Source organism: Frankia alni ACN14a, assembly GCF_000058485.1.
Classification (GTDB): domain Bacteria; phylum Actinomycetota; class Actinomycetes; order Frankiales; family Frankiaceae; genus Frankia; species Frankia alni.
On record NC_008278.1, the window covers coordinates 4,243,410 to 4,358,752 of the forward strand.

94 protein-coding genes are annotated in these 115,343 nt (G+C 72.9%); 52 read left to right on the forward strand and 42 right to left on the reverse strand.

Annotated elements, in window-relative coordinates:
• The first annotated feature begins 2 nt into the window (after positions 1-2).
• From FRAAL_RS17290 to FRAAL_RS17325, 8 genes are all read left to right on the forward strand, one after another.
• Positions 3-575 (forward strand): SRPBCC family protein, encoded by a 573-nt coding sequence (locus tag FRAAL_RS17290; protein WP_011605080.1) that lies wholly within the window; start codon positions 3-5, stop codon positions 573-575.
• 252 nt (positions 576-827) lie between these two features.
• Positions 828-1,646, forward strand: a complete 819-nt coding sequence (locus FRAAL_RS17295; RefSeq protein ID WP_231861057.1) for a phosphotransferase — start codon at positions 828-830, stop codon at positions 1,644-1,646.
• 216 nt (positions 1,647-1,862) lie between these two features.
• Positions 1,863-2,252, forward strand: coding sequence for a hypothetical protein (locus tag FRAAL_RS33560; protein ID WP_041939421.1), 390 nt, complete (start codon positions 1,863-1,865; stop codon positions 2,250-2,252).
• A 1-nt stretch (position 2,253) separates the two neighbouring features.
• Entirely contained in the window at positions 2,254-3,366 is a 1,113-nt protein-coding gene (locus FRAAL_RS17305; protein WP_011605083.1) for an FAD:protein FMN transferase, read from the forward strand.
• Positions 3,363-4,052 carry a ferric reductase-like transmembrane domain-containing protein gene (locus FRAAL_RS17310; protein ID WP_011605084.1) on the forward strand — a complete coding sequence of 230 codons (690 nt, stop codon included), beginning with the start codon at positions 3,363-3,365 and terminating at the stop codon, positions 4,050-4,052. Before FRAAL_RS17305 ends, FRAAL_RS17310 begins: the two co-directional genes overlap by 4 nt.
• Positions 4,049-5,467: an NADH-ubiquinone oxidoreductase-F iron-sulfur binding region domain-containing protein gene (locus tag FRAAL_RS17315; protein WP_041939422.1), complete on the forward strand. Its 1,419-nt coding sequence runs from the start codon at positions 4,049-4,051 to the stop codon at positions 5,465-5,467. The genes FRAAL_RS17310 and FRAAL_RS17315 overlap by 4 nt, the downstream gene beginning before the upstream one ends.
• Before the next feature lie 39 nt (positions 5,468-5,506).
• A complete protein-coding gene (locus FRAAL_RS17320) occupies positions 5,507-5,827 on the forward strand; it encodes a ferredoxin (RefSeq protein ID WP_011605086.1) in 321 nt (106 codons plus the stop codon).
• A gap of 134 nt (positions 5,828-5,961) precedes the next feature.
• A complete protein-coding gene (locus FRAAL_RS17325) occupies positions 5,962-6,402 on the forward strand; it encodes a DUF4190 domain-containing protein (RefSeq protein ID WP_011605087.1) in 441 nt (146 codons plus the stop codon).
• Positions 6,403-6,514: 112 nt separating this feature from the next.
• On the opposite strand, the gene FRAAL_RS30510 is transcribed toward FRAAL_RS17325, so the two are convergent.
• Both FRAAL_RS30510 and FRAAL_RS17335 read right to left on the reverse strand, forming a co-directional pair.
• Positions 6,515-11,560, reverse strand: a complete 5,046-nt coding sequence (locus tag FRAAL_RS30510; protein ID WP_162137478.1) for a TIR domain-containing protein — start codon at positions 11,558-11,560, stop codon at positions 6,515-6,517.
• A 54-nt stretch (positions 11,561-11,614) separates the two neighbouring features.
• Complete coding sequence (locus FRAAL_RS17335) at positions 11,615-12,379, reverse strand: SDR family NAD(P)-dependent oxidoreductase (RefSeq protein WP_050997152.1); 765 nt, start codon at positions 12,377-12,379, stop codon at positions 11,615-11,617.
• Positions 12,380-12,489: 110 nt separating this feature from the next.
• On the opposite strand from FRAAL_RS17335, the gene FRAAL_RS17340 reads away from it, so the two are divergent.
• Positions 12,490-13,161 carry a TetR/AcrR family transcriptional regulator gene (locus FRAAL_RS17340; RefSeq protein ID WP_011605090.1) on the forward strand — a complete coding sequence of 224 codons (672 nt, stop codon included), beginning with the start codon at positions 12,490-12,492 and terminating at the stop codon, positions 13,159-13,161.
• Between the two features lie 61 nt (positions 13,162-13,222).
• On the opposite strand, the gene FRAAL_RS17345 is transcribed toward FRAAL_RS17340, so the two are convergent.
• The 4 genes from FRAAL_RS17345 to FRAAL_RS17360 form a co-directional block, all read right to left on the reverse strand.
• A complete protein-coding gene (locus FRAAL_RS17345) occupies positions 13,223-15,109 on the reverse strand; it encodes a DUF6461 domain-containing protein (protein WP_157892128.1) in 1,887 nt (628 codons plus the stop codon).
• A gap of 90 nt (positions 15,110-15,199) precedes the next feature.
• Positions 15,200-15,382, reverse strand: a complete 183-nt coding sequence (locus FRAAL_RS17350) for a hypothetical protein (protein ID WP_041939423.1) — start codon at positions 15,380-15,382, stop codon at positions 15,200-15,202.
• Positions 15,383-15,571: 189 nt separating this feature from the next.
• The gene (locus FRAAL_RS17355; RefSeq protein WP_041939424.1) at positions 15,572-17,278 is read right to left on the reverse strand and encodes a metallophosphoesterase; all 1,707 of its coding nucleotides are present in this window, start codon (positions 17,276-17,278) and stop codon (positions 15,572-15,574) included.
• A 243-nt stretch (positions 17,279-17,521) separates the two neighbouring features.
• Entirely contained in the window at positions 17,522-18,610 is a 1,089-nt protein-coding gene (locus FRAAL_RS17360; RefSeq protein WP_231861059.1) for a S1C family serine protease, read from the reverse strand.
• A 212-nt stretch (positions 18,611-18,822) separates the two neighbouring features.
• Here FRAAL_RS17360 and FRAAL_RS17365 point away from each other — a divergent pair, with 212 nt between their 5' ends.
• The 3 genes from FRAAL_RS17365 (at position 18,823) to FRAAL_RS17375 (ending at position 22,430) form a co-directional block, all read left to right on the forward strand.
• On the forward strand, positions 18,823-19,851 hold the full coding sequence (locus FRAAL_RS17365) for a ribokinase (RefSeq protein WP_083866827.1): 1,029 nt from the start codon (positions 18,823-18,825) through the stop codon (positions 19,849-19,851).
• A 333-nt stretch (positions 19,852-20,184) separates the two neighbouring features.
• Positions 20,185-21,114 (forward strand): LLM class F420-dependent oxidoreductase, encoded by a 930-nt coding sequence (locus tag FRAAL_RS17370; protein ID WP_041939426.1) that lies wholly within the window; start codon positions 20,185-20,187, stop codon positions 21,112-21,114.
• Between the two features lie 359 nt (positions 21,115-21,473).
• Complete coding sequence (locus tag FRAAL_RS17375; protein WP_011605099.1) at positions 21,474-22,430, forward strand: FkbM family methyltransferase; 957 nt, start codon at positions 21,474-21,476, stop codon at positions 22,428-22,430.
• A gap of 76 nt (positions 22,431-22,506) precedes the next feature.
• Here FRAAL_RS17375 and FRAAL_RS17380 read toward each other — a convergent pair whose 3' ends face one another.
• The 3 genes from FRAAL_RS17380 to FRAAL_RS17390 all read right to left on the reverse strand — a co-directional run bounded on the left by FRAAL_RS17380 (position 22,507) and on the right by FRAAL_RS17390 (position 25,365).
• Positions 22,507-23,307 carry an enoyl-CoA hydratase/isomerase family protein gene (locus FRAAL_RS17380; protein WP_011605100.1) on the reverse strand — a complete coding sequence of 267 codons (801 nt, stop codon included), beginning with the start codon at positions 23,305-23,307 and terminating at the stop codon, positions 22,507-22,509.
• Between the two features lie 80 nt (positions 23,308-23,387).
• Positions 23,388-24,434: an LLM class F420-dependent oxidoreductase gene (locus FRAAL_RS17385; RefSeq protein ID WP_011605101.1), complete on the reverse strand. Its 1,047-nt coding sequence runs from the start codon at positions 24,432-24,434 to the stop codon at positions 23,388-23,390.
• A gap of 94 nt (positions 24,435-24,528) precedes the next feature.
• Complete coding sequence (locus tag FRAAL_RS17390) at positions 24,529-25,365, reverse strand: DNA-binding transcriptional regulator (protein WP_041939427.1); 837 nt, start codon at positions 25,363-25,365, stop codon at positions 24,529-24,531.
• 158 nt (positions 25,366-25,523) lie between these two features.
• Here FRAAL_RS17390 and FRAAL_RS17395 point away from each other — a divergent pair, with 158 nt between their 5' ends.
• On the forward strand, positions 25,524-26,591 hold the full coding sequence (locus tag FRAAL_RS17395; RefSeq protein ID WP_011605103.1) for an SDR family NAD(P)-dependent oxidoreductase: 1,068 nt from the start codon (positions 25,524-25,526) through the stop codon (positions 26,589-26,591).
• Positions 26,592-26,849: 258 nt separating this feature from the next.
• On the opposite strand, the gene FRAAL_RS17400 is transcribed toward FRAAL_RS17395, so the two are convergent.
• Positions 26,850-27,821: an aldo/keto reductase gene (locus tag FRAAL_RS17400; RefSeq protein WP_011605104.1), complete on the reverse strand. Its 972-nt coding sequence runs from the start codon at positions 27,819-27,821 to the stop codon at positions 26,850-26,852.
• A 125-nt stretch (positions 27,822-27,946) separates the two neighbouring features.
• Complete coding sequence (locus FRAAL_RS17405; RefSeq protein WP_011605105.1) at positions 27,947-29,119, reverse strand: thiolase family protein; 1,173 nt, start codon at positions 29,117-29,119, stop codon at positions 27,947-27,949.
• A gap of 205 nt (positions 29,120-29,324) precedes the next feature.
• On the opposite strand from FRAAL_RS17405, the gene FRAAL_RS17410 reads away from it, so the two are divergent.
• The gene (locus FRAAL_RS17410) at positions 29,325-30,092 is read left to right on the forward strand and encodes an SDR family NAD(P)-dependent oxidoreductase (RefSeq protein ID WP_041939428.1); all 768 of its coding nucleotides are present in this window, start codon (positions 29,325-29,327) and stop codon (positions 30,090-30,092) included.
• A gap of 80 nt (positions 30,093-30,172) precedes the next feature.
• Here the strand turns inward: FRAAL_RS17410 and FRAAL_RS17415 are convergent, their stop codons facing one another.
• The 3 genes from FRAAL_RS17415 to FRAAL_RS17425 form a co-directional block, all read right to left on the reverse strand.
• Entirely contained in the window at positions 30,173-31,279 is a 1,107-nt protein-coding gene (locus tag FRAAL_RS17415) for an MBL fold metallo-hydrolase (RefSeq protein WP_011605107.1), read from the reverse strand.
• Between the two features lie 174 nt (positions 31,280-31,453).
• On the reverse strand, positions 31,454-33,613 hold the full coding sequence (locus tag FRAAL_RS17420; protein ID WP_041939429.1) for an acyl-CoA dehydrogenase family protein: 2,160 nt from the start codon (positions 33,611-33,613) through the stop codon (positions 31,454-31,456).
• Between the two features lie 336 nt (positions 33,614-33,949).
• On the reverse strand, positions 33,950-34,723 hold the full coding sequence (locus FRAAL_RS17425) for a TetR family transcriptional regulator (protein ID WP_041939430.1): 774 nt from the start codon (positions 34,721-34,723) through the stop codon (positions 33,950-33,952).
• 635 nt (positions 34,724-35,358) lie between these two features.
• Here FRAAL_RS17425 and FRAAL_RS30515 point away from each other — a divergent pair.
• The 3 genes from FRAAL_RS30515 to FRAAL_RS31775 all read left to right on the forward strand — a co-directional run bounded on the left by FRAAL_RS30515 (position 35,359) and on the right by FRAAL_RS31775 (position 38,960).
• The gene (locus tag FRAAL_RS30515; protein WP_050997155.1) at positions 35,359-35,949 is read left to right on the forward strand and encodes a metallophosphoesterase family protein; all 591 of its coding nucleotides are present in this window, start codon (positions 35,359-35,361) and stop codon (positions 35,947-35,949) included.
• Between the two features lie 551 nt (positions 35,950-36,500).
• Positions 36,501-37,622 (forward strand): ABC transporter substrate-binding protein, encoded by a 1,122-nt coding sequence (locus tag FRAAL_RS17435; RefSeq protein WP_011605112.1) that lies wholly within the window; start codon positions 36,501-36,503, stop codon positions 37,620-37,622.
• A gap of 93 nt (positions 37,623-37,715) precedes the next feature.
• The gene (locus FRAAL_RS31775) at positions 37,716-38,960 is read left to right on the forward strand and encodes an excalibur calcium-binding domain-containing protein (protein ID WP_197537203.1); all 1,245 of its coding nucleotides are present in this window, start codon (positions 37,716-37,718) and stop codon (positions 38,958-38,960) included.
• A gap of 524 nt (positions 38,961-39,484) precedes the next feature.
• Here the strand turns inward: FRAAL_RS31775 and FRAAL_RS17450 are convergent.
• Positions 39,485-40,030 (reverse strand): YbhB/YbcL family Raf kinase inhibitor-like protein, encoded by a 546-nt coding sequence (locus FRAAL_RS17450; RefSeq protein ID WP_011605114.1) that lies wholly within the window; start codon positions 40,028-40,030, stop codon positions 39,485-39,487.
• A gap of 97 nt (positions 40,031-40,127) precedes the next feature.
• Here FRAAL_RS17450 and FRAAL_RS17455 point away from each other — a divergent pair, with 97 nt between their 5' ends.
• The 4 genes from FRAAL_RS17455 to fxsT all read left to right on the forward strand — a co-directional run bounded on the left by FRAAL_RS17455 (position 40,128) and on the right by fxsT (position 46,001).
• Positions 40,128-40,892 (forward strand): GntR family transcriptional regulator, encoded by a 765-nt coding sequence (locus FRAAL_RS17455; protein WP_011605115.1) that lies wholly within the window; start codon positions 40,128-40,130, stop codon positions 40,890-40,892.
• A gap of 9 nt (positions 40,893-40,901) precedes the next feature.
• Entirely contained in the window at positions 40,902-41,735 is an 834-nt protein-coding gene (locus tag FRAAL_RS17460) for an SCO6745 family protein (RefSeq protein WP_050997399.1), read from the forward strand.
• A 182-nt stretch (positions 41,736-41,917) separates the two neighbouring features.
• Complete coding sequence (gene htpG, locus FRAAL_RS17465; protein WP_083867013.1) at positions 41,918-43,849, forward strand: molecular chaperone HtpG; 1,932 nt, start codon at positions 41,918-41,920, stop codon at positions 43,847-43,849.
• Between the two features lie 121 nt (positions 43,850-43,970).
• Positions 43,971-46,001, forward strand: coding sequence for an FxSxx-COOH system tetratricopeptide repeat protein (fxsT, locus tag FRAAL_RS17470; RefSeq protein ID WP_050997157.1), 2,031 nt, complete (start codon positions 43,971-43,973; stop codon positions 45,999-46,001).
• 422 nt (positions 46,002-46,423) lie between these two features.
• Here the strand turns inward: fxsT and FRAAL_RS17475 are convergent, their stop codons facing one another.
• Entirely contained in the window at positions 46,424-47,827 is a 1,404-nt protein-coding gene (locus FRAAL_RS17475) for a Vps62-related protein (protein ID WP_011605119.1), read from the reverse strand.
• 379 nt (positions 47,828-48,206) lie between these two features.
• Between FRAAL_RS17475 and FRAAL_RS17480 the strand changes: the two genes are divergently transcribed.
• A complete protein-coding gene (locus FRAAL_RS17480) occupies positions 48,207-49,316 on the forward strand; it encodes a dolichyl-phosphate beta-glucosyltransferase (RefSeq protein ID WP_011605120.1) in 1,110 nt (369 codons plus the stop codon).
• Positions 49,317-49,469: 153 nt separating this feature from the next.
• Positions 49,470-51,632 (forward strand): ArnT family glycosyltransferase, encoded by a 2,163-nt coding sequence (locus FRAAL_RS17485; protein WP_011605121.1) that lies wholly within the window; start codon positions 49,470-49,472, stop codon positions 51,630-51,632.
• Positions 51,633-51,765: 133 nt separating this feature from the next.
• Here the strand turns inward: FRAAL_RS17485 and FRAAL_RS17490 are convergent, their stop codons facing one another.
• The 3 genes from FRAAL_RS17490 to FRAAL_RS17500 all read right to left on the reverse strand — a co-directional run bounded on the left by FRAAL_RS17490 (position 51,766) and on the right by FRAAL_RS17500 (position 55,040).
• Positions 51,766-52,458, reverse strand: coding sequence for a TetR/AcrR family transcriptional regulator (locus tag FRAAL_RS17490; protein WP_157892129.1), 693 nt, complete (start codon positions 52,456-52,458; stop codon positions 51,766-51,768).
• Between the two features lie 298 nt (positions 52,459-52,756).
• Complete coding sequence (locus FRAAL_RS17495; RefSeq protein WP_063822643.1) at positions 52,757-53,827, reverse strand: DUF2889 domain-containing protein; 1,071 nt, start codon at positions 53,825-53,827, stop codon at positions 52,757-52,759.
• Between the two features lie 268 nt (positions 53,828-54,095).
• Positions 54,096-55,040 (reverse strand): alpha/beta fold hydrolase, encoded by a 945-nt coding sequence (locus tag FRAAL_RS17500; RefSeq protein ID WP_011605125.1) that lies wholly within the window; start codon positions 55,038-55,040, stop codon positions 54,096-54,098.
• A 548-nt stretch (positions 55,041-55,588) separates the two neighbouring features.
• On the opposite strand from FRAAL_RS17500, the gene FRAAL_RS17505 reads away from it, so the two are divergent.
• Positions 55,589-57,547, forward strand: a complete 1,959-nt coding sequence (locus tag FRAAL_RS17505; protein WP_011605126.1) for an MFS transporter — start codon at positions 55,589-55,591, stop codon at positions 57,545-57,547.
• Between the two features lie 236 nt (positions 57,548-57,783).
• A complete protein-coding gene (locus FRAAL_RS17510; RefSeq protein WP_041939432.1) occupies positions 57,784-59,187 on the forward strand; it encodes an HNH endonuclease signature motif containing protein in 1,404 nt (467 codons plus the stop codon).
• A 139-nt stretch (positions 59,188-59,326) separates the two neighbouring features.
• On the opposite strand, the gene FRAAL_RS17515 is transcribed toward FRAAL_RS17510, so the two are convergent.
• Positions 59,327-60,502, reverse strand: a complete 1,176-nt coding sequence (locus FRAAL_RS17515; protein WP_083867014.1) for an MDR family NADP-dependent oxidoreductase — start codon at positions 60,500-60,502, stop codon at positions 59,327-59,329.
• Between the two features lie 175 nt (positions 60,503-60,677).
• Here FRAAL_RS17515 and FRAAL_RS17520 point away from each other — a divergent pair, with 175 nt between their 5' ends.
• A complete protein-coding gene (locus tag FRAAL_RS17520) occupies positions 60,678-61,289 on the forward strand; it encodes a pyridoxamine 5'-phosphate oxidase family protein (RefSeq protein WP_011605129.1) in 612 nt (203 codons plus the stop codon).
• Positions 61,279-61,668 carry a hypothetical protein gene (locus tag FRAAL_RS17525; RefSeq protein ID WP_157734455.1) on the forward strand — a complete coding sequence of 130 codons (390 nt, stop codon included), beginning with the start codon at positions 61,279-61,281 and terminating at the stop codon, positions 61,666-61,668. The genes FRAAL_RS17520 and FRAAL_RS17525 overlap by 11 nt, the downstream gene beginning before the upstream one ends.
• Positions 61,669-61,717: 49 nt before the next feature.
• On the opposite strand, the gene FRAAL_RS17530 is transcribed toward FRAAL_RS17525, so the two are convergent.
• The 3 genes from FRAAL_RS17530 to FRAAL_RS17545 all read right to left on the reverse strand — a co-directional run bounded on the left by FRAAL_RS17530 (position 61,718) and on the right by FRAAL_RS17545 (position 64,219).
• Entirely contained in the window at positions 61,718-62,248 is a 531-nt protein-coding gene (locus FRAAL_RS17530; protein WP_011605131.1) for a DinB family protein, read from the reverse strand.
• Between the two features lie 83 nt (positions 62,249-62,331).
• Complete coding sequence (locus FRAAL_RS17535) at positions 62,332-63,141, reverse strand: nucleoside phosphorylase (protein WP_197537204.1); 810 nt, start codon at positions 63,139-63,141, stop codon at positions 62,332-62,334.
• A gap of 589 nt (positions 63,142-63,730) precedes the next feature.
• The gene (locus FRAAL_RS17545) at positions 63,731-64,219 is read right to left on the reverse strand and encodes a MarR family winged helix-turn-helix transcriptional regulator (RefSeq protein ID WP_011605133.1); all 489 of its coding nucleotides are present in this window, start codon (positions 64,217-64,219) and stop codon (positions 63,731-63,733) included.
• Between the two features lie 146 nt (positions 64,220-64,365).
• Between FRAAL_RS17545 and FRAAL_RS17550 the strand changes: the two genes are divergently transcribed.
• The 8 genes from FRAAL_RS17550 to FRAAL_RS17590 all read left to right on the forward strand — a co-directional run bounded on the left by FRAAL_RS17550 (position 64,366) and on the right by FRAAL_RS17590 (position 74,166).
• Positions 64,366-64,977, forward strand: a complete 612-nt coding sequence (locus tag FRAAL_RS17550; RefSeq protein WP_011605134.1) for an NAD(P)-dependent oxidoreductase — start codon at positions 64,366-64,368, stop codon at positions 64,975-64,977.
• Between the two features lie 140 nt (positions 64,978-65,117).
• Complete coding sequence (locus FRAAL_RS17555) at positions 65,118-65,918, forward strand: TetR/AcrR family transcriptional regulator (protein ID WP_197537205.1); 801 nt, start codon at positions 65,118-65,120, stop codon at positions 65,916-65,918.
• Positions 65,919-67,420: 1,502 nt separating this feature from the next.
• The gene (locus tag FRAAL_RS17565) at positions 67,421-67,690 is read left to right on the forward strand and encodes a ferredoxin (RefSeq protein ID WP_085949676.1); all 270 of its coding nucleotides are present in this window, start codon (positions 67,421-67,423) and stop codon (positions 67,688-67,690) included.
• Complete coding sequence (locus FRAAL_RS17570; protein ID WP_011605140.1) at positions 67,687-69,153, forward strand: NAD(P)/FAD-dependent oxidoreductase; 1,467 nt, start codon at positions 67,687-67,689, stop codon at positions 69,151-69,153. The genes FRAAL_RS17565 and FRAAL_RS17570 overlap by 4 nt, the downstream gene beginning before the upstream one ends.
• Complete coding sequence (locus tag FRAAL_RS35065; protein WP_083866830.1) at positions 69,153-70,631, forward strand: NAD(P)-binding domain-containing protein; 1,479 nt, start codon at positions 69,153-69,155, stop codon at positions 70,629-70,631. The genes FRAAL_RS17570 and FRAAL_RS35065 overlap by 1 nt, the downstream gene beginning before the upstream one ends.
• A complete protein-coding gene (locus FRAAL_RS17580; protein WP_011605142.1) occupies positions 70,628-71,845 on the forward strand; it encodes a cytochrome P450 in 1,218 nt (405 codons plus the stop codon). The genes FRAAL_RS35065 and FRAAL_RS17580 overlap by 4 nt, the downstream gene beginning before the upstream one ends.
• 97 nt (positions 71,846-71,942) lie before the next feature.
• Positions 71,943-72,320 (forward strand): hypothetical protein, encoded by a 378-nt coding sequence (locus FRAAL_RS17585; protein WP_011605143.1) that lies wholly within the window; start codon positions 71,943-71,945, stop codon positions 72,318-72,320.
• Positions 72,321-72,609: 289 nt separating this feature from the next.
• Positions 72,610-74,166 carry a glycoside hydrolase family 27 protein gene (locus tag FRAAL_RS17590; RefSeq protein WP_011605144.1) on the forward strand — a complete coding sequence of 519 codons (1,557 nt, stop codon included), beginning with the start codon at positions 72,610-72,612 and terminating at the stop codon, positions 74,164-74,166.
• A gap of 19 nt (positions 74,167-74,185) precedes the next feature.
• Here the strand turns inward: FRAAL_RS17590 and FRAAL_RS17595 are convergent, their stop codons facing one another.
• Entirely contained in the window at positions 74,186-74,551 is a 366-nt protein-coding gene (locus FRAAL_RS17595; RefSeq protein ID WP_011605145.1) for a hypothetical protein, read from the reverse strand.
• Positions 74,552-74,875: 324 nt separating this feature from the next.
• On the opposite strand from FRAAL_RS17595, the gene hrpB reads away from it, so the two are divergent.
• The 7 genes from hrpB to FRAAL_RS31790 all read left to right on the forward strand — a co-directional run bounded on the left by hrpB (position 74,876) and on the right by FRAAL_RS31790 (position 89,211).
• Positions 74,876-77,584, forward strand: coding sequence for an ATP-dependent helicase HrpB (gene hrpB / locus FRAAL_RS17600; protein ID WP_011605146.1), 2,709 nt, complete (start codon positions 74,876-74,878; stop codon positions 77,582-77,584).
• 445 nt (positions 77,585-78,029) lie between these two features.
• Positions 78,030-78,473, forward strand: coding sequence for a carboxymuconolactone decarboxylase family protein (locus tag FRAAL_RS17605; RefSeq protein ID WP_011605148.1), 444 nt, complete (start codon positions 78,030-78,032; stop codon positions 78,471-78,473).
• A gap of 137 nt (positions 78,474-78,610) precedes the next feature.
• Positions 78,611-79,582, forward strand: coding sequence for a sigma-70 family RNA polymerase sigma factor (locus tag FRAAL_RS17610; protein WP_011605150.1), 972 nt, complete (start codon positions 78,611-78,613; stop codon positions 79,580-79,582).
• 24 nt (positions 79,583-79,606) lie between these two features.
• A complete protein-coding gene (locus FRAAL_RS30530; protein ID WP_011605151.1) occupies positions 79,607-81,670 on the forward strand; it encodes a protein kinase domain-containing protein in 2,064 nt (687 codons plus the stop codon).
• A gap of 325 nt (positions 81,671-81,995) precedes the next feature.
• Positions 81,996-83,198, forward strand: coding sequence for a PP2C family protein-serine/threonine phosphatase (locus FRAAL_RS17620; protein WP_231861063.1), 1,203 nt, complete (start codon positions 81,996-81,998; stop codon positions 83,196-83,198).
• 188 nt (positions 83,199-83,386) lie between these two features.
• Positions 83,387-88,867 carry a diguanylate cyclase gene (locus FRAAL_RS17625; RefSeq protein ID WP_011605153.1) on the forward strand — a complete coding sequence of 1,827 codons (5,481 nt, stop codon included), beginning with the start codon at positions 83,387-83,389 and terminating at the stop codon, positions 88,865-88,867.
• 164 nt (positions 88,868-89,031) lie between these two features.
• Positions 89,032-89,211: a hypothetical protein gene (locus tag FRAAL_RS31790; protein WP_011605154.1), complete on the forward strand. Its 180-nt coding sequence runs from the start codon at positions 89,032-89,034 to the stop codon at positions 89,209-89,211.
• Between the two features lie 72 nt (positions 89,212-89,283).
• On the opposite strand, the gene FRAAL_RS17630 is transcribed toward FRAAL_RS31790, so the two are convergent.
• Positions 89,284-90,303: an LLM class flavin-dependent oxidoreductase gene (locus FRAAL_RS17630; RefSeq protein WP_011605155.1), complete on the reverse strand. Its 1,020-nt coding sequence runs from the start codon at positions 90,301-90,303 to the stop codon at positions 89,284-89,286.
• A 412-nt stretch (positions 90,304-90,715) separates the two neighbouring features.
• On the opposite strand from FRAAL_RS17630, the gene FRAAL_RS17635 reads away from it, so the two are divergent.
• Positions 90,716-91,153, forward strand: coding sequence for a nitroreductase/quinone reductase family protein (locus FRAAL_RS17635; RefSeq protein ID WP_011605156.1), 438 nt, complete (start codon positions 90,716-90,718; stop codon positions 91,151-91,153).
• Between the two features lie 66 nt (positions 91,154-91,219).
• Here FRAAL_RS17635 and FRAAL_RS17640 read toward each other — a convergent pair whose 3' ends face one another.
• Together FRAAL_RS17640 and FRAAL_RS17645 are read right to left on the reverse strand one after the other, a co-directional pair.
• Complete coding sequence (locus FRAAL_RS17640) at positions 91,220-92,047, reverse strand: SDR family NAD(P)-dependent oxidoreductase (RefSeq protein ID WP_011605157.1); 828 nt, start codon at positions 92,045-92,047, stop codon at positions 91,220-91,222.
• Positions 92,044-93,111, reverse strand: coding sequence for a dihydrodipicolinate reductase (locus FRAAL_RS17645; RefSeq protein WP_011605158.1), 1,068 nt, complete (start codon positions 93,109-93,111; stop codon positions 92,044-92,046). Before FRAAL_RS17645 ends, FRAAL_RS17640 begins: the two co-directional genes overlap by 4 nt.
• 259 nt (positions 93,112-93,370) lie before the next feature.
• On the opposite strand from FRAAL_RS17645, the gene FRAAL_RS17650 reads away from it, so the two are divergent.
• Positions 93,371-94,015, forward strand: coding sequence for a DsbA family oxidoreductase (locus FRAAL_RS17650; protein ID WP_041939436.1), 645 nt, complete (start codon positions 93,371-93,373; stop codon positions 94,013-94,015).
• A gap of 433 nt (positions 94,016-94,448) precedes the next feature.
• Here FRAAL_RS17650 and FRAAL_RS17655 read toward each other — a convergent pair whose 3' ends face one another.
• On the reverse strand, positions 94,449-94,880 hold the full coding sequence (locus FRAAL_RS17655) for an Hsp20/alpha crystallin family protein (protein ID WP_011605162.1): 432 nt from the start codon (positions 94,878-94,880) through the stop codon (positions 94,449-94,451).
• Between the two features lie 151 nt (positions 94,881-95,031).
• Between FRAAL_RS17655 and FRAAL_RS17660 the strand changes: the two genes are divergently transcribed.
• Positions 95,032-95,370, forward strand: a complete 339-nt coding sequence (locus FRAAL_RS17660; RefSeq protein WP_011605163.1) for a MerR family transcriptional regulator — start codon at positions 95,032-95,034, stop codon at positions 95,368-95,370.
• Positions 95,371-95,494: 124 nt separating this feature from the next.
• Here the strand turns inward: FRAAL_RS17660 and FRAAL_RS17665 are convergent, their stop codons facing one another.
• The 5 genes from FRAAL_RS17665 to FRAAL_RS33565 all read right to left on the reverse strand — a co-directional run bounded on the left by FRAAL_RS17665 (position 95,495) and on the right by FRAAL_RS33565 (position 99,305).
• Positions 95,495-96,430, reverse strand: coding sequence for an alcohol dehydrogenase catalytic domain-containing protein (locus FRAAL_RS17665; RefSeq protein ID WP_041939437.1), 936 nt, complete (start codon positions 96,428-96,430; stop codon positions 95,495-95,497).
• Between the two features lie 154 nt (positions 96,431-96,584).
• The gene (locus FRAAL_RS17670) at positions 96,585-97,370 is read right to left on the reverse strand and encodes an SDR family NAD(P)-dependent oxidoreductase (RefSeq protein ID WP_011605165.1); all 786 of its coding nucleotides are present in this window, start codon (positions 97,368-97,370) and stop codon (positions 96,585-96,587) included.
• Positions 97,371-97,393: 23 nt separating this feature from the next.
• Positions 97,394-98,251: an SAM-dependent methyltransferase gene (locus FRAAL_RS17675; RefSeq protein WP_011605166.1), complete on the reverse strand. Its 858-nt coding sequence runs from the start codon at positions 98,249-98,251 to the stop codon at positions 97,394-97,396.
• A 263-nt stretch (positions 98,252-98,514) separates the two neighbouring features.
• Positions 98,515-99,048 carry a type I pantothenate kinase gene (locus FRAAL_RS30535; protein ID WP_011605167.1) on the reverse strand — a complete coding sequence of 178 codons (534 nt, stop codon included), beginning with the start codon at positions 99,046-99,048 and terminating at the stop codon, positions 98,515-98,517.
• The gene (locus FRAAL_RS33565; RefSeq protein ID WP_011605168.1) at positions 99,003-99,305 is read right to left on the reverse strand and encodes a type I pantothenate kinase; all 303 of its coding nucleotides are present in this window, start codon (positions 99,303-99,305) and stop codon (positions 99,003-99,005) included. The genes FRAAL_RS30535 and FRAAL_RS33565 overlap by 46 nt, the downstream gene beginning before the upstream one ends.
• 235 nt (positions 99,306-99,540) lie before the next feature.
• Here FRAAL_RS33565 and FRAAL_RS17685 point away from each other — a divergent pair, with 235 nt between their 5' ends.
• On the forward strand, positions 99,541-100,428 hold the full coding sequence (locus tag FRAAL_RS17685; RefSeq protein ID WP_041939438.1) for a LysR family transcriptional regulator: 888 nt from the start codon (positions 99,541-99,543) through the stop codon (positions 100,426-100,428).
• Between the two features lie 10 nt (positions 100,429-100,438).
• Positions 100,439-101,032, forward strand: a complete 594-nt coding sequence (locus FRAAL_RS17690) for an AAA family ATPase (protein WP_011605170.1) — start codon at positions 100,439-100,441, stop codon at positions 101,030-101,032.
• Between the two features lie 36 nt (positions 101,033-101,068).
• Here FRAAL_RS17690 and FRAAL_RS17695 read toward each other — a convergent pair whose 3' ends face one another.
• Both FRAAL_RS17695 and FRAAL_RS17700 read right to left on the reverse strand, forming a co-directional pair.
• Positions 101,069-101,728, reverse strand: coding sequence for an NAD(P)H-binding protein (locus FRAAL_RS17695; RefSeq protein ID WP_011605171.1), 660 nt, complete (start codon positions 101,726-101,728; stop codon positions 101,069-101,071).
• Positions 101,729-101,867: 139 nt separating this feature from the next.
• Entirely contained in the window at positions 101,868-102,797 is a 930-nt protein-coding gene (locus FRAAL_RS17700) for a Rieske (2Fe-2S) protein (RefSeq protein ID WP_011605172.1), read from the reverse strand.
• A 236-nt stretch (positions 102,798-103,033) separates the two neighbouring features.
• Between FRAAL_RS17700 and FRAAL_RS17705 the strand changes: the two genes are divergently transcribed.
• The 3 genes from FRAAL_RS17705 to FRAAL_RS17715 all read left to right on the forward strand — a co-directional run bounded on the left by FRAAL_RS17705 (position 103,034) and on the right by FRAAL_RS17715 (position 105,437).
• Positions 103,034-103,756, forward strand: a complete 723-nt coding sequence (locus FRAAL_RS17705) for a DNA alkylation repair protein (protein WP_011605173.1) — start codon at positions 103,034-103,036, stop codon at positions 103,754-103,756.
• A gap of 93 nt (positions 103,757-103,849) precedes the next feature.
• Positions 103,850-104,338: an SRPBCC family protein gene (locus FRAAL_RS17710; protein WP_011605174.1), complete on the forward strand. Its 489-nt coding sequence runs from the start codon at positions 103,850-103,852 to the stop codon at positions 104,336-104,338.
• A gap of 118 nt (positions 104,339-104,456) precedes the next feature.
• On the forward strand, positions 104,457-105,437 hold the full coding sequence (locus FRAAL_RS17715) for a slipin family protein (RefSeq protein WP_011605175.1): 981 nt from the start codon (positions 104,457-104,459) through the stop codon (positions 105,435-105,437).
• Here FRAAL_RS17715 and FRAAL_RS30545 read toward each other — a convergent pair.
• From FRAAL_RS30545 to FRAAL_RS17730, 4 genes are all read right to left on the reverse strand, one after another.
• Positions 105,425-105,841: a hypothetical protein gene (locus tag FRAAL_RS30545; RefSeq protein ID WP_050997162.1), complete on the reverse strand. Its 417-nt coding sequence runs from the start codon at positions 105,839-105,841 to the stop codon at positions 105,425-105,427. The genes FRAAL_RS17715 and FRAAL_RS30545 overlap by 13 nt on opposite strands.
• A gap of 158 nt (positions 105,842-105,999) precedes the next feature.
• Positions 106,000-106,113: a hypothetical protein gene (locus tag FRAAL_RS36150; RefSeq protein WP_372665467.1), complete on the reverse strand. Its 114-nt coding sequence runs from the start codon at positions 106,111-106,113 to the stop codon at positions 106,000-106,002.
• The gene (locus tag FRAAL_RS17725; RefSeq protein WP_157892130.1) at positions 106,110-107,372 is read right to left on the reverse strand and encodes a sensor histidine kinase; all 1,263 of its coding nucleotides are present in this window, start codon (positions 107,370-107,372) and stop codon (positions 106,110-106,112) included. Before FRAAL_RS17725 ends, FRAAL_RS36150 begins: the two co-directional genes overlap by 4 nt.
• Positions 107,365-108,348: a response regulator transcription factor gene (locus FRAAL_RS17730; protein ID WP_193790315.1), complete on the reverse strand. Its 984-nt coding sequence runs from the start codon at positions 108,346-108,348 to the stop codon at positions 107,365-107,367. Before FRAAL_RS17730 ends, FRAAL_RS17725 begins: the two co-directional genes overlap by 8 nt.
• On the opposite strand from FRAAL_RS17730, the gene FRAAL_RS17735 reads away from it, so the two are divergent.
• Entirely contained in the window at positions 108,338-109,843 is a 1,506-nt protein-coding gene (locus FRAAL_RS17735) for an MFS transporter (RefSeq protein ID WP_011605179.1), read from the forward strand. The genes FRAAL_RS17730 and FRAAL_RS17735 overlap by 11 nt on opposite strands.
• 331 nt (positions 109,844-110,174) lie before the next feature.
• Positions 110,175-111,455 (forward strand): EAL domain-containing protein, encoded by a 1,281-nt coding sequence (locus tag FRAAL_RS17745; protein ID WP_011605181.1) that lies wholly within the window; start codon positions 110,175-110,177, stop codon positions 111,453-111,455.
• Here FRAAL_RS17745 and FRAAL_RS17750 read toward each other — a convergent pair.
• The 3 genes from FRAAL_RS17750 to FRAAL_RS17760 form a co-directional block, all read right to left on the reverse strand.
• The gene (locus FRAAL_RS17750; RefSeq protein ID WP_231861064.1) at positions 111,385-112,056 is read right to left on the reverse strand and encodes a VC0807 family protein; all 672 of its coding nucleotides are present in this window, start codon (positions 112,054-112,056) and stop codon (positions 111,385-111,387) included. The genes FRAAL_RS17745 and FRAAL_RS17750 overlap by 71 nt on opposite strands.
• Positions 112,057-112,522: 466 nt before the next feature.
• Complete coding sequence (locus tag FRAAL_RS17755; RefSeq protein ID WP_011605183.1) at positions 112,523-113,146, reverse strand: hypothetical protein; 624 nt, start codon at positions 113,144-113,146, stop codon at positions 112,523-112,525.
• A gap of 112 nt (positions 113,147-113,258) precedes the next feature.
• Positions 113,259-115,163, reverse strand: coding sequence for a hypothetical protein (locus FRAAL_RS17760; RefSeq protein WP_231861066.1), 1,905 nt, complete (start codon positions 115,161-115,163; stop codon positions 113,259-113,261).
• Between the last annotated feature and the right edge of the window lie 180 nt (positions 115,164-115,343).

The window sequence follows — 115,343 nt, forward strand, 5'->3', positions numbered from 1 at the left end:
CGATGAGCAGCACCGAGTTCGTGTACACCACCTACATCCGCACCACTCCACCGGGCCTGTGGCAGGCACTGACCGATCCCGCCATCACGCTGCGCTACTGGGGGGCGACCCTGGAGTCGGACTGGCAGGTCGGCTCACCGGTCGTCTGGCGCCAGAGCGGGGTGACGATCGCCGATCCGGAGCAGGTCGTCCTCGCGGCCGATCCTCCACGGCGGCTCGCCTACACCTGGCACACCTTCACCCCCGAGCTCGCCGCCGCGTTCGGGTTCGCGGACGAGTTCCTGGCCACCGTGCGCGCCGAGCGCCGCTCCAGGGTCGTGTTCGACCTCGAGCCGGTCGGCGGGACGGTGAGGCTCACCGTCGTCCACACCGACTTCGACCCCGGCAGCACGGTCCTGGAGGCGATCAGCGGCGGGTGGCCGGCGATCCTGTCGAACCTCAAGACGCTGCTGGAGACCGGGCAGACCCTGCCCATCGAGGACCAAGCGGCCCAGGACCAACTCGCCCAGGACCGGGCGACCCAGGAGCAGACGGCTCAGCAGCAACCGGCCGGGGAGCCGCCCGCCGCGCACTGACACCACCACTCCAGCCTGCGACCGTGCGGATCACCGGTCGCGCAGCGTGCGGCAGTACTCGAACCCGGCACGCAGCGCCTCGTGACCCGCGTCGTCGGCGGTGACTGCTCCATCTCGTCCTGGCGGGTGACCTGGACCGCCCTGGCCATGATCGACGACCTGGAGTATGCCGTTTGACCTGCGCCGCCGCGCGGATCGGGCCGGCGGAAAACGGGTTGCGGTCCCGGGACGTCGCGCCTAGAACTCCGAATCATGAGCGAGCAGCACGTGACCGAGCAGCACGTGACCGAGCAGCACGTGACCGAGCAGCACGTGGCCGAGCAGCGCCTGCCCGGGGGCCGGCATGTCGGGGGCGTCCGCATCGGCGACACCGTGCACCGCCCCGCCAGCCCCTGGACCCCGGCGGTGCACGAGCTGCTGCGCCACCTCGACGCGGTCGGATTCACCGGTGCGCCGCGGGTGCTCGGCTTCGACGAGCGGGGCCGCGAGGTGCTGTCCTGGCTGGACGGCGACACGATCGGCGAACGGCGGCCGTGGCCCTCGTGGGCGTTCTCCGACGAGGCGTTGGAGCAGGTCGGGGCGTGGCTGCGCCGGCTGCACGACGTCACCGCCGGCTGGGAGCCGCCGCCCGGCGCCGTCTGGCTGTCCGGGCGGCCGTGGCAGCCGGGGCTGGTCGTCGGCCACCACGACGCCTCGCCGTTCAACGCGGTGTGGGACGCGGGCGTCGGCCGGCTCGTCGGGTTCGTCGACTGGGACACGGCCGGGCCGTCGTCCCGCGAACTCGACCTCGCCTTCACCGCGTTGACCTGGGTGCCGCTGCACGCCCGCGCCGTCGTCGAAGCACAGGGCTTCACCGCCTTCGACGACCGGCCCCGCCGGCTGCGCCTGCTGCTGGACGCCTACGGCTACGAGGGTGACCGCGCCGCCTTCGGCCCCGCCGTCGCCGCCCGGGCCCGGCTCAACGCCGCGGTCATCGCCCGGCTGGGCATCGACGCGCTGCGGCCCATCGCCGCCGACTTCGAGCAGGCCGCCCGCGAGATCGAGGCCCTGCCGTCCACCTTCTGGACCTGACCGCTGCCCGGCCCGAGCCTGACGGCTGCGCGAGCTGAGGCCTGACGGCTGCGCGAGCTGAGGCCTGACGGCTGCGCGAGTTGAGGCCTGACGGCTGCGCGACAGCGGACCCTGGGCCTGCGCTCAGGCGGCGCACAGCCACCCCACAGCCTCGGCTCGCACTCTCATCACCAATCGGCGTTCCGCCCACGGAGCGCGGCCGGTGAGAGGGAGACGATGGCCACACGCGAACAGGGGATCCGACGGGTGGGTCCGGTCACGACCGGACTGGTCGCCGTTGCGGCCGCCGGCGTCATCGGGTTCGGCGTCCTCGCCCACGAGCACACCGCCGCCGCGGACGACGACACCCCCACCGCCGCAACCGGCGGAACCACCACCTCGGGCAGCACCGGCACCACCTCGGGAACCGCCGGTGCCACCTCGGGCAGCACCGGCGCCACTTCGGGAAGCGCTGGCAGCACCGGCAGCACCGACTCATCGGGAAGCACGAGTTCGTCGGGCAGCACCAGCTCGTCGGGCAGCACCAGCCTGGGATCCTCGTCGTCGAGCGGGTCGTCGCTCTGGAGCGCCGACGGCCAGGCGCACGCCACCACCGGCGGTTCCTGACATGACCGCGACCACGAGATCCCGCCGCGGCGCGGCACAGAGCCCCACCCAGTCCGAGCCGGCCTCGGCCGCGTGGCCGGTCTGGAGCACCACCGCGCAGGTCGTGGTGACCGACCCGGACCACCTCGACGACGCCCGGCGGCTCGTCACCGACCAGCTCACGGCCGTCGACGCCGTGGCCAGCCGCTTCCGCGCCGACGCGGAGATCGTCCGGCTCGACGCCGCCGACGGAGCGCCGCAGCAGGTCAGTCCCCTGCTCGCCGAGCTGATCGGCGTGGCGCTGGACGCCGCCCGCCAGACCGGCGGGGCCGTCGACCCCACCGTGGGCGGCCCACTGGCCGACCTCGGCTACGACCGGGACATCGCCCTTCTCGCGGCCGGCGGACCGCCCGTGCGGGTGGTGCGCCGAGCGGCGCCTGGCTGGCAGCGGGTCCGCCTGACCGGGCGGCTGCTGACCCTGCCCGCCGACGTCCAGCTCGACCTCGGCGCGACGGCGAAGGCGCACACCGCCGACCGCTGCGCCGCGCTGGTCGCCGAGCGGCTGGGCACGGGCGTCCTGGTCAGCCTGGGCGGGGACATCGCCACCGCGGGACCGCCGCCGGCGGGCGGCTGGCGGGTCCGGGTGCTGGACCAGCCGGGCGAGCCAACGTGCACGGTCGGCCTGCCGCCCGGGACCGCGCTCGCGACGTCGAGCACGCTCGGGCGGCGCTGGCAGCGCGGGCACCGGCTGCTGCACCACGTGCTGGACCCGCGTACCTGCCAACCGGCGCCGGCGGTGTGGCGAACCGTCACCGTGGCCGCCGCGAGCTGCCTGGCGGCGAACACGGCGAGCACGGCGGCGATCGTGCGCGGTGCGGCGGCGCTCGAGGCGCTGCGCCGCGACGGGCTTGCCAGCCGGCTGGTCGACGCGGCCGGCACGGTGGTCACCGTGGCCGGCTGGCCGTCCCCGCCGGAACACGGCTGGCCGTCCCTGCCGGAACACGGCTGGCCGTCCCTGCGGGAACAGTCGACGCGGCCCGCGGTCGTTTCCGGGCTGGCGACGGCCGCCGACCGAGGCTCGGCGGTGACGCGATCGGCGACGCCCGGACCGCGGGACGCCGGGACCGCCCGATGACCACCGACACGCTCTGGTACACCGCCCGGGGCAGCGGCACCGTGGCGCTGCTGCTGCTCACGCTGACGGTCGTCCTCGGCGTGGTGGCCCGCTCGGGCCGGGGTCTGGCGGGCCTGCCGGGCTTCGCCGTCGCCGCCGTGCACCGCAGCGCGGGCCTGCTCGCGGTCGTGTTCGTCACCCTCCACGTCGTGACCCTGCTGCTCGACCCGTACGCGCGACTCGCCCTGCCCGACGTGGTCCTCCCCTTCGGCCCGGGATACCGCCCGCTGTGGGTCGGCCTGGGGACGGTGGCCCTCGACCTGCTGGCAGCCGTGATGCTGACCAGCGCGCTGCGCCGGCGCGTCGGCGCCCGGATCTGGCGCACGGTGCACTGGGCCGCGTACGGCGCGTGGCCGGTGGCCGTGGCGCACGGCCTCGGCGCCGGCAGCGACACCGGCACGCCGTGGTTGTGGGCGGTGGCCGTCGGCTGCGTGCTCGCCGTCGCCGGCGCGGCGAGCTGGCGCCTGTCGGCCGGGTTCGCCACGCGCGGCCGGCCCCGGCCGCCGTCACCGCCCCGGCCCCGGCCGGGCGGGGTCGATGCCTCCCCCCTGCGGGCCATGCGCACCGTTCCCGCCGTCGTCCCCGCCGTCGTCCCCGCCGCCGGGGACAGCCCCACCGCAGCCGCCGACCGATCGGACCCGCGATGACCGTCGAACACACTGTTGAGCCCTGGCCCGCCGGCGCCCACCCGGTCCGCGGTGTCGGCGGGCAGGCCGCCGAGCGACTGCTGGCCCTCGCCGCCCCCGACCTGCTCGGTCACCACCGCCGCTGCGGACCGCTGCCCTGGCGCGGCCCCGGCGGACGCCTGCTGGGCGAGATCCACGACGCGGGGCTGACCGGACGGGGCGGCGCGGCGTTCCCGACCTGGCAGAAGCTCGCCGCCGCCGCGCAGGCCGCATGCCCGCCCGGCGCGGACCGCCGCGGGCGGCGCCGCACAGGCACAGGCACAGACGCGGGCACGGGCGCGGGCGCCGGCGCCGGCGGGGGCGGGGGCGGCGGTCGACCGCGGCCGGGCGGCATGCCCGTCGTCGTCGCGAACGCCGCCGAGGGTGAACCCGAGAGCGCGAAGGACGCGACCCTGCTCGCCGTCGCCCCGCACCTCGTCCTCGACGGCGTGCAGCTCGCCGCCGAGGCGGTCGGCGCCGCGGACGCCTTCGTCTACGTCAAGGCCGGCAGCGCCGCCGCGGCGGCCGTGCGGCAGGCGGTGGCCGAACGGCGGGCCGCCGGCTGGGACCGCTGCGGCATCGAGGTTCGCGAGGCCCCCGCGACGTTCCTCGCCGGAGAGGCGTCCGCGGTCGTCGCCGCGCTCGACGGGGCCGCGGCCCGACCTCGCGCGCACTGGCGACCGCTGGCCGACGCCGGCCTGCGCGGGCGCCCGACGCTGGTGCACAACGTCGAGACCCTCGCCCACCTGGCGACGATCGCCCGCTGGGGCGCTCCCTGGTTCCGCTCCGTCGGGACCGCCGACGAGCCCGGCACGCTGCTGGTCACGGTGACGGGAGCGGTCGCCGGGCCGGGGGTCGTCGAGGTGCCCTGCGGAACCCCTCTCGGCGCTCTCGTCGGGTCCCGCGGCGGCGCGGTCGAGCCGGTGGGTGCCGTGCGGGTCGGCGGGTACGCCGGCACCTGGCTGCCCGGTGCCGTGGCTGCGGCGGTGCCGATGTCGCGGGAGGGCCTGGCGTCCTGGGGCGCCACGCCGGGTCCGGGGATCGTCTCCGTCCTGCCCGCCCACGCCTGCGGGCTGGCCGAGACCGCCCGCATCGTCGCCTACCTGGCCGGGCAGAACGCCGGCCAGTGCGGCCCGTGCGTCAGCGGGCTGCCGCAGCTCGCCCGGTCGGTGGCCGGCGTGGCCGGGATCGCCGGCCGGGACACGGCGCCGGACGGGGAGAACCCGACCCAGGCGGCGAGCCGGGCGTTACGCCTGGCTGCCCTGGTCGCCGGCCGCGGCGCCTGTCACCACCCCGACGGCGTGGCGCGCCTCGTGCACAGCGCGCTGCGAACGTTCGCCGCCGACATCCGCGCGCACGCCCAGGGCCACTGCCTCGGCTCGGCCCACCCGAGCTGACCGGCGACCGACCCGCGACCGAGCACAGGAGGACCCATCATGCCCGGCCTACCGCAACGGCGACGGACCAACCCGACCGGCGCCCCGAACGCTCACCCGGACTCCCCTGCGACCGGCGGCGGGCCCGCGGTCGGCCCGGCGCGGCTGTGGATCGACTGGACGGCCTGCGACGCCCGCGGCTGGTGCGCCGAGCTGCTCCCGGAACTGCTCACCCGCGATCCCGACGGCTACCCCCTGGCCCACGCCCCCGGCGCCGAGACCACCCGGACCATCACGGTCCCCGCGCCGCTCGCCGGCCACGCCCGCCGCGCCGCCGACGCCTGCCCCCGCCTCGCCCTGCGCCTGCTGCCCGACGGATGAACGCGAGCGCGCGGGCGAGCACGCCGTCGCATCAGGGATAATTCTCGAGAATCTCCGTGTGAGAGAACGGGATTGCGGGGTACAGCAACGTCACGACAGTACCGGCCGACGACCGAAGGAGAAGAGGAGTTCCCATGACGAGGCCCAACACGGTGCACGATGCCGGTACCGAGCAGATTCCCGCCAACCCGCCTGCCGACCGGCCCTACGGCCAGCCCTACCGCGAGCCGTACCCGCCCCAGAACTCGCCGCAGTACGGCGGCTACGGCACCCGGGATAACGACCAGACCGGCTATCTTCCGTACCCGGACAATGGCCAGGCGCAGATGCAGTACGGCTACCAGTCGCAGCCCGTCGGGCCGCGCCCGGAATCGTCGGGGACACGGGCGCTGTGGATTCTCGCCTTCGTTTTCTCGGCGGTGGCGCTGTTCGTGCCGTTCGTCGGTTTCGCCGCCATCGCCTGCGGCGCCGTGGCCTGGGGCAAGGGCAGCCGGCGAGGTAAGCTCGCGACCTTTGTCGCCATCGCGGCCACCGTCGTCGGCTGGGTCCTCAGCATCCTTATCTACACCTCCTGACCGACGCCGCGCCGTCCAGAGCACTGCCGGACGGCTGAAGCAGGGTCTCGCTGCACCCGCGGCGGGCCCTGCTCGGTTGCGACGTCGCACACATCAACCGCCGGCAGTCGGCTCAGGGATGCCGCCGGCCGAGCAGACGACGGCGGGGACGGTGAACCGACGGCTCCGGGTCCGGGTCCGCCGCGAGAGCGGGAAAGTCGGCCAGAATGGGGATCGGCCGGTCCGGGTCGAGCCTTGCGGCGGCCGGGATGAGCCCGTCGAGCTCGTCCGGGCCGAAACGGCGCCGCTTCGCCGTCCACCACAGTGCCCCCTGGGCCCATCCGGCCACCAGATACTGGCCGTTCGGCAACAGCACTGCATGGCCGCCGTTGCCGAACAGGACAGCGGTGGCCGCCAGTGCCCGCTCCGCCACATCCCAGTAGCGAATGGTGTGATCGGCGCCAGCGACGGCGAGTGTCCGACCGCCGGGGGCGAAGACGAGGTCGACGACCGGGCCGGATTCGCTGACGAGCTCTGCAGCGAGGCGCCCCGAGGACACCTCCCACAGCCAAACTCGGCCCTGGCCGTGGCGCTGGCCCCCGACGGCCAGCAACCGTTCATCGGGCGAGAAGGCGAGGGCCGACACCGAGCCATTCGTCAACGCGGGAGATGCGTTCGCTACGAGTCGGAAGCCGGTCTCGGACATCCAGACGCCAATCCCGGAGCCGCCTGCGGCCACCATCCGCCCTGTCGGTGAGAAGGTCACCGCGACCGGTTCGATCGCCGCGGCACGCTCGAACAGCGGAAGTCTCTGCGTCGGCCGCCAGAGGCTCAGGCCCGCTTCCCCGACGACGGCAACATCGGGGCCCGAGGGTGAGAACACCAACGACCGTATCGGCGTGGAGGGTCCCTGCGAGCCGTAGGCTGCGAGCACCGCCTCGGTCCAGGGCGCCGCAGCCCAGGCCAGGTGGGCCCGGGGACCGGTCGCGTGTGCGGCGGACCGTCGCAATCCCGCGCGTGCCACCGGCAGGTCCACGCCGAAGAACCTGACATGTCCCTGGTCATCGCCGACCGCGAGGACTCGTCCATCCGGCGAGAGCGCGGCTGCGGTCACGCCACCCGGTGGCCGGACCGTCGTCAGCACCGTCGGGGGCGGCAGATAGCGTGCCCATGGTCGAGCGGCCCAGTTCGGCGGTAGGAGTCGTACCACGCTGATCTGGTTGGCATCGTGGTGGTCGAGGCCGCCGAGCGCGCTTACCGAGCCATCCGCAGAGAGGGCGGCAAGCCAGGTGTCGGCGCTGATGTGCAGGCCGGTATCCGGGTCGAGAGCACGCGCCACGCCGTGGCCGGAGATCCGTCGACCCGAGGCGACCTGGTGCACCGCGAGCGTGCCCTCCGCAGCCCGGCCGGCGCAAGTTACCAGCACCCGAGTGTCCGAGGCGAACAGGGCACTCCGGCCTGCTGCCGCAGCCGGGTGATCCTTCGAGACCGCGAGCAGCCTTCCCGAAGAGACGTCGCGGGCCTCCAGATGCCCATCACGGTCGACTGTCGCCAGCAGAGCGCCCGACGGAGAGAACGCGGGCCGGGTTGCCACTGCGGCGAGGGTCGGCACGCCTCTGGGGATCACAGCGCCGGCCATCGAGACAGGCCAGACCCGTAGGAGACCGTGGGTGTCGACCGCAGCCATGAACGCGCCGTCCGCGGAGAAGGCCACCTCGGCGAAGCCGGCAGGTTCGACGACCTGTTCGGCGAGGAACCGGCCGGTGGCCGTGTCCCACACCCGCAGGTAGCCGTCGAGGCCGGCGGTAGCCACCCGGCTCCCGCCGTCGAGGAAGGCGTTGATGTGCGGCTCGGTGCCGTCATGCGCGGTCCATGCGGCCACCGGCCGGCCGCTGACCGCGTCCCACACCCTCGTGCACCCACCGGCGTCGCGGGAGGCGAGCAGAGCCGCATCGTCGGAGAACACCAGGTCGTGACCCGTGCCGGGTTCGACCGGCCAGCCCGCCGTCCGACGGGCCGCCGTGACGTCCCAGATCCGCAGGAAGCCGTCGACCCCGACGGCGGCCAGGCGGCTCCCGTCTGCGCAGAAGGCCACCGCCCGCCCCACACCCGGCGTGACCCGCCAGCGGACGGTGACCTCGCCGGATTCCACCGTCCAGACCCGCACCTCGTCGTCCCCGTCGACGGTGGCGAGCCGATCCTCGGCGAGGAAGGCCATCGCCCGCACGGCGGCCGGGTGCTGCAGGACGTCGAGCTCCACGAGATCGGTTGCGGCCACTATCAGCACCGCGGAGCCGCTGGCCACGGCGAGCAGGCCGGCGTCCGGGGAGAACACGGAACCCACGCCGGGAGTGGCCGCCGGACGCAGGACGGGCCGTAGGAGGTCACGGCCGGAGAGGACGGCGCCGGACAGTTCGGCGCCGTCGCGGGCGTCGTCGTCAAGGAGGGGATCGATCAGGACGGCCTGGTCCCAGTGGCTGCCGGCCAGGTGTGCCCCGGTCAGCACCGGCCGGACGAACCACGCCCCGCGCAGGTCGGCGTCGGTGAGGTCCGCACCGGTCAGGTCGACGTCGTGCAGGCGCAGCCCGGCCAGGTTCGCCCCGGCGAGCCCGGCGTACCGCAGATTCTGCCCGGACAGGTCGCGGCGGCGCAGGTCCTGCCCGGCGAGCTGGAGGGGGCCGAGCTGGAAGCCGAGGCGGCGGCTGAGCGCGAGGGCGTTGTCTCTGGCCACCTGGAGGTCAGTCAGCGCCCTGGCCGGAACCGGCAGCTCCCGGTCGACCCCCAGCTGCGCGCCCTCCTCCGTCCACTCCTCATAGCGGGTCAACGCGGCACCGGCCCAGGTGCGCAGCGAGACGAAGTCGGCCGTGCCGGCGAGGAAGTCGACCATCAGCTCCGACATCTCCCGGCGTTCCAACAGCTCGCCGGCCTCGTCGCCGCCGGCGGCGAGCTGCGCGGCCGCCGCCACGGCGACCAGGTACTCCATCACGGAGCGGTGCGCGAAGGAGAACCGGTCGTCGTCGCCGCGGCGCAGCAGGCTGCCCGAACCGACCGCGAACGCCGCCTCCGCGGCGCTGAGGTAGGCCGCGCTCAGATCGGTCAGCGCGGCTCCAACGGTGGCGGTGAGTTCGCTCAGCGCGATGGCCTCCCCGCCGCTGTCCCACAACGCGACGGCGAGGGCATCGACGGCGGTGCGTAGCTGTTTCCTGTCGAGGCTCTGGTGCGATCCGCGGGTGGGACGGCGGCGGTCGGCCTCGAAGCGCAACCACCGCTCGATCAGCGTGGCGTAGAGGTCCGCGGAGCTGATCGTCCCGTCGTCAGAGCGGGCGGCGAGCAGATCGCCCTCGGGCAGCTCGGCGATGAAGGACAACATCCGGGGATTCGCCGAGAGTCCGAGCAGGTCGCGGATGTCGTGGATGAGGCGAAGCCGCGCGTCGGCGCGCCACTCGGCCCGCTGCCGCCGCTCGGCCGCGTCGAACCCGTCGCTCGGCCAAGCCCCGCCGGGGTCGGCGCCGGTCCGCTCGGCGCGGGTGGACAGGCGGACGAGGTACTCGCGGATCTGACTCTCGTCGAAGTCGGCGAGCCGGATCAGCTTGCTGCCGGCGAGCTGGCGCACCCGCTCGCCGAACGCGGTCCGCCACTGGTCGTCCGAGGCGAAGTGCTGGGTGCGGCTGGTCAGCACGATCTTGGCCCGGCCGGACACCGCGTCGAGGATCATCCCCAGGTGCTCGGCGGCCCGGTCGAAGGTCACCCGCTGGGCCAGCTCGTCGAAGCCGTCGAACAGCAGCACCACCCGGCCGCGGTCCAGCATGCGCCGCACCGCGGACACGTTCGCGTCCGGCTCGCCGACCTTCGCCAGATGCAGTGCGAGCAGATGGTCCACGTGGTGGCTCTTCTCCAGGGCCCGCAGCTCGACCAACATCGGGACGACTTTGGGTAGTTCCAACGGCAGCACCCGGGCCAGTTCGTGCAGCAGGAACGACTTGCCGTGCCCGAACTCGCCGAGCACGAGCAGCATCCGCGCCGACTCCACGTCCAACCAGTCGACCATCGCGGTGAACACGTCGTCGGTGGGCCGGGTGCCCGGCGGATCGTCGAGCAGGACGTAGCGCTGCGGCACGTACAGCTCGGGCGGGTAACTCGGGTCCGCCGTCAGCCGTCGCGTCTGGCGCAGGACGTAGCCCTGCGGATCCCAGCGCCCTTCGAACTCGGCGAGGCTGCTCAGCCGGATGCCCTGCCGGCGGGCCCAGCGCCGCACCTCGGGTTCGGCGAACCCGGCGCCGTAGACGAGGTCCGACTCGACATAGCGGTCCCGCGCCTCGTACCGGGCATGGATCAGCCGGTGGAAGGCGCTGACCAGGGCCCGATCCGGGCGGCCGGGGCACAGCCCGACCGGCCAGACGCCGCGTTCGCCATCCCGTTCCCCGGTGACCTCCAGATGCAGCAGTGACACGGCCCGCTCACCGACCCGCGTCTCGACGGCGGGCTGCAGGACGACCGACGCGCCGGGGTACCGATCGGCGCAGGCGTCACGCACCCAGCCCACGAAGGACTCCGGCCGCTCCAGCCCCGGGAACTCCGGCCCCGGCGTTCCAGCGGCCTCGCCCAGGGTGCCGGGCTCGGCGCCAGCGCGCGGCTGGCCGGGCTGCGCCAGCTGGCTCCCCTCATTCAGATCTTTCCCCTCGCCCAGATCGCTCCCCTCGCCCGGCAGGCCGCCACCCGGCGGAAAGGGCGGCTGCCCGGCGGGGACGAGATGGCCGTCGAGGGCGCCGCGGAGTCCCCGCAGCAGCGCCCGGCGGGCATCGAGCTCATCGACGTCGAACAGGTCGATCCGGACGAGCGGGCTCAGCAGCCCCGGCGGTGCGCACAGCTCGACCCGGATCGGGATGAGGGTGCGCTCCCCGGGGTCGAAGCGCGCCTGCCACTCGGCGCCCGCCCCGGCGGAGCGCAGGAACGCCGCCGAGAGGACGAGCAGCACATGGTCGGCCCGGGCCAGGCAGCGGTCCAGCCACGCGACGACGTTCGTCCCTGGCACGGAATGCCAGGCCTGCACGTCCACCTGCCAGCCGGCCTCGCGAAGCTGCCAGGCGATCCATTCCGCCCACGCCTCGTTCTCGCGCACATAACTGACGAAGAATGTTCGCGTCGCCCTGCCTGGCCCATCGTCGTCCCCCGAAGCCACCCACAAAGGATCTCACCCCGACCTCGCGCGTGGGAGCGGGGTCGCTACGCCGGGTCAGTCTGCCGATGCGGAGGCACCGGTCAGTCGGGCGATCGCGGCGCGGACGGTGTCGACGTCGCCGAGGGCGATCTCGTGGCGGTCGCGGTCGGCGTGCAGGCGCCAGTGCGCGTCGGCGACGGCCTCGGGTGCGGCCGGGGAGCCGGGGGCGACGGGCGCGCCGATGGGGACGTGGCCGACCTGCACCCCACTGCGCTCGAGGGCCTCGGCGAGCGCGAGCACGTAGTTGCGCAGCCCGGCCGCGGCAAGACCGACGTTACCCAGGAAGGGAAAGGGGTGGATGGCCGAGATGCCCGAGGTGAACAGCAGGGTGCCGGCGCCACGGTCGAGCATCCCCGGCAGGACCGCCCGCACAGCCGAGACGGCACCGAGCACGCTGACGTCCAGGGCGTCACGGGCGCTGTCGACGGTGACGTCCAGGACGGCCGTGACCCCGCGCCCGGCTCCCACGGCGTTGTAGACGAGCACGTCGACGGGCCCGTGGACCCGCTCGACACCGGCGAGCGCGCCGGCGAGGGCTGCCGGATTCGCGGCGTCGGCCGGGTGGGCCGAGGCGGTGACGCCACGCTCGGCAAGTTCAGCGACGTGGCCGGTGAGGCGATCGGCATCGCGTGCGATCAGCGCCGGGTGGAACCCCTCCCGACCGAACCTCCGGGCGACCGCCAGGCCGATCCTCGGCCCCACGCCGACGATCACGATCGTGCCGGGTGAGGTGCGGGCCGACGAGGCGTCCGGCGGGTGTCCGTTCGCGGTGGTACTCATGCTGCTCCCTGGGTCGAGGCGGTCAAGATGAGGAATGGCCTCATCTTTCGGCGGTGACCCTAACACGAAGGTGAGGTCACTCCTCAGGTTATGGGCCTTACCATCGCCGCATGCCCACCGAGACCCGCGGGTCGTCCCGGCCGCTGCGCAGCGACGCGCGGCGCAACCGTGAGGCGCTGCTGGCCGCGGCGCGCACGGTGTTCGCGGCGCGAGGCGTCGACGCACCCCTGGAGGCGGTGGCGCAGCACGCCGGGTTCGCCATCGGCACCCTGTATCGGCACTTCCCCACCCGCGACGCGCTCCTCGACGTCATCGTCGACGAGAAGCTGCGGGCCTGGGTCGAGTTCGGTGAGCAGGCCGTGGCCCGCGACGACGCCTGGGAGGGGCTGGTCGCCTATCTGGAGGGGATCTGCGCGCTGCAGGCGGTGGACCGGGCGTTCAACGACGTCGCCTGCGGAGCCGTGCTGGCCGCCGACGGCTCGGCGCCGCAGCGGCGGCGGGTCGCCGACCTCGTCGACCAGATGCTCGCCCGCGCCCGGCAGGCGGGGGTGCTGCGCGCCGACTTCACGGTCACCGATCTCGCGCTGCTCGTGCTCGCCAACGCCGGCGTCGCCGAGTCCACGAGATCACTGCGCCCGACCCTGTGGCGGCGCCACCTCGCACTCGCCCTCGACGCGCTGCGCCCCGCCGCCGCCCACCCGCTCACGGAGCCGCCGGCCACCCCCACCGAACTGCAACGGGCGCTGGTCGATCCCGCGACCGCGGGCCCACGGCGGCGCTGACCCTCTCGACCGCCCCCTCCTCCGCTCTCCGGGCGACCACCCGCCGTCGCGAAGGGGGCCGTCACCTGTCGCCGATGCGATGGGCGAGATCGCCGGTCCAGAGCCGGTCCAGATCGTCGGGCCGCAGCCCGTATCCGGTGAACCGCTCGACGACGAGCAGACCCTTGGCGACCCGGTGCCGCCCGCTCGTCAGATCGATGCCGGCCAGGTAGGGTGCCGCCTCGGGGCCGGCCGCATAGTCCTGGGACAGCTCGCCCGCCGCGAGGATGTCCCCATCACGAGCCAGGGTCAGCCGGGTGACCGCGTTGACGTTCCAGAACATGCTCGCCGCGGGGCCAAGCCGGGACAGCGTGCGCATGATCGCCGGGTCGCTTCCCGCGAACCCGTTGTCCTCGGCCACCACGACCACGCCGGCCTCGGGCAGGGCGAGCGCCGCCACCCAGCCGTCGCGGTCCGGCAGGTCGATCAGGGAGACCAGCGATCGCCGGTGGCCGGGATCGGCGCCGAAGGCTCGCACCACGTCGGCCCGGTCGGCGCCGGCCACGATGGTGATGGTGGCCGCCTCCCGCAGCACGCTGGCGTAGATCCACCGCAGGTGGCCCTCGGTCGGCGCCGGCGGCTCCGGCTCGCCGCGCAGCCGGTGACCGAGCCGGTCGGTGCGGCGGCGGACGAGTGGGGGCGCGGGCGGCGCGGGCCACACCCACACCTCGTAGGACTCGGTGCGGTTGGCGTCGTCGCGGCCGCGCGCGACGACCCGCAGCCGATGGTCGCCGGACCATGGCGGCGTCTGCTCCCGCAGGGCCGCGGCGGCGGGGGTACCGTCCGGGCTGACCACCGACGCGGACCCGACGTCGGCATGCCAGCTCACCTCGACGACCTCGTCCCAGTCTCGCAGGCTCCAGCCCCCGGGGCGCGGCGACTCTGGCGGCGGCGGCGGCTCGGCCAGGACGCGTAACCGGACCCGGACGCTGCCGTCGGCCTGGCCGGTCCGGATCACCGCGCCACCGGGAACCACGGCAACCAGGCCGTTGGCCGCGAAGGCCGCGTCCGCGTCGACACCCGCCGGGAAGGGACCCTCGAACAGCCCGAAACGGTGGCCGCGCACCTGCACCGACCCGACGCAGGAACGCGGGAGCCGGTACTCCGACCTGCGCCTGGCCAGCAGGGCCTCGCCATGGCCGGGCGGCATCGGCGCACCGGACAGGTACACGGCGGCGGCGCCGAGCCCGGTACCGACGACCGCGGGGGCGCTGGCGACAGAGCGCGCCAGGGCGGCAGTCGGCAGGACCGCCGCGGCGACGGCGACTCCGAGCGCGACGTGCGCCGCACCGTGGCGCGCCGCGATCTCCGCCTCCGCCGCTCCGGGCGGCACGCCCGCGTCGGCGAGCAGGGGTTCGAGCACGGGATGCCGAGCCAGGACGGCGACCAGCGCGACGACGAGTTCCGTCGCCTCCGGCAGCGCCCGGTCGAGGCGGCGCACCGCGCGCACCGCCTCGCCGTCGGGATCGGTCGTCCCGACCCGCTCGTCGACCTCGAACCGCCGCGGCGGCCGGAGGTCGGGCAGGCCCGGCACCGGCGCGAGCCGCAGGCCGTCCACGGCGAGCTCCAACGCGCCGAGCAGTCGATCCGCGAACGGCGCGCCCAGCGCACGCAGGGCTCCCAGCACCGCGGAACTTCCGGACCCCCCGCGGCGTAGAGGTCCGGCGGGACCGGGCCTGCCGCCCGGACCGCCCCGGACGGCCGGCGCGGCCGCGCCGAGGCGGCCGACCACAGCCGCAGGCACGGCCGGTACTCGCTCGGCAAGCTGCGGCAACACCTCGGCCACGACCTCGGCGAGTACCTGCGTCACCTCGCCGCTCACGCCGCCCAGTCGCCCGGGACCCGCTCGGCCGAACTCAGTTTGCGCTCCCCGCGCCGAACGCCGCAGGCTCTGCTCCTCGTCCGTCATCCGCCCCGCTCCCACCGAATTCGTCAGCGCCTGACTCCACCTGGCGAGCAGGCTAGGCGCAGGGTCCGACAGAATTTGCGCACAGTGGGTTCACAGGTCGTCCATGCGCACGTCCGGAGCCGTGATGGGCACAGCGAAACCGTCGGTGCGCGATCTGTTGCCACGGATGAACCACTCGCAGGCAGCCGTTCGCCGGCGGAACCGGCGCGGCCGCGTCTCCACCACCACACCGACGCCGATCTCGACCGGACGCACCGGTGTCAGGGCCGCCACCGGGCAAACCGGCGGCGCCGAGGTGACTCGGCGGTGGGCTCGTCCTCCATCGAGGGAGCGCGGAAACCGCTGAGGGCCGAAGTCGGCTGACAGTACGTGGTGCACACCCGGATAGCCGGAGTCGTTGACTCAGGGACGCGGCGTGCGGCGAGGGAGACGGGTCCTCGCCGCACGCCGGGCATCCCACCGTCAGCGGTGACGGGGGACGGGGCGCTTGAGGACGACGCGGTCGAACTCGGTGCCGTGCTCGTCGACGCCGCGCACGGTCAGCGTGGACGCGCCGCCGGGCAGGCCCGGCGCCGAGTCGACGGCGACGAACGCGTAGTTGTCGAAACGGGTCCGCGACCAGGAGATGGCCTCGGGGGTCTTCGTCCCGTCCGGCGACCAGACGTAGCTGTTCGGCACGACGTTCGAACCCGCCGGGGCCGGCTTGCCGCGGTAGTTCTCCACCTCACCGGTCTGGAACTGGTAACGCGGGCGGCCGGCGCTGCCCGCGGTGATGTAGATGGTGCCGTCCTTGGCCGGTTCGATGGTCGACCCGTCGGGCGCCTCGCGGGTCGGGGCGTTGCCGCGGATCGGGTCGGAACGCTCGAAGAGGTGGTTGTGCCCCTGGAGCACCAGGTCGACCTGGTAGGTGTCGAACAGGGGCGCCCACGCGCCGCGGACCCCGCCGTCGCTGGCGTGCTGCGACGTCGTCGAGTAGGCGCAGTGGTGGAAGAAGCAGACGATGAAGTCGATGTCGGGGTCGTTGCGGTAGCCCTTGAGCGTCCGCTCCACCCAGGACGTCTGCGCGCCGCCGGAGTAGCCGGTGTTCGTCTTGATCTCGAAGCTGACGTCGTTGGCGTCCAGCGAGAGCACCGCGACGTTGCCGTAGACGAACGAGTACACGCTCGGGCAGCCCTTGGGCCCGTCGCCGGGAAGGTCGAGGCGGGCCGCGTGGCCGCCGTAGCCGTGCGGCGAGTACAGCGCCTCCATGTCGTGGTTGCCGGTGGCGAACATCCACGGGCTGCGGGCGCTGGAGAGCTCGATGTCGGCCAGGTAGACGTCCCAGACCGTCGGGTCGTAGTTGTCGAAGCCCGCCGGCGGCTGGCCAGTGGTGGTGCGCTGCGGCGGCTTGCCCGCCCCGGACGGGTCGGCGTAGCAGATGTCGCCGGCGAGCAGGTGGAACGCCGGGTCCTGGCGGGCGATCGCCGCGGTGATCGCGGAGGCGTGCGCGACGGTCGGCTCGTTGTCCGGCTTGTAGTAGTCGTCGTCGAAGACGCCCTTCGGGTCACCCGGCGGGGTGGTGTTCGACCCGTGGTCGCCCATCATCGTGAACCGGAACGGCCCGCCGTGGCGGCCCTTCGCGTGCCCGGTGCGCACCGCCTGCACCGGGGTCGCCGCGCCGCCGGGGATGCGGAACCGGTAGTAGTACTCCCGGCCCGGGGCGAGGCGGTCGAAGGCGGCGTGCACGTAGAACTGCTCGACGCTGAGGATCGATCCGTCGACCTGCGGCACCTGGGACAGCAGCGGCCGGACCTCGGCCTCGACGGTGCCGCCGAGGGCGCGGGTCGGGCCGACGTCGACGAGGATCCTGCCGCGGCCGGGGTTACGGGTCAGCTGCGCGGCCAGGCGGAGCTGACGCGCCGGGTCCGCGCCGAACGCGGTGTGCCGGCCGCCGACGAGCAGGGGGCTGTCCGCCGTGGTGGCGGCGTAGGCGGCCCGGCCGAACGGGGTGGTGCCGAGGGTCGCGGCGCCCGCGCCGGCCAGGCCGCCGAGCAGCAGCCCGCGGCGGCTCACCGGCCGGCGGCGCAGAAAGGTCTGGAGCCACTCGTGCTGCTCCGCGATGGTCATGTCCTGGGCGATGTTCGCCGGAACGCCGGAAGCGACCACTTCGTTGGGAGGACTCACTGGCATGGCGCTGAACGTTAGGCCCGCCGCATGCGGAGCGCCCCAACGGCAAGGTGGCCGCCGGTCGAAATATGCGTAAACACGCCGGCCGTTCACGCAGCTCGGTCGTACCGGCCGGCGCGCATTTCCCGGTCCTCGGTTCCCCGCCCGGGCGGATGTTCCCGGTCACCGCACGTCACGTCGGAACCTCACGTCCAAACCTCACGTCCGACGTCACGTCGGGACGTCACGTCACATCACGTCGGGACGTCACGTCGGACGGTCGGTGACGGTCACGTCGATCTTCATGTTCCTACCGTCGCGGTTGACGGTCAGGGTGACCGTTTGGCCCGGATCGACGGTCCGCAGGTCGGCCGAGAAGTCCTCGACGGAGGTGACCGCCCGGCCGTCGAACGAACGGATGACGTCGCCGGGCCGCACGCCGGCCCGCGCCGCGGGACCGCCGCCGACCACGCCGATCACCAGCGCACCGCTGCGGACGGCCAGGCCGAGCTGGTCGGCGATCTGCGAGGTGAGCGTGACGGACTGGATCCCGACGAACGCGTGCCGCACGGAACCGGTGCGCAGAAGCTGGTCGACGGCGTCGACGACGGTCGCCGACGGGATCGCGAACCCGAGCGAGACCGCGCCGCTCTGCGGGGGCACGTAGGCCTCGGTGACGCCGACGACCCGTCCCTCGGCGTCCAGCAGCGGGCCGCCGGAGTTCCCCGGCGAGATCGCCGCGTCGGTCTGGATGAGATCGACCCGCGGACCGGCCGCCGCGGCCTGCCCACCGGACCCGCCCTGCCCACCGGATCCACCCGAGCCGCCCTGACCGCCGTCCCCGCCCGGGCCGCCCTGCCCGTCGACGCCGGGCAGCGTGCGGTTGACCCCCGAGATGATCCCGGCGGTGACGCTGTTCTCCAGGCCGAGCGGGCTGCCGATGGCGATCGCGAGCTCACCGAGGCGGGGCTGCTGCTCGCGGAACTTCGCCGCCGGCAGCCCGGTGCGCTCGACCTTCACCACGGCGATGTCGCTGATCGCGTCCGCGGCCTGCACCTTGCCCGGCACGCGCCGACCGTCCGCGAAGGCGACCTCGACCGCCCCGCCTGCGGCCGAGGCCACGACGTGCTGGTTGGTGACGATGACGCCGTTGGAGCGGTAGACGATCCCGCTGCCGAGCCCGTCGCCCACGAGGATGGTGACCACGGAGGGCTCCACGTCGGCCACGACGTCCGGCACCACGGACAGCGCCCCGGCGGCGGCCGGCGGCTGGCCCTTGGCCGGCGGTACACCGGAGCGCCCACCCTGCCCGACGAAGGCGATGAGGGCGACGAGCACCACGATCACGGCCCCCACCCGCGACCACGCTCTGCGTACGACCCGATGCACAACATCCCTGTACCCGGTTTCGCCCCAGCGCAGATCCTCCGGCGGGGATGAGACTTCCCCCGCCACCGCGCGGGGCCGGCCGTCACCGGCAGGTCGGCGATCACCGTGGACGCCCCGACTGCGGGATCTGCCAGGCCCGAGAAGGAAATACCAGAGGCACACCCTGCCGCTGCTAGGATATGGCTGGACAAAATCGCGCCGATCACGTGAGGTCAGTGATCGCATCTGGCCGCCTGACTCGGCGTCGGGAGTCCGGGAGTGTCGAGAACCCTTGCACAGGATGGCGAACGGTCTTGGCGGGTAGGGTCTTCGTCTTCGGCAGCCTCAATATGGACATTGTGGCCTCCGTGCCGCTGCTGCCCGTTCTCGGCGAGACGGTTGCCAGCACCACCATGACCTTTCTTCCTGGCGGCAAGGGCGGGAACCAGGCTGTTGCCGCAGCCCGCGCGGGAGCTCCCACGTCGATGATCGGTCGAGTCGGCGAGGACGCCTTCGGTCGGACTCTGCGCAGGTTTCTGGCGGACAACGGTGTCGATGTCGCCCGGGTGGAGTCCGTCGGCGACCGACCCACCGGCACCGCTCTGGTCACGGTCGATACGGCCGGCGACAACACGGTGGTCATCTCCTCCGGGGCGAACGACACCCTTGCTCCCGCCGCGGTCGACGTTTCCGGACTAACGCCCGAGGATGTGGTCGTGGCCCAGTTCGAGTCGCCCGTCAGCGCGGTCTCGACCTTCCTGGCGGCGGCCGGCTCCCGCGGTGCGACCACAGTGCTGAATGCGGCGCCAGCCAGGGACCTGCCGCCCGATCTCGAGTCGTCCGTGGACATTCTCGTCGTGAACGAGAACGAACTCGCGACGCTTTCGGGTCGGCAGGTCGACTCGGAGTCGCCGACCTCCGCCATCCTGTCGGCGATCACTGCGGTGCCGGGGTCCCGCGCGGTCGCCACGATCGCCACGGTGGGCAGCAGGGGGGTCGTGGGCAGGCTCGGCGACCTGGACTACGCCCTGCCGGCGCGCCCGGTGCGGGCGGTCGACACCGCCGGAGCCGGCGACTGTTTCGTGGGCGTGCTCGCCGCGCGGATCGCCGCCGGCGATGATCTCGGTGTCGGGATCCGCCACGCGAACACCGCGGCCTCGCTGTGCGTGCAACGGCCCGGCGGGGCGCCCGCGATGCCGACCTGGGACGAGATCGAGCGCTCCGCATAGCGCGGCCGAAGCCAGTGCCGTGGCCGCGGCCACCGGACCCCGACACGCCGGCCGGCACGGGCACGGGCGCTGCCGCGGACGCGGACACGGTGCGTGCAGTGCGGATGGTCGCCGATCCCGTCCGAACCGCAATGTCCACCGATCGGCACGCGAACGTATGTACTTGACCACATTCGGCGGGCCGGGAAGGCTCGGTGCGGTCAACACGTCGAACGTCCGGGGCCCGGCACCGACGGGCGCGCGGCGGCGCGGCGACGCGGGGCCGGCGACGGGCCGCGCCGGAGCCCCCGCGTCGGCGCGGGGGACCAGCGAGCGCCAGCGGAGGTCAGCGCCATGAAGTACGTCGCGGAGTTAGTGCTCGACGCGGGATGCCGGCCCGGGGCCTTCTCGGCCCGCCGGCTCGCGCGGATCGCGCGGCGCATCGAGGAGGCGGGCTACGACGCCATCGCCGTCAACGATCACCTCGCCCCCTCCCGCAAGTGGTACGAGGCCGGCGGCCACGACGCCTACGAGCCGTTCGGGCTGATGGCCTATCTGGCCGCCGTCACCGAACGGGTGCGGCTGATGACGTTCGCGGTCGTCGTCCCGCACCGCAACCCGTTCGCGCTGGCCAAGTCGGTGGCGACCACCGACGCCCTGTCCGACGGCCGGCTCGACCTCGGGGTCGCCGTCGGCTACCTGCGCTCGGAGTTCCTGGCCCTCGGCGCGGACTTCGACGAGCGCAACGAGCTGTTCGACGAGGCGCTCGCCGTCCTGCGCGGGGCGTGGACGGCGAGCAGCGTCTCGGCACGGGGCCGGCACTTCGACGGCCTCGACCAGGTTCTCGCCCCCGCTCCCGTGCAGCTTCCGCACCCGCCGCTGTGGATCGCCGGCAACAGCGCCCGCGCCCGGCGCCGAGCGGCCGCCTGGGGGCAGGGGTGGGCCCCGCTGTCCATCGACGATCTCGGCGCCCGCACGATCCGGTCGGTGTCGATCCCGACCGTCGACGACCTGCGCCGGGCCGCGCGGACGCTGCGCGCCGACACGGTCGTCGCCGGGCGGGACCCGGCCGAGGTCGGCCTGTGGGCGACCACCAGCGACAGCGCCGCCGCCGGCCGCGACGAGCTCGACCCCGGCGCCCACCTGGACCACCTCGTCGAGCTCGCCGAGCTCGGCGCCAGCCACTTCACAACGACGTTCCACCTCGACGACACCGACGGCGCCGAGCGTGCCGTCGACACCTACGCCGAGCGCGTCCTCGCCGCCGCCGGTCTCCCTCGCTGACCACGGCCCCACCGAGCACAGCCCCGCCGACCACGGCGCTCCCCCGGCCGGGCTCCTCGCACCCGGGCGGGGCATTTCTGTTCTCTTCCCCGACGGTCGAATTTTGCAGAACAGCAAGCACCATCATTCACCGGAATGAGCCCTCCGCATTGACTGTGATCTGAATCACAGTTGCGATTATGCGTGACGCATCCACCTGTCCGCCCTAGTCTGCCCGTGTCATCAATTCCATCGCCCGTCCAGGTGACCGCGACGGGCATTCGCCGATTCGCACGGGTCACGTCGATTCACGTGGGTGTCGCCGATTCGGGTAGGCGGCATCGATTCGCACGGGTGGCGTCGGTTTACGGGGGTGGAAAGTGTCGGGAGCCGAGAGGGCGCAGCGCATCGCCGGGAGTGCCAGGGCGACGCTGCGGCGGAACAAGCGGCTGCGGGGCGGTGTGGTCGCGGCGAAAGACGCCTTATGGCAGGCCCGGGTCTCGCTGGACGCGGCGCGGCGCGGGGCGGTCGTCGTCGAGGACGAGTACGGCATCACCCTGCTGGTCCCCGCCGACGAACGCGCCCACCTGCGCTCGCTCATGCGCCGCCCGGGCGACCGGCCGGCGTTCGCCCTGATGGACCGGCTGCTCGGCGCCGGCGACGTGGTGTTCGACGTGGGCGCCAACATCGGCGTCTACAGCGTCCACGCCCGGCGGCGCACCGGGGCGGCCGGCCGGGTCTACGCCTTCGAGGCGGTGCCCGCCACCGCCGACCGGCTCGTCCAGACCCTCGCGCTCAACCGGTCCGCGGATGTCACGGTCGTGCGCGCCGCCGTCACCGACACCCCGGGCACGGCGACGATGAACGTGTTCCCCGACCCCGCGTCCGGGTGGAACTCGCTCGGCAGCCACCCGATGTTCACCTACGACGGCAGGGCGATCCGGCCGAGTGAGGTCGTCGAGGTCCCGGCGCTGACCCTCGACGGGTTCGCCGAGCGGGAGGGGATCGAGCGGGTGGCGCTGTGCAAGGTCGACGTCGAGGGCTTCGAGCGCCAGGTCTTCGCCGGTGCGGCCGGGCTGCTGGCGCAGCGGCGCATCGGCGTCGTCTGCTTCGAGATCAGCGAGGACCCGCTCGTCGGCGAGGGCGGCACCCCCTCGGAGGTCTTCGACGCGCTCGACCGCCACGGCTACCGGACCTTCCGCCACGACGAGGCGAGCGACACCCTCGTCGGCCCGATCGACCCGGCCGTCGAGGACAAACGCCTCGCCGCCGAGTCCGTCCGTCCCTACGTGGCGAACTACTTCTCCACCGTGGACGAGGCGCTGCTGACCACCTGACGGCCCGCCGCCAGCCCTGACCGGCCGTCACCCGGCCCGCCGGGAACCTCCCGCGCCGACGGCCCGCGGCGGACGGTCAGGAGTCGGTCCAGCGAGGCTCGCGCCGTTCGAGGAAGGCGGCCACCGCCTCCGGGTTGTCCGCGGTGGTGGAGGCGAGGACCTGGGTGCGGTTCTCCAGGTTGATCGCCGCGTCCAGACCGGGGATCTCCAGCGTCGACCACATCACCTGCTTGGTCATGTAGACGCCGAACGGCGAGTTGGCGCGAATGAGCCGCGCGGTCTCCAGCGCGCGCTCCAGCAGCGCGTCGTCGGGCACGACGTCGACGACGAGGCCGATGCGCAGCGCCTCCTCGGCGTCGATGATCCGGCCGGTGAGCAGCAGCTCGTGCGCCCGCCCGACGCCGACGACCCGGTTGAGCAGCCAGCCGGTGCCCATGTCGCAGCCGGACAGCCCGACGCGGGCGAACGCCGCGGAGAAGCGCGCCGACGCGGCGGCGAGGCGGACGTCGCAACCGAGCGTGAACGCCAGTCCGCCGCCGGTCGCCGGCCCGTTGACCGCCGCGATCACCGGCTTGGACAGCGCCCGCAGCCTGCTCGTCGTCCGCGAGTACTGCTCCTGGATCTGGAAGGTGCCGACGGGGCCTGGCCGCGGCTCGAACGGCTCGGGGATGTCCGGATCCCCGCCGCGCAGGTCGGCGCCGGCGCAGAAGCCACGGCCCGCGCCGGTCAGGATGACCACCCGGCAGGACCGGTCCGCGTCGACCTCGTCGAGGCGGCGGTGCAGCGCGTCGACGAGCGCCGGGGTGATGGCGTTGAGCCGCGCGGGCCGGTTGAGCCGCAACAGCGCCACGCCATCCTCGACGACTTCCCGCTGCACCAGATCCACCCCGGCCCCGCCGTCCACCCCAGCACCACCGTCCACCCCGGCCCCGCCGTCCACCTCGCCGCCAGGCGCGGTCACCGCGGCGCGCCGCTGGTCGCCGGGTCGGCGCCGAGGGCGGGCACGGCGCGCAGCGCACCGACCAGCTCGCGGACCTCGTCGGCGCCGAGCGACGGCGGCGGGGTGAACGACAGTCGCGTCGCCAGGCCGGCGAAGCGCTCGGCGATGCGGGCGGGGACCTCGGCGGGCGGGGCGACGACGGCGAACGCCTCGACGACGTCGTCGTCGATCAGGGTGGCCATCTCCGCCCACCGGTTCTGCTTCGACAGCACCGTGAGCTCGGCCCCGAGCTCACCCCAGCCGTGCAGGTCGAGCACCGGGCGGTAGGCGGGCGTCGAGCCGTAGAACGAGATCTGCCCGCGGATCGTCGCCAGGCCCTCGACGATCTCCTGCTCGGTTCCGGTGGCGAGGAAGGCGCCGGCGACGACGTCGAAGCCGGTCAGGTCACCCCCGGCGCGGCGGCGGCCCTCGGCCAGCGCCGGCAGGGTGTGCTCCCGGATCCAGCGCGCGGTGGTGAAGCCGTGGCAGAGGAAACCGTCGGCGACCTCGCCGGCGACCCGGGTCATCACGTCGCCGACGCCGGCCAGCAGCACCCGCGGCGGCCCGTAGGGATGCGGCGCCGGGACGAACGTCGGCGGCATCAGCGTGTGCCGGTAGTACTCGCCCTCGAACGACAGCGGCGTCCCGTCCGCCCAGCTCGACCACGCGGCCCGCATCGCCAGGATGAACTCGCGCATCTGCGGCCCCGGGCGGCCCCACGGCATCGAGAACCGCCGGGTGATGTGCGCCTTGACCTGCGACCCCAGCCCGAGCACGAACCGGCCGCCGGAGAACCGCGCCAGGTCGTGCGCGGTGTAGGCCAGCGACATCGGCGAGCGGGACAGCGCCACCGCGATCGACGTGCCCAGCTCGATCGTCGACGTGGCGTCGGCGGCGAGCGTCAGCGGCAGGAACGGATCCTGGTTGACCTCGGACGCCCACACGCCGTCGTAGCCGGCCTCCTGCGCCGCGCGGGCGTTGCGGGTCGCCTGCTCCAGCGTGCCCAGGGCTCCGTCGATCTTCATACCCAACCTCCACAGGGCGCGCCGGCGGCCACCCGGCCGCGGCCGTCCGTCGACAGGGAAGCTAACAGAACCCGTCTGCTGCGGCCATCGGTTGTTATCTGTCGATGCCGAGCGCATGGCGGACCTGTGCGCTCGCGCGCCCGTCGAGGCCGCCGTGGGCGGTGGCGTAGGTGTCGACGACCCGCTCGCGCAGGGCGCGGGCGTCGGCCGGCAGGAACTCGGGGGGCAGCTCCGGGTCCCGGTAGACGAGTTCGCGGTAGTCGTGGGTGAGCCGCATCCACCACAGCAGCGCGTCCGGCCCGGTCAGGGCGTCGCGGGAGACGGCGGTGCACAGCGGCGCGAAGCGGGCGACGAAAGCACTGTAACGCTGAGTGAGCGAACCGAGGTCCCAGCAGCGGTGCAGGATCGCGTCGACGTCGGCGAGCGCCGAGGGGCGGCCGACGAACACGTCCACCAGGCCGGCCAGGTCCAGTGACTCGACCAGGTCCTTGACCTCGTCCTCGCAGGCCCGCGCGGCGACCCAGGTCGTCTCCCGCAGCCGGCCGAAGCCGAGGTAGGCCAGCGCGCTCTTCATCCGCCGCCGGGTCGAGCGCAGCTCGTCGGGCACCGAGGCGAGCACGATCGTCCACGAGCCGTCCCAGCCCACCGACCGGCCGAAGCTCTCCACCCGGCCGCCGACCGAGGTGACCGTCTCGGCCATCTGCCGGCCGAGCCGGTAGCTGGTCTGCCGGCCGTCGCGGCGGCGTTCGAGCGAGCCGTCCGCGCACAGCCGCGACAGCCCCACCCGGGTCGCGCCCGCCGCGTAGCCGGCGGTGGCCAGCAGGTCGACGAGGCCCGCGCCGGACGCGAACGGACGCGCCGGCAGCGCGGTGCCGATCAGCAGCGGCACCCAGCTCTGCGCCGACACGCCCGGAAACTCACCGGCCGTCATCACCGGAGTGTAACGGCGCTTCGGCCAGCGCCCGCCCGGCCGCCGGGGCGGACCGATTGACGCGCGGGCCCGGGCGCGCCTAGAACACCGAACATGAACCGTATGCGACGTCACAGCCGACGAGGCCAGGAGCCCCGCCGTCCGTCCGGGGCGGCGAGGTGAGCGCCGGCACCGGCCGGCTCGCCGGTCGTACGGCGATCGTCACCGGCGCCAGCCGAGGCCTGGGCCGGGCCATCGCCCTGGCCTTCGCCCGCGAGGGCGCCGCAGTCGCCGTGGTCGCGCGCACCGAGGCGCAGTGGGACGCGCGCCTGCCCGGCACCGTGCACGAGGTCGTCGAGGAGATCGTCAAGGACGGCGGCCGGGCGCTGGCCGTCCCCGCCGACCTGTCCCGGCCCGCCGACGTCGAACGCATCGTCGAGGTGACCCGCGCCCGACTCGGCCCCGTCGACCTGCTGGTGAACAACGCCGCCCTGACCGTCCCGGGCCGCCCGCCCGCGCAGCCGCAGCCGCAGTCGCAGTCGCAGCCCGGCTTCCCCCCATCCGGCAGCGCCGCACCCGGCACGCCGGCCGCGCCGAGCACGCCGGCCGCGCCGCGGGAGGGCGCCACGCCGGCAGGGCCGGACGGTACGCCGGCGGCGGGAGCGTCGGGCCAGGCACCGCCGGCGCCGGCCGGCACGGGTGCCGGAGTCCCTGCGGCGCCGGCACCGTCCGGGGCGCCGGGGCGGATGCCGGGCTGGGCGTCGTTCCTGAACTTCCCGCTCAAGGGCCTGCGGATGCACTTCGAGATCGGGCTGTTCGCCTCCTACCGGCTCATGCAGCTCGTGCTCCCCGACATGATCGACCTGGGCCGGGGATCGATCGTGAACATCAGCTCGGTGGCCGGGTTCATCCCCGGCGAGGGGCCCTACGCCGCGCCCGGCACGCCCGGCCCGATCGCCTACGGCGGCAACAAGGCGGCGCTGCACCACCTGACCCAGGCCGTCGCGATCGAGGCGCAGGCCTACGGGATCGCGGTGAACGTGCTCTCGCCGTCGGAGCCCGTCATCACCCCCGGCAACCTGGTCGCCGCCGCCGGGGAGTCCGACTGGGCCAGCCCCGAGGAGTTCGCCGAGGCCACCGTCCTGGTCGCCCTCGCCGATCCGGCGACGACCAACGGCCAGCTGCTGTGGAGCGACGACGTGCTGCACCCCGACCTTGGCCGCCGCGGCTGGCTGCGCCCCACCTAGCCGCGCGGCGAACCGACAGCGGCCTTTCGCGGCCAGATGCCGGCCAGATCATGCCGAGGTCACAGCACGGTTCTGCCCCCGAAAACCGTGCCGGACCCTCGGCATGATTCTGTGCCTGACCGATGACGTTCGGTGTGATGGCCGGCGCGATGCCCCGCCCGGCCCCAACGCCGTCTGGTGCCGGCCTGGGTGGCGGCCCGGGCGGGGCGCACCGCAACGCCGCCCCGCGCGGCCGGCAGGTGCCGCCCACGGTGGCGGCTAGGCGAAGCCGGCGACGGGGTGGGGGGTGTAGGGCTTCTCGAGCTGGGCCCGCTCGTCCTCGGTGAGGTCCAGCTCCACGGCGGCGACGGCGTCGTCCAGGTGGGAGAGCTTCGTCGCCCCGATGATCGGCGCGGCGACCTGGGGGCGGCCGAGCAGCCAGGCGAGCGCCACCTGGGCGCGGGGCACGCCGCGGTCGGCGGCGATGCGCGCCACCTCGTCGACGACGGCCCGGTCGCCCTCGACGTAGAGCGTGCGGCCGAACTCGTCGGTCTCGGTGCGCGCGGTCGTCGCGTCCCAGTCGCGGGTCAGGCGGCCGCGGGCCAGCGGGCTCCACGGGATCACGCCGACGCCCTGGTCGGCGCACAGCGGGAGCATCTCCCGCTCCTCTTCCCGGTAGATCAGGTTGTAGTGGTTCTGCATCGCCGCGAACCGGGTCCAGCCGTGGGCGTCGGCGACGAACAACGCCTTGGCGAACTGCCACGCGTACATGGACGAGGCGCCGATGTAGCGGGCCTTGCCGGCCTTCACCACGTCGTGCAGGGCCTCCAGCGTCTCCTCGATCGGGGTGCGCGGATCCCAGCGGTGGATCTGGTAAAGGTCGACGTAGTCGGTGCCGAGCCGCTTCAGGCTCGCGTCGATCTCGCTCAGGATCGCCTTGCGGGACAGGCCGCGGCCGTTCGGGCCGCGCCGCATCGGCCCGTGGACCTTGGTGGCCAGCACGATCTCGTCCCGGTTGGCGTACTCGGCCAGCGCCCGCCCGGTGATCTCCTCGCTGCTGCCGGCGGAGTAGACGTTCGCCGTGTCGAAGAAGTTGACGCCGGCCTCGATCGCCCGGCGGAAGAACGGTCGGGCGGCGTCCTCGTCCAGCGACCACGGGTGGGCGCCCCGGCCCGGATCGCCATAGCTCATGCAGCCCAGACAGATGCGGGACACGTCCAGCCCCGTCGAGCCCAGCTTCGTGTACTTCACCGCGCCTCCTGACTTCGTCGCCGGCCCGGCATCGTCGTCGGCCCGGCATCGTCGCGCCGGTGCCCGGTCGCGCGTCCACGGGGAGCGCGACCGGGCACCGGCAGCCGGCCTACATCCTGCCGGGATCAGACCTCGATGAGGACGGCGCCGCCCTGGCCGCCGCCCGCGCACATCGCGGCCACGCCGATGCCACCGCCGCGGCGGCGCAGGTCGTGCAGCAGCGTGATGATCATGCGGGCGCCGGAGGCGGCCACCGGGTGACCGAGGCTGCAGCCGGAGCCGCTGATGTTGACGGTGTCCTCGTCGAGGCCGAACTCCTTGACGGCGGCCACCGGCACGGACGCGAACGCCTCGTTGATCTCCCAGAGAGCGACGTCCTTCGTCGTCAGCCCGGCGCGGCCGAGCACCTTGGAGATCGCCTCCAGGGCGCCGAAGCCCATCCGGCGCGGTTCGACGCCGGCCGCCGCCCACGCGCGGACCTTCGCCAGCGTCGGCAGGCCCTCGGCGGCGGCGATGTCGGCGCCGACGAGGGTGACCGCGGCGGCCGCGTCGTTGACGCCGCTGGAGTTACCCGCGGTGATGTTGAAGCCCGGGATCTCCGGGTGCAGGACCTTCAGCGACGCCAGCTTCTCCAGCGTGCTGGAGCGGCGCGGGTGCTCGTCGACGGCGAACTCGCGGAACGACCCGTCCGGCGCCTGCACCTTGATCGGCACGATCTCGTCGACGAAGCGGCCCTCGTCGATCGCGGCGACGGCGCGCTGGTGGGAGCGGAACGCCCAGGCGTCGAGCTCCTCCCGGGTCAGCCCCGCCTCCTTCGCGGTGTTCCAGCCCACCGAGATGGACATGTCCATGTTCGGGGCCTCGGGCGAGTCCGGGTGGGTCGCGGGGATCCAGTCCTCGAACTGGTCGGCGGTGCCCAGGACGCGGCGGGTCAGCTTCGGCCCGGTGGACGTCGCCTGCACGCCGCCGGCGACGATGATCTTCTCCATCCCGCTGACGATGCCGGCGGAGCCGTTGCCGATCGCGGTGAGGCTGCCGGCACAGTGCCGGTTCACGGCCTGCCCGGGGACGCTCGTCATCCCGAGGACGACCGCGGCGTACCGGGCGAGGTCGCCGCCGCCGTACATCGACTCGGCGAAGATGACGTCGTCGATGCGGGCCGGGTCGAGGCCCGAGCGGCGCACGGTCTCGCGCAGGACCACCTCCGCCAGCTCCTCGCCGGTGGTGTTGACCAGCGAGCCCTTGAAGGCCGTGCCGATCGCCGTGCGCGCCGCGCTGACGATGACGGGATCTGACATGACGGTCCACCTTTCACAGGGTGAGGGCTTCCAGCGGAACGCCCCCGGACAGGAACTATGGTAAGCATTACCGAGATACCGACAGTAATACAGCGGGATGGAGCCGTGAGTTGACGATAACGTCACCTTGCGGCCGGACGCCCCTGATGACGACCGCCTCCGCCGGCCACCCCTGCGGGACACCGGCGGCCCCGAAGGAGGAACCATGGATCTCACAGGAGCGTCCGCGCTGGTCGTAGGCGGAGCGGGAGGCTTCGGCGAGGCCACCGTGCGCCGGTTCGTGCAGGCCGGCGCCAAGGTCGTCATCGCCGACCTGGCGGCGGACAAGGGCAAGACCCTCGCCGACGAGCTCGGCGAGCAGGCCGTCTTCGTCCCCACCGACGTCACCAGCGACGAGTCCGTCGAGGCCGCGATCGCCGCCGCCGTCGAGCTCGGTCCGCTGCGCGCGGCGGTCGTCGTGCACGGCGGCCCGGCGGCCGGCAAGCGGCTGGTCAACCGGGCGGGCCAGGCCTACCCGGTGGAGACCTTCCAGCGGACCATCGACATCTTCCTCGTGGGGACGTTCCGGGTGGTCAGCAAGGTCGCCGGGGCGATGTCGCAGAACGAGCCGCTGGACTCCAACCAGCGCGGCGTCATCATCACCACGGCGAGCATCGCCGGCTTCGAGGGCCAGGTCGGCCAGACCGACTACTCGGCGGCCAAGGGCGGCGTCATCGGGTTCAACCTCACCGCGGCGCGCGACCTCGCCCCCACCGGCATCCGGGTCGTCTGCATCGCCCCGGGCACCTTCTTCACCCCCGCCTACCGGATGGAGGAGGCCGAGGCCCAGGCCAAGTGGGGCCCCGGCGTGCCGAACCCCAAGCGGATGGGCCACGCCGACGAGTACGCCAAGCTCGCCCTGTCGATCGTCGACAACGACTACATCAACGGCGAGACGATCCGCATCGACGGGGCGCAGCGCTTCAACATCTGATCCCACCCGGCTGATCCCACTCGGCGGATTCCACCCCAGCTGGTCCCACCCCAGCTGGTCCCGCCCAGCGCCGATCCCACTCAGCGCAGCAGCGCTTCGACGAGGAGGCCGGCCTCGGCCGCGGGTCGCCAGGCGTCGACCTGGCCCGGGCCGGCCTCCTCGCCACCCGCCCCGCCGGTGAGCAGGCCGCGGCGTTCGAGGTGCAGCAGGTGGGCGTAGGTCTCGCCGACCGCCGAGCGGCGCACGATCCCCTGCGACTCGCTCCACGGCCGCGACCAGGTCAGCCGCTCGGCGACCGCCATCGTCGTCGGACCGTCGAGGTCGACGACCGCCTCGACGACCTCGCGCAGCCGCGCCCGGTGATGGGCCTGAAGCTGGCGCACCCGGGCGCCGAGGCCGCGGAAGCGGTACTCGTGGGCGGGCAGCACCTCGTCGACCGGCATGTCCTCGATCGCCGCGAGCGAACCCAGGTAGTCCCCGAGGGTGTCCGCGCGCACCCGCGGCGACGGGCTGATGTTCGGGCTGATCCGCGGCAGCACGTGATCGCCGGTCAGCAGCACGTTGTGCTCCTCGTGGACGAAGCACAGGTGGCCGGGGGTGTGCCCGGGGGTCCACAGCGCCCGCACCGCGACCGCGTCGCCGAGCGGGCGGTCGCCGTCCTGGAGCAGCACGTCCGGCGGATCGCGCCACTCGGGCGGCTCGTCGCCCTCGGGGAACAGCGCGTCGATCTCCGCGGCCGGCATGCCGCGGCGGCGCAACCAGATCCGGTCGGCGGTGCGGAACTCGGCGATGCTGGCGAACTGGTGGGAGGCCGCCACCTCCAGTTCGTGGATCATGACGGGGGCGCCGGACTCCCGCCGGATCCGCCGGGCGAGACCGAAGTGGTCGGCGTGGCCGTGGGTGATCAGCACCGCGCTGACGTCGCCGATCTCGTGGCCGGTGGCGCGCACGCCCGCGACGAGGCCGTCCCAGGCGTCCTCGCTCGGCCAGCCGGTGTCGACGAGAACAGGCCCGCGCCGGGTTTCCAGCAGGTAGGCCAGCACGTACCGCAACGGGCTCTGCGGGAACGGGGTCGGCACCGACCACAGGCCCGGTCGGACCTGCTCCACCGGCGGCAGGACCCGGTCCCGCCAGGCCTGCTGCTGCACCTGCCCGGTGACGATGAACGCCTGGTCGTCGACCGTCACGCTGGCGCCTCCTAGCGCTGGGATGCCGTCGGGCCCGGCCGCGCGCCGACGACCGTCGCGTGCCCGCGACGGTCGTCGGCGCCGGCGGACGACGGCGGCGGGAAGGGATGGTGCGGCGGCAAGGGACGGCGCCAGGAAGGGACTGCGCCGGCGGGTAGGGACGGGCGGCGGGCCTCAGCGCATGTTGGGTTCCCGGGGCAGGCCCAGGATCCGCTCGGCGATGACGTTGCGGCCGACCTCGGAGGTGCCGCCGGCGATGGTGAGCGCCCGGGCGAACAGGTAGCGGTAAGCGAGGTCGGCCTCCGCTCCGGTCACCCCGGTGGCGCCGGCGATGGTCATGCCGAGCTCGGTGACGTGCTGGGCGTGCTCGGCGGACAGCAGCTTGCTGACGTTGCCCTCGGGCGACGGCTCGCTGCCGGCGACCGCACGCTCGACCTGGCGCAGGTTGATCAGCCCCATGGCGGCCTCGACGGCGACGAGCCGGCCGACGCGGCGGGCGAGCTCGACGTCCCCGGCGGCGTAGCGGGCGTGCAGGTCGACGAGGCCGACGGCGGTGCGGCCCTCGTCCGCACCGCTGCCGGCGCCGATCGTCACCCGCTCGTTGCCCAGCGTCGCGCGGGCCACGAGCCAGCCGGCGTTGACCTCCCCGACGACGTCGGCGTCGGGCACGAAGACGTCGTCGAAGAAGACCTCGTTGAACAGCGCGTCGCCGGTGATCTCGCGCAGCGGCCGGACCTCGACGCCGGGCGCGGTCAGGTCGACCGCGACCGCCGTGATGCCCTTGTGCTTGGGGGCCGTCGGGTCGGTGCGGACGGTGGCCAGGCCGCGGTTGCAGTTCTGCGCGTCCGACGTCCAGACCTTCTGCCCGTTGATCTTCCAGCCGCCCTCGACCCGCTCGGCGCGGGCCTGCACGGCGGCGGCGTCGGAGCCGGCGTTCGGCTCGCTGAACAGCTGGCACCAGCGCAGCTCGCCGCGCAGGCTCGGCAGCACCCAGCGCTCGATCTGCTCGGGCGAACCCTTCTGGGTCAGCGTGAGCAGCACCCAGCCACCGATGCCGAGGTTGGGCACCTCGACGCCGGTGAACTCCTCCTCGATGACGAGCTGTTCGGCGGCGCTCGCCTCGCGGCCCCACGGCTTCGTCCAGTGCGGCACCAGGTAGCCGCTCTGGACGAGCAGCTCGCGGCGTTCGCCCTCGGCGGCGGCGTGGTAGCGCTCCAGGAACTCCCGGGCCTCGCGCCGGTACTGCTCGGCCTCGGGCGGCAGCTCCACGGCCAGCGCGCGGCGGGCGCCGTCGCGGGTCAGCGCGTAGACGTCGTCCTCGGCGCCCTCGACCGGGCCGGCGAGCGCGGCCAGCGTCGCCGCGCGCCGCAGGTACAGGTGGGCGTCGTGCTCCCAGGTGAAGCCGATGCCGCCGTGGATCTGGATGTTCATCCGGGCGTTGTGCTGGTAGGACGACAGCGCCACCGCGGCGGCGACGGCCGCGGCGAGCTCGGCCTCCGCGCCGCCGGCGGCGACCCGGGCGGCGTCCCAGGTGGCGGCGGTGGCGAGCTCGGTGGCGACGAGCATGTTGGCCAGGTGGTGCTTGACGGCCTGGAAGCCACCGATGATGCGGCCGAACTGCTCGCGGACCTTGGCGTAGTCCAGCGCCATGTCCAGGGTGGCCCGGGCGCCGCCGACCGCCTCGGCGGCGGCGACGACCCGCAGGATGCGCACGGCCGCGGCCCGCCCGCCGCGCAGCAGGCCGGCCGGGTGCGCCGCGACGGCGGACAGGCCGAGGCCGGCCAGCCCGAGCGACGGGTCGAGCGCGCTCGTCGGGCGCAGCGTCAGACCCGCGGCGTCGGCGGCGACCACCGCGAGATCGTCGCCCACCGGCACCAGGTGGATGCCGGCCCAGACCGCGCCGAGCGCCGCCGGCGCCTCGCCGTGCAGCGCGCCCGCCGCGTCCGCGGTGACCGCGCCGATCGGGGAGAACGAGGCGATGACCGAACCGTCGGCGAGCCCGGGGAGCAGCTCCGCCTGCTGCTGCGGCGAGCCGACGGCGGCCACGACGGCGGAGGCCACGACCGTGGGCAGCAGCGGACCGGCGGCGGCACGGCCACCCAGACCCTCGGCGATGATCGCGAGCTCGGCGAGGCCGAACCCGGAGCCGCCGTGCTCCTCGGGCAGGTGCAGGCCGAGCCAGCCGAGGTCGGCGATCTGCTTCCACTGCGGGCCGACGGCGCCGGGACCGCCGTCGAGCGCCCGCCGGGCCGCCGCGCGCAGATCGTTCGCGTCGGCGAAGGTGCGGACCACCTCGGCGAGGGCCTTGTGGTCGTCGCTGATCGCCAGGGCCATCGTGTCTCCCTCCAGCGGGCTTTCGTCACCACACCGCCGAGCGGCGCGGCCGGCCCACCGACCATGATTTGTAAACCTAACCGTAAGCCTTTCGAACAGGCTCCGTCCACGGATCCCGATCGGATCCCGACGCACCGGCCATCCGCAGGGAGCCGACTCGACCTGGGCGGCCGGATGCGGGCACCCGGATCGACACCAGGCACGCTAACCGTGAGCCATGCCGCGAGTCGATCGATACCGGCCGATGGCCACCTCGGGACCAGCCACGGGACCAGTAGGCGGATCAGTCCGGGCTTGATCCGGCCGGCCCGGCTCCGGCCAGGGCTCGGGCTCGGGTCAGGCGACCTCGCGGTCGTGCGCCTCCTGGGGCAGCAGGCTCCGCAGACCAAGAATGATGTTGGTGATGCCGAACGCGAACTCCCCCGGCGGGCCGGCGACCGGCCCCGACGGTTCCGGCTCCGACGCCAACGCCGCTGCCGATACCCGGGCCGTCGCCGCCGTCGCCGCAGTCGCCGCCGTCCGCGTCGCCGCGGGAGGCGCCGCGGCCGCGGTGACGGCCGGGCGCCGGGCGGAGGCGGGCGGGGCCTCGGCCGGCTGCTCGGTGAGGAGGAACCCGCGGGTGTAGGCGGCCAGCGTGATGAAGGCGTGCCAGGCCAGCGACGGGGGGAAGCCGGCCTCGCGCAGCCCGTCGAGCAGCTCCGCGGCCCGGGGCCACGCCGCGACCGCGTCCTGGCGGGTGGCGCCGCCGATGCGCCGGACGATCAGATCGCACGTCAGGTCGTCGGCGGCGAGCGCGGCATAGCAGTCGTCGAAAAACCCGCGGAGCATGTCCTCCCAGCCGCCGGCGCGCAGCGGTGGCATGCTCTCGTAAAAGGCGGCGAGCGCCTCCTCGGTCATCGCGTCAAGAAGGTCGCGCTTGCTCTTGTAGTACCAGTAGATGCTGGTGACGCCGACGTCGAGGAATGCCGCGAGCCGCGGCATGCTGAGCTGGTCGACAGGCGTGTCCCGGCAGAATTCGAAGGCCCCCGAAAGAATCCCCGCGGCGTTGATCGACCCCCGCGCACGCCGCGATCGAGACCGCTTGGCGTTCGTGTTCGCAGTGGGGGGCACGCGCTGCCTCCGCATCGTCGGGACCAGACTGACGCAGCCCTGCCCGCCAGGACCACCCCGACTAGCCTACCGGATGGTTCACCGGATGGCCTTGAGACATCCGCCGCACCCTGCGGACGCAGGCCTTGTCCGCGGAGTCACCGCCCGCCTCGGGGCCACCCGAGGAGCCGCCCCACACCCCCCACGGCCCGCCCGAAGAGCCGCCCCGCCGGCCCCGCCCCACGGGCCACCACGCGACCCGCCGTACCCGGTCTGCCGGCCGCCACGGGCCCGGCGGCGATGCGCATCCAAGGGTCGCCTCCATTCTGGCCGACCATTCTCGACGACCGTCGCCGCGCGGGCCGGGCGAGACCCTGCCCACAGCGGGCCACCGGTTCCCACCGGGTCACTGCGCACCAATGCCATCCGCAGAACGGCGGCCGCCATCCGTGAACGGCAACCCGGTACCGGAACTGCGAACCCGCCGCGCAACCGCGACCCTGGCTCGGACGTTCTCCGAAACGCCAGAGCCGATGGGTATACCCTTTTGCGCGAGATGGATCGGGCACGGCCGAGGTTATGGCACCCATGCCGCGCATCGCGGCCGGAATGGGCGCACAGCCGGGCTCGGTGATCGGGGCTGGGAGGGGACGGCGATGAAGCTCGGGATCGTGTCCGACGTGCACTGCGAGGCGGCGCTGCTCGAGACCGCCGCGCGGGAGATGGTCGAGGCGGGCGCCGAGGAGATCCTCCTGGCCGGCGACGCGCACTTCGAGTACCGATTTTCGAACGAGGTCACCGAGGTCATCCGCGCCTTCGACATGCGCTACATCTCGGGCAACCACGAGTGGCGCCTGATGGGCCCGACCGGGCAGCGGGCCCGGGAGGCGCCGCACGTCCGCGCCGCGAACCGCGACTTCGTCGAGGCCATCCCGACCACCATCGACACCGTCGTCGACGGGCGATCCCTGCGTATGATCCACGGCTGCCCGTGGCCGCCCTACGACCGCTACCTCAATCCGGCCGACCCGGACTACGCCCGCTGCGGCGACCTCGGCGTGGACATCCTCGTCCTGGGCCACACCCATCTGCCGCACCTCCAGCGCGTCGGGGGGACTCTCGTGATCAACCCCGGCTCCCTGGCGTTCTCCCAGGATCCCGGCGGCTTCGACCTCATGACCTACGCCCTGCTCGACGCCAGCACCGACGAGGTCACGCTCGTCCGCCGCCCCAAACCGACCTCCTAGATCGCGCCTCTACCTCCCGCATCTGCAACTCGCCCACCTCCACCTGGCGCAGACCTGCTCCTGCAGTTTCGGAGAGTGATGGGGCTTGCTGCCCCCGGCCCGCGTCGGGGCCCGTTGGTGTGCCGTATATCTTGGCCAAACTAAGGACAGATTCCGAAGTAGCGGCATATCTTCACGCCTGAGTCCGCATCCGCGGAGCTCGGTGCAACGGAGCACGTCCTGTTCACGCAGGGAAGTCGGTCACTTCCCGTGCATGAGGTTTCGCTCGCCCCTTCCGGGCAGCTCGGGTCGGCGCGCGGTCACGCGCCGTGCCCGGGCCGACGGCGTTCAGGCGGTCCCAGGCCAGGACCAGCCCGCTGCGCCGTCGCCGCCCCGGGTGAGCCCGACGGCCGAGCTCCGGAGGCGGCGCGCGCGGAATGCGGTCCTGGGACAGCCGCACTCCGCCGCCACGCAGACCGCGGTCGCGAATCCCCGCACGACCCGAAACACCGGGCGCCCGCGCCCATCCGCGCCCTCCCTGTCGGACAACTGTTATGGGGACCACCGAACACATGTCAGCAACACACCCGTCACCCAGACACCCGTTCGCCGCCCTGCTCGCGGCCCTGGTCGCGGCCCTGATCGCGCTGGTCACGCTCACCGCCTGCGGCAGCGACTCCGACGGCGGCTCCGGCAAGCCCGCGGCGGCGGCGACGCCGGCCACGCCGACGACCCACGAGGTCGTCGACATGGGCGGCCGGCGCGTCACCGTGCCGACGCACCCGGAGCGGATCGTCACCAACTACCCGGCGGTCACCCAGATCATCTTCATGCTCGGCGGGATCGAACGGGTTGCCGGCGTGCCGCTGAGCAACCTCACGACGCTGCCGCTGTTCAAGAAGATCTACCCGCCGCTCGCCCAGAAGAAGGCGGTGTTCGGCGCCGACACCACCACCGTCAACACCGAGACCCTGCTCGCCCAGAAGCCGGACCTGGTGGTGCTGACCTCCGGCAACGCGGCGCTCGTGAAGAAGATCACCGATCTCGGTGTGCCCGTGGTCCAGATCGCCTCGTTCCCGAACTACTCCAAGCTCAACGACGGCGTGACGTTCCTCGCCGACGTGCTCGGCGGCGACGCTCCCAAGAAGGCCCAGCAGTACGTCGAGTACGTCGACGGCAACGTCGCCCAGATCAACAAGGGCCTCGCTGGCCTGCCGGCGACCGACCGGCCGAAGCTCTACTACACCGCCAACAACCCGCTGAACACCGAGGGCGGCGGCTCGATCATCGACAACTGGTCGACGCTCGCCGGAGGGACGAACGTCGCCACCGTCAACGGCGTCACGGGCACCATGAAGGACGTCTCGGTCGAATCGATCGTCCAGTGGGACCCGGAGTACGTCTTCTGCCGTGACGCCTCGTCCTGCACGAAGATCGAGCAGGATCCGCGCTGGTCGTCGGTCGCCGCGGTGCGCGACAAGCACCTGATCGTCAACCCGCGGGGCGTGTTCGTCTGGGCCGCACGCAGCGCCGAGGAGGCCCTGCAACCGATCTTCGTCGCCAAGACCCTGCACCCCGCGCAGTTCGCCGACGTCAGCATCGAGCAGGAGATCAAGGAGTTCTACCAGACCTTCTACTCCTACGACCTGACCGACGCCGAGGTGTCCGGCATCCTCCACCCGACGACCCCCTGACGCGCGTCGATCCATCGACCGGCTGACCCGCCGAGGCACTGGTTCGTGACCATCCGCTAAGGTCACGAACCGGTGTCTTCGGGGGGAGCACGGATGGCGGGTCGTCGGCAGCACGTCGCATTCCTGGCAGGACGGGGGGCCCGGATCGGGCTCGGTGTGCTCGGCGCCTTCGTCGCCGTGGCCATCGTGGTCGGGATCTTCGGCGGCTCGTCGTCGAAGCCCCGAAACCTGGTCGACGCCTCCACCCGAGCCGCGGACTCGGCGGCGACGCCCACAGCGGCGGCGACGCCCGGGTTCACCCCGTCACCGTCGGGGGCGCGGTCGGACGCGGGGTCGCCGTCCGGGACGACCTCGGGTACCCCGTCGTCCGACGACGGATGGCCCGGGCTGCCGTACTCGGCCGCCCCGGCACCGTCGCCCGGCACCGGCACCGGCACCGCGGACGGCAGAACGACAGGCAGCGGTACCGCGGCTGGGACCACGGCCAGCACAATCTCGACCAGCACAATCGCGGCTACCAGCGCCACGGCTACCGGAACCACAGTCACGGGCTCCGGGGATACCGATCCGGCAGGCGGCGGCCCGGCAGGCAGCGAGACCACAGGCGCCGGGCCCACAGGCGCCGGGACTTCGCGCGGGAACGCGCTGGCTCCCGCGGCGGCGGGCGGCCCGACACAGGCGTCCGGGTCGACCTACTACGCGAACTGCACGGCGGCGCGCGCCGCCGGCATCGCCCCCCTGTACCGCGGCGACCCCGGCTACCGCGCCGGACTCGACGCGGACGACGACGGCATCGCCTGCGAGACCACGTCCTCGACCACATCGTCGACCACATCGGGACCCGCCGCCGGGTCGGGAGCGACGTACTACGCGAACTGCACCGCGGCCCGCGACGCGGGTGTCGCCCCCCTGTACCGCGGCGATCCGGGTTACCGCTCCGGCCTGGACGCGGACGACGACGGCATCGCCTGCGAGACCACGTCCTCGACGTCGACGGCGCAGCGGCTGCCTGCGACGACCCCCGCGGCCCAGGCCGCCGCACCCGCCGCCGCCCAGTCCGCGGCGCCCAGCACAACTCAGAACGCCACCCCTCCCGCGACCCGGCCCGTCCCGGCCACCGAGTCCACCTCGCCGCCGCCACCCGCACCCACCTCCGCGGCACCCGCTCCCACGACCGCGCCCGTCCACACGACCGTGCCAGTGCCGACTGGCGGCCAGCCGGTCGGCTATGCCAACTGCGCGGCCGCCCGCGCCGCCGGTGTCACTCCCTTGCACAGCGGCGACGCCGGGTACAGCTCCGATCTCGACCGGGACGGCGACGGCATCGCCTGCGAGTAACGCCCGGCCGCGCCCGAGTGCCCACGCCTGCGGGACACATCCGTCGACGAGCGACCGACGGTGTGCGCCAACCGAGTAGCGCGGCACCATGACGACTCGTGCACTGCACCTTCGAAGATCGGGATTCCCGTTCGACAGGAAGCCCAGCACAGTCGGGAACGGTGGTGATCGTGGTCCATGAGCTGATCGCCCGGTTGGCGTCACCCAGTCCGGGATCAGTTGTCGTCGATGCCGGCGCCGGGTCGGGCCGGACGCTTGCGGCGATCGGCAGACGCGCTCCGGAGGCGAAGCTGATCGCGGTCGATCTCGACACGGACAAGCTGGCCTCGGCGATGTCCACCGTTCGGCGACGTCACACCTGCCGAGGTCGACCGCTGGTGGAACGAGCTGCAGGCGGCCGACGCCGCCGACGAGTTCCTCTTCAGCGAGACGGCATACATCGTCACGGCATACCGCACCCACTAGGATTCCGGCGGTCAGCAGGCGAGCATCTTCAAAACCGCCTACCGAACGTCTGCTGGTGCCTATCGGTCACCGGGGGTCTCGGCGGTTCCGGTGAGGGTGGCTCGCGCGAGGATGTGCGAGGCCATGGTGAAGCCGAGGGATGCCGGCGTGCTGTCCGCGGGAACGCCGATGTCGTCGACGTCGAGCGCGTGGACGGTGATGAGGTAGCGGTGCGGGCCGTGCCCGGCCGGCGGGGCGCCGCCGATGAACCGGGCGGCGCGGGCGTCGTTGGGAAGCTGCACGGCCGGATCGGGTAGTCCCGAGCCGGTGTCGTCGCCGGCTCCTTCCGGCAGCGAGGTCACGGTTGCGGGGATGTTGGCGACGGCCCAGTGCCAGAAGCCGGACATGGTCGGGGCGTCGGGGTCATACACGGTGACGGCGTAGCTCCTGGTGTGTTCCGGGGCGCCGGACCACGAGAGCTGCGGGCTTGCGTCTCGGCCTCCGGGGACGCCGAACAGGCCCGAAAGCTGCGCGGGCCGTAGCGCCTGCCCGTCCCGCACGCTTGCGCTGGTGACGGTGAAGCTCGGCACCTCGGGCAGGCGCGCGAACGGATCGTTGCTCGTCATCGGATGTCTCCTGTTCGTCAGGTGCAGGCGCCACCCACGCCCGCCCAGTCATCGATTAACCTAACATGAATCGATTATTTGAGCTAGAGTCGAGTGCATGGCAGAGCGCGATGACGGGGTGGCGCCGTCGGTGCGGGCGTACGAGTCGCTGCGAGCGGCGGTCATGCACGGCCAGTTCCGGCCGGGCCAGGCGTTGCGGCCGCAGGAGCTGGCCGTCGAGCGGGGGGTGAGCCTCGCGGTGGTGCGGGAGTGCCTGCTGCGGCTCGTCGGGGAGGGGTTGGCCGAGCGGCTGCCGAACCGCGGGTTCGTGGTTCCCGAGGCGGGTGACGTGCGATGGCAGGTGATCGCCGAGGCGCGGGCGGCGGTCGAGCCGACGATGCTGCGCATGTCGATCAGTCGCGGCGACCTGGAGTGGGAGACGCGGGTGCGCGCCGCCCACCACCGGCTCGCCGGCACGCCGCCGTTCGAGCACGACGGCGACGCCCATTTCTCGGATGCGTGGGCCGCTGCGCATCACGGGTTCCATCGCGCGCTGCTCGACGCGTGCGGCAACGACGTCCTGCTGGACACGTTCGAGCGGCTGTGGACCGCCAGCGAGCTGTCGCGCCGCTGGTCTGCGGCCGGCAACCCGGCTCGCAACTACCTGGCCGAGCACCGCCGGCTCGAACGGCTGGCGCTGAGCCGGCAGAGTGAGGCGGCCGCCGACGCGCTGGTCACCCATATCGCCGGCACCGCCGCCGCGCTCACCGAGGCGACGACGTCCACCGAAACGACCACGACCACCGACACGACCACCGACAGGGCCACGACCACGACCACCGACACGGCCACGCCCGCCGAACACACGCGGAAGGACGGCTGACCTGTGGACATGAATGCCGTCCGCGAGGTCAGCCTCGCCGTCAATGCGACCCATCGGTTCATCTACCTGGTCCCTGAGGCCGCGCAGGAGGCCGCCACCCTCGGCGTGACCGACCACGGACCGGCGGGGCCGGCGTACTTCGCGTTCCGCTCGGCCGCGATGGGTGCAGTCCCATGGCAGGTCACGCTCGCGGCCTTCTACAACTGGAGCCCGCGGTCGGTGCGGGCAATGACGGGCGTGTGGGACGCCGCGTCGCCCGAGCGGTGGCAGGCCGCCCGCTTCACGGCCGTTGAGCGTGCGTTGCACCGCGTCGGCGTGCGTCTCACGGCCGAGCAGATCGCGCAGGCACGGTCGTTGATCGACCCGGTCGTCGCCGGTGCCGACTATGCCGGCAGGACGCTGGCCGCCGCGAACGCGTCGGTCGCGCTCCCGTCCGATCCGCTCGTCGCGTTGTGGCAGCAGATCACGGTGCTGCGCGAGTGGCGCGGCGACGCCCATCTCGTCGTGCTCGCCGCCAACCGCCTCGGGCCGTGCGACTGCAATGTCATCCAGACCGCGACGGGTCGCTTCCCGACGGTCCTCGCGCGGGCGACCCGCCGGTGGAACGACGAGGAGTGGGCCGCGGCGACAGCCCGTCTCGTCGCGCGCGGCTGGTTCGACGCGGACGGCACCGTGACCGATGCCGGCACCGAGGCGCGCGAGCAGATCGAGATCGAGACCGACGAGCACTGCGCCGCGCTGTGGGCGCCGATCGGCGAGGCGGGCGCCCGTCGCCTCGCCTCGCTCATCACGCCGATCGACGACGCGTTCACCGCGGCCGGGACCTATGGGCGACTGCGCTGATCGCACTGGCGGGGACGTCGGGTGTAAACCGGGTCGGCTGCGCTAATATCTGACCCCACGAATGGGGGGCGCCGGTAGCGCTGTGCCGCCTCCGGGTTGGCGCGCCGCAGGAGTGCCTCCCCGGCCGCGCGGGACCCCGCGTTGATCCTGCCCGAACTGCCCGTGTCCGCATGGAGGTCTGCGTGAGCACCCGGATCGAGACGCTTGAATTTCAGGCCGAGGCCCGTCAGCTTCTGCAGTTGATGGTCCATTCGATCTACTCGGACAAGGACATCTTCCTGCGTGAGCTGATCTCGAACGCCTCCGACGCGCTCGACAAGCTCCGTCTCGCGTCACTGGTCGACAAGGACCTGCAGGTCGACACCTCCGACCTGCACATCGCCATCGAGGTCGACCGGGAAAAGCGCACTCTGACCGTGCGCGACAACGGCATCGGAATGTCCCGCGACGAGGTCGTCCAGCTCATCGGCACCATCGCGAAGTCGGGCACGGCCGAGGTACTCAGGAAGGCGAAGGAGTCGGCCGACGCCGCCGCGTCGCGGGAGCTCATCGGGCAGTTCGGTGTCGGCTTCTACTCCACGTTCATGGTGGCGGACACGGTCACGCTGCTGACCCGCCGGGCCGGTGCAAGCGGCGGCACCCGGTGGGAGTCCAGCGGCGAGGGCACCTACGTCATTGAGGACGTCGACGACGCGCCGCAGGGCACCGCGGTCACCCTGCAGCTCAAGCCGGAGGACGCCGAGGACCATCTGTTCGACTACACCGCCGAACGGAAGATCCGCGAGATCGTCAAGAAGTACTCCGATTTCATCGCGTGGCCCATCCGGATGGCCACCGAGAGCACGGACACCGGCGGCGCGGATACCGGCGACGAGGCCACGACCCAGATCGAGACGCTCAACTCGATGAAGGCGTTGTGGGCGCGCCCGCGTGACGAGGTCGACCAGGCCGAGTACCACGAGCTCTACCGCCACCTCAGCCACGACTGGACCGACCCGCTCGAGGTCGTCCACATGAAGGGCGAGGGCCTCTTCGAGTACGAGGCGCTGCTGTTCATCCCGGCCCACGCCCCGCTCGACCTGTTCGCGCAGGACGGCAGGCGCGGCGTTCAGCTTTACGTCAAGCGCGTGTTCATCATGGACGACTGCCAGGCGCTGATGCCGAACTACCTGCGCTTCGTCAAGGGCGTCGTCGACGCGCACGACCTGTCGCTGAACATCTCGCGCGAGATCCTCCAGCAGGACCGTCAGATCCAGCTCGTCCGTCGCCGGCTGGTCAAGAAGGTCCTCTCGACCGTCCGGAGTCTGCAGACCGACGACGCCGAGCGCTACCGGACCTTCTGGAAGGAGTTCGGGCCGGTCGTCAAGGAGGGGCTGCTCGACGACGGCGACAACCAGGAGGCGATCCTGGAGGTCGTCTCCGTCGCCTCGACGCGTGACCCGGAGCAGACGACCACGCTGCGGGAGTACGTCGAGCGGATGAAGGACGGCCAGGACGACATCTACTACATGACCGGCGAGTCGCGGTTGATGGTCGAGAAGTCGCCGCACATGGAGGCCTTCCAGGCCCGCGGCTACGAGGTCCTGATCCTGACGGACCCGGTCGACGAGGTGTGGGTCGAGCGGGTGGCGCAGTTCGACGGAAAGCCCTTGCGCTCGATTGCCAAGGGCCAGGTCGATCTCGACACGGCGGACGAGAAGGAGAGCGCCGAACCCGAGCGGGAACAGCAGAAGAAGGATTACGCCGAGCTGCTGTCCTGGCTGGCGCGGACGCTGCAGGACCAGGTGAAGGAGGTCCGCCTCTCCTCCCGTCTGACGACGTCGCCGGCCTGCCTCGTGGGCGACACGTTCGACATCACCCCGACCCTGGAGAAGATGTACCGCGCCATGGGGCAGAACGTCCCGCATCCCAAGCGCATCCTGGAGCTCAACCCCACCCACCCCCTGGTGTCCGGGTTGCGGAAGGCCCACGAGCAGCAGGACGCCGACGCCGACGTCCTCGGCGAGACCGCCGAGCTGCTCTACGGCATGGCCCTGCTCGCCGAGGGCGGCGAACTCCCCGACCCGTCCCGCTTCACCCGCATCCTCGCCGACCGCCTGGCAAACACCCTGTAGCGGACACGAGACCGGGAAAACCCGGTAGGGCATCCTCCGCCGTGAGATTCTGTTGGTTGTGGGGATGCGGGCGGACTCACCAGGCGCCGAAGGTACCCGCGAAGGTGGCACGGACTTCTTCGTGTCCTACACCCACGCGGATGCGAAGTGGGCGGAGTGGATCGCCTGGCAGCTCGAAGCCGCCGGCTACCGGGTGAAGATCCAGGCCTGGGACTTCGACCGCGGTTCACATTTCGTCCGGGAGATGCGCCAGGCCGCCGCCACGGCGGACCGCACGATCGCCGTGGTGTCGGCCGTCTACCTGAAGTCGGCCTATGGAGAGGCCGAGTGGCAGGCGGCCTGGGCCGCCGACCCGTCAGGTGCCGGCCGCAACCTGATTCCCATCCGGATTGAGGACTGTCCACGACCCGGTTCACTGAGCCAGCTCGTCGGCGACGATCTCTTCGACCTGGACGCCGAGACGGCGACCGCCCGGCTGCTGGCCACAGCTCGGGGTGGGCGTGGAAAGCCGGCGACGGAACCGCTCTTCCCCGGCCACCGCGCGACGGTGGGAACCACGCCCGAGCCGACATTCCCCGGTCAGCTTCCACGAATGTGGAGGGCCCCTGGGAGAAACCGGAACTTCACCGGCCGCGAGCGCCTGTTGGCCGCGATCCACCTCAGCCTTCAGCAGGGACGGCCGGTGGCCGTGACCGCGCTGCACGGACTGGCCGGGGTAGGCAAGACGCAGTTGGCCGCCGAGTATGCCCACCGGTATGCCGACGACTACTCGCTGATCTGGTGGATCGACGCCGAACAGATTCCGCTCATCGGCGAGAAGATCGCCGCACTGGCGGGCCCGCTTGGTCTGCCCGGTGACGGGCCGGCCTCGGTGATCGCGGCGACCGTCCTCGCGGCGCTGGCCCGCCGTACTGGCTGGTTGGTGGTGTTCGACAACGCGGAGGACCCCGTCGCCCTGCGGGACTGGCTGCCGGATGGGCCAGGTCATGTGCTGATCACTTCGAGGAACCCGGCCTGGGGGGCGCTCGCCGACCCCGTCGCCGTCGGAGTGTTCGAGCGGGCCGAGTCGAGTGCGCTGCTGAGCCGGCGCCTTCCCGGCCAGGACCCGGCGGCGGTGGACGCCCTTGCCGGCGAGCTGGGCGACCTGCCGCTGGCACTGGCGCAGGCGGCGGACTACATCGCCGCCACGGGCACGGACGCGGCCGGCTATCTGGCCAAGTTCCGCGCCCGCAGGACAGTGCTGCTGGCGAAGGGCGACGACCCGCCTTACACCGGCACGGTCGCGACCGCCTGGTCGGTGGCCCTGGATCGGCTGCGGGCCGAGGCCCCGGCCACGGTGCAACTGCTGCAGCTGTGCGCACTGTTGGCCCCGGAGCCCATCCCGCTCACCCTGTTCAGCGACCATCCCGAGCTGCTCGAGAGCCCGCTGGCGGACGCGTGCGCGGACGGCGCCGTCGACCTGGATCTGGACGACGTGATCGGCGCCGCGAGGAGGTACTCCTGGGTAGGGCGTACCGGGGACACTATTCAGCTGCATCGCCTGGTGCGGGACGTCATCGCCGACTCCGGGCGCCGGGCCCCCGACAGCGCCGCGACCTGCCGCACCGCCGTCACGCTCCTGGGCAGCGTGGTCGACTCCCTGAACCCCGAACTCCCGACCGACTGGCCGCGGTACTGGCTGCTCACGCCGCACCTCGCTGCCCTGTGCCATCAGGCCGCCGTCCGCACCGTCGACTCTCGCCACGTCGACCGTCTCCTGTACTGCATCGCGGGGACGGTGTCGGCGCACGGCAGGGGCGGGACGTTCGCCGCAGGCGAGGCGCTGGCCCGCGCCTGCCTGGACGTCCTCGCCGATCATGGCAGCGAACAGGCGCTGCTGCGGGTGCGCCACGAACTGGCCTGGCACGTGGCACAGCGACGCCCGGCCAGGGCAGAGCGGATACATCTCGACGTCCTGACGGCGCGACGGCGACTACTCGGCAACGATCATCTCGACACCCTGGCCTCCCGCCAGGAAGTCGCGTGGATAGCCGGCGTCCAGCGACGGTGGACCGCCGCCGAGAAGCAGTACCGCGACGTCTTCGGCGCCCGGCGCCGAGTTCTGGGTCTCGACGATTCCGAAACCCTCATCACCTGTCTCAGGCCATCCTGACAGGTAGGAGCCTGACCGCAGCAGCGCCGTGCACTAGCGGACTCTTGTGCCTCGCCGAGGGAAGCCAAGTACACCGTGACGCCCGTCAATCCCTGGGACAAGCCCTCACGTCCGCCGGCCGGGTGCACTTGTCGGCTCTCGTGCCTCGTCGCCCGAGCCGGCGGACATGCCCCGATTGGCCGTGTCGGCGAATACCGGACCTGCCGGCGATCACATGGCCCGAATGACGGCGGGCCGCTCCTGGCCGCGTCCCACCTTCGCCCGTGTGCTTGTAGGCATCGGGTGCTTGTCTGCCGGAGCGGCGCCGCCCGTCTCGGAGGGATGAACGGGCGGCGCCGCAACATTTCGAGCGCTAGCGGCGGTGAGACGAGCGGCTTATCTCACCATCGCCGTGTCGTGGCCGGCAGGTTCCCGGGACGGGGTCAGGCGTTGGCGAGCTCGTGCGGGATGTCGGGGACGTTCACTTCCACCTCCGCGGCTGGTCCGGGCACCGCGACGTGGTCGATGTCCTTGCCGTCGACCGTCGCCCGGACGCCGGCGCTGCCGGGGAATTCGCCCGTCACGTAGGAGTCGACGTCGAAGCGCAGGCCACCCTGGCCGCCCACGGCGTCGCCGTCCTTGCGAATGGCGATGACCTCGTGGGTCGCTGACCACAGCGCTCCCGAGGAGCGCGGCGGGGTGATGAGGCCGTGGTCCTTGCTGTCCTCGGTGAACTGGGTGACGCCGTAGCGGCTGCTGTAGCCCAATTCGGTGGTCACGCTGGTGTCGATCGAGGCGCTGAACGCCTTGATGCTGATGCCGGCCGACGCGCTCACCGTCACGCTGGTCTTCCGGCTGTACTCCTCGCTGCGTTCCTTGCTGACCCCGGTGGTGACCCGCCGGTTCGACGGCTGGGGCACCGTTCCCGCCTCGTTGTTCCGAAAGATCTGCAATGTGTAGTTGACCCGCCGCTCCAGCGTGTAGAAGGGCGAGTTCGCGACCTGCCAGGCGATGGTCTTGTTGGGATCCTTGACAAGAGTGCAGGGCACGATCACTGCCCGGTCGGTCACCTGCGCGATCGGGTCGGGCTCCCGGTGCGACGTCAGGACGGGACGGGGTGGGGGATTACGCCGGGCGACCGCCGCAGGCAGATCCAAGACCGAGACAGTGTCGGTGGGCCGGGAGTAGTGGTTGACCGACAGGATCAGATCGGCGCCCAGGATGAGCCGCTCCTCGCTGTCCGAAGGATACGGTGCCGACCGGATCTGCCAGACTCCCACGTCAGTCTTCGCGCCGGACTTCTGGTCATTCCAGATCAGGTCTCCGATGACACCGTCACGCACGTAACGGCGTCCGGCGAAGTCGCGGCGGATACAGGCATACCAGTGCGCTGGCGGCTTGTTCCAGCTCCGGGAGAACACGTGTCCCAAGGCGACATAGCCGGAGGGCGCGACCGGACGCCATACCGAGCCGTCCTGCTTCGCGCCGGACTTCTCGTCGCGCCACACGAGCTGGAAATCGGTCGGCGGGCGGACCATCGCGTCGGCGGCGTTCACCCCGCGGACCAGGATCGTGGCCCGCGTACCGGTGATGTCATCGTGGTTGCCCCCGTGCCCGACGCTCCCAAGGGCACGCCAGCCCTGGGCGTACATCGCGTCGGTGATCAGAGGATCGAAGAACGCCCCGTGAAGAGTGGCACCAGACCCCCGATCGTCCCACAGCCGCACGAAACGGTCCGTGACCGCAATGTCCAACGCACCATGCCTGACGCTCTCGACCATGAACTCTCCCTGATCGCTGAAGGATGTGGATAGACGTACCTCCTCACCTTCCATGCCCCCAACCATCGCACATCCAAGGAGTGATTGAAGATGCGCTCAGGGTTACGAGACATCCATCGTCGCCGCCTTCGGGCCGGTTACGAACCGGACTGTCCGGATCCGCGTATCCAAGTGATGTTGAAGGTAGCGCGACTACCAGCGGTGGTGACGTCCTGTTTCGGGATGACCAACTGCCCGCGGAACCGACACTGCCGGTGCACCGGTGTTCTCGGTAGCCTCGTCGAGAAAGGTGATGTCGACTGCGCCGTTGGCCGGAGCGGAGGAGACGGGCGGCCAGGCGTTGATCCGCGCGGCTTCAGCGGTGCAGGCTGGCGGGCGGGGGGTTCACAGGGATCACACAGAGGTCGCACAGGGTCTGCGCAGGCGGGGGGCCGACCGTGAGGGCATGACGCTCCCGCCGACGACCGACGCCCGCCGCACCCGTACCGTCGCCCCCCGTACCGTCGCCGCGCGATCCGACTTCCCGCAGGCCGACTTCCCGCGGTCTCACGTTCCGCGGTCCGATGTTCCGCGGTTCTCGGGTCGGCCCGCCGCAGCGCAGGTCGACGGGGATGGGCGGGCCGACCAGCGCGTCACGCAGCCGAACCCGCGGCCACCCCGGCCCGATCATCCCGTCCTGGACCTGGTCGTGCCGGTCTACAACGAGGAGCGGGATCTCGGGCCGTCGGTTCGGCGGCTGCACGCCTTTCTTCTCAGCCAGTTCCCGTACCCGTTTCGGATCACGATCGCGGACAACGCCAGCCCCGACGAGACCCTGAAGCTCGCCCGGACCCTGGCCGCCGAACTGCCCGGCGTCGCCGTCATCCACCTCGACCTCAAGGGACGGGGCCGCGCCCTGCGGGAGGTGTGGTCGGGCTCGGACGCCGACGTGCTCGCCTACACCGACGTCGACCTGTCCACCGACCTGGGCGCCCTGCTCCCTCTGGTCGCACCGCTGATCTCGGGGCACTCGGACGTGGCCGTCGGCAGCCGGCTCAGCCGCGGGGCACGGGTGGTGCGCGGGCCGAAGCGGGAGATCATCTCCCGTTGTTACAACCTGCTGCTGCGCCGGACGCTGCGGGTGCGGTTCCGCGACGCGCAGTGCGGCTTCAAGGCCATCCGGTCCGACGTCGCCGCGCACCTGCTGCCGCACGTCGCCGACACCGGCTGGTTCTTCGACACCGAGCTGCTCGTCCTGGCCGAACGCTGCGGCCTGCGGGTGCACGAGGTGCCGGTCGACTGGGTGGACGATCCGGACAGCCGCGTCGACATCGTCGCCACCGCCCTGGCCGACCTGCGGGGCATCGTGCGGCTCCGCCGGGCGATCGCCAGCGGCACGGTGCCCGTCGCCCATCTGCGCTCCTGGCTGGGACGCCGCCCGCTCGCCCCGAACTCCGCGCCGACCGCCCCCCTGACGCCCTACCCTGACGCGCCCTACCCGGACGCCCGCCCCCGGTCCACGCGATCGGACGCCGACCGGCAGCCCGCCTCGGCCGACGCCGGCGCCCTGCACTGAGCCCGCCCTCATCCGCGCATCCGCACCGAACCGCCCGGGGCGGTTTCCTTGCCTTTCCAGAGGCCTTCGCGTCCGTTTTATCCCTCTGGATAGGCAAGGGAGTCCGTCGGCACGGGGGCGGAACCGCGACAGACAGACCCTGGAGACTTCTCGATGACGACCACCGCACCCGACGTCGACGCGTCCGACACGATCCGGCTCGCCCCGAGGTCAGGCGGCGCCGGGCACTGGGCCCAACCGCCGCCTGCGCCGCCGGGCAGGGGGCACGGGCGGCTCGGGCGGCTGGCCCGCGGGCCAGCCGGTGATCCGGTCTGGGTCCGCCCGGCGCTGCTGGTCCTGCTGGCCGGCACGGCGCTGCTCTACCTGTGGAACCTCGGCGCGTCCGGCTACGGCAACAGCTTCTACGCGGCGGCCACCCAGGCGGGCTCCCAGAGCTGGAAGGCGCTGCTGTTCGGCTCCCTGGACGCCGGCAACGCCATCACCGTCGACAAGCCGCCGGCCTCGCTGTGGATCTCGGGGCTGTCCGCTCGGGTCTTCGGCTTCTCGTCCTGGTCCGTGCTCGCGCCGCAGGCGGTCGAGGGGGTCGCGGCCGTCGGGTTACTGTACGCGACGGTCCGGCGCAGCGCCGGCGCCACCGCCGGGCTGCTCGCGGGCACCGCGTTCGCGCTGACGCCGGTCGCCGCGCTGATGTTCCGGTTCAACAACCCGGACGCCCTGCTGGTGCTGCTCCTCGTCGCCGCGGCCTACTGCACGGTCCGGGCCACCGAGCGGGCCAGCGCGCGCTGGCTGGTGCTCGCCGGGACCTGCATCGGCTTCGGCTTCCTCACCAAGCTGGCGCAGGCGTTCCTCGTCGTCCCCGCCCTCGGCCTGGCGTACCTGATCGCCGCGCCGACGGGCCTGGGACGCCGGGTGCTGCACCTGGCCGGCGCGGCCGGGGCGATCGTCGTCTCGGCCGGCTGGTACGTCGCCCTGGTCGACCTGTGGCCGGCGTCGTCCCGCCCCTACATCGGCGGTTCCACCGACAACAGCCTGCTCCAGCTCGCCCTCGGCTACAACGGCCTCGGCCGCATCCTCGGCTCCTCCGGTGGCGGCGCCGGTGGCGGCGCCGGTGGCGGTGGCGGTGGCGGCGGGATGGGCGGCGGGGCGAACAACGGCTTCGGCGGCGCCACCGGGATCATCCGGCTGTTCGGGTCGAGCATGGGCTCGGAGATCTCCTGGCTGCTGCCCGCGGCGCTGCTCGTGCTGGTCGTCGGGCTGTGGCGGACCAGGCGGGCACCCCGCACCGACCCGGCGCGGGCCGCGCTGGTGCTGTGGGGCGGCTGGCTCGTCGTCAGCGGGCTGGTGTTCAGCTTCATGAACGGGATCATCCATCCCTACTACACCGTCGCCCTGGCGCCGGCGATCGCCGCGCTCGTCGCCGCCGGCGGGATCGCGCTGTGGCGCGACCGCGACCGGTTCCCGGCGCGGTCGGCACTCGCCGTCGTGATCGCGCTGACCGGCATCTGGAGCTTCGTGCTGCTCGACCGCGTGCCGACCTGGTTGCCGGCGCTGCGCTGGATCGTGCTCGTCGCCGCGTTGGCCCTGGCCGCCGCACTGGTCGCGGGTGCGGCCCGGTTCACCCGGGTGAGCGCGGTGCTCGCCACCGCGGCGGTGCTCACCGTCGGCGCCGGCAGCGCGGCCTACGCCGCGAGCACCGCCGCGCATCCGCACACCGGCTCGATCCCCACCTCGGGACCGTCCAGCGCCGCGACGGGCGGCGGTCCCGGCGGAGGCGGCGGACGCTTCGGCGCCGGCAGCCCGCCCACCGGCAATCCGCCCACCGGCACCCGGCCCACAGGCACGGGCACGGGCACTGCGGGATCCTCGGCCGCCGCCTCCACCACGAGCGGCACGGCAGGCGGCAGCACCTCGGCGCCCGAGGGCGTGGCGGCGGGCGGAGGTGGCGGGGAGCAGTCCACGAACGCGGCGTTGACGGCGCTGCTGGCGCGGTCGACGACCACGTGGGCCGCGGCCACGACGGGCGGCGCGACCAGCGCGGCGCAGCTCGAACTCGCCAGCGGGCAGTCCGTCATCGCGATCGGCGGCTGGGACGGCAGCGACCCGGCGCCCACCCTGGCCCAGTTCCAGCAGTGGGTCGCCGACGGGAAGATCCACTACTTCCTGGCCGGCGGCGGGGGCATGGGCGGCCCGATCGGCGGCGACCGCACCTCGGGCACCGGCACCGCGATCGCCACCTGGGTCGCGGCGCACTTCACCGCCACCACGGTGGGCGCTCAGACGGTCTACGACCTGACCGCCACCAGCACGAACGGCTGACGCGGCCGGCTACGGCGGCGGCGGACCTCCCCGGTCCGCCGCCGCCCTGCGTCACGCCTGGACTGACTCACCGCCTGTCCGGAGGGTTCCGCGCCCGATTTATCCCTCCGGACAGGCAGGAGTCGCGGCCCCGTCAGGGGGTGTCGGTGCCGGCGCGTTGCCTGGCCAGCAGGGCGCGCAGGCCGTCGACGACGAGGGTGTCGGCGAAGGCGGTGAGGTCGCTTCCGTGGACCTGCGACCACATCGCCTCCACCCGGCTCAGCGCCGGCCACTGCGCGGACCGGTCACCCGGGACGCCGGCGCCCGCACCCTCGTGCAGCCGGCGCTGGATCGACCGGGCCATGCCGTAGTCGTGCAGGACGTTGAAGCCGAGCAGCGCGTTCTTCGGCGTCAGGCCGGCGTCCAGCAGGATCTGTAGGTAGCCGTCCATGATCCGCCAACCCTGGGTGGTGGGCGGGCGAGCGTAGACCAGCACGTCGACGCCGGGCCAGGCCTCCAGAGCCGCGGCGGAGCGCCGGCGCAGCTCGCACAGGCGCACGTCCCAGTCACCGAGGTCGGGCGGGGGAATCTCGACGTCGGCGAGGACGGCGTCGATGACCAGGTCGACCAGCGCGTCCTTACTGGGAACGTGGTGGTAGGCCGCCATGGCGGACACCCCGAGCTCCTCGGCGAGCGCGCGCATGGTCAACGCCTCGAACCCCCGGTGAGTCCCCACGCGCAGGGCGGCGGCGACGATGTCGTCGACCCCCAGGGCCCGCACCGCACCGGCCGGCGCGCCGGACGCCTGCGCGCCGCGCGCCGCAGCCGGACGGGCACCTGCCGCCACCTCACCACCCGAAACACGTCGACGTCGTCGGGCGCCGCCACCCTCCCCGCCACCCCGGGGAACGCCCAGCGGTCAGTATAAAACCGGCGACCCGGTCGACCCGGCGGACCGGCGGACCGACGACCGGCGCGCCGGCGACCGGCGGGCCGGCGGGCCGGCGGGCCGGCGGGCCGGGCGATCCTCCGACCCCGGTCGGCCCGCCGATCCGGTCGCTCGCCCGATCCGCTCGCTCGCCCGGTCCGCTCGGCCCGTCGATCCCGCCGCTCAGTCGGTCCGGCCGCTCAGTCGATCCGGCCGCTCAGTCGATCCGGCCGGTGGTGACAAGCTGATCGACGAGGACGGGGACCTCGGCGAGCGCCCGCAGCGCGTCGTTGAGGTGGGTGCAGCCGTCGGTGCCGACGACGAGTCGGATGACCCGGGCCCGCAGGGTCCGCATCGGCTCGCCGAGCAGCAGATCGACGTTGTCGGCGGCCGACGGGCACGTCTCGAAGGGCAGCACCCGCGGGTCCGCACGCAGCCCGACGAGCCGCATGGTGGCCGGGTCGACGGTGGCGTGCACGCCGTACTCGTGCACGACCGTCTCCACCCCCTGCGGGCTCCACATGCTGTCCCGGAACATCGAGTCGACGGTCAGCAGGCCGTGGGGCGTCCCGAGCTCGGGCGCCACCACATCCACCCGGCGCCGACGGCGGAACATCGCCGAATCGCCGGGCGGCGCCGGCATCCGGTGCCAGGCCAGCGGGTCGTCGGGCTGCTCCAACGGATGGGCGGGCACGAGGTTCTGCTCCAACCCGGCGCCCTGGGACATCCGTTCCAGCGGGCTGCCGTCGGCCCGCCATCCCGAGCAGACCTCCCGCATCGCCTCGACCCGACTGGCCTGCGTCGACGCGGCGAACTCCGCCAGTTTCCCCTGCTCGCGGGGCCACAGCCGCCAGGCGATCGGCCCCACCAGGGTCGCGCCGGGCATGTCGTCGAGCAGGAAGTGCAGCGGCGATCCGGTCGCGACGTCCTCGGGGACCAGTTCCCGCAGCCGGGCGCGGTAGCCGCGGCCGCCGCTCTGCCCGACCAGGCCACCCAGGGCCCGACGCGGGGGCACACTGGTGACGGAACGCAACGTCCGGGTGCCGTCGACAGTGACGCGCAGCTGCGCGGAGTCGACCACCGTCGCCTGCCTGTCGCGCCCGGTCACGAGGTCGCGGGCGCCGGCGTGCAGGTGCATCGGGGAGCCGAAGCCGTCAGGCCAGGTCACGTTGAGATGGCTGGTGCGGCGCACCGATCCGGGCACGCGCGGCGGGGCGCCGCGGTGTGGACTGCCCGGCGGCGGGGTCAGCTCGGCGAGCGCCGGCAGTGGTCGTACGGGAGACGGCATCTGGACCTCCGAGCCCGGTCGGGCGGCACGCCGCAGCGGCGCACCGCCCGTATGGACCGCGCCCGCGGCATAACCCGTCACCCTTTACACAGTAAAGCCGAAGGCAAATCTACCTTGCACAATCCCGCTGCGCTGGGTGACATCGACCACGGGCACGCCGGACACCCGCAGCCCGGTCGTGGGTGCGGGTGCGCTCCCCGCCAGGAGGCGGAGCCGGTCACGAGGCGGAGCCGGTCAGGAGAGGGAGCCGGTCAGGAGAGGGAGCCGGTCAGGCCGGGAAGGCGAAGTCGCGGATCAGAGTGACGAGCTCCAGCGGACGGTCGCTCTGCACGGCGTGGCCGGCGCCGTCGACGAGGGCGTAGCGCAGGGCCGGAAGGCGGCGGCGGAACTCGGCGACGTCGGCGTCGAGGACGTACCTCGACTCGCCGCCGCGCACGAGCAGCGTCGGCACGGTGATCGTGTCGACCTCGTCCCACAGCGAGGTGAAGTCGAGCCAGTCCGGGGTTCCCGGCGGGGGCGGGCCGAACAGGTCGTACCGCCACGACCAGCGGCCGTCCGGCAGCCGGCGGGCGTTGTGGCGCACCCCACGGCGCACCCCGGCGGCGGCCCGCAGCGGGCTCAGTGCCACCGCGGCGTCGGCCATCTCCTCGAACGAGGCGTAGGTCGGCGGTCCGGAGACGAGCGCCACCGAGCCGCGTTCGGCCGTCGTCATCGTCCGGCTCGGGTCGTTGACCTGCGGGGTGACGTCGACGATCACGGCACGCCGGCAGAGGTCGGGGCGCGTCGCGGCGAGATGGGTGACGGTCAGGCCGCCGAGCGACATGCCCACCACGACCGCCGCGTTCGGCGCCACGGCCGGCAGGGCCGTCGCCAGCGCCTCGACGTTGCGCCACGGACCGTAGTCACGGTCGGCGCGCCAGGACGACCGGCCGTGGCCGGGCAGGTCGAAGGCCACCGCCGGCCGGCCCAGCGCGAGCGCCACGTAGTCCCAGGTGTGGGCGTTCTGCGCGCCGCCGTGCAGGAACACCACCTCGGGATCGGCGGTACCCCAACGGATGTAGCTCAGCCGCCGGTCGGCCGCCAGGTCGACGTAACCGCGGCTGACGTCGGGCCGGCCCGCGAACGGCAGGCCCAGTTCCTCGGCGTTCTCGTGCAGCAGTCCGAACTCGTCGTAGTCGTCGGCCGCCAACGTGCTCTCGACATCGGTCGCCACGTCGCCTCGCTCTCCTCGCGCCGGCCCTCAGATGGCTGTGCAGTGCAGACGGACGATGATCGCGTTCGGGTGATCGGGGGTCGGGGGGTCGGATGGTGGACGACCCGTCCGGATGGGTGCGATCCGTCCAGCGAGCAATGTAGGACGCTCCGGCGTCGACGTGCGCCGTTTCGGGTCGTGCACCGGCCGCCGAGACGGGAATGCCGATCGACAGGCGTGGTTGTTAGTATGAGTCAAGCAACTATCCGACGTGGACGCGGGCGCATGCGGCCGGCCTGACCGGCAGGCACCCGGACCGGTACGAGGCATCCAACCGACACAGTCGGCAACCAACCGACACCGTCGGCAACCAACCGACACCGTCGCCAACCGACCGACACTGTCGGCATCGGACCACGCGGCCGGATCCCGGGCCCCGCACCGCAGCGACGAGCTGCGAGCCGGCCCCGGCCTGGCCCGGCCCGCCTCGCGCCCATGCCACTCAGGAGGCCCGGCACCGCCCCGCAGCGGCGGCCCGGCCGCATCGGTGATGGAGGGAGCAGCGCCGGATGTCCACGACAGCGGGGACTCCGGTCGACGCAGCGCGCCGGCCAGACCAGGACGACCACGCGGGATACCGCTGGATCGCCCTGTCGAACACGACCATCGGGGTACTGATGGCGACGGTCAACAGCTCGATCGTCATCATCTCCCTGCCCGCGATCTTCCGCGGGATCCACCTCGATCCCCTGCAGCCGGGCAACGTCAGCTACCTGCTGTGGATGCTGATGGGCTACATGCTCGTCTCCGCCGTGCTGGTGGTGACGCTGGGCCGGCTCGGTGACATGTTCGGCCGGGTCCGGATCTACAACGCCGGCTTCGCGGTGTTCAGCGTCGCCTCGGTCGGGCTGGCGCTGACCCCCTGGCAGGGCTCGTCCGGGGCGCTGTGGCTGATCGGCTGGCGGGTCGTGCAGGGCGTGGGCGGCGCGATGCTCATGGCCAACTCCACGGCCATCCTCACCGACGCCTTCCCCACCCGCCAGCGCGGCATGGCGCTGGGCATCAACCAGGTCGCCGCGCTCGCCGGCTCCTTCGTCGGGCTGGTCGCCGGCGGCCTGCTGTCGGAGTGGAACTGGCGCGCGGTGTTCTGGGTGAGCGTGCCGATCGGCGTCGCCGGCACGATCTGGTCCTACCGCAGCCTGCGCGACACCGGCCGGCGCGCGCCCGCGCGGATCGACTGGTGGGGCAACATCACTTTCGCGGTCGGGCTGACGGCGCTGCTCGCCGGCGTCACGTACGGCATCCAGCCCTACGGCGGGCACGACATGGGCTGGCTGAACCCCAAGGTGCTCGCCGCGCTGATCGGCGGCGCCGCCGTCCTGGTCGCGTTCGTCCTCATCGAACGACGCACCGCGCAGCCGATGTTCAACCTGGCGCTGTTCCGGATCCGGGCGTTCACCGCCGGCAACGCGGCGGTCCTGCTGTCCTCGATCGCCCGCGGCGGGATGCAGTTCATGCTGATCATCTGGCTGCAGGGAATCTGGCTGCCGCTGCACGGCTACGACTACGTCGACACCCCGCTGTGGGCGGGCGTCTACCTGCTGCCGCTGACGGTCGGGTTCCTGGTGGCGGGCCCGGTGTCGGGCTTCCTGTCCGACCGGTTCGGCGCCCGCGCCTTCGCCACCGGCGGCCTGACGCTGGTCGCCGCGACCTTCGTCGGTCTGCTGCTGCTGCCGACGAACTTCAGCTACCCGGCGTTCGCGGTGCTGCTGGTCCTCAACGGGATCGGCTCGGGCCTGTTCTCCGCGCCGAACACGACCGCGGTGATGAATGCCGTGCCGGCGGCCGCCCGCGGCGGCGCGTCCGGGATGCGCGCGACGTTCATGAACTCCGGGCAGGTCCTGTCGATCGGCCTGTTCTTCTCCCTGATGATCGCCGGGCTGTCCTCGACGTTGCCGCACTCGCTGCACAGCGGGCTGGCCGCGCAGGGCGTGCCCGCCGACGTCACCGACCGGGTGGCGAACCTGCCTCCGGTCGGCAGCCTGTTCGCCGCCTTCCTCGGCTACAACCCGATGCAGAACCTGCTCGGCGACGACACTCTGCACCAGCTCCCCGCGGCGAACGCGCAGGCGCTGACGGGCAAGGAGTTCTTCCCGCACCTGATCGCCTCGCCGTTCCACCACGGCCTGATCATCGTGTTCTCGCTCGCCATCGCCATGTCGCTGATCGCCGCGGTCGCCTCCCTGCTGCGCGGCGCGAGGTACGTCCACATCGAGACGCTGCTCGCCGTCGAGGCCGCCGCCGGCCCCACCGCCACCGGCGGTGCCATCACCGACGGAGGTGACATCACCGACGGAGGTGCCGTGTCGGTAGGAAGCAGCCAGGAAACGGAAAGCAGCGATCCGGTTGGGAGCGGTCACCCGGCCAGGAGCGGTCGACCGGCGACGGGCGCCCTGCCGGCAGAGCGGCTGCAACCATCCGACCAGGCGTGCGTCGACCTGGACGCACCGACGGTACGGATCCCCTAGCCGCACTGTCTGTCCCGGGGAGGTGGACGGCCGCCCACCTCCCCGGCCACTCCGCCCGCCGCTTCCCCACCCGCGCCGCCGCTTCTCCATCCGCGCCGCGGCCCACCCATCCGCGCCCACTGCCCGTACGCGCCGCTCGCCTGTTGGTCAGGTGCGAGTTGGTTCCCGTGTCGTCTCCGCCCACAGCGTACGAACAGGTGTTCGACATTGGGTGGATGTTGTTCTACCGTTACCCCATGGATCTCAACGACTTCGGGGACGGCCCTGACCCGCCGACCCGCCTCGCCACAATCTCCCGCCAGCTCGACGGGCTCCTCACCGCGCAGGCCTGGCAGCTGTCCGACACGGAGCTGGACGGGCTGCTCGAGGGGGTCTGCCGGCTGACCAGCCGCGTCGCCGCCGTCCGAGGGCTGCTGTTCGTCGAGGCCCAGGACCGCGGATTCGCCGTGCGCCACGGCGCCACCGACCTCACCGGCTGGCTGCGCGACCGGCTACGCCTGACCACCCGCGACGCCCGCCGCCAGGTCACCCTCGCCCACGACACCACCACCGTCCACACCGCCACCGGCACCGCGTTGGCCGACGGAACGATCACCGTCGAACAGGCGATGGTCATCAGCGACGCGCTACGCACCCTGCCCACCGCCACCACCCCCGACCAGCAGACCGCCGCCGAACAGGCCCTCCTACGCTTCGCCGACCAGTTCGACCCCCACCACCTCGTCAAACTCGCCGCCCGCCTCCGCGAAACACTCACCACCACCGACACCTCCCCCGGCGGCGACGACCCCCACACCGACAGCCACACCGGCGAACACACCAACCCCAGCACCCGCAAGACCGGCAGCGGCGGTGATGATGCCGGCAACGACGGCAGGAAAAAGCCGAGCCCGGACCCGGCGGACATCCGCCGGTTGACCCTGACCGACACCCCGACCGGCACCACCCTGATCAGCGGGGAACTCGATACCGAAGGCGCCGCCCTGCTGCGCACCGCGTTGGACAGCCTCGCCGCCCCCCAACCCGCCGCCGACGGCACTCCCGACCGGCGCAGCCCCACCCGCCGCCGCGCCGACGCCCTCATCGACCTGGTCACCCGCGCGTTGGGTGCCGCGACCGTCCCCGAAAACGGCGGGGTACGCCCACATCTGACCGTCACCATCGACTGGAACACCCTGCTCGCCAGCGGTGCCAGCCCCGCCCTGACCAGCTGGGGACTTCCGCTGCCCCACAGCACCCTCGCCCGGCTCAGCTGCGACGCGGAGATCAGCCGGATCATCCTGGATCCCGACGGTGTCCCCCTCGACGTCGGACGATCCACCCGCGTCGTGCCGCCACAGCTGCGTCGCGCACTCGTGGCCCGCGACCGGGGCTGCAGCTTCCCCGGCTGTGACCGGCCACCCACCTGGTGCGAAGCACACCACGTCATCCACTGGACACACGGCGGTGTCACCGCCCTGCACAACCTCGTCCTGCTCTGCGGCCACCACCACCGCCAAGTCCACCACGACGGCTGGACCATCATCTTCACCGACGACGGACACCCCGCCTACACCCCACCCTGGCGCATCGACCCCCACCAGACACCCCGCCGCAACCCCTACACCCACCCACCCGACCTCCTCACCAGCGCCACCTGACAAGGGGTGGTCGGCCCACGGCTGACCGCCGGCCGGTTCCCTGTCCCCGGTCGACCGGTGGGACCGCACACCACCTCACGGTCCACCCGCCGGTTCGCTCACCATGCCACGCGACCGCGCACGGACACGCCGACAGGTCCTACATGCCTGGTCCGTCAACCCGGATGACGACCCGGCCGGTGAACGCCCCACGCAGCAGGTCGGTGAAAGCGCGTGGCGCGTTCTCGATCCCGTCCACGATGGTCTCGTCGAGTTGCAGCCGGCCCGTCGCCAGCCAGTGGCCGATCTCCTGTTCGGCCTCGGCGCGGCGGTCCGCGAAGTCGGCGGTGCGCAGACCCCGCAGGGTGAGCCGGTTGGCGATGGCGTAGCCCAGGTCCGGGGTCGTCTCCTCGCCCGCGGCCCGGCCGGGCCGCGGGCCGGTCTGGCGATCGAGCAGCCCGCACAGCACCACCCGGCCGTGCGGGCGCAGCAGGCGGACCGCGGCGGCGAGCTGTGCGCCGCCGGTGTTGTCGAAGTAGACGTCGATGCCCTCCGGGGCGCATTCGCGCAGCCGATCGAGCACGGGGCCGTCCCGGTGGTCGAAGGCCGCGTCGAAGCCGAGAGTCCCAGTCACGTGCGCGACCTTGGCCGGTGACCCCGCGCTGCCGATCACCCGGCCGGCACCGCGCAGCCGTGCGATCTGACCGGCGAGGCCGCCGACCGCTCCGGCCGCGCCGGACACGAACACGGTGTCGCCGGATCGCAGCTCGGCCGCGGCGACCAGACCGGCCCAGGCGGTCAGCAGCGGGGCCAGATACGCGGTCGGGGTGGGGAGGACGGCAGGGTCGACCCGCCGTAGCGCCGCCGCGTCGGCGACGGCGAACTCGCGCCATCCGAGCTGGTGACAGACCTCGTCGCCCACGGCGAAGCCGGGGTCGGTGCTGGCGACGACCTCACCGAGGGCGGCCCCCGGCACGACGTCGCCGAGGGTGAGCCGGGGCAGCGGCAGGCCGACGTCGCCGAGGAACAGGCGGGCGGCGGCGTCGAGAGCAAACAGGGTGGTGCGGACGACGACCTGCCCTGGCCGCGGGGCCGGCACTGCGGCCAGTTCCACGCGGAAGTCCTCCGGTGCCGGCAGCCCGACCGGATACGCGGCGAGACGTACCAGCCGACCGGCAGCCGGTGCGGACAGCGACTCGACGGGCGACGACGAGGTAGGCGACGACGAGGCAGGCGACGACGAGGCAGGTGCCGACGAGATGGGCGACGACGGGGCGGGTGGGGTGACCTGCGGCGGCTCGGTGGCGGACGAGGTGGCGGGGGTGGAGGCGCTCATGTCGCCGACGGTAGGGGCTTCCGCGTGCGTGAAGGTCAAGCCCGCCACGCCGGGAAAATGGCCGACCATAGGAAGTGGGAGTCTCGATTGCGTGCATTGACGGTGCAGGCCGGGTTCCGTGGCAGGCAGGCCATCGGCAGTGTCACCCAGTGCCCAACCGAAGGGAGATGCGGACATGACGGTTCCGACGGAGGATGCCGCCGCTGGTCCGGGCGCCGGCTTACCTGACGGGCGTGGGCGGGACGGCCAATCCCCCGGCGCCGGTCTGACGGACGAGCAGCGGCGGTTCCTCGCCGCGCACACGCGTGGCTTTCTGATCGTGACCGGCGCGGACGGCGGGCCGATCGGTTACCCGATGACCGTCCGGTGGTGCGACGGCACGCTGGAGTTCAACACCTACCGTAGGAGCGCGAAGGTTACCCACCTGCGCCGGGACGGCCGGGTCTGTGTGGTCGTGGTGCCCCGTGACCGGGCGGCCGATCGGCGTGTGCTCAGTGTCTGGGGACGCGTGCAGCCCGGCGAGGGAAGCATCGAGCACTGGATGCACGACGGCGACGGCACGGATCCGACGCCGAGCCCGTCCACGCCGCCGCAGACCACGCCGCCCCACGTCACGAGCCCGCACGTCACGGCCCCGCAGGTCACGACCCCGCACGTCACGACCCCGCCCCACGTTGTCAGCAGGGTCCGGGAGAGGCTGCTCGACGGCAGGCGGATCATCATCCGGGTGAGCCCCCTCACCGCCCTGTTCATGAATGCAGCGCAGGGAGCAGACGATGTCGGCTGAGCGCCGCCGGCGGATCGCGATGGACGCCGAGCAGCTCTCGGCGTTCCTCGACGGTTCCGCGGAGATGGTCGTCGCCTACGTGAACGCGGACGGTTGGCCCGTCGGAGCCCTGGCCGGCGCCGAGCGGCACGGGGAGGAGATCACGGTTGCGTTCGTCGATCCGTCCGGGGCCGCCGCCGAGGTCGGCGTCGGCGATGCGGTGTGCTGTGTCGCCGAGGAGGGGGCCAGCTACGACGAGATCCGGGGCGCGATCGTGCGCGGTGAGGTGACCACGGTCGCCACGGCGGCCGGCCGGCACCGCTGGACCGTCCGCGAGCGGAACATCAGCAGCTTCGACTTCGCAGCCCTGGCCGACCCCGGGCCGGGGGGCGCCGGCTGATCCGCCGGGCGCGTCGACCGGGCCGATCCGTCAACCCGGGGCAGACGCGTCAGACCAGGCCGGCACGGACGATGTCGCCGTCGTGGTGGTGGCACTCGTGCAGGGCGCTGCGGGCCACCAGGGCGACCTCGACGATCCGGCCGTCCAGGTCGATCGTGCGGCGTGCCAGGTCCGCGTCGAGCCGCGCCATCGTCTCGCGCAGGCGGGCGACCCGGCGTTCGAACTGGCCGAGGAGATCGTCCAGGTCGCCGCGGAGGTAGTCCGCCGCGGCCACTGACGCGTCGGGGTCGACGGCCGGGATCACCGGGGTCTGCTCGGCGGTGGCCCGTTCGATCAGCCAACGGTGGAAGGCCATCGATTCGCGCAGGTGCCCGAGGTACTCGATCGGCGACCAGACAGTCGGTCCCGGGCGGTGGCGCACGACGTCCGCGGGCAGGGCCCGCAGATGCTCGGCGATCCGTCCGGCGACCGGGCCGAGATCGGCGGCGACCTGCCCGACCCCGACGGCGGACGCGTCGAAGTCGCACTCGCTGCACACCTGCTCCACCGTCGACTCCTCCACGATCACGTCCACGAGCACGAACGACCACGACCACTAACGACCACGACCACTAACGACCACTGACGACCACGACCGGGTTCGCCCGCGTCATTCGCCCGCGCTCACGAGACTGCCGCGGCGCGGCCGAGTTCCACGCAGGTCTCGGCGGCGAGGTGGAACAGGCGCGCGCGGGTGGGCAGCGCCTGCTGCCAGTCCCGCGACGCCCAGACCGGGCCCGCCAACGAATCGCCGGCGTAGAGGAGCTGCGCGAACCGCACCCCGCGGAACCGGGCGACCGCGAAGAAGGCGGCGGCCTCCATCTCCACCGTGAGGCAGCCCTCCATGCGCCTGGCCTCGACCTTGGCCGGCGTCTCGCGGTAGATCGCGTCGGTCGTCCAGGTCTTGCCGCGAACGAAGGGCACCCCGTGACGGGCCAGCACCGCCTCGGCCGCCGCCACCCCGGCGGGATCGGCGCTCACCTCGCGGCTGGGCGGCTGGTAGTGGAACGAGGTTCCCTCGTCGCGGACGGCCCGGTCGGGGACGATGACCTGTCCGAGCACGAGGGAGTCGACCAGCGATCCCGCCCCGCCGCAGGCAACGAAGGTCCGGGCGCCGAGGACGATGGCCTCCTCCATGAAACCCGCGCACAGCGGTGCGCCGATGCCCGGCTGGAACACGGCGATCGGCGTCCCGTCGAGGAGCACCTCGTACACGGGATGCCGGCCGTGCTCACCGACGAGCTCGGTCAGCACCCGGGCCTGATGGGTCTCCACCAGGGCATCGACGACCTCCCCGAAGAAACACAGCACCGCGAGTTCCGGCAGCCGGACACCCGCCTTCTCCCGACCCCGGCCCGCGAACGGCCGGACCATGCCCGCGGGAGAGGGATCGAACTCGACCAACGGAAGCGACGCAGAATCCGAGATCTCCACCCGGATCATTCTGGCAGGCCCATGTATGGCGCGTCGCCGCTCATATCCGTGATCATCCTTGGCGGGATCGCGCCTGAGCCGCGCCGCGACACTCGAACCGTCACACCAATCCGGTCCGGCGGGCCTCTGAGGGAAGGAGACGGAACGAGGTCCGATGGATTCCGATGGATGAGGAGCGAGACGTCGAGTTCCGGGCGTACTTCGCCAGCCGGCTTCCGGCGCTGCTACGCCTGGCGTACCTGCTCACCGGGAATGCAGCCGACGCCGAGGGCGTGGCCCAGACCGCGCTCGCCCGGGAGTTCGCGCCTGGGACCGTGTGCGGAGCAGTAACGCCCCCGACGCCTACGCCCGGCGCATCCTCATCAACGCTCGCCGTCGCCGGTTCCGCCGCCGGCGGGTCGGCGAGACGTCGAGGTCCGATGTGCCCGACGGCGTCCCTACATCCCGGCGGGCTGGCCGGGGTCGAGGACCGGGTCGGGCTGGCTGCGGCGTTGGCCGTGCTGTCCACGCGGCAGCCGGCCGTGAGGCGTCGCATGATCACACCGTCGATTCCGCGGGCCTGGTCGACGACTCAGGCGACGCAGCTTGATCAGGGCTCGCGGGGGACGGACGAGGCGGCCGCCCGGCACGTGAACTGGCTCGGGTCTGCCCCCGCCTTGGCGAGCAGCGCGTAGAGGTGTTGCTGATCGTCCGGGGAGAGACGGGCGAGCGGGGAGCCCGCCGTGAAGGCCTGCACGAGCTGCGCGCGCACTTCGACGCCTCTGCGGGTCAGACTGATGATCTTCTGTCGGCGATCCGTCGGTGCCGGTCGCCGTCGGATCAGGCCGCGCTGTTCGAGCCGGTCCGTCAGGAACGTCACGGTGGACGGGTCACAGTTCAGCGTTGCCGCCAGCGCGCGCATCGAGGGCGGCGGGCCGTCGGGGTCCAGCCGCCACAGCGCGCCGGCGAGCGCCTCGGTGAGATCGAGCTCCTTCACCAGGTCCGCGGCCAGGTCGTTGGTCGCGACCGCGAGGGTGACGACCTGCTTGACGACGGCGTGGATCAGCGAGTCGTCCGCAAGGCCGTCGCCGTCGCCCACCCGCCGACATTACCTGGAGCGTCCGAACCTGGCACATCCGAACCTGGCATATCCGAAGCTTGACGTCTCCAAGTATCTGCCCAATACTTGGAGACTCAAAGTTTTTCGGCAATGTCGTCAACAGCGTTGATTAGCGGAGGGTCAGCATGCATCTGGCGGTCTTCGGCGGCACCGGGCACACCGGGCGTCACCTGCTCGAACAGGCGTTGGCGCAGGGCCACACGGTCACCGCACTCGCCCGCGACCCCCGCGGTCTCGCCACCCACGAACGTCTGCGGCCGGTGGCCGGTGACGTCCGCGACGCGGCCGTCGTGAAGCAGGTCATCGCCGGCAGCGACGCCGTGCTCAGCGCGCTGGGCCAGCGCAGATGGGGCAGCACGGTCTGCACGGACGGGATGCGCACCATCCTGCCGGCGATGCAGGACCACGGCGTGGAGCGTCTGATCGCCGTCAGCGGCTACGGCGTGGCCGACAGCCGCCACCGCAACCTCTACGTCGCCATCGCCCGGGTGGCGATCAGATCCCTGATGCGCGACAAGGAGGGCATGGAGGATCTCATCAGGGCGAGCGCCACCACCTGGACCATCGTCCGGCCGGCCCTGCTCACCGGCGGCCCGCGCACCGGGCGCTACCGCACCGGCACCGACCTGCGCCTGACGATCACATCCAGGATCTCCTACGCCGACGTCGCCGACTTCATGCTCGCCCACCTCACCCGGGACGACTACGCCTGCCGCGCTGCCGCCATCACCTCGTAGCCGTCCGGCCGGACGAGCCGACCATCGCAAAGGGCGCCGGCACATCACCGGTAGCGGCCTGGGACTGTCCATCCACGGGTTGTCCATCCCTGAGTTGTCCATCGGCCTGCGACGTAGGCTCTGGGCGGAGGTGGTGACCGGTGGCGACCGCGCAGTTTCCGCGCGGCAGGCCGGGCGGCTCGGGCAGGGCGCGCAGCATGCGCGGGCAGGGCGAGCAGCTTCGTCGGGAGATCCTGGCCGCGGTGAACCATCTGCTGGTGGAGTGGGGCAGCGCCGAGAAACTGACGATGCGCGCGGTCGCCCGAGAGGTCGGGGTCGCGGCGCCGAGCATTTACCTGCATTTCCCGGACAAGGCGGCACTGGTCTGGGCGGCGTTGTCCGACAAGTACGACGATCTGGTCGCAAGCATGGCGCGGGCGGACGAGGCCACCGACGACACCGATCCCCGCGAGCCGCTGCGGGCGCAGACGCACGCCTACTGCCGGTTCGCGCTGACCAACCCCGGGCACTACCGGCTGATGTTCGAGGTGCCGCAGCCGACGGTGGAGATCGCGAGGATCAGCGAGCACCCGGCCCACGGCGTCTCGGCCAGTCTCCGCGCCGGCTTCCGGCGCTGTCGGCAGAGCGGATACGCGCTGTCCCTGCCGGTGGAGCAGGCAGCCCAGACCCTGTGGGCGGGGCTGCACGGCATGGTGACGCTCCACCACAGCCTCTTCCACGACGAGTCGACGGAGAACCTGACGCTGCAGCTCGCCGACGGCCTGCTCGACTCCCTCGTCGCGAGCACGCCGGGCACCTCGCCGCCCTTCCGGTCCGCTCCCCCGGAAACCGCCGCCTCCCGCCACATCAGGGCCATTCTGGCAGGCAACACGGATCGTCAGGGGGGAGACAGCCTTGCGCACGCCCCCGGGGGAGCCTCCCACCGGCCTACGGGGCGGTGACCGGTAGCCAGGCGGACGGTACCCCCACGGGATCAGGGCTGGGGTACCGCCACTCAGCGCCGACCTAGGCTCGGCGATCTCGGCACGGAGGTCGTGAACCCGTACGCCTACGGCGCACAGATCGCGAAGACGGTGATGGGCTGATTGGCGCTGTGACGGACCGCCCAGCCGGTCGCCGGGGTGGTCGACGAGCCACCGGTGGGCACCGAGGCAGTGAGAGCGCTTCCGTTCGACGACGACCCGCCGCCGCCGAGAGCGAAGGTGCCCGCCGGACACGACACAGCCGCGACCCTTTCGGCGGTGGCGGAGACGACGAAGCTGCTCGACCCGACGCTTGGCCCTGGCGGGCCCTGAGTGCCTGGCGGACCCTGGATGCCTGGCGGACCCTGGGTGCCTGGCGGGCCCTGAGTGCCTGGCGGGCCTGGCGGACCCTGGGTTCCCGGGGTGCCCGGCGGACCTGGCGGACCCTGGGTTCCCGGCGGACCTGGCGGACCTGGCGGACCCGGCCGGCCCTGGCACTTCTTGAACAGGTCCTCACAGTCCTTGTCGTCCAGGATGTTCAGTTTGTGCGGGGAACCGCCGCTCAGGCCGGGTGCCCCGTGGACGTCCTGCTCGACATTGCTGGCGATCGGGGCGGCCTGAGCGGTGGCCGCCTGGCCGAGCGCCGCGGTGCCGAACAAGCCACCGACCATCGACAGCATGACGGTAGTTCTGACAGCCCTCTTGCTGAGGGACCTAAAATGCATGACCACCTCCACCTTTCAAGGAAAAGATTCTCACTGGGAGCGATCAGTCTGATCGCCGGTTCGCGACGGCCATATCACCGCAATCCTGGGTCCGGTTTCACCCAGAGCAAGGTCGTCCTCTTCTTTCGAGAAACTCCCTACCGCGCGACCGGATCCACTCCTCAGCCGTTTCCGGCACCGACTCGATCGGGTCATCGATCCAGTAGACCTGGTTGATTCCGAAGTAGTATGAACGGTCGATACCGCACGGGCTTTCCTGATGACTCGACCGCCGGCGCGGCGCCTTAATCAATATCAGAGGCGAAGATCCTCGCGCACGTGACACGCCGAACAGCGATCAATAGCCTCCGCAATCCGGGCAGAGAGATCGCGTCGCGCGTATTCACTTCAGCCAATGCCACTTCAGTCGCGTCTGCGTCGGAAAATAAAGCCTGCAACTCCAGCGGAGTACCAGTTCCCGCTCAAGTGCACGGATTTTGAAGCGCGATGGAGACCATGCACGCGGCGCGGACATCCGGACCAGAGATCGGGATCCTCACCGTCCACCCAAACCCACCGAGAAAGAATCGCCGATTAATTGGACAAGTGGGTATATGCCCGCTTAAAGACGGTCGGTTTTGCCTACCCTCGAAGGTTGCGAGTACAGTCTGACTTAACTTTGTTAGGTGACCGGGGTCGACAGGTGACCGAGACCACGAAATCTGCCAGTCCCCCGGTCGGCAGAGCCCCCGGAAAGGGGCTTGCCCGGAGGTTTCCATGAAGATTTCTGTCGATGTCGACAGGTGCTGCGGCGCGGGCCAGTGCGTGCTCGCCGCCCCCGACGTCTTCGATCAGCGCGACGACGACGGCATCGTGATCCTGCTCGATGCCAACCCGCCGGCCGACCAACACGACAATGTGCGTAGGGCCGCCGCGGTCTGCCCGGCGGCCGCCATCGAGGTGCTCGACATCGAGGTGCTCGACATCGAGGCGCTCGACATCGAGGCGCCGGGGATCGACGCGCCGGGGATCGAGGTGCGGAGGTGAGCGCGGTGGCCCCGTCGCGGGTCACCATCGTCGGCGCCTCGGCCGCCGGTCTGAGCGTCGCGGAGGCCCTGCGACGCGGCGGCTACCCCGGGCGGCTGACGCTCATCGGCGACGAGCCCCACCTGCCCTACGACCGGCCCCCGCTGTCCAAGCAGCTGCTGTCCGGCGCGTGGGACGCCGACCGACTGCGGCTGCGCAACGCCGGGGCACTGGACGCGCTCGGGCTCGACCTGCGGCTGGGCGCCGCGGCCGTCACCCTGGACACCGAGGCGCGCGAGGTCGCCCTGGCCGACGGCGACCGGGTCGGCTACGACGCGCTCGTCCTGGCCACCGGGGCCGCCGCCCGTCGGCTGCCGGGCACCGACGGCGTCGCCGGCGTACACGTCCTGCGCACGCTCGAGGACGCACTCGACCTGCGTCGGGAGCTGCGGCCCGGCCGCCGGCTGGTGATCGTGGGCGCCGGATTCGTCGGCGCCGAGGCGGCCGCCGTCGCCCGGAAACTGGGCGCCGAGGTCACCATGGTGACCGACGCTCCGGTGCCGCTGGCCGACGCGCTCGGCCCCGACCTGGGCGCCATGCTCGCCGAGGTCCACGCCGAGCACGGGGTACGGATCATCTCCGGCGTCCGGGTCGACGCCGTCCTGACCCAGGGTGGCCGGGCCAGCGGGGTGCGGCTGGCCGACGGCCGGACCGTCGAGGCCGACGCCGTGCTGGTCGGCATCGGCGCCCGTCCCAACACCGGCTGGCTCGCGGCAAGCGGCGTCGCCGTCGGGGACGGGGTGGAGTGCGACGCCACCCTCCACGCCGGTTCGGGCGTGTGGGCGGCGGGCGACGTCGTCTCGTGGCCGCACCCGCGCACCGGTGAGCGCATCCGCATCGAGCACCGCGCGAACGCCACCGAGCAGGGCCTGGCCGTCGCCCGCAACATCCTCGCCGGGCCGGCGCACGCGACTCCCTTCGATCCGCTTCCGTACGTCTGGTCCGACCAGTACGACCTGAAGATCCAGATCTATGGCCGGATCCGGGGCTGCGACCAGGTACGGGTTGTCGAGGGCAGCCTCGCCGAACGCCGGCTGACGGCGCTGTACGGCCGCGACGGCACAGTCCGCGCCGTCGCCGGCGTCAACATGCCGCGGGCCACGCGCGGGTACCGCCCGCTGGTCGCCGAGCAGGCCCCATGGCCGCGCGCGACCGACACCGTGCCGGCCCCCAGCGCAGATAAGACCCCGAGCACAGGTCAGGCCCCGGGCACAGGTCAGGCCCCGGGCACAGGTCAGGCCCCGGGCACAGGTCAGGCCCCGGGCACAGGTCAGGCCCCGGGCACAGGTCAGGCACCGAGCGGACGTCAGGTCCCGAGCGCACGTCAGGTCCCGGTCGCGGACTCGGCCCCCGGCAGCGGCTCGGCGATCAAGGACGAGCGGGCACTCGGTGACGCAGTGGCGCTCAGTGGAAGGGACGCGTGATGGCGGAGACGATGACACTGCGGGCCGGTGTGGTGGGGCTGGGGATGATCGGCGGCGGGGTCGCCGTCAGCATGGCCCGGCGCGGCCGGGTTCCCGCGGTCCACGACGTCCGGCCAGATGCGTCGGCGGCCCTGCCCGGTGTCGGCGACCCGCTGGGCTCGCCCGCGGAGGTGGCGCGCAGCAGCGACGTCGTGATGGTCGCCGTCGTCACCGCCGACCAGGCGCGCGACGTCATCGGCGGGGAGAACGGGCTGCTGGCGGGCGCCCACCCGGGCCTGACGATCGTCCTGCTGTCGACCGTGGAGCTGGCGGTCGTCCACGAGCTCGCGGCCCTGTGCGCCGAGCACGACGTGGGCTTTCTGGACTGCGGGGTGACCCCGGGCGACCGGGCGGCGGACCACGGCATGGTCGCCATCGTCGGCGGGGACGAGGCCACCGTGGAGGCCGCGCGGCCCGTGTTGGACGACTGGGCGAGGCGCGTCGTGCACTGCGGCCCGCTCGGCGCCGGGATGGTCACGAAGATCGCCCGCAATGTCGTCACCTATGGCAGCTGGCGTGCCGTGTTCGAGGCTAGCGCCCTCGCACGCGCCGCGGGTGTGAACCCCGCCCGGCTCGCCGAGGTCATCGACACCGCCGACCCCGAGGGTCACACCCTGCTCACCCTGTTGCGGCTGCGCGGCGGCGACGACCGGCTGCCGCAGGCAGCCGGTCGAAAGATCCAACCGCTGATGACCAAGGACCTCGACGCGGCCCGCGACCTCGCGACCGCCCTGGACGTCGACGTGCCCCTGGTCGAGGCGGCCCGGACCCACGCCGACCAGACTCTCGACCTGCCCGACCCGCACAGCCAGCACAACCCACAGCACCCACAGCACCCACAGCACCCGGACAGCCCACACAATCCGCACGGTAACCCGCCTAGTTCCCATAGCCCGCTCAACCGGGATGATCCACACGTCCCGCACGTCCTGGGTGACTCGAATGACCCGCGCGGCTCGCGCGACTGGGACGTCACCGCCGACCTCGACGACGGCCCGCACCGGTACGGCCTGGAGATGATGGATCAGGTCTACGGCCCCGGCTTCAGCGCCGGCGTGCAGGGCGGGCACGACCCCTTCACCGACGAGACGGTGAACTACTTGTTCGCCCAGGTCTGGGGCCGACCCGGCCTGTCCGTGCGGGACCGCCGGCTGCTCACCCTCGGCGTCGCGGCGACCGTCGGCCGCCCCGAACTGGTCCAGATCATCGCCACCGGCGGGCTGGTCAACGACGAGCTCACGCCCGACCAGCTCCGCGAGGCCGTCCTGCACCTGGCGGTCTACACCGGCTGGTGCAAGGCCACCGCCACCCACGCCGGCGTCACCGCCGCAGTCGAGGCCCACACCGCCGGCAAGGGCCACTCAGCCGACGGAGCCCACACGGCCGACCGAGGCCACACCGGCGACGGAGCCCACACCGCGAAGGAGCAGACGAGATGACGACGCGGCACCTCATCGACCAGCCCATCTCCCGCGACCTGGCCCATCCCCTCGATCCGCCCGCGGCGTACACCGAGCTGCGCGAGAACCAGCCCGTGGTCAGGGCGCGCTTCCCCAACGGCTCCACCGGCTGGCTGGTCACCCGCTTCGAGGAGGGCAGCCAGGTCTTCAGCGATCCCCGCTTCAGCGCGAAGCGCCGCCGCCACGACACCCCCGAGGGCGAGCAGGCCGAGGCCGGGGACGACGCGCCGTTCGACGCGGGCTTCGTGATGATGGACGAGCCCGACCACGGCGTCTACCGCCGGCTGCTCACCGCCCGCTTCACCCCGAAGGCGGTACAGACCAGGCTCCAGCCCTACCTGGACCGGATCGTCGCCGAGCATCTCGACGCCATCGCCGCCGGGCCCGAGACCTTCGACTTCGTCCAGGCCCTGTCGCTGCCCATCCCGTGCCTGGTGATCTGCGAACTGCTCGGCGTCCCCTACGCCGACCGTGACGGCTTCCACCACGCCACCGAGGTGATGATGGACACGGGCGTCAGCCGCGCCGAGCGCGACCGTGGGGCCCACTGGCTGGTCGACTACATCACCGCGCTGGTCGCGGACAAGCGCCGCACCGGCGACACCGAGGGCATCCTCGCCGAACTGATCGGCAAGGCGGACGACGAGGGGTCGATCCTGAGCGAGCGGCAGCTCGTCGGCCTCGGCGTCCTGCTGCTGTTCGCCGGGCACGACACCACGGCCGCCATGATGGGCCTGTCCACGCTCACCCTGCTCACCCACCCGGAGCAGCGCCGGGACCTGACCGAACATCCGGAACGGATCGGGACCGCGGTCGAGGAGCTCATGCGCTACCTGACCATCGTCCAGTTCGGCCTCGGCCGGGTCGCCGCGCAGGACGTGGAACTCGGCGGCGCCCACATCGGCAGGGGCGAGCTGGTCGTGGTCGCCATGAACGCCGCCAACCGCGACCCCCGCGTGTTCGCCGACCCCGACGCACTCGACCTCGACCGAACCATGGTCCGTCACCTGGGCTTCGGCTACGGCGTCCACGCCTGCCTCGGCCAGAACGTCGCCCGCGCGGAACTGAGGACCGTCCTGCCCGCGCTTTTCCGGCGCTTCCCCCACCTGCGCCTCGCCACCCCGCCGAACGAGGTCCCGATGGATTTCACCGGCACCAACTACGGCGTCCGCAAACTCATGGTAACCCGCTGAAATCGGGCCCCGGATTCCGCGGAGCGTGTGAGGTATTCGGCTGTCGGGTACAACGACCACCACGCCGGCAGGTATTCGATGGCGTCGGAGGTGTGCCATGCGAGGGCTGTCACGAAGGCTGTCAAGAATCAGGGCGCTCGTCCTGATCGCGGGGACCGGAGCAACACTGGCCCTCGTTCCACTGGCGCCGGCCGGCGCCGGTACGACCAACAATCCGCTGACGGTCACCGGAACCGTCAGGTGCAAGCTCGGCTCCGCCGAATCACTGAAAATCACCGGCGGCGGGGAGTCCCACGGCACGACCGTGGGCACGGGCGGACGGTTCTCGGTGGTCTTCGGTAATCCGCAGCTCCCCAGCACCGCGAGTGCCGAGGTGCGATGCGACATCGCCGGCAAGAGGACCTTCCGGAGCACGAACTTCACCCTGTATCGACCGACGACCGGCCAGACTCTCGTCGTGGACCTCGCAGCCTGACCCGCTCGTAGCCTGAGCCGCTCCTAGCCTGAGCCGCTCCCAGCCTGACCCGCTCGCAGCCTGACCCGCTGGTAGCCCGATCAGCCGGGAAGCCTGCGAAGCCCGACAGGCAGGTGGTGCGCCCGCGTGTGGGGGCGCACCACCCATGAACGCCGCCGTCGCCCGCCTTCTCGGCCACGACGTCAGCCGCGTCTGCCTGGGCCGTGGACTGACGGCGCGGCGGCGACCCCGCCACCCCGGTGACGCGCCTCGCGCACGCACCGGCCGCGGTCGGCGGCAGGATGAGGCCGTGACCCTCGCCGGTCCACGGTCGCACACCGCGGACGAGCCCCACAGCGCGAACGCGCCCCACGCCGCAGACGCGCCCCACGCCGCGAACGAGCCCCACGCCGAGGGCAAGCCCCACGCCGCGAACGAGCCCCACGCCGAGGGCGACCTGGCGCGGGGACGTGGCAGGGCGCGCGTCGCCGTGGCGCTCGGTGCGCTGGTCGTCCTGCTGCTGACGTGCCTGCGCGGCGATGGCGGCGGCGTCCCGCTCGTCGCCGACTCGACGGCGAACCGACAGGTCTCGGCGGGGCTCGCCCGCACCCCGCCGATGGGCTGGAACTCGTGGAACGCCTTCGGCGGGACCGTGCGCGACGGCGACGTCCGAGCCGCCGCCGACGCCCTGGTGCGCTCGGGGATGCGTGCCGCCGGCTACCGCTACGTGATCGTCGACGACGGGTGGATGGCGCCGACCCGCGGCGGCGACGGGCGCCTCGTGGCCGATCCGGAGCGGTTTCCCGCCGGCATCGCCGCCCTCGCCGCCTACGTGCACGCCCGGGGCCTGCGGTTCGGCCTCTACGCCTCCCCCGGCCGCACCACCTGCCAGGGACTGCCCGGCAGCCTCGGCCACGAGGCCGCCGACGCCGCCACCTTCGCCGCGTGGGGGGTCGACTACCTCAAGTACGACGCCTGCGGCTACCCGGACCTGCGCCCGGCCGGTACCGACGCCCGCAGGTGGCTGATCGCCGGGTTCGGTCGGATGCGCGCCGCGCTCGACGCCACCGGCCGGCCCGTCGTGTTCAGCATCAACCCGTCGGCGGGCGGCGATCCCGCGGCCGCGCGGGCGTGGACCTGGGCGCCGCGGGTCGCCCACCTGTGGCGGGTCACCAATGATCAGGCTCCCTGCTGGGCGTCCACCGAACCGATGGACGGCTACCCGGGCGTCTGCACGGTGGACAACCTCGACGCCGCCCGCGCCTGGGCGGCCGCCGGCGGCCCAGGCCACTGGAACGACCTGGACATGCTGACGATCGGCCTGACCCCGACCACGGCCAACCCCGGGGTGCGCGAACTGGCCGGCCTCGCCACCGCAACCCCGGCGGCCGCCCTCGACGACACCGAGGCCCGCGGCGAGCTGAGCGTCTGGTCGATGCTCGCCTCCCCGCTGCTCGCAGGCAACGATCTGACCAGGATGACCGCGACGACGGCCGCGATCCTCACGAACGCCGCCGTGCTCGCCATCGACCAGGACCCGCTCGGCGCCGCGCCGGTGCCGGTGCCCCGCCGCGACGGTCTCGCGCTGTGGACCCGGCCGCTGGCCGACGGCGACACGGCCGTGCTGGCCGTCAACCGGAGCGACTCCCCCCGCGCGGCGACTCTCACCCGGGCCGAGCTGGCCCTGCCGGCAACCGCCGCCGGCTACCGCGCCACCGACCTGTGGACGGGCACGATCACCACCCTTGCCGGCGGCCCGCTGCCCCTGACCCTCGCGCCGCACGCCGCCGCCCTGCTCCGCCTCACCTCCGCCAAGCCCGCCCCCGCCAGATCCGCCGCGGCGGGACCCACCCCGGCCGGACCCTGAACTGAGCGCGGGAAGGAGTTCAGGCCGGCCAGCGGGCGCCCGGTTCCCAGACCGACATGACGACGCTGGACATGTCCAGGGTGTCGCTCAACGGCAGGCGCCCGTCACCCACCCGGGTGATGAACTCCCCGAACACCTTCGCCGGATCGTCGTCGAGCTCGTAGACTGCCAGGTGCCGTTGTGGCAGGCGGCCGTCACCGGCCTCGCCGTCTGCGGGCAGGACGTCGGCGGGCGGGACGTCCGGCCGCACCTGGTAGCGCTGGGCGGAGACGACGCCGGGGACCTCGCAGACGTCGCGGATGTGCACTTCGTCGTACCACTTGTTGTACTCGTCGTCCCGCCCATCAGCGGGATTGCTCAGAACCAGGAAAAGCGCGCGGGCCACGTCCGGTTTCCCCTCCTCGGCGAGAACCGGCCTCCCTCGGGGGCACGGCCGGTGTCCGATGATCGGGACACTAGCGGCCGCCCGCCGCGCCGTCCATGATTTTCTGGCAGATGACTGCCAGAAAGTGGCGCCGCGAACGCCGCCGCCACGCTCCACTGGTCCCCGCCGCACCCTCCCCCGGCACGCCCCGCATCTCCCGTCCGTCCCGCGCATCTCCCGGCCGCCCCGCGCATCCCGGGCCGCCCCCCGCATCTCCCGGGCCGCCCCCCGCATTTCCGGGCCGCCCCGCGCCCCCGGCCCGCCGCGCCCGAGGAGACTGGGCGCATGCTGCCCGACCGCGCGGTCACCGGCGCGGATCTACCCGTGCGGGAGGTCCTGCCCGCGCTCGTCGCCGCGCTGACCGGCGGCGGCCGTCCCGACCCGGTCAGCGGTAGCCGTCCCGACCTGACCGGCGGCGGCCGTCCCGACCCGGACGGTGACCACGAGCCAGGCCGCCATCCCGATCCGGGCGGCGGCCGTCGCGATCCGGGTGGGGTCGCGGTGCTGGTCGCACCGCCTGGGACGGGCAAGACGACGCTGGTCCCGCTCGCGCTCGCCGGCGAGGTCACGGGCCGGGTCGTGGTCGCCCAGCCGCGGCGGATCGCGGTGCGGGCGGCGGCGCGGCGGATGGCGTGGCTCGTCGGCGGTGAGGTCGGCGATGCCGTCGGTTACACGATCCGCGGGGAGCGTCGGGTCGGGCCGGCCACCCGGGTCGAGGTGGTCACGACGGGGGTCCTCGTCCGGCGTCTGCAACGCGACCCGGACCTGCCCGGCACCGGCGCGGTGATCCTCGACGAGTGCCACGAACGCCACCTCGACGCCGACCTGGCACTCGCGTTCATGCTCGACGTGCGCGCGACGCTGCGGCCCGACCTGCTGCTGCTCGCGACCTCGGCGACCGCCGACACCCCGCGGCTGGCCGGCGTGCTGGGCGCGCCCGGGCCGCCCGCCCCCGTCGTCGGCGCCGCCACCGCGCGCTTCGACGTCGAGGTGGTCTGGTCTCCGCCGCCGGGACCGCTCACGCCCGCGCACGGCCTGCGCGTCGACCCGCGGCTGCTCGACCACGTCGCCGCGACGGTCGGGCGCGCCCTGCGGGAGACGTCCGGGGACGTGCTCGTCTTCCTGCCCGGCGCCGGCGAGATCGCCGCGGTCGCCGGGCGGCTCGCGGGCCACCGCGACAGCGTCGACGTGCTCGCCCTGCACGGCCGGCAGTCCGGCGGGACCCAGGACGCGGCCCTGCGCCCCGGGCCGCGGCGACGGGTCGTGCTGGCGACCGCGGTGGCGGAGAGCAGCCTCACGGTGCCCGGGGTCCGGGTGGTCGTCGACGCCGGGCTGGCCCGCTCCCCACGCATGGATCACGCCCGTGGGCTGGGCTCGCTGGTGACGGTACGGGTGTCCCGGTCGTCCGCCGGGCAGCGCGCGGGCCGGGCCGGGCGCGAGGCGCCGGGCCGGGTCTACCGCTGCTGGTCCGCCGCCGAGCACGACCGGCTGCCCGCCCAGGCCGAACCGGAGGTCGCCGTCGCCGATCTGACCGGCTTCGCCCTGGACCTCGCGCTCTGGGGTCATCCCGGCGGCGACGGACTCGGCCTGCTCAGCGACCCGCCGGCGGGCGCGATGGATGCCGCCAGGGCGTCCCTGCGCGCGCTCGGCGCGCTCGACGACGCCGGCCGGGTGACGCCGCGGGGGCGATCGATCGCTGCCGTCGGCGTCCACCCCCGGCTTGCCGGCGCCCTGCTCGCCGGCGCGGGCGTCGTCGGCGCCGGGCGCGCGGCCGACATCGTCGCCGTCCTGTCGGGGGACGGCCCGGCGGGCGGCTCCGGACCGGGTTCGGGGTCCGACGACCTCCTCGCCGCGTGGCGCCGCCTGCGGGCGAACGCCGACCGGGCCGCCTCCGCCCGCTGGCGCGAGGAGTCGCGGCGGTTGCGCTCCGCCGTCGCAGCAGCCACCGCAGCCGCAGCCGCAGCCGCCGTCCCCGCCGACGCCCCCGCGGCGCGGCCCGGTGACGGCGTCACCGACGATCTCGCGGCGGGGCTCGTGGTCGGGCTCGCCTTCCCCGAACGGCTCGCGCGGGCCCGCGTCCCCGGTGGGACGACGTACCTGATGGCCGGGGGAACGGCCGCGGAGCTGGCCGCCGGCTCGGCGCTCACCGGCGCGCAGTGGCTGGCCGTCGCGGTCGCGGACCGCGGGGTCGGGCGGGCGTCGGCGCGGGTGCGCCTCGCCGTCGCCCTCGACGAGGCGACCGCGCGCGAGGCGGGCGCGGCGCTGCGGCGCACCGACGAGGAGGTCGCCTGGTCCGGCGGCGACGTCGTCGCCCGCCGGGTGGAGCGCCTCGGGGCGATCGTCCTGACCGAACGCCCGCTGGCCCGGCCCGATCCGGCCCTGCTCGAGGCGGCGGTGCTCGACGGGCTGCGTCGCGAGGGGCTGGCGACGCTGCGCTGGACCCGCGACGCGGCGGGGCTGCGGCAGCGGCTCGCGTTCTGCCACCGGTTCCTCGGCGCACCCTGGCCGGACGTCGCCGACACCGCGCTGCTGGCGGCGGCGCCCGACTGGCTCGGTCCGGATCTCGCCGGTGTCCGCCGCCGGGCGGACCTGGAGCGCATCGACGCCGGCCAGGCACTGCGCCGCCTGCTGCCCTGGCCGCAGGCCGCGCGGCTCGACGCGCTGGCACCGGAGCGGCTGGTGGTGCCGAGCGGGTCGCGGGTGCGCCTCGACTACAGCGACCCCGACGGCCCCGTCCTCGCGGTCAAGGTCGCCGAGGTGTTCGGCTGGGAGCGGGTCCCGCCCGTCGCGGACGGCCGCGTCCCCGTCGTCCTGCACCTGCTCTCCCCGGCGGGTCGTCCCGTCGCCGTGACCAGCGACCTCGCGTCGTTCTGGCGCACCGGCTACCCGCGGGTCCGCGCCGAGCTGCGCGGACGCTACCCGCGCCACCCCTGGCCCGACGACCCCACCACCGCTCCCCCCACCCGCCGCGTCACCCCCCGCGCCCGCGGATAGAGGAGCCGATCCCGGCCGCCCGGACAGCAGACGGTGGCCCGGTTCCGCGGAACCTCTGTTCGCCGGGAGCCAGACCGGGGCCGCGGTCGGGGTTGGGGGCGGGGGCGGGGGCGGGCAGCGTGGGGGCGGTTCCGCGGAACCCGACGGGCGCCACGATGGGCGTCCCCGGCCGGAGCGGGATCTCTCTGTACGGGTAGGCCGCCGAGGTCGGCGCGAGTGGCGGGGGTGCCAGCCCGCCGGAAGTCGACCGTGGGCAGCAAGAGTCGCAGTCGCTGCGGCGACCGGCAAGGCCCGACCTTCTCTGCGGCCCGGACCCCGGAAGCCCACCGCCGTCACATGTGCGCCGCACCGCGGGTCAGACGAGGTGACGGGCGGCCGACGGCGCCGCCGCGGCTTGGGCCCGGCATGGGCCCGGACGAGAGGACCTGAAACGGTGGCAGCACGGATGAGGAACCCGGCGGCGGTCATCCCCGAGGCGTGGCCGGCGATCGCGGCCCTGAACGCGGCCAGCGAGACGGGCGGCGTGCCGGCGGCGACCCTCGCGCTGGTGCATCTGCGGGTCAGCCAGATCAACGGCTGCAGTGCCTGCGTGGACGCCGGCTTCCGCGATGCACTGAAGGGCGGGGAGACCGCGCAGCGGCTCGGCGCCGTGGCGGCCTGGCGGGAGACGAGCTACTACGACGACGCCGAGCGGGCCGCGTTGGCCCTCGCCGAGGCCGCCACCCGGCTCAGCGACCGCACCGACCCCGTCCCCGACGACGTCTGGGCCGAGGCGGTCGGGCACTACGACGACCGAGGCCTGGCCGCACTGATCCTCAAGATCGCGACGACGAACGTCTTCAACCGGCTGAACGCCGTCACGAAGCAGGTCGCCGGCTCCTGGGGATAGGCCGCCATCCTGGGGCCGAGATCGGTCGGTTCGTCCGGTGGGACGCCGACGATCCTGCCCGCCACCGACCCGAGCACCTGTGCTGCGTGCCGACAGGACGGCAACGGCAACGGCAACGCGACGGAGGATCGTGACCGATGGACGAACGCGAACGGCTCGCCCGGCGCTTCGAGGAGCACCGCGGGCATCTGCGCGCCGTGGCCTACCGGATGCTCGGCTCCCTCGATGAGGCCGACGACGCGGTGCAGGAGGCCTGGCTGCGCCTGAGCCGATCCGACGTCGGCGCCGTCGAGAACCTCGCCGGCTGGCTGACCACGGTCATCGCGCGGATCTGCCTGAACATGCTGCGCGCCCGCAGGAACCGTCCCGAGGACCTCGCCGGCGTCCACGTGCCCGATCCGATCATCGATCTCGCCCCGGCCACCGGGGCGGGGCAGCCCGAGCAGGAGGCCCTGCTGGCCGAGGCGGTCGGGCTCGCCCTGATCACCGTGCTGGACACCCTGGCTCCCGCCGAGCGACTGGCCTTCGTGCTGCACGACCTGTTCGACCTGTCGTTCGACGAGATCGCGCCGATGGTGGGCCGCTCGCCGGCCGCGGCCCGCCAACTCGCCAGCCGAGCCCGGCGACGGGTGCGGGCGCTGGACACGCCCGTCCCCGACGCCGACCACGCCGTCCAACGCAGGGTCGTCGACGCGTTCTTCGCCGCGGCCCGCGGCGGCGACGTGACGTCCCTGGTCGCGGTGCTCGACCCCGACGTCGTGCTGCGTGCCGACGGCGGGGCGGGCCGGCCGCAGGCCTCGGCGGTGGTGCGCGGGGCGCGCGACGTCGCCCGCCGGGCGCTCCTGTTCGCCCAGCCCGCGGCGGTGGTGCACCCGGTGCTGGTCAACGGCACCGCCGGAGTGGTCATCACCATCGACGGAAGGCCGGTCTCGGTCATGGGATTCGTCGTCGCCGACGAGCGAATCGCCGAGATCCACGCCCTCGTCGACGCCGGCCGCCTCGCCCGGCTCGACCTCCCGGCCCGGCTCGGCCTTCCGGCCCAACTCGACCTCGCGGCCCGGCTCGGGCCGGCCGACGGCGAACGGGCCCGATCTCCACGCTCACGCTAGTTCGGCCCTCGGCGGCAGACGGCCATGCTGGCACCCGAGATTCTGGGCGCGGCCTTCCCCAATATCGTGTGCGTACTCGGCGTGCTGCGGGAGGTGCATGGTCCGGTGTTGGCGGACAGCGGTGGCCAGGCCGTGCGCAGTCCTGCCGTCCTGCCGGACGGAGTGACCGAGCTCGAGGACGACGATCCCCCGGCGCTGGGGCCGTACAGGTTGTTCGGCAGACTCGGTGAGGGCGGGATGGGGACCGTGTTCCTGGCCTGGAACCCGGCCGGTGGCTGGGTTGCGGCCAAGACGCTGCACCGTCACCTTGCCCGGCAGGCCGACTTCCTTGCCCGGTTCGCCCGGGAGGTCGACAACGCTCGGCGGATCAACAGTCCGTACACCCCGTCGGTGTTGGACGCGGACACCGCGACCCGTGACCCGTATCTGGTGACCGAGTTCATCGCCGGGCCGACGCTGAGCCAGGAAATCAGAACACGCGGGCCGCTGTCCCGATCGGAGCTGCATCAGCTCGCCCTGAACCTGGCGTCCGCCATGCTTGCCTTTCACCGCGTCGGGATCGTGCACCGTGACATCAAGCCAGCCAACATCATCCTTTCCCGGACCGGTCCACGAGTCATCGACCTCGGCATCTCCCGCGCGCTGAACGAGGCCGTCGGCATCACCGTGTCCAGCGGCCAGCAGCCCGGAACACCTCAGCTCATGGCCCCAGAACAGTGGACCGGTCAACGCCCGACCCCGGCGACCGACGTGTTCGCCTGGGGCAGCGTGCTCACCTATGCCGGCACCGGACGCTTCCCCTTCGCCGGGGTGGACCACCGGGAACTGCGGGACGCGGTGCTGCACTCCCGACCCGCAACGAACGGCCTGGACGCCTCCCTGCGACCGCTCATTCTTCGGGCGCTGGCGAAGGACCCGGCGGCGCGCCCGGATGTCGCTGATCTCCTGGCCGACCTTCTGGGCGGCGCCGCCCCCCTGGCGGCCGCCGGCATCGAGGCGACGCCCGTCAGTAACGCGACGCTCATCAGCAACCCGACGCCCGTCAGCAACCCGACGCCCGTCAGTGACGCGACGCTCATCAGCAACGCGACGCTCGGCGGCAACGCGGCGCTCGGCAGCCAGGCGACGCTCGGCATCGGGGCGGGCGTCACCGAGATCCCGCCTGTCGCGGCCCCTCCGGTGACCGACGAGTCGGTCACCGCACACGCCGAACCCGATTCCGCCGTCCGGCGGGGTCGCCGACCGGGCCGGCGGCTGACCGTCCTCGCCGGCACGCTGGCGATCGCGGCCGTCATCACGGTGGTCGCACTCCTCATCCATCGGACGACGTCACCGTCCCGCCCGGCCAACGCCGCCGTTCCCGACGGGCTGGTCGGCCTTCCCGTCACCCGCGCGAAGGCCTCGCTCCAGTCTGCCGGCTTCCGCCAGATCACCCAGACCCGCAGGCCGGATGACCGGGCACGGGGCACCGTCCTCGCGGTCAGGCCGCAGTCCGGCGACGTCGTCCGCGCGGACTCGCCCGTGGTTCTCACCGTCTCAGCCGGTCGCTCCGCGGTTGCGGTCCCGAATGTCGTCGGTCGGTCGCAGTCGGATGCCGAGACCGTGCTCCGCCGGTCGAACCTCGCCGTCACCGCGCAGATCAGCACCGCGGTCAGGGCGGGCGCCCCACCGGGGTGGGTCGAGGCGCAGGATCACGCCGGGGAGAAGGTGGAGCCCGGAACCGAGGTGACCATCACCGTGGTGAGCCTTCAGCTCCCGGTGCCCGACGTCGTCGGCCAGCCTGCCAGGACCGCCGTCGAACAGCTCACGGACGCCGGATTCCAGGTCACGCGGGAGGAACGTCGGTCGGATGCCGCGGTGGGCACGGTCATCGACCAGCAGCCCCGGATCACGGCGGCGGACCGAGGCTCCGACGTCCGTCTCGTCGTCTCCGCCGGTCGCCCGGCCCAGACAGCACCGCCCCGCCCCACCGCACCCCGAAACGTCACACCCCGAGCCACAGCCCCTCGAACCACCACACCCCGGGCTACGACGACCCATGCGCCGACTCCGCGGCTGACCGGGCTCTTCAGTGATCCCCTCGGGTAGGACGGCAGAGTGAATCCGGGCCTCCGGCGCGGGCAGAAGGTCCGGGACGCAGATCGACACCTGCCGGCACGTCTCGGCGAACACAGGTCCGTACGGGGCTGCGGGAACGGTACCCGGGTGTTCCCTGGCTGAACGACTTCGCCAGCGCTCCCGGCGCCCGCCCCGAGACGGCGCAGTGGTTCTCCAGCCTATCGAGCAGTGGTTGAGGCGGGGTGTCGGCGTGACCGGTTGACGTCGTCCGGTCAGGCTCGCACAGCTGGGAGGGGCGGGCGAGGGACAGGGGATGGCCACGGTGGCAGGCGGACAGGGCTCTCGCGATGTTCCGGTGGATCGGTCGGAGGGGTTCGGCGAGCGGCTGCTCGGCCTGCTGCTGGACCGCGCGCACGAGATGCCGCCGCAGTTGATCGCCCCGCTGGTGGCCGAAGAAGTGAACAGGATCGGCGGTCGGGACATCACGATCCTGCTGCAGGACTACGAGCAGCGGGTGCTGACGCCGCTGCCGGGCCGAGGCCTCGCGATCGGAGAGCCCGAGCCGATCGACGACTCCCCGGCTGGCACGGCGTTCCTCGGCGCGACGACCGTCGAGCAGTCACGGGCGGACGGTGTGCGGATGTACCTGCCCCTGCTGGACGGAAGCGACCAGGTGGGAGTGCTCGCTCTCACCCTCACCACCGTCGATGACGACGACCGCCGGTTGCTGCGCCGGCTGGCCGGCCTCGTCGCCGACATGCTGGTCACGAAGAGCAACTACACCGACCAGTTCTTCCGGGCCCGGCGCCGCGCGCCGATGAGCGTGGCCGCGGAGATCCAGTGGTCCCTGCTGCCCCCGCTGACCATGCTCACCCCGCAGGTCGCGGTGGCCGGCATCCTCGAACCCGCCTACGACATCGCCGGTGACAGCTTCGACTACGCCCTCAACGACGACATCCTGCACGTGTCCGTCATCGACGCGATGGGGCACAACCTGGACGCCGCCGTACTGGCGACGGTCGCGATCGGCGCCTACCGGCACGCCCGACGCGCCGACGTCGGGCTCGCCGAGCTCTACATGTTCATGGACGCGGCCATCAACAGGCAGTTCGGCCCCGACCATTTCGTCACCGCGCAGATGATGCGCCTGGATGTCGGGACAGGTCACCTGCAGTGGGTCAACGCGGGTCACCCACCAGCACTGCTGATCCGCGATCACCAGGTCATCCAGACCCTGGCGGGTCCGGGAACGCTACCGGTGGGCTTCGGCGGTGACATACCTCAGATCAGCGAGCAGAGACTCCGGCGCGGGGACCGCGTCCTGTTCTTCACCGACGGTCTCGTCGAGGAGCATGAAAGCGGCGGAGAACAGTTCGGCGAGGAACGACTGATCGGAATCGTCGAACGCGCCCGAGGCGAAGACGTGCGGGAAATGGTGCGTGGAGTCTCCCATGCGCTGATGCGGGAACGGCGCGGGATCACCAGCGACGACGCGACCCTCTTCCTGGTCGAGTGGCGCGGGGGCACCACCGATCATCTCGCCACCGTGGATCTGTGACCAGGGGGACGCCGAGCGCACCCGGCCGGCGGATCCCGGCGGTCGTCGCGGTGCGGGCTCGACGTGCGATCACCCGCATATCGCGAGACAGTCACCAGGTCCGGGGTGAGCCGGTACGGACCGCGACAGGTGGAGCATAGGCGCGGACGAGATGACGCTGTGTGGTTCAGGTGACGAGGTGACGCTGTGTGGTTCAGGTTGAGATACCCGGCGTCCTGATCCGGGAGGAGCTGGGGCGCGGCGCCTACTCCGTCGTGTATCGGGCGGAGCGGGAGGGCCGGAACTATGCGGTCAAGGTGCCCCTTCGGGCGGTGGCGCGCGACGAGTCCGTCGTGCGTGCGTTCGCCCGCGAGGCCACCATTCTGGCCTGCATAAACCACCCCAACATAGCGCGGGTTCGGGCCGCCGGGCACACGGCGGATCACCCGTTTCTCATCATGGACATGATCGAGGGAGAGTCCCTCAAGGCGCGGATCGCCGAGGGGCCGCTGGGGATCGCCGAGGCCACCCGGGTGGCGCTGGACGTGGCGTCGGCGCTGTCCGAGGCGCACCGGCGCGGCCTGGTCCACCAGGACGTCAAGCCCGCCAACATCATGATCGGACCGGACGGGAAGGCCACCCTGCTCGACTTCGGGCTGATGACCCGGGCCGGCGGGCCACCCACCGACCGGGCCGTCGGCACGGTTCTGTTCGGTGCCCCGGAACAGACCGGTATGTTGCGACGGCCGGTCGAGCCGCGCTCCGACCTCTACGCCCTCGGCGCGGTGCTCCACACCTGCCTGGCCGGCTCGCCGCCGTTCCAGGCCGGCGACACCGCCGAGCTGCTCCGCCTGCACGCGGTCGCGACGCCTCGTCCCCTGACGCAGGTCCGCGCGGACGTCCCGGCGGAACTCGCCGCGGTCGTGACGCGGCTGCTGGCCAAGGACCCGGACGACCGCTTCCCGTCCGCCCTCGACGTCGTCGCGGCGCTGACGCCGCTCGCGCCGGGCGTGGCCGGGCTCGCGCGTCCCCCGGTCGACCAGGCCGCGGCGGCCGGCGCGGGCGACCCGGACCTGCTGGTCCGGGGTCGCCACGTCGGCCGCCGCCACGAACGCGCGCTGCTGCGACAGGCGTGGGCACGATGCCTCACCGCGCAGCGACGGACCCCCGGGGAACGATGTACCGCCGGCGAACGATCCACGGCGGGGCAACGATGGACCGTGGGGGAACGTGGCGTCGTGACGGTCGTCGGGGAGGCCGGCGCCGGCAAGACCCTCCTCATCCAGGACCTCCTCGCCGCGCCCGGGCCGGCCGCCACCCCACCCGGCACTCCGCCCGGCCCGGCGGACGGCCCGGCGGACGGACCGGCGGAGGCACCAGGGGCCGGACCGGTGGTCCTACGCGGGCGGTGCGCCGCGAACGGCTCCGCGCCCCTGGCACTGCTGCACGATCTGATCGACGGCTACCTGCGCGGCCTGGCGAGCCTGCCCGAGCCGCGGCGGCGGGAGCTGCTCGCCCGGATGGTGTCGGCCGCGGGTCCCGACGCCGCGTTGCTCGCCCGCGTGCACCCGCTGTTCGCCCGCGCGTGGGACGTGGACCGCCCCGCCCGCGAACCGGAGGCCGGCGAACCGCGCTTGCGTGCGGCCGCGGCCGGCTTTCTCAGCCGGCTCGCGATCCGCAGCCACGGCCTGGTCATCTGGGTGGACGACGCCCACTGGCTGGGCCCGGCCGACCGGCAGATCCTCGAGGATCTCACGGCCTCGACCGACCCCGCGCCGCTGCTGCTGGTCAACGCGACCCGGGATCCGCGGCTGCGCGTGGCGGCCGGATCCGCCACCAGCTGGGACATCACGCTCGGCCCGTTGGACGAGCACGAGGTCGCGGAGGTGATCCGCGACTATCTCGGCGAGATCACCGACCACGCCTTCGCTCGCGATGTCGCCGTGCGCTCGTCCGGGAACCCGCTGGCCGTGGCGGAGTACGTCCGGGCCGTGATCGACGCCGGGCTCGTCCGGCCCGACTGGGGCCGCTTCGTCCTCGACCGCACCGGCCTGGACTCGCTGCCGCTGCCCGAGGAGGTCCTCGACCTGATCCGCCATCGGGTGCACGCGCTCAGCCCGACCGCGGCGGCGGTCCTCGGGGTCGCCGCCGTCATCGGCCGCGGCTTCGACCTCGCGCTTCTGACCGCCGCGAGCGGCCAGAGCAGCGCCGCGATCTCGATGGCGACCGCCGAGGCGCAGGCCCGTCAGCTCGCGGCCCGCGGCCGGGACGGAACCTGGTCCTTCGTCCATGACTGCGTCCACGAGGCGCTGCTGTCGACCATGAGCCCGTGGGAGCGGATCATCGCGCACCGGCGCGTCGTCGAGGCGCTCGACACCGTCGGCCCGCGCGGCGACGGTGCGAGCGGCGACGGTGCGAGCGGCGACGGCCACCTGTACGAGTTGGCCCGGCATGCCATCGCCGGGCGGATCGCGCCGCAGCGTCGCTTCCGGCTGGCCTCGGCCGCCGCGGCGGCGGCGCTGGCCACCCCGGCGCCCTACGAGGCCGTGGCCCTGTACCGGGCCGCGCAGGCGGCCGCGGACGAGGCGGGCGTCGAACCGGACGCCGCGTTCGAGGAGGGGTTCGCGCTGGCCTCCGCGCGCACGCTCGCCCCCGCCGACGCCCGCACCCACTTCACCCGCGCGCTGCGCACGCAGACCGATCCGCGCCGCCGCGCCCGCGCCCTGCTGGAACTGGCCGGGGTGGAGTTCGCCGAGTTCCGGACGGCCGCGGCGCTGGACTACGTCCACCGGGGGCTGGCCGAGATCGGCCGCGGACTGCCCGCCAACCCGGCCGCGATGGCTGCCGTCAGCGTGGGTCGGTGGGCGGCGGGCATGGCGTGCCGCCGACCGTGGACGGGCTTCGGCGCAGCCCGCGGGGAGTGCCGGGAGCTGCACGAGATCCGCTGCCGCCTCTACGAGATCGGCATCCTGAGCGAATGGATCTCGGGGCGGATCGGTCCGATGCTGGCCTTCATGATGTCGGCCGTCCACCCCAGTCAGCGGCTGGGTTCGGGCGAGGAGTACGTGCGCAGTCACGGCTGTTTCGTCCTCGTCGCGGCGGACTTCCGGCGCGCCCGGGTGGTGGAGCGCGGGGTGAGCCGGCTGCGGGAGCTCGTGGCGGACAGCGACGATCCGGTGCTGCGGGCGGAGGCCTACCTGTACACGTCCGCGGCGCTGCTGTTCGCCGGCCGCAACGTCGCGGGTGAGCGGGACTCCGAGGACACGTTCCGGCGCGCCCACCGGTGGATCGAGACGTTCTTCTTCACCAGCAGCTACTCGATCCTGGTGCGCAGCCTCGCGCTGCGCGGGCATGACCGCGAGGCGTGGGCGAGCTGCGAGACCAGGCCGCACGGCGATCGCGTGCAGGCGGACCTCGCCATCCTGCGGGCGAGGCTCGCCCGGACCCTGCGGTATCCGCCGGTCCCCCATCCCGGGCTCGGTGCGCTCGACGACGAGTCCGAGGTCGAGCGGATCCGGCGCTACCTGATCTGCAGCGACGTCGCCGAGCTCGAGGTCGAGGACGACGACTTCGGGCCGACCTTCGACGCCGCGGTCGAGATGGGCGACGCCGTCGTCCAACCGTCCTGGCGCGTGCCCCGGTTCTTCCGGAAGTTCTGGATCACCCGGGCGCGGGGCCGGCTGGAGCAGGCGCGGGCCGCCCCGCCCGGGCCGGTCCGCGCCCGGCGCCACCGCACGGCGCACGCGGCGCTGCGCGAGGCCCGCCGCGCCGCGGACTACCCCCCGTTCGCCGCCGACCTGCAGGTGCTGCGGGCCGTCGACCGCCAGCTCGCCGGCGACCACGCCGGCGCGCTCGACCTGGTGGATGCGGCGGAACGGGCCGCCCGCACCCTCGACCTGCCCCGGGTCCGCTTCGACGCCCTGCTGGAGCGGGCCCGCTGCCTGCGCGCGCTCGACGAGCCCGACCGCGCCACCACCGAGGCGGAGCTGGCGGCGACGGTGGCCGCCAGGTACGGCTGGATCGGCCGGGAGCACAGGGTGTACCGCGAGTTCGAGCTGACCGAGCGGGGGCTGTCGTTCGCCGAGGCCAGCGGCGCGGCGTCACCGGCCACCGCGTCCCGGGACCGGCGCCGGCTCGACGCGGTGCTCCAGGTGAGCGCGGCGGCCGGGCGGGAGACGACGCCGCAGGCCGTCGCCACCGTGGCCCTCGACGAGATCATCTCCATCCTCGGGGCGGACCGGGCGCTGCTGCTGCTCCCCGACCCGGCCGACCGCGAAGGCGACTCGGGGCGGCTGCGCCTCTACGCGGAGCGCCACGCCGACCAGAGCGACGAGCGCGCAGCGGACGGGGAACCCGGCGGGGGGCGGGACGGAGGGCCGCGCGAGGGGTCGGACGAGCCGCCGCGCGGCATCGCCATGACCGTCGTCGAACGCGTCCAGGCCGAGCAGCGGCCGCTGGTGGTCACGGGCACGGACGAGGGGGCCGCGCTCGGTTCGCAGAGCGCCGTCCAGTACGGGCTGCGCAGCATTCTCGCGGCGCCGGTTCCGATCGACGGCGGGCGCAGCGGCGTCATCTACGTGGACAGCCGGGTCGCCAAGGGCCTGTTCAACTCCGACGACGCCCGCATCCTCATCACGTTGGCCAAGCAGGTGGGCCTGTCGCTGAACATGGCCGAGGCGGCCCGCCTGCAGGCGGTCGTCGCGGCGGAACGCCGGCAGCGGGACCTGGCCGAGACGATGCGCAACGTCACGCTGCAGGCGACGTCGACCCTGAACACCCGGGAGATCCTCGGGCGGGTGCTGACGGCGGCCGGGCCCGTGCTGCCGTTCGACGTCGCCTGGGTGCTGACCCGGGTGGGCGGCACCGTGCGGATCAGCTCGACGCACGGCGAGGTGGCGGACGGCCTCGTCGGCACCGAACTGCGCCCGGCCCCCGGCGGTCCGATCGCACGCGCCTTCGACCACGGCGAGGTGCTCGCCACCGCCGACGCGATGGCGCTGCCGGGCGGCGGGCGGGGGGCCCGCAGCTGGCTGGCCGCGCCCGTCCCGCTGCGGGAGAGCATCGAGATGGTCGTCGTGCTCGCCTCCCGGACACCCGACTGCTACTCCGAGACACGCATCCAGATCGCGCAGACCATCATCGATCAGGTGGTCATCGGCTACCAGAACGCCTGGCTGTTCGAGAAGGTGCAGCGCCTGGCGGCCACCGACCAGCTCACCGGCCTGGCCAGCCGGCGGCACTTCCTCGAGCGGGCGGACCACCTCTACGCCGCCCAGGCCGCCGCGGGCCGCCCGGTGTGCGCGGCGATGGTCGACATCGACCACTTCAAGCGGGTCAACGACGCCTATGGGCATCTCGTCGGGGACGAGGTCCTCACGGAGGTCGCCCGGCGCATCCGGCGGGCGTTCCGCGACGACGATCTCATCGGCCGGATCGGCGGGGAGGAGTTCGCCGTGCTGATGTCCGGGCCGGTGACCACCGCCGAGAGCCTCGGGCAGCGGCTGCGCAACGCCCTCGCCCGGGATCCGATCGACACCTCGGCCGGGCCGCTCGACATCCGGCTGAGCGTCGGCCTCACCGCGCGGTCACCCGCCGACGGCAGCCTGCGCGACCTGCTGGCCCGCGCCGACGCCGCGCTGTACGAGGCCAAGCACGGCGGGCGTGACCGCGTCGCCGTCCAGCTCCGCTGACCGGCACCCCTGCAAACCGGAATGATCTTCCGTATCGTTGGGGCCCCCGAAACGGAAACGGATTCCTGTTCCGGCGCCCGAGGCGGACGGACGGCGGGATCTCGAGAGGGCCCGCCGGGTCTCCCCGCCGGGGCGTCGGCCACGGCCTGGAGACGCTGGCCGCGTTGGGAGTGCCGTTCGAGGAGAACTGGATCAACGCGTGTTGCGTCTCCTTCGGCTACCCGACGGGGCGCTGGGCGGTCGCCCGTCGAGAACCCCCGCAGGCGGTGACGTATCGCAATCGTTGGCTCGCGCCGAGCGGCTTCGTCGGCACCGGCCCCCTGTGGCCCGACAGCGCGTCGTGATCGGAGCCGCCGAGCTGTCCCAGGCCGAAGGGCGCCGCCCGCAGTGAGGCGGCCGCTGCGGCGGCGGTGCGCTCAGGCGAGCTGGCGCCAGGCGTCGGCGAGGGCGGCGAAGCTGTCCCGGCGGCGGTCCCGGTCGAGGTTCGGGGTGACGACGACGATCTCGTCGACCTGGGCTTCCTGCTTGAGCTCCAGCAGCCGCCCCGCGACGGACTTCGGCGCACCGGTCACCATCCGGCCGTCGTCACCGCGGGCCGCGCGGAACTGGGGCGAGCGGGCGAACGCGCGGATGTCGTCGGGGCGCAGCGGCTCGCGGATCCCGCGGGTGATGTTCTGGATCATCAGGGTCCAGGCGGCCTCGAACTCGCCGATCGCCTCCTCGTCGTCGCTGGCGAAGGCCAGCACGGACATCGCCGCGTACGGCGTCGCGCCGTCGGTGCGCGCGGTGAACTCGCGCCGGTAGGCCCGCAGCGCCTCCACGGCGAGATCCGGGCTCATGTGGTGCGCGAACACCGCGCTCAGGCCGTTGACGGCGGCGAAGCGCGGGCCGTACGGGCTCGACCCCAGCACGAACAGCTCGGGCCGCTCCTCGACCAGCGGCGCGGCCACGAGCTGCGCGTAGGGATGGCCGGCGGGGAAGCCGTCACCGAGGAACGCCAACAGCTCGCCGACCTGCCCGGGGAACTCCGCGCCCGGGTCGCCTGCCACCCCCCGGCGCAGCACGTGGGCCGTCAGCGGGTCGGTTCCCGGGGCCCGACCGAGCGCGAGGTCGATCCGCCCCGGGTACATCGCCAGCAGCGTCCGGAACGTCTCGGCGACCTTGAACGGCGCGTGGTTGGGCAGCATGATGCCGGCCGCGCCCACCCGGATGCGGGACGTGTGCGCGCCGACGTGGGCCGTCAGCAGCTCCGGGGCGCTGCACGCCAGGCTGGTCATGTTGTGGTGCTCGGAGACCCAGTACCGCCGGTAACCGGCCGCCTCGACGGCCTGGGCGACGCTCACCGCGCCGGCGATCGCGGCGCTCGGGCTCTCGCCGTGCTCGATCCCGACGAAGTCGAGAACGGCCAGCGGAAGGACGTCGTCAGCAACACTCACCCTCAGGTCAATTCCCCGTCCCGCGACCGCATTCCCGCCGCCGCCACCCAGGTGCGTGCGGTCGACGACGCCGCAGTCGCGGCCGGCCCCCTCCGGGGTGGGCGGGTTGCGGCACGTCCAGCCCGGCCCGAGCCCGCAGACCGTGCACGACGCACCGCATCCGAGCAGCGCAGCTGACGTCCCGCGGCACCGCCGGGGCGCAGCGAGTCGGCGGGTACCCCGCCGTCCGACCGCGGGCCGGACGTCGGGCGGCGGCGGGCCGGACGGCGGGCGCCGCCGGGAGGAAGGTCCCGCGGAGCCGGGTCCGGCTCGTCCCGTATTCAGAATGCCCGGCCGAGCGACCACGTGCCCCGACCGGGCGACGCATCAGCCCGATCGTCGGGTCACCAGCTGGGAAGAGAAAGCGGACACGATGAGCAGGAAGACCTTCACCGCCCAGGACATCGAGGACTACATCACCGAGTACCGGGCCACCGGCGGCAAGCCGACCGGCAGGTTCGCGGGGCCCACCCGGCTGCTGCTGCACAGCGGCCACGATGCCGACGGCACGCCGCACATCGTGCCGTTGAGCTACTTCGCCGACGCCGACGCCGACCGTTGCGTCGTGCTGGCCATCAACGACGGGCTCGACGAGGATCCGCGGTGGCTGCGGCACCTGCGCGCGCACCCGGAGGTCACCGCCGAGATCGGCAGCGACACCGTCCGGCTGACGGCCACGGAGATCCTCGGTGAGGAGCGCGACGCCATCTACGCGCGCCACGCCGAGACGTTCCCGATCCTGCTGGAGTTCCAGTCGGCGACGACCCGGGTCATCCCGGTCGTCGCGCTCACCCCGACCGGCGGCGCCTGACCCACTCGACGCCGCCGTCGCCGCCGCCTCGCTCCGCCCTCCTGGCCGGGAGCGAGGCGGCGCCGGTCAGTCGCCGAGGGCGGCGGCGCTCGCCGTGTCGGGCATCTCCAGGTGGCACGTGAGTCCGCCGTCGATCGGCAGCAGGACGCCGGTGATGAACGAGCCCTCGTCGGAGGCGAGGAACACCGCTCCGCTCGCGATGTCGCTGGACAGGCCAAGCCGAGGCAACATGATCGTCTTGCGGACGGGCGCCATCAGCGCCTCGTTCGCGACCATCTTCGTCATCTCCTCGCCGCCGGTGTTCGTGAAGCCGACGATGATGGCGTTCGAGCGGATGCCGTACTGGCCGTAGTCGACCGCGATCTGCCGGGTCAGCGAGTTGATCGCACCCTTGGAGGACTGGTAGCTCGGCCGCCCGGTGATCGACAGGACGCTGGAGGCCGCCGAGATGTTGATGATCGCGCCGCCGCCCGCCGCGATGAGGTGCGGGATGGCGTACTTCGCCGCCCAGAACGTCCCGTACAGGCCGATGCGGACGATCTCGTCGAAGACCTCGGTGCTGACGTCGGCGACCTTGGTGTCGGGCCGTCCCGGCCCGGTGAGGTGCGTCGCCGCCGCGTTGTTGACGACGGTCGTCAGCGAACCGTAGGTCGACACCGCCAGCTCGACCGCCGCGCGGACGTCGTCCTCCGACGCCGCGCTGCCGGCGGCGAACGTGACGTTCTCCCCGCGGGCCTTCGCCTCCTGCTCGATCTGCGAGCCGGCGTCCACCGAGCGGCCGGTGAAGACGACGGACGCGCCCTCCCGGGCGAACCGCTCGACGAACTCCCGGCCGATGCCCCGCGTGCCGCCCGTGATGAGGGCGACCTTGCCGGACAGGCGCTGCGCACTCATGACTGCAGCGCCCCGGACACCACGCCGACCGGCGCGGGCAGGTCGAGCACCGTGACCCAGCCGGTCTTCTGCGTGGCGGCGACGCCGGGCAGGCAGGCGACCGCGCGCGCGGCGTTGAGGGCGGCGACGTGGTCCGGACCGTCGTGCGAACCGGGCAGGCCGAACTGCAGCTCGATCGACGGGCTGCCCTCGACGACGACGCGCCAGTTGGGCTCGTCGTCGTCCTGGCGCCAGTCGTCGCCGAGGCCGAGCACCGCGCTCTGCTCGTTGACGAGCTCGTAGAACGGCTTGCCGTTGGAGTAGGCGGTCAGCGTCCACCGGGCCCCGGCGACGTGCCCCTTCGGGATGTGAAGGCCGCTGGGCTGCAGCGTGAGGTCCTCCGGCGCCGCGCCGAACTCCTTCTTCGTCAGCTTGGTGCCGTCGTACGGAATGCCGAGGGCCCGGGCGACGATCTGCGCGGACTGGCCGATGCACCACTGCCAGGACGCGTCGGCGAAGGAAAGCTCGCCGTCGAGGTCCACCTTCTCGGGGATCTCCTGGCCGAAGCCGAGGAACTCGCCGAGCTGGAAGGCCGACGGGTAGTGCGGGACGTGGTCCTTCTGCCAGGCGCGCACGTACGTCACGTCGGCGCTGTAGCCGGTGGCGAACAGCGGCAGGACGTCGCTGATCAGGCCGGGGATGTTGCCGCCGGCGATCAGGGCGGAGCCGCCCTCCTCGCCCGCGGCCTGAATCAGGTCGTACGAGGGTTCGCTCGGCAGGAACCAGCCGCCGTGACTGGAGTAGACGCTGGTGCCCGCGCGCATGAACCGCGCGATCAGCTCCGGCTGCCAGTCGATGCCGTGCCAGGCGAGGACGTCCGCCTTCAGCCCGATCAGCGCGTCGACGTCGCGGGTGGCGATGACGCCCGTGGGGGCGATCCCGACGATGTCGCCGGCGTCCTTACCATCCTTGTCCTCGCTGTGCACGAGAACACCGACGAGTTCGAACGCCGGGTTGCCCTGCACGAGCCGGACCACCGTGCTTCCGACCCCGCCGGTGTAGCCGACAACCACCCGTAATGCCATGCGTCGCCTCCGCGTTCACCTCTGCGCGTCCAACCGGACGTGCCGAGGGTCACACGCGTCGGCCAACCCAGTCAATCGACGGTCAGGAAGCTGAACACTTGTACAGCACCCGGAATCTCCCCGTCCGGCGCGGTGTTCACCTCCGGCGACGGTGGACGGCAGGGTCGCCGGTCGGGCCTGGTGCGCCCGCCGGCCGCGGGGTGGCAGCAGGTCGGCGCCCCGCGACGGGCCCGCGACGAGGAGGGTGACGGTCGGACGCATGCGCGTGGACATCTGGAGTGACGTCGTCTGCCCGTGGTGCTACATCGGCAAGGCGCGCTTCGAGCAGGCCCTGGCCGGTTTCGCGCACCGCGACGAGGTGAGCGTGGTGTTCCACTCCTACGAGCTGGACCCGACGCTGCCCCGCGGCGAGTCCGGCCCCCTGCGCGAGGCGCTGGCCGCCAAGTTCGGGCGCCCGGTCGAGGAGGTCGCCGCGATGGAGAACCGCGTCGCCGACGCCGCCCGCGGCGAGGGGCTGCAGTACACCGCCGACCGGCTCAGCGGGAACACCTTCGACCTGCACCGGCTGCTGCACCTGGCCACCGACGCCGGCCGGCAGGCCGAGGCGGTCAGCGCCCTGAACGCGGCCCACTTCGGCGCGGGCCGGCCGGTGTTCGACGCCGAGACCGCCGTCGAGGTCTTCACCGCCGCCGGCCTCGACGCCGCCGAGGTCCGCCGGGTCTGGAAGGGCGACGACTACACCGACGCGGTGCGCGCCGACGAACGCGCCGCCCGCGACCTCGGCATCACCGGGGTACCGTTCTTCGTCCTCGACGACGCCTTCGGCGTCTCCGGCGCGCAGCCCGTCGAGCTGTTCACCCAGGCCCTCGACCAGGCCTGGGCGCACCACCGGGCCGCCGTCTGAAGGCAGGTCTGGCCCCGGGTAAGGGCGCCCGGGGCCAGACCTGTGCGCGAGACGACGTGCTGAGGGAATCTCCTTGGGTCGTGAGTAGTGGCTAGGTCTCCCTTCGCCGTGCTGCTGCCTCGATGTCGGGGTTCGGGCTGCTGGGCGGCGCCCGCTGCCCGGCTCTGCGTTGGGGGCGTCGGGCGACCGGCGGTCCGGACGGGTGCGGGTGGGGACGGCACGCGGTCGGCGGTGGTCCCGGCGACGCTGGGCCCGGCACGGGTGGCCGCCCTGGCCTGCCCGTCGGAACGTCGCTGTCCCACCCGGCCGAGATGATCGCGTCGAACTCGGCGTGCAGCAGGTCGGGGTCGGCGCAGATCAGGTCGGCCAGTTGTGCCTCGACCGGCCGGACCGGCGCCGGCCCCGGTGGGGTCGTCATCGGTCCCGCCCCGGCTCAGGCGTGGATGGCCCGGCGGTCGTCGCTGGACGTCTCGATCGCGATCTTCCGGGGCTTGGCCTTTTCCGCGACCGGGATCCGCAGGGTCAGCACGCCGGCGTGGTAGCTGGCGGTGATCTTCTCGGTGTCCAGGTTGTCGCCCAGGATCAACTGGCGGCTGAACACTCCGCGGGGCCGCTCGGCGACCAGGACCTCGCGGTCTCCTCGCAGGGCCGGGCGTTGCGCCCGCACGGTCAGCACGTTGCGCTCGACGTCCAGATCCACGCTGGCGGGGTCAACCCCGGGCAGATCGAACTCCGCCACGAACTCCTCGCCGTCGCGCCAGGCGTCGATCGGCATCCCGCTCGGCCGGGCCACCGTGCCCAGGGTGCCGAGCACCTGCTGGCTCAGCCGATCCAGCTCCCGGAACGGGTCGGTGCGCACCAACATCGGAACTCCACCTCCACGATCACGATCTTGTAGACCAGCACGTCAGGTCATCCACTTATCTGTGGCTGCTGACATAGATTTTGTATAGCACCGGTGGCAGACTGAGGCAAGACCCCGGCCGGCCGTCCGGGCGAGTCCCTGGAGGCGCCCCGTGAGCCCGTCCGACGTCGACCCGGCCCAAGGGGTGTACGGGATCTCGGTGGCCGCCGATCTGGTCGGGATGGACCCGCAGAGCCTGCGCGCGTATGAGCGGCGCGGGCTGCTGGACCCGGCCCGCACCGGCGGAGGGACCCGCCGCTACAGCAGCGACGACCTGGCCCGGCTGCAACGGATCGGGCATCTACTCGCCGCCGGACTGAACCTCGCCGGCATCGCCAGGGTGCTCGAGCTGGAGACCGAGAACGCACGGCTGCGAGCCGCACTCGAGCTGACTCAGGCGGCGGACGTGAAGCCACCACCTCGGCCGGACCGCCCTCGAGCCACGGACTGAGGCAGGACCGAGGCAGGACTAGGGCAGGAAGGCCGCGCCCGCGACGCGGACCGGCGCGGTGACGCGGACTACCCGTCCAACGGACTACCCGTCCAACGGACGGCCCGTCCAATGGACCGCCCGTCTAACGGACCGCCACGGTGCGCCCCTCGGCCTCGCCCCGGCGCAGGCGCTCGAGCCCGTCGGGGATGGCGTCGAAGCCGACGGTGGAGATGACCGGGTCGAGCGCGCCCGAGGCCAGCAGCGCATAGACCGCGACCAGGTCCTCCTTGGTGGCGCCGAGGGTGCCGCGCAGCTCCAGGCGGCGCACCACCAGGTCGACGATGCTGATGGTCGTCTCCGGCCGGCCCGCGCCGACCTGCACGACCCGGCCGCCGGGGCGGGCCGCGCTCAGGGCGAGCCGCGTGGTGCCGACGCCGGCGAAGTCGAACACCACGTCGAGGTCGAGGCCGGCGAACCGACCGGCGTCGGTGGTGAACGACGCCGCGCCCAGCAGGTCAGCCGTCGTCGCCAGCTCGGCCCGCACGTCGGTGACGTGGACCTCGCCACCGAGCAGGACGGCCACCCGGGCGCCGATCTGACCGAGGCCGCCGAGCCCGATCACGCCGACGCGACTGCCGCCGGCCACCTCGCCGACCGCGCTCACCGCGTGGTAGGCGGTCGCCCCGGCGTCGGTGGCGGCGGCGGCCTGCGCGTAGTCGACCCCGGCGGGCACCGGCACGAGCTCGTCGACCTGCGCCAGCGCCCGCTCGGCGTAGCCGCCGTCACGGCCCACCCCGGGACCGTCGTGCAGGACCGGGGCGATGCCGACCCGCTCGCCGACGGCGAAGCCCGTGACGCCGGCGCCGAGTTCGGCGACCACCCCGGCGATCTCGTGGCCGAGCACGATCGGGAGGTGCGACGGCATGCCCGGCACCTCGCCGTTCATGAAGGAGATGTCCGTGTGGCACAGCCCGGCCGCGCGAACGTCCACGACCACCTGGCCGGGCCCCGCCACCGGGTCGGGAAGCTCCACCGGCCGCAGGGGCTCCCCGGTCGCCACGAAATGCCACGCCTTCATCACGGTTCTCCTCGTCACGCGCCGCCCGCAGCGGTGGGAACTGGCCGCCTGGCGCCCCTATTCCCACTGGTGGGAGGGCTGACCCGGCCTCAGGGAGGCGGACGGGACGCGAGCTGACCAGGCGGCCGGGCGGGGGCTGACCGGCGCGGGCGGATCAGGAGTAGAGCGGGAAGCCGCCGGTGACCTTGAGCGTCTCGCCGGTGACGAAGCCGCCCTCGGCCGAGCACAGGTAGATCAGCGCCGCGACGATGTCGGCGACGCGGCCCTGGCGGTGGATGAGCTGGCGCTGGTCGATGATGTCCCGGACGAGCTCCGCGGGCAGGTCGGCCATCGCGCTCTCGGTGTCCATGAGCCCGGGTGAGATCGCGTTCACCCGGATGTTGTCGGGCGCGAACTCGGTGGCGAAGGCGACCGTCAGGCCACGGACGGCCAGCTTCGACACCGCGTACGGCGACGTCCCGAGGTGCGACGCCATCGACGAGATGTTGATGATCGACCCGCCGCCCCTGGCCGCCATCGACGGCCGGGCGGCCAGCGAGCAGTTCACGACGCCCATGACGTTCACGTCGAACAGCTCGCGCACGTCGTCGCGGGCCAGCGTCTGGAACGGCAGGTTGTACCGGGTCAGGTGCCGGCCCGCATTGTTGACCAGGATGTCGATCCCGCCGAAACGCTCGACGGCCGCAGCGACCGCCGCGTCGACGGTGTCCTCGGCGGCGACGTCGCACCGCACGGGCAGCACCGGGTGGCCGGCCTCGGTCAGGGCGGCCGCGGAACGTTCGGCGGCGGCGGCGTCGATGTCGGCGAGCACGATCGAGGCCCCGCGTTCGGCGAGTTCCCGGGCGAACGCGAGGCCGAAACCGGCCGCGCCGCCGGTGATGAAGGCGACGCGGCCGTCGAAGCGGCGGGCGGGCTCGTGGGTGCCTGACGGTGCGGTCATCGCATGAACCTCCGGCGCGGGGACTACGGCTTGCGGGCGACTGCGCCGTACGTGCCGACCTGAGCGTCGGCCAGTCCGTCCGTGGTGCCGTCGGCCCGCCAGCGCAGGACGTTGACCAGGCCGGGGTCGACGAACTCGAAGCCCTCGAAGAAGCGGAGCACCTCGTCGCGGGAGCGCAGGCGCGTCGGGATGCCCTGCTGCCGGTAGATCTCCGCGGCCGACTCCGCCTCCGCCGGGGCGAAGTCCGCCGTGCCATGCGTGAGCGACAGGAAGCTGCCCGACGGCAGAGCATCCGTCAGCGTACGGACCAGGCCATGCGGATCACCCTCGTCCGGGATGAAGTGGAGCATTCCGATCAGGGACAGGACAATGGGCTGCGTCAGGTCGAAGGTGTCACGCACCTCGGCGGAGGCCAGGATGCGTGCGGGGTCGTGGAAGTCGGCGTCCACATACGCGGTGCGACCCTCCGGGCTGCTGGTCAGCAGCGCCCGGGCGTGCACGAGCACAATCGGGTCGTTGTCGACGTAGACGACCCGGGAGTCCGGCGCGAGCTCCTGGGCGACCTCGTGCAGGTTCGGGCTGGTGGGAATGCCGGTCCCGATGTCGAGGAACTGCCGGACGCCCGCCTCCCTGGCCAGGTAGCGGGTCGCCCGCAGCATGAACGCCCGGTTCTGCTGGGTGGTGTTCTGGACGTCCGGGAAGACACTGATGATCTGCTCGGCGGCGGCCCGGTCGGCCGGGAAGTTGTCCTTCCCGCCGAGGAAGTAGTCATAGACCCGCGCCGAATGCGGGATGTCCATCTTCAGATCGGCCGCGATGAATCTCTGCGCCGCGGGAACATCCCGTGCCGCGCTCGACACCTCGTCCTCAGCCGTAGCCACCGCGACCGCCCTCTCCCCGTCTGACGCTCGTCAGACGCTCCGTGGACCTCACCTTAGCGGTCAAATCGCCCACAAGCAGTCATGGGTTCGGCCGTCCGGGGAGCCGGGCTCCCGCTGGGGAGAGGCTCTCGCGCACCTGCGCCCCGGACCGCCGTTTCGGTCGCCCGCACAGGGCCCGCAGCCCGGTCCGCCGTATGCGCCCTGACCTGGGATTTCACGCGCTACCGTGCCCGCTTCGGAGCCCGTGCTCCCCCGCGGAGGTGTCACGCGGGCACTGCGGGTACCTCCGTGACGCGGAACCGGGCCCTGATCATCGTCGTGATCACGGGCAGCGCGCTGGCCGCCGCGCTGGTCGTGGCGTCCCCGCTCCCGCGTACGAGCACCTCCCGCACGGCGTGATCGGAACCCTTGCGCACGATGACGTCGGCCCGCTCCCGGGTGGGCTGGATGTTCTCGACCAGGTTGACCTCGTTGATCTCCCGATAGCGCCTCGTCGCCTCCTCGGCGATCTCGGTCGCGGAAAGGCAGGCGTACCGACGAAGATGCGCGGGAGGATTTCCCTGTGCCGTCCGCAGGAGTGTCCGCAGGCGAGCCACATACCACCGGCGCAGATCGTCGAGGTCGGCGTCCACATACAGGGTGAGGTCGAAGAGGTCGTTGAGGTGCACTGCCGGGCCGCGGCCGTCCGGGCCGCGACACGACTGCAGCACGTTGAGACCTTCGACGATCAGGATGTCCTCCCGGCCCACCGTCACCGACCGGCCCGGCACCACGTCGTAGTGCTCATGCGAGTACACGGGACTCGCACCTGCCGGCCCGCCCTCGCCGCCGTGAGGAACCGCAGCAGCGCCGCCTGGTCGTACGACTCCGGAAATCCCTTGCGATCCAGGATTCCGCGCCGCTCCAGGACCAGGTTCGGCTGGAGAAATCCGTCGGTCGTGACGCTGCCCGTGCTCGGGGCCGCCGGCCGGCGGGACAGCAGCTCGCCCAGCCTGCGCGCGATGGTGCTCTTTCCGACGGCGACCGGCCCGGCGATCCCGATGAGGAAGGGCATTGTCGGCTCTCTCCCCGGTCCTGGCTGTCCGCCGTCGCACTGTCGGGGTCGGCACCCGCCCGGCGGCACCCGGGCAGCCGTGGCCGGGACCCGGGTCCCTGGACACGCCGCCTGCGAGGCCGCGGACGGGTTGCCGCCACGCTTCCGATTCCGTGCACCGTCATCGTGCGGCGAATCTGGACCCAAGTCAATCGACGGGTTTTATCGAGCTGACCCAAGTGATAGCTTGGGTCAGGTGACCCTCGAGGATCTCCGGGTGTTCGTCGCCGTCTGTGCTGCCGGCAGCCTGGCCAGCGTCGCCCGGGACAGCTCCCGATCCCAGTCCGCCGTGAGTCAGCACGTGAAGCGGCTCGAGCGGGCGACGGGCCTGACGCTCCTCGAGCGGCAGCCGCGCGGAGTGGTGGCGACGCCCGCCGGTCGGCTGCTGTACCTGGCCGCCCTGAGCGCCACCGCCTCGCTGGACGACGCACTGCAGCACCTGGACGACCTTCGCCGCGGCGTCGGCGGGGCCGTCCGGATCACCACCGGCGGTGTCACCGTGCGGCACTTCATGGCCGAGGCCGTCGTCGCGTTCCGTGCGCGCTATCCGAAGGTGACGCTGGAGTTCCACGCGGCGAACTCGACCCAGCACTGTGTCCAGATCCTGCAGGCGGGCCAGGTCGACCTGGCCTGGATCACGCTGGGTCAGCCGCTGCCCGGCATCGAGCAGCGATCCGTGATCGACCTTCCGTGGGTGCTCGTCGTGCGCCCCGACGACCCGCTCGCGCAGCGCGCCGTGATCCGGCCGGAGGATCTGGGCCACATCAGTTACATTGCTCAGCCCGAGAACTCGACCTCGCGTCTGCGACTCGAGGAAAGCCTCGTCCGACTCGGCGTCAGCCCCCCGGCACCGGCGGGAATCGCCGACTGGGACACGGCCCTTCTCCTCGCCGAACTCGGCACCGCCCCGGCCATCCTCCCGGCGCTGCCCGGACCCACGTCGCTGCCGGAAAGCCGTACCAGGACGATCCCGATTCCCGCTCTCACCCCACTCGCCGTGGGCTGGGCGGCCCGCAGCTGGCCGGCGCTGTCGCCCTACGCCACCGAGTTCGCCGACACCGTCGCCGCCACCCTGACGCCGTAGACTGCGCGGCATGTCGCAGGGTCCCGAGCGCGACCTTTACGTCGTCACCGGCATCTCGGCCAGCGGAAAGTCGACGGTGGCCCGACTGCTTTCGGACCGCCTCTCGCCGAGTGTTCTGGTCGAGGGCGACGTGCTGCGGGTGATGGTCCGCAACGGTCGCGAGGAAATGACCGCCCAACCCACCGCGCCGGCTCTGGCCCAGCTCGATCTGCGGTATCGACACGCCGCCATGATCGCCGACTCCTGTAGTCGGGAAGGGTTTCACACCGTCGTCGAGGACGTGATTGTCGGCCGACTCCTGGAGACATTCCTGTCGTACCTGCGAAGCCGTCCGCTGCGGCTCGTGATCCTGGCTCCCGACGTCGACGTGGTGCGACGACGAGAGGCAGGGCGCGACAAGGTCGCGTACGGCACCCGGTGGAGTCCCGCCCAGCTCGACGCGGTCCTGCGCACCGAGACCCCGCGCGTCGGCCTCTGGCTGGACAGCGGTGCGCTGACGCCGGAGCAGACGGTCGACGAGATCCTGCGCCGCCGCGACGAGGCCCTGCTGCCGGACCCGGCCCCGAGCCCGGACCCGGGCCCGGGCTCGGGCTCGGCGGCGTAGGAGGCGGGAGTCGGGCGCCGGGTGTCGCCGCGGGACCTACGCCTCGAGGACGACGACGACGTCGCGCTCCTTCGCGTCGACGAGGACGTCACAGACCCGCTCGCCGATGACGTCGGAGCCGAGCATGCCCGGGCCCGGCTCGCCGGGCTGGCCGAAGCCGTGGACCATGGCACGGATCATGACCTCGCGAACCAGCACCTCGCTGGCGCGGGCCTCCCGCTCCAGGTGCCGGTAGAGCATCCGCTGCGCGGCCTGGGCCATCGACACCACGCCCATCCCGCGGGCCGGGATGTCCGCCATGCCGCCGCCCATGCCCAGGTAGACCGCGCCGGCCGACAGTGCCGGCAGGAAGGTGGTCGCCGCGCTCAGGTGCAGCCGCAGGTAGGGGCCGAGGTGGTCGTCGGCCTGCTGCCAGGTCGTCGCCAGGACCGGCGTGGGCGTCCACGGGATGTTCACGGCGACGACGACGGCGTCGGCCGAGGCCAGGTCCAGGCGCGCCGCCAGCTCGGCCGCCCGCTCGGCGTCGGCGACGCTGCCCACGACGGTCTTGACGCCGGCGAACTCCTCGGGCAGAGCGTCGAAGCCGACGGTGTCGCGGTCGACGGCCGTCACCTCCCAGTCCCGCTCGCGGGCTGCGGCGACGATGCCGCGCCCGACGTTTCCGGTCGCGCCGACGACGATGAGGGAGAAGGCCATGGAGGAAACCTAGCGAAGGATGCCGTCAGGTGTCCGAAGCAGCACAGGGGCAGGTCTCCGCCCGATGCCGGGCACCGGACACCCGACGGCCCGACGGCCCGACGTCGGACGTCGGACGTCGGACGCCGGACGCCGAACCTCAGCCGACCGGTACCCGGTCGGGTGAGGGACCGACGGGGTTGGCGCGCAGGGCCCGGACCTCCGAGCGGCGCAGCTCCACCCGCCCGCCGCGCTCGCGGACCTCGTAGACCGGCTGCGGGCGGGTCGCCGGCCCCTGGACGACGTCACCGGAGGTCAGAGCGAACCGGCTGCCGTGCCAGGGACACTGCACGCAGTCCCCGTCGCGGTCGCCGTCGCTGAGAGGGGCGCCCCGGTGGGTGCAGCGGTCGTTGATCGCGACGATCCGGCCGTCGACCCTGGTCAGCAGCACGGGCACGCCGTCGACCTCGACCTGCCGCAGCGCCGTGGTGACCTCGCCGGCCGCCAGTACGTCCGTCCAGTCGGCCGGGCCCCGCTGGAACGCGGTGGTGTCCACCCCCACCCCGAGCGCGTAGGCGAGATGGCCGCCCAGCCACCCACCGACCCCGAGGGCGCTCGCCCCGGCGAGGCTCGCGGCCAGCCCGCTCCCAGCCACCCCGCCCTTAGCCACCCCGCTCCTGCCATTACGCCGCTGCCACCAGGATGCCGTGTAACACCCGATACCGACGATGTTGCAGGCGGCGTGCACGAGCCCGACGCGGCGTTCGGCGCCGTCGGTGTCGAGCCAGTCCGACCACCCGGCGACCGCCGCGGGACCGGCGGACAGCAGCCCGAGCCCGATGAGCCGCCGCGCGGCCGGGCGCAGGGCGGACCCGCCGGTGACGTCGAGCAGGGTCGCGCTCAGCAGCGTCCCCGCCGGCACGATCACGGCCGCGGGGTGCAGCGGATGCCCGAGTGCCCGGCCGCTGAGCAGATCGCGCAGCCGCGGCGAGCGAAGCGCCTTCGACCAGAACGCGTGGGCGCGCCCGGCGACCGCATCGAGCGCCTGCTCCCGTTCGAGCCGATCGAGTACCCGTTCGGACCCGCGCATACCTACCTCTTCTCGCCAGATTCCGCCACCCTCGGCGGCGGCGCCGCTGCGCGGCGCGACCGGCGAACTACCCGCGTCCGCGTCCCGCACACGCCCCCGGCCCGCCAGGTCCCGTGGGCGGCGGCGATGGCTACGACGTTCGTGCCGGCGCGGTCGCCCGACGCGAAGAATCCCGCGGCCACGATCGCATCCCCCCGCGAGCGGCCTGCCGGTCGTGGCGGGCACCATGTCAAGCCGTGGCGGGAGAGCGTGACGCAGCGGTCGACGGCGCGGTCGACGGTGGGCTGGTGGCGGGGGTGCGGGCCGCGCTCGCCGGCGCCGCCGACCCGGCGAAGGCACCGGGCATGCAGGCGTACATGAAGTCGGACATGCCCTACCGCGGCGTGCCGAAGCCCGCGCGGGAACGGGTGCTGCGTCCCGTCTTCGCCGCGCGGACGTTGCCGGACCTGGCCAGCTGGACGGCGACCGTCCTCGCGATCTGGCGGGACGCGGCCTACCGGGAGGAGCGGTACGCCGCGATCGACCTGACCGGCCATCGCGCCTACCGCCCCTACCAGCGGGCGCAGACGCTGGACCTGTACGAAGAGATGATCACTACCGGCGCCTGGTGGGACTATGTGGATGAGATCGCCGCCCGCCGGATCGGACCGCTGCTCGCCGTCGACCCCGCCGCGATCCGCCCCGTGATGCTGCGCTGGAGCCGCGACGGCGACCTGTGGCGGCGCCGCACGTCGATCATCTGCCAACTGTCGTTCACGACGGCGACCGACCTCGAACTGCTGTACGCCTGCATCGACGCCAACCTCGACGACCGGGACTTCTTCATCCGCAAGGCGATCGGCTGGGCGCTGCGCCAGTACGCCCGGACGGACCCGGCGGAGGTCCGCCGCTTCGTCGGCGCTCGCGGCCAGGCCCTGTCGTCGCTGTCCCGCCGCGAGGCGCTGAAGAACATAGGCTGATCCGTCGACCAGAGCCCCACGAGCGACGAGAGCCCCACGAGCGACCAGAGCCCCACGAGCGACGAGAGCCCCACGAACGACGAGGACGACGTCATGACCGTGTCCGTCATAGACACCGGACCGCACCAGATCAGCCGGTCGGTCCTGGTGGCCGCGCCGGTGAGCGACCTGTTCGCCATCGTGGCCGACCCGCGCCGGCACCGCGAGCTCGACGGCTCCGGCACGGTGCGGGCGACCGTCTCCGGGCCGCCGCGGCTGGCCGCGGGGGCGACCTTCTCGGTGAACATGAAGGCCTTCGGCCTGCCCTACCGGATCACCAGCAGGGTCACGGCGTTCGAGGAGGACCGCCTCATCGAATGGCGGCACCCGGTCGGCCACCGGTGGCGCTGGCAGTTCAGCCCGGAATCGAACGGATCCACCCGCGTCACCGAAACCTTCGACTACAGCGGAATGGGACGCATCAAGGCCACCATTCGCTACTACGACCTCATCCGCGCGCCGAAGGCCAACGCGGCCGGCATCGAGGCGACCCTGACCCAACTCCAGGCCCGTTACGCGCCGCCCGGCCCGACGACCACCTGACGGCACCGTCGGGACGTCCCGAAGGGTGCCGATCGGAGCGTAGAGTCGGCAGTGACCGGGACGACGACATCCCACCCTTTCGAGGTGCCTGCCACACCGGCGAGGCAATGAGGCTGTCATGGGTGTTCTGATCGCCGTGCTGGTGGCGGTGGTAGTCGTGGTCCTGGTTTTTCTGGCGGCGAGTGTGCGCCGGGTGGAGCAGTACGAAAAGGGCATCGTGTTCCGGTTCGGCCGGGCGCTGCCGGCGGTGCGTGGCCCCGGCCTGAACATGATCCTTCCGGGTGCGGACCGCATGGTGAAGGTCCCCATGCGCACCGAGGTCCTCGGTGTTCCCGCCCAGGGCGCAATCACCCGGGACAACGTCACGCTGACGGTGGACGCGGTGGTCTATTTCCGGGTGATCGATCCGATGAAGGCGATCGTCAACGTCCGGGACTATCGCAACGCGGTGTCGCAGGTCGCCCAGACCTCCCTGCGGTCGGTCATCGGCCGCGCCGATCTCGACACCCTGCTGTCGGACCGCGAGCAGATCAACCTGCAGCTCAAGAGCGTCATCGACGCCCCCACCGAGGAGCCGTGGGGGCTGCGGATCGAGCGGGTCGAGGTCAAGGACATCGCCCTGCCCGACTCGATGAAGAGGTCGATGTCGCGCCAGGCGGAGGCGGAACGTGAGCGGCGTGCCCGGGTCATCGCCGCCGACGGCGAGTTCCAGGCGTCCCGCAGGCTGTCCGATGCCGCCGAGGCGATGGCCGCCACTCCCGGGGCACTGCAACTGCGGCTCCTGCAGACGGTCGTCGACGTCGCGGCGGAGAAGAACAGCACCCTCGTCATGCCGTTCCCGGTCGAACTGCTGCGCTTCTTCGACCACGCCAACACCTCCGCCGCCAACGTCTCCGCCACCAGCACCCCCACGGCCACCAGTGCCCCCACTGCCGCCGACACCACTGACACCACCGCCGCCGGCGCGGTGCGCACCACCGAGGCGAGGGACATCGTGGGAAGCGCGGAACCCCTGGGCGCACGTGGCAGGCTCCGCCGGCCATCGACGGCGAACGACGCGCCGACCCACAACGGAGCGGGTCCCGCTCAACCCGTGTGATCAGGCGGCGCGACGTTGATCCCGTTGCTGCGCAGGCAGCCGGCCAGCGCGAGCAGTTCGTCGTTCTTCTGGGCGAGCTGGTCGGGATCCTGCTTCCCGCGCTCCTGCACCACGCCCGCCAGAATCCCGGCGCACGCCTTGTCGGCCGTCTGGAACGCGACCGACGAGGTGTCGACGCCCTGGTACAGCGACGCGGGATTGCTCGGCTGCGGATCCGGTACCTGGACTCCGTTGTCCCGCATGCACTGGGCGTAGGACAGCATCGGATCGCCGGTCGGGCTCGCCGCCGAACCCGGCGCCGCCGAGGCCGCCGCCACCGGATTCCCGCCGGCGTCGTCGCCGCTGCCCGAGCAGGCGACCAGCGCCAGCAGCGGGAGGAGCAGGAGGAGCAGACGTCCGTTCATGAGTCGTGTCATCGGCGATCGCCTCCGAGAGTCCGGTTCCAGTCACTGTCTGGCGCCAACCGTGACCCACGAACCTGCGACGCAGCTGAGCTCACCTGAGAGGGAGCTGAGTGCCCAGGCCAGCGGCTCGCACACGCCGACGGCCGGCGGCCGGGCGGTCAGTCGGTGATCGTCCCCGGCAGCGGCAGGCGAACCTCGAAGCGAGCACCGCCGAGGGGCGCCGTCCGCACGACGACGTCGCCCCCGTGGCGGCGGGCGATGCTCCGGGTCATCGCCAGGCCCAGGCCGACCCCGCCGCTCGGTCCCGGCCGACGTCCAGCCGGAAGAAGCGGTCGAACACCCGCTCCCGCTGCTCGGGGGGGACGCCGGGGCCGTCGTCGTCGACGGTGAGGACCACCCGGTCCCCCTGCGTACCGAGCCGCACGGCCACGGTCGCGACGGCGTGGCGGTCAGCGTTGTCGAGCAGGTTGCGGGCCAGGCGGGCGAGCTCCGCCGCGACCCCGAGGACCTCGACGGGTTCGAGGGACACGGTCAGCTCGACGTGGCTGACGGTCGGCAGCTCGCCCGCCACGACCTCGTCGAACCGCAGCGTCTCGACGGGCCGGGTCACCGTCAGGTCCTCGGATCGGGCGAGGACGAGCAGGTCGCCGGTCAGGCGTTCCAGGCGCCGGGTGTCGGTGTGCAGGCGGCCGGCGACGGCGCGCCAGTCGGCCGCGCCGCGGTGGGTCAGCGAGACCTCCAGCTCCGCGCGCATCGCGGCAAGCGGGGTGCGCAGCTCGTGGGAGGCGTCGGAGAGGAACTCGCGTTGCACCCGGGCGCCCGCGTCCAGGCGGTCGAGCATCTCGTTGAGGGTGCGCGCGAGGCGCTCCACCTCGTCGCCCGTCGTCGGCTCCGGCAGGCGTTCACCCAGCGTCGAATGGCTGATTGCCTCCGTGCGTACCCTGAGCGCCTCGATCGGCCGCAGCGACCGGTCCACCGCGAACCAGGTCAGCAGCCCCACGACCAGCGTGAGCAGGGGCGCGGCCAGCTCCAGCGACCGCTCGACGAGGGTGATGCTCTGCGAGATCTGGCCCAGCCGGGACACGGCGATCACCGTCCGTCGGCCCTGCGGCGTCATCACCGTCCGCGAGGCGACCCGCAGGTCTCGGGGCGGTGGCTGCCTCGGCACAACACCCGGCTGGGGCGCGCTACCCGGCTGGAGCGACGGGCGCGCCGACGGGACGGGCCGCGCCGAGGTCGCACCCGGCGACGCCGCGGGCAGGACCGCTATCACCCGGCCCGCGTCGTCGCGGACCTGGATCGCCGTGATGTAGCCGGCGGGGACGCCGGGACGGTCGATGATCGGCTCGCCGCGGACCAGGGCCTGCGCCACCCGGTCCACCTCGGCGCTCGCGGCGGCCTCGGCTCGTCCGAACAGCGTCCGGGACATGGCGATGACGAACAGGACGGAGGCAGCCGCCAACGTCAGGCCGACCGCGAGCGTGACTGTCAGGGTCAGGCGCACGCGCAGGGAGCGCAGGAACCTAGGCATCGGGGTCCAGCAGGCGATACCCGAGGCCCCGCACGGTGGCGATCCGGTCGCTGCCGATCTTGCGCCGCAGGCTCGACACGTAGACCTCGACAAGATTGCCCTCCCCCCCGCCGTCCAGACCCCACACCGCGGCCAGCAGGCGGTCCTTCGACAGCACTCGGCCGGGGTTGCGCAGCAGAACCTCGAGCAGCGCCCGCTCGCGCGGCTGCAGCGACACCGGCGCAGCGCCGACGGAGCAGTCGCCCGACTCCGGGTCCAGCACCAGGCCGCCGTGGCTCAGCAGCCGCGGGCGGGGGCTGGCACCCCGGCGGGCCAGCGCTCGTAGCCGGGCCGTCAGCACCACAAAGGAAAACGGTTTGCGCAGGTAGTCGTCCGCGCCGGCGTCCAGACCGTCCGCCTCGTCGTAGTCGCCGTCCTTCGCGGTCAGCATCAGCAACGGCGTCCAGACCTTCTCCGCACGCAACCGGGCGGCGACCGCGTAGCCGGTCATCGACGGAAGCAGGATGTCGAGGACGACGACGTCATGGGCACCTTCCCTGGCCTGCCAGTACCCCTCGAGACCGTCATGGACGACGTCGACGTCGAAGCCTTCGGCCCGCAGGCCTGAATACAGCACTTCCGCCAGCCGAAGATCGTCCTCGACCACCAGGATCCGCCTACGCCCAATGATCCCCGGGACGGCGCAGACCACGGCGTCAATGCCGCCGTCGAGACTTCCCGCTTTCCCGCCATTGCCATGTTTTGATGTGTACCGGCCACATCCGGGCGGGCCGGTGTCAGGCGAGGGGCCGGTGTCAGGCGAGGGGTGAGTCTCCACGGCGACGACCACGACACGAGACGAGGACGATGCCGGGCGGAGACCTTTCTCCCCGACCGCCACCGACACCGCCGCCACTGCCACTGCCACCGACACCGACACCGACACAGCCCCCGCCGACACCGCCGCCGCGGCCCACCGGCGGACGATGCGCGCCATCTCCGGTCTGCTGGTCGGGCTGTTCGTCTCGATGCTGTCGACCACGATCGTGACGAACGCGCTGCCGACCATCATGGCCGACCTGCACGGCAGCGCCACCGGCTATACCTGGGTGGTCACCGCCCACCTGCTCGCGATGACGGCCAGCATGCCGATCTGGGGCAAGCTCGCGGACCTGGTCGACAAGAAGCGGCTGGTCCAGTCGGCGCTCGGCGTGTTCGTCCTCGGCTCCGTGCTCGCCGGGCTGGCCGGCTCACCCGGAATGCTGATCGCCTGCCGGTTCGTCCAGGGCGTCGGCGGCGGCGGGATGTCCGCCCTGGTCCAGGTGGCGATGGGCGCGATCATCCCGGCCCGGGACCGGGGCAGGTACAACGGCTACGTGGGGGCGACCTTCGCGGTGGCCACGGTCACCGGGCCCCTCGTCGGCGGACTCGTCGTCGACGCCCCCTGGCTGGGCTGGCGCTGGTGCTTCTACCTGAGCCTGCCGATCGCGGCGCTCGCCGGTGTGCTGATCCAGCGCACGCTGCGGCTGCCCGTCGGTACCCGCGAGGTCTCCATCGACTACGCCGGCGCCCTGCTGATCTCCGGCGGCGCGTGCTGCCTGCTGATCTGGGTCTCGCTGGCCGGGGGCGCCTTCGGCTGGGCCTCGGCGCAGACCGGCTGGCTGGTCGGCGGCGGCGTGCTCCTGCTGGCCGTCGCGGTGGCGGTGGAGTTCCGGGTCCGCGAGCCGATGATCCCACCCCGCCTGTTCCGCGACCGCACCCTCGTGCTCTGCGTGGTCGCGGCCTTCTGCATCGGGACCGTGATGTTCTCGACCCCGGTCATGCTCAGCCAGTACTTCCAGCTCGGGCAGGGCCGATCCCCGGTGATCTCCGGGCTGCTCGCGGTTCCCCTGGTCGGCGCGATGGCCTACGCCTCGCTCCACGTGGGCCGGGTGATCTCGCGATCCGGGCGCTGGAAGCGCTTCCTCGTCCTCGGCTGCGGGCTCGTGCTCGCCGGCCTGCTGCTGCTCGGGCTGGTCGGCCCGACGACGACGCCGGTGCTCGTCGGGCTCGCCATGGTGCCGGTCGGCCTCGGCCTGGGTCTGGTCCAGCAGAACGTCATCGTGATCGCCCAGAACACCGCCCCGCTGGCCGATCTCGGGGCCGCGAGCGCGACCGTGCAGTTCATCCGCAGCCTCGGCGGAACGACCGGCGTCGCCGTCCTCGGCGCACTGATCGCGCACCGGATCACCGACCTGACCGCCGCCGGGCTGGCGGCCGACGGCCTACCCGTGGACGCCCTGGGAGACGGCCGGGACATCCCGGATCTTGACGCGCTCGGCCCTCCGGTGGCCTCCGTCGTCCGCCACGCCTACGGTACGGCGGTTCCCGAGGCCTTCCTGAGCGCGATTCCGCTCGTCGTCGTGGCCGCGGTCGTCATCCTGCTCATCGTCGAGACCCCGCTGCGCACCACGGTGCGGGTCGAGCCCACCGCCGACCCCGCGCCTCGCTGAGGCCATCGGACGACGCCGGACCTCCGCTCCGCCGGACACAGCCGGTTCACGGCCGGGATCACAGGCGGGATCGCAGGCGGAACGTACATGTTGGTGTACGACCGGTTACGGGGGGCACGGCGGAGGCAGGCACCAATCGCGTGACGGCTGGGGGTGAGGGGCGATGGCACGGGCGGAATCCGCCTCCGGACCCTCCTCGGACGGGCCCGCCCCGTCTGCGACCGCCTCGTCCGGGACCTCCTCGTCCGGGACCTCCTCGTCCGGACCCTCCTCGGACGGGACCTTCTCGGACGGACCCTTCTCGGACGGGACCGAACCGGACACGACGGTCATGGAACTGCTCGGGATACTGCGCCGTCACCTGCGGATGGATCTCGCCTATCTCGCTCGGGCGGACGGCGACGATCTGGTCATCCAGGTGCTCAACGGACCAGGCGGACAGTTCGGGCTGGCAACGGGGGCCAGGGTCCGCCCCGATCCCCGGTTCTACCGCAGCCTGCTGGCCGGCACGCTGCCGAAGGTGATTCCCGACACCGGACGGGATCCCTTCCTGGTCGACACGCCGCTCGTGACGAGGCTGGGCATCGGGTGCTATGCGGCGACGGTGGTGACCGACACCAAGGGCAAGGTGTTCGGAGTGCTCGGCTGCATCAGCCGTGAGCCGCGGCCGTACCTGCGGGAGCGCGACAGCCGCTTCCTGGGGCTGGCCGCCGAGTACCTCAGCGACGCCGTCATCGACCTGCACCGGATCTGGGAGGCACGCAGCCGGGTCTGGTCCAGCATCAGCGAGATGATCGACGCCGGCGGCCCGAAGATCGTCTACCAGCCCATCGTGGACCTGACAACCGGTCGCACCGCCGCGGTGGAGGCGCTGTCCCGATTCCCCCATGAGCCCGGGCTACCCCACGAGCCCCGCAGGCCGCCTCGAGGCCCGTCGAGCTGGTACTTCGACGCCATGACGATCGGCCTGAGCGCCGAACTGGAGCTGGCCGCGATCCGGCGGGCGCTGCGCGTGCTGCCCCAGCTGCCCGCCGGCGTCTGCCTCACGGTCAACGCCTCGCCGGCCACCATCACCTCCGGGCTGCTCGACGTCCTCCACGAGGAGCAGACCTGCCGGCGCCTGGTCGTCGAGATCACCGAGCACGAGTACTTCTGCGACGACGCCGAGGTCCTGCGCGCCGTACGGGACCTGCGCGCACGCGGCGTGCGGATCGCCGCCGACGACACCGGGACCGGCTACGCGGGGCTGGAGCAGCTCATCGAGCTGCATCCGGACATCGTGAAGCTCGACTATCTGGTCACCCACGGGATGGACGCCGACCCGGCCCGCCGGGCGACCGCCGCCGCCCTCGTCATGATCAGTAGGGAGTTCGGCGGCTGCGTCATCGCGGAGGGCATCCAGACCCCCGCCGAGCTGCACACCGCTCTCGACGTGCACATCCCCTACGGCCAGGGATTTCTTCTCGGCGCCCCGACCCCCACCCCCTCCCTCGCCTGCGCGGGAGGCGCGGACACCGGTCGGGGGCGGCGGTCGGGAGGGCTCAGGCCAGGCGGGAGCGGGGGGCGCGCAGGCCCTCCAGCCGGGCGACGCGCCACGACCAGGCGACGGTGATCGCCACGGCGGTCGCGGTCACGGCCGTGCCGGTGACCCCGCGGATCGCCACGAACACGGCGGTGGACTGCGACACCAGCAGCCAGAAGGTGAAGGCGGCGTTGCCGAGATTCACCGCGGCCCACAGCAGGGTCAGGCCGAGGAACAGCCGGCGCACACCGATCCGCTCGGTGACGCCCGCGGGCAGCGGGCAGAAGTCGCCGGCCAACCGGTGGACCAGGGGCCGGGGGGTCAACGCCGACAACAGGAAGATCATGCCGATCACCCCCGCGACGATCACCGGCTGCAGGAAGTAGAGGAACGCATTGCCGTTGATGATCACAATCACCGTGCGGACGGTGAGCCCGACCGAGGAGAGGATCAGCAGGGCGGGGATGCGTTGCCGGCGCACGACGCGGCGGCCCAGGGCGACATAGCCCCAGGCCACGGCCGTCAGCGCGGCGAGGGTGAGACCACCGAGATGCAGAAAGACCAGGAAAAGCGCCGCGGGGATGACCGTCGCCTCGACCAGATGCGGCACCGCGTGTTTCGCGATGCTTCTGGGCCGGGGCAACTGGACGGCGGCCAGGTCGGTCACGGGCGCGGAGCCCGGCTCGCCCACGGGTGGACGCGGGGGTGGACGCGCAAGCGCCAGTTCGGCGGTCGGGTGAACGTCGGGAGAGACATGTGCTCCTAAGGGGCCATCCCCGGGTCGCGATCACGCTGGAGGTGAAAACGGTACGCGACGATCGCTCGCGGGCGGCAGTGGCCCACCCCCGATGTGCCGATGTGGTGCTAAGCGTGCCCAGGACGTCCTTCTGCGCAATCCGCGCCCTGCGACCGCCGTCGGCGAGACGACGGCCACCGCCCGCCGCCACCACCAAGTCGCCTGCCAGCACGGGAGAACCGCCACGCCTGCGTCGTCCTGACGCCAGCCCCGCGTGCCACCACCACCTTTCGGCGAGGCCGTGGCTTCCGCCGGAGAACTCGTCTCCTCTCGGACGGATCTGATCAGGCTGAACCGGGCAACCCTGCCCGGGCCAGCCGCGCTCGACTCCCGGCGATCCGGCCCAGGCCGACGAACCGAGTCAGCGAAACACCACCAGCGGCGTCAGAATGGCCACGAGAACCACTGCGATCGCGGCGGTGACAAGAAAGGCGACCAAGAACGGTCGACGGTCGCTCAGGCCCAGGTGCAGACCGGGAAAGGACGCCGGGAGCTGGGCCACTCGGGCGGTACGAGCGACGACACGGACCGGTAGGCCCTTGCGCTCCAACAGCCTGCGCGTGCGCTCGCGATTCAGCGCGGCGCTGATCATCATGACCGGTGGAGCCGATGACACGCGTTCGACGATGATGCGGGTATGCGGGCCCGAGGTGGCAGTCTGCTGAACCCTGACGAGGCTCGCGAGGCGCACATCGTCGCATGGGACCGTCGTCTCCCGCCCCCGCCAGTCGACGAGCGTCAGGTTCCCGTTGCGGACGACCACGCCCTCCGGAAACTTCAGGACGACCAGCCCGGCCACCAGCGCGACGAGGGCAATACCCAACCCGGCCAGGAACCACCAGTCGCCGATGGTGCCCTCTTTGTGTAGCGCCCGCAGGACGGAAGCGGCCATACCTGCCGCGAGGAACGGCAGCAGACTTAGCAGGCGTGCCCGGGACGGTCGAGCAATCGGTTCCGCATCGCCTGCGCCCCCGTCATCGGTCATGCCGTCGGTGTTTCCCGGCGGCGAGACAACAAACGCTCGGAGTAACGGCCGGAGTCGGCGCGAGCCGGGCGTGCGACGCCGGCCGGGAAGGGCACAGCCCGGCCGCGCCGCATCACCGGTCCGCGGATACCTGGGCCGCCCCACCACCGATACTCACGTCCAGGCGCTCCTGGCGTTGCCGCCCGACCCCGGCGACGTCGCCCGGCGGGTCCTCGTGCTCGGCTGCACGCCACGGTCTGCCACCGACATCACCGCCGACATCACCACCGACATTGCCGCCGAGTTCCACCGAGCCGCCGAGTTCCACCGACGGGTCGCCGAGCTTCCACAGGGCGACGGCCAGCAGGAGACCGCCGACCAGCGCGAATCCCGCCAGGCCGGGCAGGACGAGATCGGCCGGCCCGGGAGCCCCGGCCGCCCACGCCGTCCGCAGCCGGTCCACCGGCGACAGGGGCGCGAGCGCGCGGTTCCGCCACGCCAGGTCCCGAACGATCATCGTCACGGTCAGCACGGCGAGCGCGGCGACGAGCACGACCGTCGGCAACCCCCGCCGTCCCAGCGGCAGCGCCCGCCAGCTGAGTTCGACGACGAACGCGAGCACCGGCAGCATCGGCAGCAGGTACCGGGTGAACGCCGCGCCACCGGCGGCCGCGTATCCCACCAGCGTCGCGACGACGAGCAGGCAGTGCGCGGCGAGCAGGATCCAGACGACACCCCCGGCCAGCCGCGCACCCGGCGGGCCGGGAGCCGGAGCGAGGGCCAGGGTCGGAGCCGAAGACGGGGCCGGGGCCGAAGCCGACGACGGAGCCGAAGCCGACGACGGAGCCGAGGACGGAGCCGGCAGCCCGCTCCCCCGCGTCCCACCGCCGTACAACCTGGCGCTGACGGCCAGGGCGTCCGCAGCCAGGAGGTCCGCGGCCCGGGCGGCCCGGATCCGCGCCGTCAGGACCCGGAGCACCGCGGCGAGCACGCCCACACCGGTGACGATCGCGAACCCGACGACCATCTTCTCGGCGTAGCCGGTCTGCAGCGAGACACGACCGAACAGGCCGCGATAGACGTTCCACCACCAGTCGGGATCGCGCACCACCTGCTGCGCCGACGGTCGCGGCCCGCGGATCGGGAGCATGGCGGCGATCCGGCCGAAGGCGGTGGGGTCGCCGTACCGGCGCACGTTACGCAGGTAGAACCAGCCGGTCGCGGCGAAGCTCAGCGCGGCGAGCCCACCGGCCACGGCCAGGCCGCGCCCGGCCCGCCGAACCGGGCGGCCGGCGGTGCGCGCCGCGACGGCGACCCCGACGGCCGGCACGACGACCATCAACGCCACCGCTCCGCTCGCCCGGCTGGCCGCGGCGGCCGGGCCGAGCACCGCGAGCGCCAGCAGCGTGCGCGGCCGCGGTCCCCGGCGCGCGATCGCGACGGTGACGGCGAGCAGACCGGTGATGGTCGCCACCGCCATCGTGTCGTTGTAGACCTGCCCGGCCGGGAACACGAACAGGCCGACGACCCCGGTGATCGCGGCCGCCGCGACCGCGACGGCCGGCTGCCCCGGCAGCACGCCCCGGACCAGGGCCGCCGTCGCGATGAGGGCGGTCACTCCGAGCGCCACATTGATCCCTCGGGCGGCCCGGAAGCCGGCCAGCGGGTGATCCAGGGCGATGCCGGACTTCAGCGGGACGGACTCGACCGCGTAGAACAGCGGCGGATGGTTCGCCGTGTAGACGACGTCGAAGTTGGTCAGCGGCCGCCGCAGCCGCCGCCCGCACAGGTGGTCGGCGTGCACGTTCACCGCGGCCCGGAACTGCCGGGGGGACACGCGGCACCCGGCCGGCAACCCCGGCATACCCGGAATGCGGGAGCGCACGGGTGTGTCCAGCCCGGGCAACGATCCATCGGCCACCTCAAGCGCGTACGCGGTGTGCTGCGCCTCGTCAGCGCTGGCAAAGGGCGGCACGACGACGGCGACCAGCAGTCCGAGCGCCGAGAAGACCATCGCGGCCGCGACCACTCCGACCACCAGCCACCGATGTCCGGACCGACTGCCCGGGCCGGAACCGCCCCGGTCTGTGACCTTCAACCACCACACCCCAACGCCGGCCGGCCAGCCGGCCGAGGAAACATCGGCCACGCTCGGCCTGGCGGCAACGGTAGCGCCTGGCGCGCCACGACTGTCCGGCGGACCGGACTTCCGGCACTT

Excerpts from the sequence above, each read along its gene's own strand:
- FRAAL_RS17290 (WP_011605080.1), top strand. The coding sequence starts at position 3 with ATGAGCAGCACCGAGTTCGTGTACACCACCTACATCCGCACCACTCCA.
- FRAAL_RS17295 (WP_231861057.1), top strand. The coding sequence starts at position 828 with ATGAGCGAGCAGCACGTGACCGAGCAGCACGTGACCGAGCAGCACGTG.
- FRAAL_RS33560 (WP_041939421.1), top strand. The coding sequence starts at position 1,863 with ATGGCCACACGCGAACAGGGGATCCGACGGGTGGGTCCGGTCACGACC.
- FRAAL_RS17305 (WP_011605083.1), top strand. The coding sequence starts at position 2,254 with ATGACCGCGACCACGAGATCCCGCCGCGGCGCGGCACAGAGCCCCACC.
- FRAAL_RS17310 (WP_011605084.1), top strand. The coding sequence starts at position 3,363 with ATGACCACCGACACGCTCTGGTACACCGCCCGGGGCAGCGGCACCGTG.
- FRAAL_RS17315 (WP_041939422.1), top strand. The coding sequence starts at position 4,049 with ATGACCGTCGAACACACTGTTGAGCCCTGGCCCGCCGGCGCCCACCCG.
- FRAAL_RS17320 (WP_011605086.1), top strand. The coding sequence starts at position 5,507 with ATGCCCGGCCTACCGCAACGGCGACGGACCAACCCGACCGGCGCCCCG.
- FRAAL_RS17325 (WP_011605087.1), top strand. The coding sequence starts at position 5,962 with ATGACGAGGCCCAACACGGTGCACGATGCCGGTACCGAGCAGATTCCC.
- FRAAL_RS17335 (WP_050997152.1), bottom strand. The coding sequence starts at position 12,379 with ATGAGTACCACCGCGAACGGACACCCGCCGGACGCCTCGTCGGCCCGC.
- FRAAL_RS17340 (WP_011605090.1), top strand. The coding sequence starts at position 12,490 with ATGCCCACCGAGACCCGCGGGTCGTCCCGGCCGCTGCGCAGCGACGCG.
- FRAAL_RS17345 (WP_157892128.1), bottom strand. The coding sequence starts at position 15,109 with ATGACGGACGAGGAGCAGAGCCTGCGGCGTTCGGCGCGGGGAGCGCAA.
- FRAAL_RS17355 (WP_041939424.1), bottom strand. The coding sequence starts at position 17,278 with ATGCCAGTGAGTCCTCCCAACGAAGTGGTCGCTTCCGGCGTTCCGGCG.
- FRAAL_RS17365 (WP_083866827.1), top strand. The coding sequence starts at position 18,823 with ATGGCTGGACAAAATCGCGCCGATCACGTGAGGTCAGTGATCGCATCT.
- FRAAL_RS17370 (WP_041939426.1), top strand. The coding sequence starts at position 20,185 with ATGAAGTACGTCGCGGAGTTAGTGCTCGACGCGGGATGCCGGCCCGGG.
- FRAAL_RS17385 (WP_011605101.1), bottom strand. The coding sequence starts at position 24,434 with ATGAAGATCGACGGAGCCCTGGGCACGCTGGAGCAGGCGACCCGCAAC.
- FRAAL_RS17390 (WP_041939427.1), bottom strand. The coding sequence starts at position 25,365 with ATGACGGCCGGTGAGTTTCCGGGCGTGTCGGCGCAGAGCTGGGTGCCG.
- FRAAL_RS17405 (WP_011605105.1), bottom strand. The coding sequence starts at position 29,119 with ATGTCAGATCCCGTCATCGTCAGCGCGGCGCGCACGGCGATCGGCACG.
- FRAAL_RS17410 (WP_041939428.1), top strand. The coding sequence starts at position 29,325 with ATGGATCTCACAGGAGCGTCCGCGCTGGTCGTAGGCGGAGCGGGAGGC.
- FRAAL_RS17420 (WP_041939429.1), bottom strand. The coding sequence starts at position 33,613 with ATGGCCCTGGCGATCAGCGACGACCACAAGGCCCTCGCCGAGGTGGTC.
- FRAAL_RS30515 (WP_050997155.1), top strand. The coding sequence starts at position 35,359 with ATGAAGCTCGGGATCGTGTCCGACGTGCACTGCGAGGCGGCGCTGCTC.
- FRAAL_RS17435 (WP_011605112.1), top strand. The coding sequence starts at position 36,501 with ATGTCAGCAACACACCCGTCACCCAGACACCCGTTCGCCGCCCTGCTC.
- FRAAL_RS31775 (WP_197537203.1), top strand. The coding sequence starts at position 37,716 with ATGGCGGGTCGTCGGCAGCACGTCGCATTCCTGGCAGGACGGGGGGCC.
- FRAAL_RS17450 (WP_011605114.1), bottom strand. The coding sequence starts at position 40,030 with ATGACGAGCAACGATCCGTTCGCGCGCCTGCCCGAGGTGCCGAGCTTC.
- FRAAL_RS17455 (WP_011605115.1), top strand. The coding sequence starts at position 40,128 with ATGGCAGAGCGCGATGACGGGGTGGCGCCGTCGGTGCGGGCGTACGAG.
- FRAAL_RS17460 (WP_050997399.1), top strand. The coding sequence starts at position 40,902 with ATGAATGCCGTCCGCGAGGTCAGCCTCGCCGTCAATGCGACCCATCGG.
- FRAAL_RS17475 (WP_011605119.1), bottom strand. The coding sequence starts at position 47,827 with ATGGTTGGGGGCATGGAAGGTGAGGAGGTACGTCTATCCACATCCTTC.
- FRAAL_RS17480 (WP_011605120.1), top strand. The coding sequence starts at position 48,207 with ATGACGCTCCCGCCGACGACCGACGCCCGCCGCACCCGTACCGTCGCC.
- FRAAL_RS17485 (WP_011605121.1), top strand. The coding sequence starts at position 49,470 with ATGACGACCACCGCACCCGACGTCGACGCGTCCGACACGATCCGGCTC.
- FRAAL_RS17495 (WP_063822643.1), bottom strand. The coding sequence starts at position 53,827 with ATGCCGTCTCCCGTACGACCACTGCCGGCGCTCGCCGAGCTGACCCCG.
- FRAAL_RS17505 (WP_011605126.1), top strand. The coding sequence starts at position 55,589 with ATGTCCACGACAGCGGGGACTCCGGTCGACGCAGCGCGCCGGCCAGAC.
- FRAAL_RS17510 (WP_041939432.1), top strand. The coding sequence starts at position 57,784 with ATGGATCTCAACGACTTCGGGGACGGCCCTGACCCGCCGACCCGCCTC.
- FRAAL_RS17515 (WP_083867014.1), bottom strand. The coding sequence starts at position 60,502 with ATGAGCGCCTCCACCCCCGCCACCTCGTCCGCCACCGAGCCGCCGCAG.
- FRAAL_RS17520 (WP_011605129.1), top strand. The coding sequence starts at position 60,678 with ATGACGGTTCCGACGGAGGATGCCGCCGCTGGTCCGGGCGCCGGCTTA.
- FRAAL_RS17525 (WP_157734455.1), top strand. The coding sequence starts at position 61,279 with ATGTCGGCTGAGCGCCGCCGGCGGATCGCGATGGACGCCGAGCAGCTC.
- FRAAL_RS17550 (WP_011605134.1), top strand. The coding sequence starts at position 64,366 with ATGCATCTGGCGGTCTTCGGCGGCACCGGGCACACCGGGCGTCACCTG.
- FRAAL_RS17565 (WP_085949676.1), top strand. The coding sequence starts at position 67,421 with ATGAAGATTTCTGTCGATGTCGACAGGTGCTGCGGCGCGGGCCAGTGC.
- FRAAL_RS35065 (WP_083866830.1), top strand. The coding sequence starts at position 69,153 with ATGGCGGAGACGATGACACTGCGGGCCGGTGTGGTGGGGCTGGGGATG.
- FRAAL_RS17580 (WP_011605142.1), top strand. The coding sequence starts at position 70,628 with ATGACGACGCGGCACCTCATCGACCAGCCCATCTCCCGCGACCTGGCC.
- FRAAL_RS17585 (WP_011605143.1), top strand. The coding sequence starts at position 71,943 with ATGCGAGGGCTGTCACGAAGGCTGTCAAGAATCAGGGCGCTCGTCCTG.
- hrpB (WP_011605146.1), top strand. The coding sequence starts at position 74,876 with ATGCTGCCCGACCGCGCGGTCACCGGCGCGGATCTACCCGTGCGGGAG.
- FRAAL_RS17605 (WP_011605148.1), top strand. The coding sequence starts at position 78,030 with ATGAGGAACCCGGCGGCGGTCATCCCCGAGGCGTGGCCGGCGATCGCG.
- FRAAL_RS17610 (WP_011605150.1), top strand. The coding sequence starts at position 78,611 with ATGGACGAACGCGAACGGCTCGCCCGGCGCTTCGAGGAGCACCGCGGG.
- FRAAL_RS30530 (WP_011605151.1), top strand. The coding sequence starts at position 79,607 with ATGCTGGCACCCGAGATTCTGGGCGCGGCCTTCCCCAATATCGTGTGC.
- FRAAL_RS17635 (WP_011605156.1), top strand. The coding sequence starts at position 90,716 with ATGAGCAGGAAGACCTTCACCGCCCAGGACATCGAGGACTACATCACC.
- FRAAL_RS17640 (WP_011605157.1), bottom strand. The coding sequence starts at position 92,047 with ATGAGTGCGCAGCGCCTGTCCGGCAAGGTCGCCCTCATCACGGGCGGC.
- FRAAL_RS17645 (WP_011605158.1), bottom strand. The coding sequence starts at position 93,111 with ATGGCATTACGGGTGGTTGTCGGCTACACCGGCGGGGTCGGAAGCACG.
- FRAAL_RS17650 (WP_041939436.1), top strand. The coding sequence starts at position 93,371 with ATGCGCGTGGACATCTGGAGTGACGTCGTCTGCCCGTGGTGCTACATC.
- FRAAL_RS17655 (WP_011605162.1), bottom strand. The coding sequence starts at position 94,880 with ATGTTGGTGCGCACCGACCCGTTCCGGGAGCTGGATCGGCTGAGCCAG.
- FRAAL_RS17665 (WP_041939437.1), bottom strand. The coding sequence starts at position 96,430 with ATGAAGGCGTGGCATTTCGTGGCGACCGGGGAGCCCCTGCGGCCGGTG.
- FRAAL_RS17670 (WP_011605165.1), bottom strand. The coding sequence starts at position 97,370 with ATGACCGCACCGTCAGGCACCCACGAGCCCGCCCGCCGCTTCGACGGC.
- FRAAL_RS33565 (WP_011605168.1), bottom strand. The coding sequence starts at position 99,305 with ATGCCCTTCCTCATCGGGATCGCCGGGCCGGTCGCCGTCGGAAAGAGC.
- FRAAL_RS17690 (WP_011605170.1), top strand. The coding sequence starts at position 100,439 with ATGTCGCAGGGTCCCGAGCGCGACCTTTACGTCGTCACCGGCATCTCG.
- FRAAL_RS17695 (WP_011605171.1), bottom strand. The coding sequence starts at position 101,728 with ATGGCCTTCTCCCTCATCGTCGTCGGCGCGACCGGAAACGTCGGGCGC.
- FRAAL_RS17700 (WP_011605172.1), bottom strand. The coding sequence starts at position 102,797 with ATGCGCGGGTCCGAACGGGTACTCGATCGGCTCGAACGGGAGCAGGCG.
- FRAAL_RS17710 (WP_011605174.1), top strand. The coding sequence starts at position 103,850 with ATGACCGTGTCCGTCATAGACACCGGACCGCACCAGATCAGCCGGTCG.
- FRAAL_RS17715 (WP_011605175.1), top strand. The coding sequence starts at position 104,457 with ATGGGTGTTCTGATCGCCGTGCTGGTGGCGGTGGTAGTCGTGGTCCTG.
- FRAAL_RS30545 (WP_050997162.1), bottom strand. The coding sequence starts at position 105,841 with ATGAACGGACGTCTGCTCCTCCTGCTCCTCCCGCTGCTGGCGCTGGTC.
- FRAAL_RS36150 (WP_372665467.1), bottom strand. The coding sequence starts at position 106,113 with ATGACCCGGAGCATCGCCCGCCGCCACGGGGGCGACGTCGTCGTGCGG.
- FRAAL_RS17725 (WP_157892130.1), bottom strand. The coding sequence starts at position 107,372 with ATGCCTAGGTTCCTGCGCTCCCTGCGCGTGCGCCTGACCCTGACAGTC.
- FRAAL_RS17735 (WP_011605179.1), top strand. The coding sequence starts at position 108,338 with ATGCGCGCCATCTCCGGTCTGCTGGTCGGGCTGTTCGTCTCGATGCTG.
- FRAAL_RS17730 (WP_193790315.1), bottom strand. The coding sequence starts at position 108,348 with ATGGCGCGCATCGTCCGCCGGTGGGCCGCGGCGGCGGTGTCGGCGGGG.
- FRAAL_RS17745 (WP_011605181.1), top strand. The coding sequence starts at position 110,175 with ATGGAACTGCTCGGGATACTGCGCCGTCACCTGCGGATGGATCTCGCC.
- FRAAL_RS17755 (WP_011605183.1), bottom strand. The coding sequence starts at position 113,146 with ATGACCGATGACGGGGGCGCAGGCGATGCGGAACCGATTGCTCGACCG.